The organism is Candidatus Methanoperedens sp., from assembly GCA_027460525.1.
Classification (GTDB): domain Archaea; phylum Halobacteriota; class Methanosarcinia; order Methanosarcinales; family Methanoperedenaceae; genus Methanoperedens.
This window is the reverse complement of sequence record JAPZAS010000026.1, coordinates 1-94,867: the sequence shown is the minus strand read 5'-3', so window position 1 is coordinate 94,867 and position 94,867 is coordinate 1. Positions and strand designations below refer to the sequence as shown.

Here is a 94,867-nt window from a genome sequence, read left to right as displayed (position 1 = left end):
GAGAGCGCCTTTATTATCAGCTTATCTATATTGAACAGCAGCATAATTCCAATTACTATGAGCACGAGCCCCGAGAGTTTTTTAAGCATAGGTCCGCGCTTCACGAACCACTGGTATCTGGCTGTAACCTTCTTGCCATAATAGGCTATGGAGAGCATGGGGAGGCTCATGCCCACGGAATAAACAAACAGCATCCCTGCGCCAAAGGGGATATTGCCCACTGAAGCGACGTACGCAAGCACTGCGCCAAGGATTGGTCCAACGCAAGGGATCCAGAGGATACCAAGAGACATGCCCAGGAAAAAGCCTCCTGCAATCCCGCCTTCGGGCATGTTTAAGTTTGAATATCCGCTTATTGAACCAAAATACTGCCTTATGCCCTGTGTTATTGCACTTGATATTTTTATAAATTCCATGTTTATATCATCGTCAAAAAGCACGGCTCCCATGCCTATGATAAACAAAATCGCTATGCTGCGCAGGGAATCCGTGTAAGATGCGAATGTTGCTCCGAAGGCGGAGACCAGCACGCCCATCGCCGTGAAGCTGAGCGCCAGTCCGGAGCAGATGGCAACAGGTCGAAGCCTGTGCCCGGCCGAGCCTGAAAAAACCACAGGTACAAGCGGGAGGCAGCACGGCTTCAGGATCGTGACTATGCCTGCAAGGAATACCAGAAATATCGAGGGTACCGAGGGTTCTACCATTGCTTAGCCTGCCGATGTCTATAGGTCGAAGGTTGTATTAAAAACATTACTTTTACATACGATGTAAAGTACTATATAATTTTGCTTAATCCTGTAGCAAATAGTTACTTCTTTTCTTCCATACAAAATCTGTTTTTGATTTTTGGGCTTACGGAGCTACTGTTTGTATCGCAGCCAAAAAGAAAATTCAAAATGTCATTTATTTCTTGTTTATTGTTGTTTGAACTGGTAGAATTGCCTGAAGATTCGTTGATTGCCGGCACAGTTACATTGATCTCAGACGTTGGCTCAGGGGTTGGCTCATGGGTCGGTTCAGGGGTTGTCTCTTCAGGAGTTGGTTCAGGCAGAATCTCCTCTGGAACTTTTTTAGTCCCTGTTATTATAGGTTCCTGACTTACAGTGCTGATTTGTCCACCTTTATTACCCGGTTCAAAATAATTAGCAGTTGCTGGAGGAAGTCTGATGGGCGGGCTTGCACCGATCCTGATAGAATAGTTGAAACTCACTTTCTTATTGGATTCCAAAAACGCCTCATACATGGTGTTCCCGCTTATAATAATAGCATTTTCTGGCAACACATCTTTTATAAGCACTTCTGTAGGTGTACTACCGGTATTTTCTGCAGCCACCGTCACGGTAACAGTCTCATCGGGATTCATTCCAGAAACATCTGCCTGTTTCGTAAGTACAATCTTGGGGCCGTAAACCTTGATTTGTGGTTGGTTTGACTGTATGCTGTAATTTTCTTTTTCGACTGTGAACTCAGCAACTGCTGATGGTAATTCGACGCCATCGATGTTTGCCTCTTGCGGTTTCATCAGATAATGAATATCCCAATCTCCACCAGCAGGAATGTTGGCGATCCAGTGCAGGGTTGTATTGCCTATCGGTTTAAAACCATCTGGTAGAGAATCTGTAACACTGATGTTGTTAAGGTCATCCTTTATATGATTTTTTAATGAAATCGATACCATCGCATTGTCTCCCAAATATATCTTGCTATCCACACTCTTACTAATAGATAGACTTGTATCTTTTGGCTCGGGTGCTATTGTAACAGTTTTCTGGTACTTTTCTGTATAGAACATATCCGTAACATCGTACCAAGTGACATTTGCCAATATGTCATAATCCTTCTGCTCCAGGACATACGGTGGTCTGAATGTGATAGTCTCTGTTATCGAATCGCCTTTTTTGATGGTATCATAATGATATTTCAGGCTTCCTCTCGTTACCGGAAGTTCTGTGGCTACATTCATGTCAACGTTTATCGCATCAGCCGAGCCTGTATTTTCTAATTCTACGGTTGCTACAATGTCGGTGTCGGATAATGAAATGTAATTATCGTTGTTTGTATCTATTAATACGTTGATGGTGGGAGTTCCCCTCGAATCCAGTTCTATTGTCGCCCATGGGGAATAGCTTTCATAGAGCCATTCTATGGCACTCTGAGAAGGCAGCGCTGTTACTGTGACTTGCAATTCGCTGTCAGGTGTAATATAAGATTCTCCTGACCCGAGTACAACAGTACCGATAAAACTACCGTTTTTCGATACGTTTAATCCAACGAACGGTTGAACCGGTTCCTCAGGCTCTGCTTTGTATTTATCCGATCTAACTGGCATGGGAAAATCTACGGCTTCTACCGAATACCCGTTATATGAAAGTACTTCACCGCGGTGGAGCTTACCTGACACACCCTGTACCCACTGGAGTTGCGAAAGTTCAGACCCTGAAGCAAAGCTAATTAACCCTGACAAAATCAGGAATAATATGACCCATTTAATCGCTTGCATGTTTTTTAGCTTTACAGCGTATATTGTCGTCCTATATTCATTCATTATTTTTGATACGTAAAAAGGATTTGGTACGCATAATACTTAAATCCATCCCACAACCCCTCAACATTGCAAGCAACCAGCCTCACACACTTCCTAAATGGTCGGAGAGATTAATATCATCGTGTATATTTTTAGTAGTTTTCAAAATATCTTCAAAAATTCATGACGCCGAGGGGGGGATTTGAACTCCCGAGGGGCAAAGCCCCACAAGCTTTCCAGGCTTGCGCCTTAGGCCGCTAGACTACCTCGGCACAGGCTTCACAATAGACCAGATAACTCTTATGCTTTTGCCTTCCATCCCCTGGGATACGTGCTTGCTTCCAGAAGCACGCGGTCTGTACTTGCCACAATCCCTGTAGCGGCTTTTAAGATTTCGCTGGATTTCATCTGCGCCCTGCCGAAGGATACAGCTTCGCCTTTTTGCGTATAAACCGCCACAAGGTCTCCTTTTTCTATTCCGCTCTCGACCGAAAGCACGCCTGGTGCAGCAAGAGGGGCGCCGTGGCACACAGCATCCACGGCATTATCACGTATCACTATTCTGGGAAGATGCAAAAGCCCGAATTCCATTGGGTTTATAACCTTTCGCAACAACTCTTCGTTCCTCAATTCCTTCCACGCTATATACGCATCTTGAAGGTCATGAAGCGTGATTAAGGTCTCATCCTCACGGAAAGGGCCTGTTTTTGTGCGCCGCAGCTCCTGCATATGAGCGCCCGTGCCCAGCGCCATGCCAATATCATGGCATAATTTTCGTATATATGTCCCTGCCTCACATCCGGCTTTGAAAAGGACATTATTATCCTCGATCTCGAGAAGTTCCATATAATATATGTTTCTTATCCTGGTTTCCCGCTTCACAGCTGATTTAATGGAAGGCTTCTGGTATATCTCGCCTGTAAACTCGGTGAAAATACTTTTTACCTTCATTTCAGATACTGCTGCGTGAAGTTTCATGAGGCATACGTATTCTTTCCCTGCCGTGAGGAGAACGTCCACAGCTTTTGTAGCATCTCCCAGCATAACAGGAAGGAGCCCTGTCACGTTGGGATCAAGGGTGCCGCTGTGCCCGGCTTTATTTAAATTAAGAATTTTCTTAACCCATGACGTCACTTCATGACTTGTCGGACCCGCGGGTTTATCGAGGTTTATCACACCTTTTTGAATATATTTTTCTATGGGGCGCTCTGACGGTTTTTTACCAAACCTCTCGTCGGTTGTATCCTGGGATTTTATAAGAGTATCTCTTTTTTTTTCAGAAGGTAACCGATTCATAAAAAACCAATAGCTTTTGCCACTATTTCACTTATTTCTTCAGCGCTCCACCTGCTGGAATCTATTACTAAATCATATACCGAGAGGTCATTTGTATCGATATTATAATATTTTAGGTACCGCTCTCTTTCGCACTCTTCCCGGTCTTTAGTCTCTGCTTTTGCTTTCACTACCGGTTTTTCCTCACGGCATGCGATTCGCTCTGCCCTTACTTCAACAGGTGCTTTGAGCCAGACCTTTAGATCGGCATCCACAAGAAAACCTGAAAGCCTTCCCTCAAGAATTATATTCTCCTTTTCATTGGCAATTTTTTTTTGCTCTTCATCGAGCTTCCTGTCAATATCCTCATCGCTTTTTGCCAGCAAACCGAATTCATCAAGCGACATGCATCGGTCTTGTGCCTGCTTTCTGAAGATATCTCCCACTGAGACCAGTTCCATTCCCAGCCGCGAAGACAATAATGTGGAGAGTGTGCTTTTGCCGCTGCCTGGGGGACCGCTGATTGTGATAATCAATTACATACCGCCTATGTTCAATGCCTTTCTGGTCATCTGACTCACCGGGATTGAACACAAAAAGTACCAGAATAACCAGTACTGGAAAGGGCCGAAAAGTTTATCGGTCAATTTTTGTTCTCCCCAGAAGGGAAATACCATGGAGGAATCAGGATGCTGGCTGATTACAAGATAAACCCAGTAAAACAGGGGGATTGATATGATGCTTATATAAAGCATGGGCTTGAACTGCTGCTTCATCATATCCATCTGGTCTCCGAGCATTTCAGCCTGCTGCGCTTGCAGTTTTTTCATTTTCGCAGCATTGTTTGATAACTGCGCCTGCCTCATTTCTTTTTGTATATTCTTCGTCTTCTCCTGAATGCGTTTCATCAACCCCCAGTTCATGGTGTATTTCTGGATGAGCGAGGCATAAAGTCCTGTGATCGCAGCGAGAACCATAATTACTATAGGCAATGGAAGTAAGGTCAATATCGGGTTTAAAAGTGTTCCTACAATTGCGCCTATCGTGTTCCTCAAGCCTGGAACTGCTATGATACCGAACATGAGGAAGATTCCAACCAACAATACGAGTTTATTCAGTGCTTCTTTAATCATAAAGCGACACCTCGCTTTATGAGGTATAGGGTATGCAAAGCATACCCTTCTTTTGATAAAACTTTCTTAAAGTTTTTCATATTCATCCAGTATTTTTTTAATATCCTCAAATATTCCTGAAATGTCCTTCCCCCCATCTAATGTTTGAAGAATTCCTTTTTTCTTGTAATATTCTATCAGAGGCTGCGTTTGCTTTTTATACACTATTAACCTGTTCCTTATAGCTTCAGCTTTATCATCGTCGCGCTGGTATAGTTTTCCTTTGCATAAATCGCAGAGCTCGTCATTTTTTGGAGGGTTAAATACCATGTGATAACTTGCACCGCATGTGCACATCCTTCTCCCGGAGAGGCGTTTTATCAATTCCTCATCGCCGACAGAGATATTCAGGACAGCATCCAGTTTCTTGTCCGATTCCGTAAGAATCATCTGGAGCGCATCAGCCTGTGGTATCGTTCTGGGATAGCCGTCCAGCAGGAAACCCTTTAAGCAATCATTTTTGGATAGCCTGTCTTTTATGATAGTTATCAACAGCTCATCAGGGACAAGTTCGCCTCTTGACATGTATGATCTGGCTTTTGTCCCAAGACTTGTATTATTATTGATATTCTCACGAAGCATATCGCCTGTTGAGATGTGGGGCAGGGAAAAGTATTCCTGTATTTTCTTAGCCTGCGTGCCTTTTCCTGCGCCGGGAGGACCGAGTAAAACAATATTCATTTCAATCGATTCCCGTATAGTAATGTGTATATTAAAGCTTATTCAAAAAATCCGGGAGGATTACTCAAGCAAACTTTTGCCTTTGGTTAAGCCAAATAAGCCCGCAGACAGCGTGATTAATATTATAATTATTAAAGATATATTTGTAGTTGTAAGCCGTGCTATATTTTTCAATATTAAACTGTAGAGAAGATCTGCGAACCAGATTCCTATGATAAATCCCATAAGTCCAAATAAAATGCCATATAATGCGCTTTTCAGTATTTCAGATGGTTTCATGAGCAGGTTAAGGCATTTTTGAGATATTAAATATATCGAATCTGGATATAGTGCTTTTTAAATTTTTGTTTCTACCTAACTTTTTTGTCAAAAGCCGCAAGACATTTATTGATATGAATCTCATACACGCTTGCATCCACGGCTTTGCCAGCCCAGAACTTCAGGAGTTCTCCCTTATTTATTACTGCTGTAAGGGGAAGCTTCTTTTCTTCAGCATCTTCGTGGAAAATTATCTGGTAAAGCGCCCCCTCGGGTCTATCCTCTACGACCTCGAAGAGCTCAATCCTGCCTTCGTATTTTTCTTCGAGCGCGTGGACATTTGGTTCGTTTGCTTCACATATTTTGCATCTGTCCTCGCGCATCCTGTCGCGCCTTATGTTGAGAAAGACAGGGATTTTGAGTTCGTTAATCCTTTCAACGAGCCGTTCCACCGATTCGTATCTTTCATCAACGTATTGCTCGATAAAATCCCTGTACTCAGCCGCAGCCTGTTCGGTAGTAAGCACCTTTTTTTTTGCCAGCACTTCGGTGAATTTCTGCCTGAAAACTGCTTTATGATTTGATAGAAGTTCTGTGAGATTCAAGATTGCTCCAGATAATTTAAACCGCAGATGAACGCAGATACCCTATCTTCATTTTTTGCATTGCTCCTCAATTATTTTTATTTCTTCATTCGTTAACCCATACAGCGCATACACCTTTTTATCAATAGCATCATCTATCTCCTTGATTTCCCGTTCCAGCGCCTCCTTTTTTGCTACCTCGACAAGGAAAGGCGCCATCAGTTCTTCGATGGCGCGCTTGTTCCCCTCCCCATTGGTCACAAGGCGCGGTATTTTGAGTTTCTGAAGTTGTTCGAGTACGTTGCCGCTTCCGAGTTTCCCCGGCGCCGTGCCTTTGAGGCTGTAAAGTATGAATTTGCGCATGCTGTTATCCTGTATGCGGAGGCGCAGGGCGCGCACGTTGGATGAGCTTAATAACTTTCCTTTGGCGCTCGTGTAACTGTAGCCTGCCACGAAAACCAGCCATTCGCCTTCCTCCAGCACATCAAACGCTTCGAACTTTTCTGCTTCGATTGTGCTCACAGGCTTTCCGAAATGGTCTTTCAGCACTTCTTTATCGCCCATAGGCAGCGCCTCCATAAAGCTTCGCAGCGCCACCATGCTGTGCGGGCGCAGGTTGAGGTAGTGATGGAAATCGGCGCGGATTTCTGAGAGCTTTTTGTTGAGGGAGAGCATCCTATCGACAAGAATAATTAGTTCATCATAAACGGATTTTTCAGAATGGTTTGAGAAATCGATTGGATGAATCGGTATGTAATTGACATAGATATTTTTGAATCTGTAATAATCCCCTCGTATTTGAGCAGATAAATAACTAAAATAAAATTTTATCAATTTAGAGTTTAAAACTGCAACGAGATATTTGTCTGCTTTTGGTATTATGAATCCCGTCATTTCAATAAAATATCCTTTTTCATCATATGTAAAATTACAGTCATTCGATATGTCAGGATATACTATCTTGGGTTTTTCATATTCATCGTAATAATCGCATGCTCTTAACCCATACCAATTCCTGTTCGTGTCTTTTATGTCGCTCCTTTCCGATAATTCGTTTTTAAATTGGTTTAAATATTTTAATGTATTTGAATATTTATTAATATCTTTATTTTCAGTAAAAATCAGATATTTACCCTCAAACTGTATATTCCATCTTTTGATGTCACGACCCCTAATTATTGGTTTAAATAATTCTTTTTCAAAAGTATTTTTACCGATAATCGACTGCATTTTCGCTTCATCAACAATAAGCACTTCATTCAATCCAGTTTTTATTCCTGAAAGTGGCTCGCCAGCGTATTCTTTTAAAGGGACACCTTTTTCATAAATCTTTTTTCTCAATTCAGCAATCTCAATAGGTTGGAAACTCCAGCCATCTTCTCCCAAATCCCTTTGCCTTACCGAATAGCTATATTTCTGAAATACTGGCTCTAATTCTTTGAAATCAAGATTTTCGATATTACATGCTTTTAATACATTCTCATTTCTAAATTTTTCATTGCTTTCCCGCTGCATTATGATGATACATGGATAAGCGGTAGCATCTTCAAAAACAGGTAAGTCTCCAAAATCAATGAATTGTAAGATTTTACAATTTTCAAGAATGAATTTTCTCAATTTTTTTCCATAATTAGCGCGCGTAAATTTATTTGAAACTATAAATGAAAATAAACCATGATTTTTTAATTTTTTTATTGACTGCTCAATAAAGTATGCGTATAAATCGGCAACGCTATCAAAAATAGTAAAAGTATTCTCAAAATAATCTTTTTGCTTTTTGATAACTTCTTGCCTGACATATGGCGGATTCCCAATCACCACATCAAACCCCCTCTCCTCTTCAGGCAGCGTCTTATCAAACACATCCGCGAACTCCATCTCCCAATTGAAAGGCTTCTTTGCGCGCCACTCATCGCCAAAATACTTCCTAAGCTCCTCCTCGCTCCCGCTTATTAGCGAATTCCCAACCTTGATAGTATCGCCCAGAATCGGAGGCAGCATCTCATTCGGCTTCAGCGCCTTGAGCATCAGGTTCACCGCAGCAATCTCAGCAGCCTGGGCATCGAGGTCAACGCCGTGAATGTTGTTCATCAGGATGCTTGCTTCATATCCGGAGTATGTGCTCTCGGAGGTTTCAAAAAGCATGCCCTTTCTGACATGCTCGTCTATGCGCTTCTTGATTTCCCGATTCTTCTCCTCGTAGTAGTTCGCAAAACAATCGTATGCTTTAATCAGGAACGAACCTGAACCACAAGCAGGGTCAAGCACTTTAATACGCTCCACTTCTTCCGGTGTTTTACCTTTGAGCAGCGCGCCCAGCGTATTCTTCACAATGTAATCCACAACGTATGGAGGCGTGTAATATATCCCGCTCTCCTTGCGCGTCTCTTGGCTCGGCTTCAGGTCGAAAGTATTGTCACCCTTCAGGTACAGCGTATTGCCAAGATACGTTTCATAGGTATTGCCGAGAATATCAAAATCAAACTTCCTGAACGAATGCGAGGTCATTTCTTCAATAATGCGCGCCAGCACGTCATCGCTTACATTAATTCGGTCATAGAACAACCCTCGCTTAAAAATCTCACCGTTATGTATGTCATTGAACTTATCAAACAGCGCGCCGTCTGCAAAAAGCGCCTCATAAAGCGGGTTGTAGCGCGCTGCAGCTTTCCATAGTTTCAACTTCCCATCAAGGATATTCGGGTCGTCAAGAAGCAGGCGGTCTTCAGCCCATCTGATAATGATTAGCCTGTCCAAAATCCGCTGCACAGCACTTTTCAGCCTCTCAATATCGAAATTTCCTTTCTCATCTTTAAGTACGGAAAAATCAAGCCGATTTCGTAAAATCTCTCTTCTGGATTCTAAGAATTTTGCATATTTCGGGTCATTTTCATGTTTTTTATAATCAGGAAACAGCTTGCTTAAATCCGGTGGTTTGCCTTCGTTCAGGAAGTTATTCAGATATATATCGTTGGCAAGCTCAATGCGCCATTTGTTGAGCATCTCCAGAAATTCCATGTCGATATCTGGTTTTTCCTCACGCGCACCGAGCTTCTCAATTCTCCCCGACTCTACTGCTTCTTTCGTGAGATAAAGAAGGTCGCTGAATCTGTCTTTGTAATCATATACGGATTCAAAATTAAGAATAGTCAACCCTGTCAGAACATTAAAAACCCTGAATTTCTCAAAATTGGTAAGAATAGCCCACTTACAGTTCTTGCTCAGGGCATAGAGTATTGACTGGCGCTCTTCAAGCGTCCAATCCCCTTTTATATCTTTACTGTGCGAGATTCCTCCAAACCTTTTTGCTTCAACAAATATCACGGGTTTGCTATTGAGTTTGAGGGCAACGTCCGCAAAACCCGCACCGCGGATAAAATGCTCCCTGTCGTATTCATCCGGGTTCCCGACATCCCATCCCATTATTCCAAAAAGTCGGTCAACATAATCGGCGCGCACGTTAGCTTCGCTGATAGCTGCCATCTCTTTTTCGCTGTCTTTCTTGGATTTCTTGAGATCTTTGTAACTCGTTACAAGTTTTTCAATATCCAGCTTTATCTTGCTCGCAGTCTCATTGTCCATCAGTAAGCCCGATTCCTTAACACCGCATCGTTTGATACTGCATATCCTGTGTCATTAAAAATGTAACGGTACGGATGATTTCCACTGGTTTTTTTAATGGAGCACATCAGGCATCGTTCAGCTATTCTTTCTCTGTCGGATAACCTCTCGCTCTCCATGCCACAGTGCCTCCGATGAGGTTATACACCCTCTCAAAACCATGGCGCTTCAGAATGCTCGCACCGAGCCCTGCCCTGTTTCCTGAACCGCACACCGCGACCACAGCACGGTCAGATGGAACCTCGCTCATCCGTGCCTCAAGCTCTCCGACATAGATGTTCACCGCGCCGGGGATGTGCCCTTCTGCATACTCTTCCCGCTCTCGCACATCCAGCACGAACATATCTTCCTCTTTCGATTTCTCATGAAACCCGCCTGCCGTCAATACGCCGCTTTTCTCAAGCGGCATCCCGCGGCTGTACCAGCCCAAAATGCCTTCACAGAGGTAGCCCCTGACCCTGTCAAAGCCTATCCTGGCAAGATACACCCCCGCAAGTTCTACATCCTCCTGTCTCTCGGTCACGAGCAGAACATCCTTCCCATAATCAAGAACCCAGCCCGGGAATGTGGCCATCCCGTAGAGCCAGATATTGTACGAACCTCTTAAATGCCCGCCCGCGAAAGCAAGAGGAAAGCGGGTATCCACGACCGCACATTCATGCATCGCCTCCTCAAACTCCAAAGCATCCATCGGCTTTGTTTTCCGCGGCGGGAGCAGCTTCGGGCCTTTTTGGTTCTGCTCTGCCATCATCGTGAAATAGGGGGGAAGAGGGATAGTTTCGCTCTGTTTTATTTCCATGAACTCCTCGCGCCCTATCCCGAGCAGGGGATTGGAAGCCCGCTCGTACCCGATTGTGCTTGCAGGGATATCCAACATGCTTCCGCCGCATGCCGAGCCCGATCCATGTGCCGGATATACAATGACCCCATCTCCCATGGTGAGGAGCTTCCCGTGCAGGGAGTCAAACAGAAGCGAGGCACACTCAGCCGCCTTCTCCTTTCCCAGAAGATCGGTCCGCCCGACATTGCCATAAAAAAGCGCGTCTCCCGTAAACACAGCCCAGGCTTCACCCTGAGACGGAAAAAAAACAAAACTCAGGCTTTCTGGCGAATGTCCTGGCGTTTCAAGAATCTTCAACTTCATGCCGCCGATATCGAACATATCTCCGTCGGCAGCAGGCTCACCAAAGCCAAAATCAAGCTTGTTGCTGTGAATTATGCGGCACCCTGTTTCTTTCTCAAGTTCCAGAGAGCCGATAAGATAATCTTCATTGCAGTGCGTCTCAAAAACAAATTTTATTTTGCAGCAATTATTTTCGGCGATTTTGATGTATGCATCTTTATCCCTCCTGGGGTCGATGACGAATGCCTCGCCGTTATCCCCTGCGATATAGGAATAATGGGAAAGTCCATCAGAAATTACTCTCTCAACAAACATTCCACTCACCTCAGTGAATATAATCTTCGCTGCTATTTAATTTTACCGACTAATTCCGGGGAAACAGGAAAAGTGTCTGACAGTAAAAAATGATGCAATAAAAAAAGTTGAAAGTAGGCAGATGCCTACTTCTTGGGAGCTTCCTTGGGTGCCTCTTTCGGGGCAGCCTTTGGAGCTTCTTTCGGCGGCTCAGGCGGCTTTGGTGGTATGGTCTGCGTCCTGAAGAGGTCGCTGATCATCTCTTTTGGCGCACCGGGGGCCGGGGACTTGATGTCTGTGCTCAGACCCATCAGATTGGCACTGAGAACCACGAGGTCGTCCATGTACATATCGAGCTTGAGTTCATCCCTGCCGTCAATAAGGTTGCGCCTGCAGAACGGGCACGTGCTGATCAAGACTTCCGCACCTGTTGCCTTGGCATCGTTCATGCGGTCTTTCGCAACCGCAAGTGCGAGGTCAGGAATACCTGCCTTCACGCCTCCACCAGCGCCGCAGCATCTCTGCTCATTGCGGTTCCTCTCCATCTCCACAAGCTTGATGCCGGGCATGCTCTTTAAGACTTTCCTGGGCTCCTCAAACACGCCAACGTGTCTTCCAAGGTGGCAGGGGTCGTGATAGGTGACGGTTTTATTAAAACTCTTTTCCCATTTTATCTTTCCAGCATCAAGCTGCTCTGCAAGGAACTGGGACATGTGGACTGCTTCAAAAGGCAGTGGTTTTCCATATGCACGCGGCCAGTCGATCTTTGCTGCCCTGAAACATCCTGCACAGGCAAATATTACTCTTTTTGCACCGCGTGCCCGAAGCGCCTCGACATTATGCAGTGCAGCCTGTTTTGGCACGTCATTGAGATGCTGCTGTCCTGTCCTTATGAGCGCAGAGGCGCAGCACCATTCATCCTCTCCAAGAACCATGAAAGGAACGTTGAGTTTGTTCAGAATCCTTGCTGTGTTGACGCAGAGCACCTGCTGGTTGTATCCTGCAGTGCAGCCGATGAAGTAGGCGATATCCGACTTTTCGGCAATCTTGATATCTGGGGTCATCCAGGCAAGGCGGTCCTTTTGCTGCTTGAGATAAGGGTTATGCTGTTCTCCTATTAGCTTCGGGAACAGGCTCTGTTTGCCGTATGGACCCGTTCCATGCTTTACGAGGTTTGCACGGGTGGCTTCCCAGAGTTCTATCGTATCTATGCCGGCGCAGCATACAGTGCCGCACATGCCGCAGGTGGTACAATTGTACAGGTCATCCGTGAATTTCTTGATATCCTCAGGCGGAATTGCAGCAGGACCAAATAGCTTTGCTTTCCAGCCATAGCTCTTGGTTACGAATTCCCTCCAGCGGACGATTTTATCCCTAGGCTCGATAGCCTGGTCTTTATTTCTCGCGGCATACGTCGGGCAGTACTTGACGCATTCGCCGCATCGTGTGCACGCATCGTACTCCATCAATTGCGTGGGCGTTAAATTTTGAAGCGAAATTGCAGGTTTATTTTTTGCCATGTTTATCTCCTATGTTTACATATTATAAATATTGTTCGTTAGGGGGCTAACGATTTACGCGTTGACCTCCGCATAGCCGCCCTTATTCATCATTATCACAAGCGGTGTCACGAACATGTGGAAGAGCTTGCCGAAGGGTAGATAAGCAACACAGAACAGCAAGGTGAAGACCTCATGGAAAACCACAGTGGCGTTGTTGAAAAAGGCAGGAGATGTTGCCGCATATTGACTCACTAACATGCGACCGGTTACGCTATAAACATCCAGTCTGAGGTAATATGCCAGAAAGCCAGTAATTATAACGATGCTCAATCCTCCAATAGATATCCAGTCAACGCTTGTCCATCTTGCGGGCGGAACATCCGCGAACGCAAGTCTTCTCACTGCCGCTATTATAATTCCAATGGTCAACATGGAAGCCAATATAAGATTCGGAACCTTGAGGACGGCAAATGTATTGATAAAAAATTGCGGATTTCCGGCAGGTTCATTTAAGATGAACGGTCCATAGAATTCTGCTGCTGCTGCGACTACGGTTAATATAAATAACCCGAAAAATCCCCAGAAAATGAGTATATGCATCACCCATTCGCTCTTTCTCCGCCGCCATGTCCTGCGCTGGAATAAACCGTCCAGGATTATTATTCCGAGGGCTGCTCCTATGCCCTTCTCAAATATCCGGTGAACGATTAATTTAAGTGTGCCCCATGCGCCAAGGGGCTGAGTGGCTCCTTCGGGGATGCCGCGTCCCCATTTCGATAGTTGCAGGTACAGTCCTACAAAGAATATGATTATAGAGATAACGGCTACAGTAACCATTATCCTGTAATCTATGAAAAGTGTGTCGAAAACTTCTTTATTACCAATCGGTAGACCTTCTGTCATTTTTTCCTCCTATTTCTGCCATGATGGCTTTCATCCCCCTAAGAATCACTTTTATATTAAGCTTTCGTTATTTCGTTATGAGGCACTGGAGAAAATGACAGACAATAACAGGATAATCCTCCATGTTGACATGGACAGCTTCTTTGCATCTGTGGAGGTGAGGGAGAAACCCGAACTTACCGGCAAGCCTGTAGTCGTGGGGGCAGACCCGAAAGGAGGAAAGGGGAGGGGTGTGGTGAGCACATGCTCCTATGAAGCCAGGAAATACGGAATAAAGTCAGGGATGCCAATTTCACGTGCTTATAAGCTCTGTCCGACAGCCGTATACCTTCCTGTGAATTTCCCTCTCTATGTCGGTGCATCAGGAGAAGTGATGAAAATACTGCGCAGCTGCGCCGGGAAGTTCCAGCAGGTGAGCATAGACGAGGCTTATCTTGATGTGAGCAATATCAGAAGCTTTGAGGCTGCAAAGGAGCTTGCCCTGAAGATTAAAAAAGAGATAATGGAGAAGGAAAAGCTGACCTGCTCCGCAGGGGTGGGACCCAACAAGATCGTGGCAAAGATAGCCTCGGATTACAAAAAACCTGACGGCTTGACTATTGTTGAGCCCTCACGGGTTGCGGAATTCTTCTCACACCTTCCTGTCCGGAAAATACTGGGCATAGGGAAAAAGACAGAGGCTGAATTGAAGACCATGGGCATTGAAACTATCGGGCAGCTTGCTGAATACGACATCCAGAAATTGTTGTCTCGCTTTGGAAAATGGGGTATATATATGCATGAACTTGCACTGGGTATAGATGAGAGCGAGGTAAGGGAAGAAGAATGCTGCAAGTCCATAAGCAGGGAGACAACATTTGAGGAGGATACGGATAATGCTGAAATCCTGAACCAGACCATGGAGGCGCTGGCAGAGGATGTCCACAAGGCGCTTCTTGACGAAGGCTTCCTTTTCAAGACGCTGACGATAAAAGTGAGATACAAACGATTCATAACTCGCACAAAGGCGCATACTTTTGTGCACTTCACAGACGACCTCGGTACAATAAAGGATACTTCGAAGGCACTTCTGATGGAATTTATTGATGATAAGATGGTCAGGCTTATAGGAATCAGGCTCTTCAAACTTGAAAAACGAAGGACAAGGCAGAGATTGATAAAAGAATTTGCATAACAATTAAAAAAAATAATAGCTGAAGGTCAGCCGCATTTATTGCCGACCAACAGCCAAAGTACAGATTAGTCTGGAAGCGATTTCATATACTCAACTATATCACTCTTTTCCTGCGGGGTCAGGTTCAGCTTAAAGGTGGTGTTATAGTGATTTACAACATCCATCAGAGTAGCAAAGCGACCATCGTGGAAGAAGCCGCCCTTCTGGTGAGTCCAGATTCCCGCAAGAGGTGATGTTCTGTACATGCGGTCAGGCGCACGGTTTGACTGGAAATCATCAATCCCCATCTCGCTGGCGTTATGCATGTTCCAGCCTGGCTCTGTCCTGAGAGGGTCGATGTGGCACCTGCCGCATGCAGCCTTACCGCCGAAGAGGTCGTCCCCGCGTTTGGCTGCCTCCTTATCGAAACTGCCCTCGGGCGGCTTGGGCGCAGGGATGGAAAGCTGATAGAACTGAAGCGCAGGGAGCTTTGAGGTGATCATGTCATCGTCAGGGCTGGTAGTTACATGACCAAACTTGTTGGCTGCTGCTATCGGGAACTGGGATGCATTATCCAACCTGGGATCAAAGAAATTCCCTTTGCCGTGCATCTCCAGATTGGCGACGAAGGCATTCCAGTACGTAACAGAACCCCATCCTGTCCATGTATGAAGGTTCACACCTGCAAGACCGAAAGCTGGAGGAATGAGCGTGGCTGCGGATTTACCATCCGGGCGGAAGGCTTTACCATCCAGGAAGAGCTCGGCATCGAATTTACCAGGGCCCCAGCTGTTGAGCACCGCTCTCACTGTTGGTTCTGGAACGTTCAGGAGTTTTGCCACTGGGGTAAGGTCAGGGGATAGATTTACGATTGCCCCGACGTTAAGATCGCGGTTTGCCCAGCCGTCAAGACGATGACCGATACCGGCAGAGAGTGAATCGTCCACTGTCGAATGGCAGAAAGCACAAGTAATTCCAACCGACTGCAGCTTTCCAGCATTGTCGAATGTACCTTTAACACCTACAACCGCGTTGAGTTTCAGAAGAGCCAGCGTAGTTGCCGGGTCATCCAGATTGACCTTTCCTGCCTTGAGATTCTCGACCAGGTCTTTGGGAAGAGCATCCGCATCAACTTTTAAACCCACAGCCAGGGCAGTCTTCGGGCTCACACCAGGTCCCACGCCTCCGTTAGCTGCGCCTGCAATTGCCTGGTGAACCTTGAGCGAATCACCCCAGAAAGCCTCATCGCCGAACGTGTCGAAGCGGAAGGTTTGCCTGCCCTGCTCCATCATTGTCTGGGCGTTCTGGTCGATCATGCGGTCGTTTTCATTGGATACTGGGGCTGTGGTTGTTTCTGTAACCGTTGGGGCGGCAGGTGTGGATTGCTGTGGGCCCACGCAGCCAGCCGCTATTAAAACACCTACAACCACAAGCAACAGTACTAAACCGTACTTAATATTATTTTTCATGGTATTTCCTCCTGTTATCTTAAATATGCAGAAATAATCCTCCCCGCGGATTACTTTCAATATTAATTATCAGTATTAATACTTAAATTTAACTTCCGAGAAATTTTTTTTTCTGGATTTATGTTGTCGTGACCTAAAAAAGCGTTTTAAAGGCAACTCCCAGTAATTTTATAAGCTGCATCTTATCCCCGCTTTTTATAAGTTTTTGCAATAGTATCGAGGGATGATCCATGTCCCCGTATTCCGTGATAACCTCTCTTATCGCAGGTTTGTTGAGGAAGGCAACGAATTCGTTCAGGTTTTCATCGCTCAATTTCCCGAGGCTCTTATGAATCCTCATCCCGATGGCAAGTTCCCTTCCCACGGCGCCCCGCCATCTTTTTTCATACTCCTCAAGCTTTGCCTCTTCTCTCGATGCTCTGGCTGCAACTTCACCCGCTATTTTGGCGCAAACAGCGCCCATGTAAATACCTCCTCCCGACGTAGGTTTTACCTGTCCTGCCGCATCCCCGACAAGCATCACGCCACTGGTTGCGGTTTTCACAGGAGGACCAAGAGGTATTCCTCCGAGCACGAATTCTGTGCGCGAACCCCTGTATCGTGAGGCAACAACAGGATGTTGTAGCAGTTTTTCAAGGAAGACCTGCACAGGAATGCCAGGGTTCTTTGCAAGACCGATACGTGCCAAACCTTGAAACGGCACTGCCCATGCAAAAAATCCTGGCGCAATGTCGTTTCCCGTGAATATCTCCACAAATTCAGGGTCTTTTGCAGCATAAGGGGCTTCAAACTGGATGGCGGATAAGAATTTTTCGCATCTCGGAAGTCCTGCAGCCCTGCCCACGCTGCTCTGGATTCCGTCGGCTCCGATAACAACGCCTGCCTGAATCTCTTTTTGCTCCCCGTTTGAGATTACCGATATTTTCCCCTTCTCCATGCCGATAAACCGCGTCTTTAGAAGCAGGTCAACCCCGGCATCCAGCGAGCGTTCAACAAGCGCCCTGTCAAAAATTTTCCTGTCTATAACATACGCTTTTACATCCTTTCCTTCCACTCTTAACTCTTGGCAGTTCGGGGCGTACACAAAGGCCCCTTTCATCCTAGCTAAAACAAAATTCCCCTCTCCTGTTTCGCATTCCTTGAGGGCGGCGGTGCTTATGAGACCTGTGCACTGGACAGGTGAGCCGATGCTGGCATGTTCTTCAATCAATAAGGTGCTGGCGCCATTCCGGGCAGCATATTTCGCAGCTATTGCGCCAGCCGGTCCTGCACCAACGACAACGACATTGTATTTCATGTTTTTCCTCTTAATTGCTTACTTTGGCGTTCTGTAACCAGTGGAATCAAAAAATCCCATCGCAGAGAACGCAAAGTTCGCAAAGAAAGTATCTGCAACAAGGGTATGTACAATTTGTATCCACCCTTTAGCCAGCAGTTCATCACTTTGTTTCAATATCATTTCTTTTTTGTTCAGAAAGAGCTTTTTTTATGTCCGGTTTTAACTGGGGTATAATCTCCTTTATTACAATCCAGACTCTTTCAAGGCTCACACCAAAATAAGCATGAATAACTTTATCCCGCATCCCTGCGATTTCTTTCCATGGAACCTCAGGATATTTTTCTCTAATTTCTTCAGGGATATGCTTTGCTGCTTCTCCAATTATCTCAATGCACCTTATTACAGCAAAGTTCGTTCTTTCATCCTTGACAAAATCCTCATAATCCTTCCCTTCCACGAACTTTTCCGCCCGTTCCATGTTTTCGAGGATATCCTTGAGATATATGGAAATATCACGATTCACAGATATACCGCCTCTTTAAGAATTCTTTCTTTTAGCTCAGGTCTTACGTCCTTCTTGGGCACGAGGTCAACTTTTACGCCCAGAAGCTCGGACAAATAAATCTCCACTTTTACAAGCCAGAGAAGACTTACTGGCTCATCAAATTCAACCAGGACATCAAGATCGCTTTTCTCTTTCTGCTCTCCCCGGACATAAGAGCCGAAAATACCTATCTCTTTCACCCTGTAAGTCTTTCTTAGCCTATCCTTCTGACCTCTCAGGATTGATTTTATCTCTTCAATGCTTTTCATATTTTCGCACTTTATCTCAATACGTTATTAATTCAATATTATCTTATCCTTTGAATTTTGCGCCACTTTGCGGTTAATTCAAAAGCTCTTTTATCTTCAGAAGCACGAGAACCGCATCCTGCCGCTTCACATCAACTTCATGTTTCCTGAAAAACCCAAGCAGCTTTTCCTTCTCCGAATCTGTGATTATCCCCTCTTTTACAGATTCAGCTGCAATATTCTGGTAATTCCTGTCCGGGTAGAACAATTTTTTGGCTGCAGCCACGACCGCTTCCGTCTGCTCTTTGGTCAGAATCCCGGCATCCGCCAAAGCCTTAGCGGTCATCCTTATATTCACAAGAGGTATTGACAGCGGTTCCATGGTTTCTGCATCAAACGTCACCGCAACCTCATCATCGGACTCAAGGCTCCCATTTTTGTACATCGCATATATTTCTCCCACGCCAATCATGCCGTATGAGTCAAGCTCAGAAGCGCGAAGTGCGCCCATGCTTCCCCCTCCAACCACTGTAATGCCGTACTTTAGCGCTTCGATTATCTCGCGATGAGCAACGGCGGCGCTGTCAAAAAAAACACCGTCTATAATCCCTATTATTTCAGGCGGCGATGTCATAAGTCTCCTGATATCGTGGCGCTTCACAGGAGGGCGGTACTCGGCATCCAGTATCTTTTTCGCGTCGCTGTGACTTATGCTCGTACCTGTGTACACGACGGACTTCATCGCGCCACTCTCTTCTTCTTTTTCTTGATGCGCTCCCCCTTTCTCTCGCGGTCAAGGGTATAGAGTTCAAACATAGGGATTATCGCCCTGATGACAGGAACTTCAACGCCTCTTGAAAGATCGACAATTATTGCGCCGTCGGCTATCCCTTCAAGGCACTCAAGCACAGTTTTTATATTGGCAGCAGGCGTGCTGCTTGAGCTTTCCTTCAACTCGCCCATTCGCACGTTCTCTAATTCTTGGTACCAGTAACTGTTCAATTTTTTCATGTGGTCGTATCCGAATGTCCGCACCACCTGCTCCCTATCCGTATCCTCGCGCGCCCCGTGTATCTGGACAACGCGACTCTGCGCAGCCTCTGTAAGTGCCCTCGTTACCGCTATCTCGGGGGAGAGGTGCGCCCCTGCGCCCATCACAAGCAGCGCAGGGTCTTTCAGCACGGTATCGTCAAGTGCGGCTACTACTGTGGGAATATCAATATCAGAATCCAGCAGCCAGAGTTTGACCATTATGCCGGTTTCTTCCATCCGCCTTTTTAATTCGTAATTCAATCCATCACTTTCTGAAAGAAGGATTTCCCTGCCGGGATTTCTTGAGAACTCCGCAATGCTGAGGGCATCCCTCTCTATTACTTCGAGCAAGCCGTGGAGTACTGCCTCCTCGATGGTATTCCCGGAGGCAAGACCGTTGGTATTGCTGCGAAATAGCTGGCTTTTGCTTTTGGAATTATATGGATGAAAAACCGCATTGTCAGGAACGAATACCTCGATATCATTCATTAAATCATGTCCCTTAACCCATTCAAGGCTCGTGGATTCAGCCAAAGGCTGCGGCAGGAGAAGGGCATCAGGATATAAAGTGGGAGCGCTCTCGCTGAGCGATTCATAGGTATCTGTGACCCGCTCTGCGCCAAGCGGAATACCGCTCAGGTTGATGCTGACCTCGGGCTGCTCTGCAAGGCAGCGCTCAAAGCTTTCCATGATAGCTGAAATCCTTGCATTGGTCTCTGTTGCACCTTTTCCTGAGTATATGGAAATTGCGCCAGCCGCTGCGCTCGGTCTTATGGCTGAGAATACGGGAATGCCGATGCGGTCAAGGTCTGTGATATTGGCAATCCTTGTCACTCCTATTTTAGGAAGAAGCTTTGTTGTGTTGGCAAGCGTGGTCTCAGGGTCAAATACGCGCTGCGTGCCTTCAAGATATCTGATATTCGGGTCGATTGCAATTTTACTCATTTTTTTGCAGTTCTTATTGGATAAGGGTTATATATCTTGCTGTGGCGGATATGAGATAAATATAATCTCAGGAAGGATATAATATAAGGAAGTATATAAGAAAGGAGGATTTTTATGACGCTTGAATCAAGAATTTCTGAACTTGCAAAGGCAGCCAAACCAACAGTGGCAATAATAGGCTTGGGCGGCGCAGGCTGTAATATCGTTTCATGGATAGCACAAAAAGAGATACTGGGAAGCAAGATAATCGCTGCAGATACGGATGCGGCACATTTATTGGCTTCCAAAGCCGATGCGAAAATACTCATGGGAGAAAAGGCTTATCAGGGGAAGGGCTGCGGGGGCTTTGCCGAAAGAGGTATTGAAGCTGCCAGAGAGAGCATAAAGGAAATACAAGAAGAACTTGTTGGTTCAAACCTTGTATTCATTATTGCTGGCATGGGAGGCGGCTCAGGGACAGGTGCAGCCCCGGTTGTGGCTGAGGCAACCCGGGAAGCTGGGATTCTTACGATAGGATGCGTGATGCTGCCGTTCAGTTACGAGGTTTTGCGGCGCAAAAAAGGAATTTCGGGTATAAAAGCTCTTGCCGCCCAGTGCGATTCTTTGGTTGTCATCGACAATTCAAGGCTCAGAACCATCGCAGGCAGCCTCCCGCTTCGTGAGGGTTTTGCGGTTGCTAACGAGTTTGTGGGTAATTTTATCAAGAACATAACTGAAACAATAACCCAAGCGAGCCTTGTGAACCTTGACTATTCAGACCTGCGCAGTGTTGTGGAGCGCGGCGGGATATCGGCTATCGGCATAGGCGATGCAGAAGGAGAGAACCGAATAGAGAAGGCAGTGGAGCAGGCGCTTTCCACACCGCTTCTTGATGTATCGGACATTTCAGGGGCTTATGGAGTCCTGATACATATCGCAGGCGGCGAGGATATGACCCTCGGAGAAGTCACGCAGGCAGGCGAGATAATACTCCAGAAAGCGCCGAACACAGGCAGGATCGTGTGGGGCGCAAAAGTGGATGATTCCCTTGCGGGTCATGTCAGGGTGACGGCTGTGCTGACATGTATCATGGATCCGGACAAATTGACCTAAGTCATGGAGCTTGAACTTACAGAGAGAGTGGATAACCTCTGCGATTATACCTATAATTTCACATGGCAGGGCAATAAGCTCCGACCTGAAAGCACAATGCCTTTCCAGAAAGGCACAGATTATACATATAAAGACCTGGTGGATGAACTGAGGAAAGGCAAAGAGGTGCGGATTGCAGGCAATGCCGGGGAAAGGCTGGGCTACAGCATGGGCGTTGACCTGGCGCATTTGGGGGGAACTGGGGCGCCTGAAAAAGCCGGGAAAATATATGTGGAGGGTGATGTCTCTTCCGAGATGGGAATGGGGATGGTTTCAGGGGCGATATATGTTAAAGGGAGCATCGAAGAGCCTCTCGGAAATGTGGTTGAGGTTGTGTCCGATGTGAAGGGTTATCGAAAGTTCAGGGCAATAACCGAGATTCTATGCGGCGGTCTTGCGAGCGATACGCTTGTTAAGAATAACTTCGATGAGGAAAAAAAACATCTGCTGCTGGATGACGGCATTCTTCGAGGCACGATAGCCGCGCGGTGCAACTGCGAAGCCTTTGTTACAGTGGAAGGAGACGTTTACAACGGCACAGGATTGTTGATGCAAAAAGGCGTGGTTCATGTACGTGGTGACGCTGGCATGAACACGGGCGCGCACCTTGACGGAGGAACTGTAGTTGTTGAGGGCACAACAGGCGAGTTTGCAGGCGCTTACATGAAAAAGGGCACGCTGATTTTGAAGGATGCGAAGGGATTTGTGGGTGCAAATATGAAGGACGGGGCGATTTTTTCAAGGAAGAAGGTTAAGACAGCGCCGCCTGTGGGAGAGCTTCCGATGGCACAGGAGGATGCGAATCTGGTGATGAAATACCTCGATATAGGGCATGTCGAGGCTATGGGCTATCATAAGTACGGGCTCGTGAAAGAGAGGCTTGTGAGGATGAGGGACGGGAGCGTGGTGGTGAGGAGGGTGGAGTGAATTGGGATTATAAGTTGAGCTGAAGAATAAAGACTGTAGAATAAGGAAAGATAACTTAATTTATAATGAAGTATCTTATTGTAAGTTAACTTTGCTTAACTTAGAAATGGAAATTCAATGATAAGTAAAGAAAGGTTATCTTATGAATACCAGAGCCGGAAAATTTGTAATGCAATCGGGTGGGTATAAAGCATTCATACCAGCGCCTTTACCTCCTGCCCCACCCATCGAATATGATGATGAATTGCAGTTATTGTTATCAAAAGCTGATAGAGACCTTGCAAGACTGGATGGAATTACAACAGTTTTGCCAAATGCGGATCTTTTCATTGCAATGTATGTAAAAAAAGAGGCGCTTTTGAGTTCTCAGATTGAGGGAACTCAGGCTTCTCTTGAAGGGGTTCTTGAATTTGAGGCAGATTTAACGCCAAAAGAAGATGTAAATGAGATAAAAGACGTAATCAATTACATAAAAGCATTAAATTACGGGATGAGCAGGCTTAATGAACTACCCATGTCTCTAAGACTTATCAGGGAAATCCACAAAAACCTGTTAGAGGGAACAAGAGGGGCAAACAGGAATCCAGGGGAATTCAGGGAATTCCAAAACTATATAGGGGCGCCTGGTGCATCTTTGAATAAGGCAATATTTGTCCCTCCGCCACCGGATATTGTCATACCTGCAATGGAGGAGCTTGAGAAATTCTTTCATAGGAAAGATGACATCCCACCACTGGTCAAGATTGCTTTAATCCATGCCCAATTTGAAACAATCCACCCGTTTCTGGATGGAAATGGAAGGGTGGGAAGACTTCTTATAACATTTTATCTTTATTGGAAGGGGATATTATCAAGACCCCTTTTGTATCTGAGTTTCTACCTGAAAAAGAACAGGGCTGCATATTATGACTTATTGATGAAAGTGCGCAGAGAAGGAGCATGGGAAGATTGGATTAAGTTTTTCCTCGAGGGTGTGAGTGAAACCTCGCAGGAGGCGGCAAATACAGCTCGGGAGATAATTAAATTAAAAGATGTGCTGATAACGAAACTTTATGAAAATTCAATAGCAAGCGTATATGCTGTGAAACTGATTGATTTGCTTTTTGAGAAGCCGGTGATAAGTACTAAGGATGTGGTTGAAAAATTGAAAGTTTCAACGGTTACTGCGAATGAACTGGTGAGGAGATTTGTTACAATAGGGATTTTGAGAGAGATAACGGGGAAGCAGAGATATAAGAAGTATATTTTTACTGATTATGTGGAGATTATTGCAAGAGGGACGAAGGATGACTATTGAGGACTTGTAGTTTATGCCCCCTATCTTCGAAATAACCCACAAAGACATCTGCGGGCGCATCGGCCGCCTTGATACCCTTCACGGTACAGTGGAAACTCCAGCCATCATGCCCGTAGTAAACCCCAATATCCAGACCATCAAGCCGTCAGAGCTTCGCAAGTTCGGCGCCGAGATTATTATAACAAATTCTTATATAATTTATCGCAAACCTGAACTCAGGGAGCGCGCCCTGAGCGAGGGACTGCATTCGATGCTTGATTTTGACGGACCAATAATGACGGATTCCGGCTCCTATCAATTATCAGTTTACGGCGAGGTGGAAGTAAATAATGCAGAAATAGTCCAGTTCCAGCAGGAAATCGGCTCTGATATCGGCGTTCCCCTCGACATACCCACGCCGCCTGATGTTTCCAAAGAGCGCGCCGAGAGAGAGCTTGAAATCACAATAGAAAGAGCAAAGGAAGCTCTCGGCTTGAAAAAAGACATGCTGTTGGCTGCGCCCGTTCAGGGTTCCACTTTCCCTGAGTTGAGGGAGAAGGCTGCGCGCCGGCTTTGCGAAGCCGATTTTGACGTTTATCCACTCGGGGCTGTCGTGCCGCTTATGGAATCATACCGTTACTCTGACCTTGTGGATGTTATTGTAGCATCGAAAAAAGGTCTTTCGCCTTCTGCGCCGGTTCATCTCTTCGGAGCCGGGCATCCCATGATGTTCTCGCTTGCTGTTGCACTGGGCTGCGACCTGTTCGATTCAGCCTCGTATGCGCTGTATGCCAAGGAAGGGAGGTATATGACAGTGCGAGGAACATATCATGTGGAAGAACTGCAGTACCTGCCGTGCTCCTGCCCTGTATGTACCTCGCATGATGCCGAGGAAATTATAAAAAGCGAAAATCAGCAAGAGCTGCTTGCGCGCCACAATCTCTATGTGACTTTTGCAGAGATGAGAGAAGTAAAGCAGGCAATAAAAGAAGGAAGCCTGTGGGAACTCGTGGAGCAGCGATGCAGGTCTCATCCTCAACTCTTGAACGGGCTTAAACGCATGCTTTATTATTCCGACTGGCTGGAGCAGTTCCAGCCCGCATCCCGCGCCACCTTCTTTTACAGCGGCCCTGAATCAGCGCTTCGACCTGAAGTTATGAGGTACAGGGAAAAACTAAAAAATTTAAATCTCAAAGGCAGGGTTCTCATCAGGACAAGAAGGCTCGATAATGAAGACGAATTCGACTGGGTGCTTGATTTTAAACCGCCTTTCGGTCCCTATCCTCTGGAGCTTGCGGAAACGTATCCACTCAACGCCGAAGTAATAGATGAGCCGGATTATGAATCTTTAACTGCCGCCCTCAAAAATACACTTTCGCTCATGGAACTTAATCCAGATTCTGAATTCGCAATCGTATTTGATGATTTACCAGAACATCCTTTACTGAATGAAATCAAAAAGCGATCCGAAGGCTAAAGAACAGGGCGAATTAAATCACAGTACTACCGCATCCAGAATACAACCGGCTCGCGTTTTTCAGGTATAGGAGGAATTGTCTTTTGATATCCGAAGATTACTGGTGCCACGAGCTTGTAATCCGGGGGTATCTTCAACTCAGCCATGAGTTCGGCGCTTTGCTGGATAACAGCAGCGCCTCCTATCCAGCAGCTCCCAATGCCCATGGAATGTGCTGCAAGCATCATATTCCCTGCGCACAGCGAGCAGTCATAATCGGTAAGGGCGTTGTTCTTGCTGCCGATCACGAGGATAAGAACGGGCGCATTGTAGAAGAGATTGAAATTCTTATCCTGCAATCTTTTCATAAAATTGATAGCCGCTGCATCGTTTCTTCCCTCAAGGTTTTTTGCCAGAATGGGTTTTGCGTATTCCGAGAGTTTTTTCAGCATCCCCTTGTTCTGTACCACTATGAAATGCCATGGCTGAAGATTAAGCCCTGTGGGTGCGTACCTGCCTGCATCAATAATCTTTTTGATAGTCTCTTCTGATAACGGCGTATCGAGATATTCCCTTACACTGCGCCTGGTTTTAATATTGACTATTACAGGATTTTCATCCGCTTTCATGTTCCTCATTCCCTGAACTTACCTGCAATCTCTGCTACACGCAAGCCCACATGCCATGCCATCGCAATCCCAATCTCGTCATTGCGGGCATCGCCCTTCATCCCCGCCTTGGCGCTCCCGCCCAGAGCGTAGTTATTGCCCACCACGATCATGCTCTGCAAAAGCATCCACTGGAGTATGGAGTTTATGGTGAAAAGCTGGCCTCCGTCCCTGCCCCCGCCTACTGCTATGGCGCCTCCCACCTTGTTTTTCAGCAGGAACTCAGGTCCGCCGGGAACGCCCGGTCTGTCCTGTGGCGTGCCCTTTGCATACCGCAGTATTATGCTCCTGTCAAAAAGAGCCTTGAGCTGGGCAGTCACTGAAAGGAAGTACACCGGGGAACCTATGATTATCCCGTCCGCCTCCTTCATAGCTTCGTAAATGCGGGGCAGGTCATCATCCTTTATGGCGCATACTCCCTTTGAGCTTTCATTGCGGCACGTCCCGCAGCCTGTGCATGGTTTGATTTTCTTGCCGGCTATGCCGATAAACTCTTGTTTAGCGCCCATCTGGGAAGCTGCTTTCAGGGCTTCCTGTACAAGTATGTCGGTGTTGCCTTTTGCTCTCGGGCTCCCTGATATTCCTATAATTTTCATAATTTAAACTCCTTTTCACGATAAATTCTTATATTAAATTGATTAATACAATAGTAATAGTGAATATTTAATGATTTCTGCGTATTTTTCGCAAAAGTGATAGTATGGCAAAAATGTGGACACCAGGTGAAGATATAGACTTTGAAACTGCAAGGGACCAGGCAAGTAAACTTGTATTATTAGGTTCTGCTCAAAAAGCAGGAATATTTGAAGCCCTCTCGCAGGAAAAAGACATAGAAGCCCTGAAGCAAATGCTCGATGCTGATGAAAGGGCACTGTTCATTATTCTTGAGGCACTCCGTGCTTTAGGATATGTGAACAAAAGACAGGACATGTATATCGTTTCTGACAGAGCCCGGGCTCTTTTCCTTGAGCAGGGCGAGGATTATGTGGGAGGATCTCTTCCTCATTTTCTCGATATAATGGAAGCATGGCTTAGGCTTCCCGAAATAATCAGGGGGGAAAAGCCTGTGGAAGATGAAAAACGCGATGTGTCTGCTTTCATGGACGCCATGGCGGCAAGACCTGATGAGGTTGTGGAGGAAAGCGTACACCACTGCCTTGAAAGAAAGAAGAACGCCAGGAGCGTGCTTGACCTCGGAGGGGGTCCGGGTAAGTACTCAAAAGCTTTTGTGAACAGGGGCTTGAATGCGGTTCTTTATGATTTGCCAGAGTCCATGGATTATGTCAGCGTCAGGTATGGATTAAAGGACCTAAAATCCCTTGCCCTGAAGAAAGGAGATTTCACAAACGATTTTGTAGCGGAATTCGGCGGTGAGCTATTCGACATTGTTTTCATGGGCAATATCTGCCATATCTATTCAGGCGAGGAGAACAGGCTACTGATAAAGCGCGTCAGGAAACTGTTGAAGCGCAATGGAATGATAGCCATAGAAGATTTCATCCGCGGAAGAAGCCCCATGGCAGAGATGTTTGCCGTGAATATGCTGGCAAACACAGAGAGCGGCAGTACGTATACAGAGGCGCAGTACAGGGACTGGCTCGGGGATGGCGGGTTTCGAGAAATTGAAGTGATTGATCTCACTGAGAAAAGCAGCCAGCTTATTACAGCTTTTTTAGGTTAATGTATGGACGAGACCGACAGGAAGATAATGGAATTATTACAGCAGGACGGGAGAATGGAAGATGTGGAGATAGCTCGAAAGATAGGAGTATCCCACGACACGGTTAAACGGAGAAGGAAGAAACTCGAAGATGCCGGATACATTAAAATTCAGGCTAATATCAATCCGCGCGAGTTCGGATATACAAACGTCTTTTACCTGGGGATAGCCCTCGCACCCGGCATAGATGTCAGAAAAATAGCAGAAAAACTGGCTTCCAGGAAGGAGTTCTTTTTCGTGGCGCTTTCCCTTGGTCCGACCCATGCCATAGTTGCTGCATGCATTGCCAGAGAGCAGATTGTTCTCAATAAACTGGTTGAGGAATTGAGAACGTGGAAGGAAATAGAGAAAATTGAGACCAGTATCATCTACGAAGTCCTGAAGTCGGGATACCACAGCATTCCTGTGGACACGCTTTAGTCTTGTGGATGCGCGAGAATGCCTATTGGATGCGGTCATGAACCTCGATACAGTTGCTTGAGTACGTAATGCAAAAATATGCGTAATATATATGAAGCAAACGCGTAAAATGAATCGGTATGATGATCACGAAGCATGCTCTTCTCAGGATGCAGCAAAGGGGAATAGATGAAAATAAGGTAGCTTCTGCCATCCAGAACCCTGATGATACCAGTGATAGCTTTGGAAGGCGCAGACTGGCAAGAAAAACAATTGGGGATAAAACCCTCGAAGTAGTATATATAAAGGAAGATGATATAATAGTAATAACCGTTTACTGGTTAGAGGAAACATGAATATAAGTTACGATAAGGATGCAGACTGCCTGTATATTCAGTTCCAGCAGGGCAAGGTACACAAGACAAGGAAAATAGAGGAAGGCATACTTGTCGATCTTGACGAAAAAGGCAGAATATACGGAATCGAGATTGTAGGCGTATCAGAAAGGATGCCTGTTGCGTCCCTCGGCAAAATTAACATCGATATGCCAATTACCGGAGTTTCGGCTTAGATACCTCAATTGTTTCAGTATTTATCTCGTTATTCGCTGTTAAAATGCGGCATCTTCCCATCATTTTATCTGTTTAGGACGGTTAAACATCCGCTAAAACTGTCCCGAAGGGCTGTTCTCGCGGGTAGGCGCACATTCGCTTTTGCGTGCTCCTTTCAGGGCGCGGGGGGCAATCCTCCCTGATTGCTTTGATGGCTCTGTCTTGGCGCATATACAATAATTGACCGTTAAGAGCGGGGGGAATGATTTTTACATCTCAACGCAGATTCCCTTCCCCGCTCAACTCATGCTGGCTCGATATTATGCAAAGTTTTTTAAGTTCTTCAGTTTCATATTAAGACACCATAAGGTGGTATTATCAAACGAATCTACTTGGGCACCTGCGTTTGGTGCAGAATATTTGATGACCAAAACCATATACGCATTGCCGAAGAAACGATGGCGTTCATATCAATTCTCGAAATGGCAGAATCCAGGGAGATTTCCATTGTAAATTCTGATGTATTAGAGGATGAAATAGAAGAAATTCTTAGCCAGGAAAAACGCAGTGAGATTCAAATGCTCATGACATTATGTGATAATTTTGTTGAGTTATCCGATGATATTATTGAATTTGCTAAAGAGTTGCAGAAAAATTGCAAATTATCAGGCGGTGACGCATTGCATTTAGCTTGTGCCTGCAACTCTTCCCAATTCTTTTTAACTTGCGATGATTTTATATTGGAAAAAATAAAATGTATTGAAGAGATGATGAAGAAAAAAGGTAATATTTTAAAGGTAGAGAACCCTATTGATTTCATTGAGGAAAAGCATGAAAGTTAAAAATATAACTAAAGAACGTATCCTTGTAGAAGGGACAACCGCATTAATAAAACGTCTTGGTTATGCAAATGCAGCGCGGTTTATTTCGCTGCTGGGTGGGAAAGGTGATATGGTGCTGGAGATAAGGAAAAAAAGGGAGAGTGAAGGTATTGGGGAAGTGGTGAAAAGGATAAGGAGCAAAAGCGGGTCTTAGAAAAGAGTGAAGATTATTTATCGGCTAACATCCTGAGGGTTTTATCGGCGCATCGTTTCTTCTAAGAGCTTCTTTCTTTTTGGTGTCAATCCCCTTCCCTTTCTGCAGCTAATGAGGGCTGTTCTCGCGGGTAGGCGCACATTTGCTTTTGCGTGCTCCCTTCAGGGCCGGGGTATATCTTCTTGACTTTGTGAGTGATGCAACGGCGATACGTTGCCTTTTGCGGAGCTTGTTTGTGCCCTTCCATCTTGATCGTATTAGAATAACTATCAATACGAATTGAAACAGTGTCTTTAAAACGATAACTTTAAATCCACTCGTACCATTATTTTATCTGGAATTTGGGAAAAATCCAAAATGTGGCGGGGTTCGTTTTTGATGAATGCTTCGCAAGAAGGAATCTAAACAAAGGGGAGGTGAAATGAATGACAAAGTTTCTAACACTCTGGAAAGTGGATACGGCTAAAATGCCTGTCAGTCCTGAAGAGCAAATATCTCTGTTTACCAATCTTCTTAATATGGTCAAGGAAGACTTCAAAAATGGAGGAGACTGGGGAGAATTTGCGGGTGGAGGTGCCGGATACTGCGTTTCTGAAGGAACAGAACAGGAGTTAGCTTTAGCATTAATGAAGTACAGTCCGTATATCAAGTTCAAGGTGTACCCTGTTCTTTCGGTTGAGCAGGTATTGGAAAATATAAAGAAGATATCACAGGCTTAGAATGAGCTATGGCAGTTCATGAGTTCAGAATTGCCTTTTTTCTTTTTTTAATTAACAGATTAACTCTTTCAACCTTGGCACATATAATTGACCGTCAATATTAGGAGATGGATTTTTTATGAGGCAAGTCATATTTCTTAAATGGGTTAAGTACACTCTCTTTTTAAGTGCATGTATTTCTCAACCACTCTTCCCAGCCCAACCCCACAGAAAGTTATAAGTCCCACAGATAGAAAATATATCTTTCAGAGAAGGGGGTTTCGAGAAGTCCGAACAAAGTCAGGATGCCCGCTTCAAAATAGCAAGGAGGTAACAAATATGAAAGCAGCGCAAATCAATAATTACGGAGGCAGTGAGGTTGTAAAAATTAATAACAACGCGCCAAAACCCGCGTGTATGCGCCTCCCAGTGCAACTCGAGAGGCAGGCGGCTCTGGGCGCTTTTATCTGCGATTCCTATATTACCCCGCTGCCTGCATCCTTGCGAGCGTGGCTTTTATCTCAGCAATCTCGCTTCGCAGTTCGCCCACCTCATGCATGAAAAGTTCCCTGAAGTCATCCCGTAACATGTGGATTTCCTCCTTGACCTCCCCAAAACCCGTTTCAGTTATTTTGATATGTAAATCCTGCTTCTCCAGCATTATCGTTGTATTCTCTCTTATTTCAGGAATATGGGCTGTGTCCTCCCTTACAGCTTTCATGATTTCTTTCATTTCATGAATATCCACAGTTCCTCTCGACAAAGCTGACAAAATCTCTTTCTGCAAATCTTTATCTCTTATGACCTTAAATGATTTTAAGTCCCCTTTATAAATCTCCTCTTTTGTTTCCACTTTTTCCACAAAAATCGGATATCTGTTGATATTTATTTTTTCAAAAAATTTTTCAATGCTCTGATTTTCTCCCTCTGCTGTTATCTCAACTCTCCCATCCTCCAAGTTCCTGACCCACCCATAAATACTTAACTCAAAAGCGAAGCGTTTAACCGCTTCTCTATAACCCACACCCTGGACTTCTCCACTGATTAAAGCATTTATGCGCTTCATGAATTTAATTCATGCTTCAAAACCTTAAGTAATTTTGCATTATTTTTATTGTATTGCTGGCTTCCATCGTGTATGAAAGAAAGTGTCCTGTTACTCCCACTATCAACAACACCACTTTTCCCACAGAAAGCTATAAGTTCCGCAAACAGAAAATATATCCCTACAGGAAGGAGGTTTTCACAAGTCCGAACAAAGTCAGGATGCCCGCTTCAAAATAGCAAGGAGGTAACAAATATGAAAGCAGCGCAAATCAATAAATACGGAGGCAGTGAGGTTGTAAGGATTAATAATAACGCGCCAAAACCCGCCGTGTCGCGGGGGAAGATTCTTGTCGAGGTATATGCTGCCGGGGTTAACCCTGTGGACTGGAAAATCCGGCAAGGGTATATGCAGGAGATGGCGCCGCTTGAGTTCCCGGCAAACCTTGGAGGGGATTTTTCAGGCATCGTGGCTGAAATCGGCGATGGCGTTTCGGGTTTCAAAAAAGGCGGTGAGGTTTACGGTTATGCCAGCGTCCTGAGCGGCGCCTCAGGCTCGTTTGCCGAATTTACTTCGGCAGATGCAAAAGCAACGGCACGCAAACCCAAGAACCTCAATCATGTCGAAGCCGCCGCACTGCCGCTTACAGGTGCAAGCGCATGGCAGGCGCTCGTGGACCACATCGGCATTTCAAGGGGCAAAAAGATTCTAATCCACGGCGGCGCTGGCGGTATCGGCACAGTCGCCATCCAGCTTGCAAAGCACATAGGCGCGTATGTTGCTGCAACCGCGAGCGCAAGGGATTTGAAGCATGTCAAGGAACTGGGCGCAGATGAAGCCCTGGATTACAAGAACCAGCCATTCGAGGATATGCTGCACGACTACGATGCTGTCTTTGACACTGTGGGCGGCGAGACGTACGAGCGGTCTTTCAAGGTGTTAAGAAAAGGCGGGATAATCGTTTCCATGCTGGAACAGCCTCGCCAGGAACTCATGGAACGATACGGGGTGAAAGCAATAGGACAGTTCACGCAGGTGAACAGCGAACGATTATCCGGAGTGGCTGAACTCGCAGAGAAGCGCGTTATCAAAGTGCATGTTGACAGGACATTCCCACTGGAGCAGGCGGCAGAGGCGCTCGTATATCTGCAAACCGGGCATCCTCGGGGAAAGGTTGTATTGAAGATAAAAACCTAAGGCTTGGCGAACATCGCCTTCGTAACCCCTTCTATCTCCTCATCGGATAGATCCTTCGTATGCGTAGCCAGCATCCAGCGGTGACCGAACGGGTCAACAATGGCACCTGCGCGGTCGCCCCAGAACATATCCGCGACTGGCATGGCTACCGTGACGCCTGCGGAAACAGCCTTCTCAAAGACTGCATCAACATCATCAACATACAGGAAAATGCTTGCACTTGTGCCGCCTCCCGGCGACAGGGGCGAGAACACATTCATTTCAGGGTACTCAGGAGACAGCATCAGTATCGAATTACCGATCTGGAGTTCCGCATGCATGATGCCTCCTCCAGGTCCGTGAAAGACCCTGCGTTTTTTCGCACCGAATGCCCTTTTGTAAAATTCAATTGCCGCTGCAACATCGTTCACGACCAGATCGGGTGTGAGCGAATGAAAACCTACAGGAATTGCTTTTGCTTTCATATTAACCTCCAAATTTTTACTTCCCGCGAATAAGGTTGGTTCTCATTCTATAAAATAGTTTTGGGCAAGCGCGATACACATCCTATACCTGTATCTTTGAAAATAGATAACTCCCGACCACAAGGAACAGCGCGGAAACGCCGCAAAGCACGAGAAAATCAATGCCGAAGCCGAAATACATCTGACCTACGAGTGCTCCTCTTAGACCATCAACGCCGTATGTGAGCGGATTGAGGCTTGAAAGCAGGACAATCAAATCCGGGAGTCCCTGAAGCGGGAACAGCGCGCCTGACAGGAAAAAAAGGGGCATAACCAGAAAATTCATAATCATCTGGAATCCCTGCATATCTTCCAGGAGCGAGGCTATGGCTGTTCCCATAGCAGTGAATAACAGCGCGATCAATGCCATTATTAGAATTGCAACAGGCAGCAGCACAAGATTCGTCGGCCTGAATCCGGCAACCACGGATATCAGTAATACAATAATTCCCTGCATTGTAGCTACCGTGGCTCCTCCCAGCGTTCTGCCTATCATTATATCAAGCCGCGAAGCCGGTGCCACAAGCGTTTCTTTCAAGAACCCGAACTGCCTGTCCCATATAAGTTCTATGCCTGAAAAAATCGATGTAAAAAGAATGCTCATGGCAATAACGCCTGGAGCCAGGAACTCAAGATAATTTCCCTGTCCTGCTTTCTGGAATATCGGCCCGAAACCATATCCCAAAGCAAGCAGGAAAAGCAGCGGCTGACCCAAAGAGCCGATAATCCTTGAATGCGAACGCATATAGCGCTTGAGCTGCCTGAGCCACAGGATGTAAATAGTACCCATAGCTCATCTCCTCCACAACTTGCGGAGATTCCGCATCTGTTCAATGCTGCCTGCTTCTTCCTCCCGAATCCTCCGTCCTGTAAGAGATAGAAAAGCTTCCTCAAGCGAACCTGTATTGGTCTGTTTCATCAACTCAGCCGGACTTCCTTCGGCGATAATCGTGCCTCTGTCAATAATCGCGATGCGTTCAGCCACCCTTTCTGCCTCCTCCATATAATGCGTGGTAAAAAACACAGTGATGCCCTCGGTGCGGTTTAATTCCCTGAGATAGCCCCAGATATGGTTGCGGGTCTGCGGATCAAGGCCAAGCGTGGGCTCATCCAGGAATAATATTTTCGGGAGGTGCAAAAGCCCGCGCGCTATCTCAAGGCGCCGCTTCATACCTCCTGAGAAATGCTTCACAATATCATTCTTTCTGTCCCACAGTTCAACGAACCTTAGAAGCTCTTCAATCTTTTTCGAAAGGAGTTCCTTCGGAACTTTATAGAGGACGCCGTGTAATTCCATGTTCTCATAAACAGTGAGTTCCTCATCGAGGCTTTCGTCCTGGAACACTATCCCGAAAGAACGTCTTACAGCATCCTGGTTCTGGACAGGGTCATAACCGTTTACAAGCATAGTCCCGCTCGTGGGGCGAAGAAGCGTTGTAAGCATTTTGATGGTCGTTGTTTTCCCGGCTCCGTTAGGTCCCAAGAAAGCAAATGTCTCACCTCTTTTCACAGAGAATGAAATTGCATCAACAGCAGTAAAATCCCCAAACTTTTTTGTGAGCTTCTCAACTTTGATCGAGAATATTTTCTCACCCTCCGATGCCACGGTAGTACCTGCTGCGCTTGTCAAAATACCTCTCTGGCTATAAACTCCTTTTATTTTTCCAATAATGCCTCGCCACAATCGCGCCGAGAACAATCACAAGACCGCCAACGAGACCTGCGGAGGCTAAGGGCGAACCTTTCGCTGCAGGGTTTACAATTAAAGGCACCGTGCGATCGAATATCACAACCTCGTTTGTTTCATCAATACCTCTTAATTCCGTATCGATAAGATACGTCTTTGCCACCGCAGTCCCATCGACGGTGAATCTGAGCACGGCGTCGCCGCTTTCACCTGGCTCAAGTTTTCCCACGAAATCCGATTTTTCGTTGAACTCAAAAGGCTGGGAGGCATCCTTGAATACGCGCAAAGACACTGCTTCAGCTTTTTTATTCCCTGTGTTTTTGACCTTGATATGAATTTCAGCTTTATTTCCGGGTGTCAGGTTTTCCGGAACTGTTGTCACGGATTCCACTATCAGATGCGGAGCAGGCTTGATGGGTATGCTGAGGGCGAGGGTCTTTGTCCTGTATGTATTGTTTTCATCATTTTCATCCTTATACGTGACTTCAAGTCTGGCATTATAGTCTCCTTCCTTGATATTTTCATCAACATCAGCATAGAATGTTGCCGTTTTACTGCCGCCTTCTGCAATTATTCCAAGGCTGTCCTCGTCCGAATAACTGTAACTGGAGTTGAAGCCTGAAGGCAGGAAAAGTTTTACTTTTACATTCTCGGCATTGCCTTTCCCTATGTTGTTAATATCCACGGAAAGCTTTGCCTGCTGTGTATCTGCTATCAGCTTCTCAGGGGATGTTACAAGCGCACCGACTACGAAATCCGCCCTTTTAGGATCGATGTATATCGGGAAATCCTTCTTTGTCCAGCCTTGTCCTGTATCCCAGCTCAGCGTTACATTATAAGTTCCCTTGATAGCATTATCGGCTACCCTGAGTTTGTAGTGGAGCACATAATAAACCTGGTTATCGTTCGTCCCCGCCGATGTTCCCAGGTCCTGATCAGGACTATCCCCTGCCTCAAATAAAAAAGGATATCCGGCATCAAGGTGGAACTTCAGGTCGGCTGGAGTACTCAGGGTATTTACAACCTGCCATCTTAGATCCAAATCCTTCCCGGCATCCGCAGGATCGGGGTCCTGGCTCATGAAATTTGCCTGGATTTTGCTTCCCTGCCCTCCTATGAGGGGCGCGCCGAGAACAGGGCTGACCATTACTGATAGAAAAACTGCCAGTATTCCGTATGCTATAATCTGTGTTAGTATTTTGCTCTTCATATTCTTACCTCAAATTTGTTCATTAATTTCTTATATGTATTTTTTATGTTCATTGTATCTATTATGAGTATAATTGCCGGAACAATGGTTATAGCCGCAATCATGCTTGCAGCAACCCCGTAACTCATCATAGTTCCCATGTCGCCGAGGAAGGTCAGTCTCCCGAGGGACATAGCCTGGAAACCTATCAGGGCGGCAAGCGTTGTTGTAAGCATGGGGATTATCACATTGTTCAGGGTCACTGCCATTGCATCCTTATGCCCGAGTTGAAGCTGCGAATGCTGTACTTTCAGCGCTGACAGGTTCGCAAGTTCCAGCCTGTACCTTGTGACAAGCTGTATACCGAAGTCTATGCCGATGCCCATTATCATGGATGTGACACCCGATGTCTGGGAACTCAGTCCCATTCCGATAAGCCCGACGTAGCCCATTGTCCAGAGGGTACCGAATATTATTGTGGTCATCGGGGTGAACCCATATTTTATCGAACGGAAGAGAACCAGCACGATTATCAGGATACCGATGAGCGAATACGTGGAGGTCTTTGCCATATCGGGCGCGATTGCCTGCTGCATTTTCTGGCTTTCCATCACACTGCCGCCGAGGCTTGCCGTAATTCCGGGCGGTTTTGGCACTTGTTGTAGTATTTTCTCAAGTTCAGGCTCAAGTTTAGAAAGGTCCACATCATCTGTGGTGCGAATGGTGACAAGAGCCAGGGTGTAATCCTTGCTGATAGACCTGTCAAGAAGCCCATTTTTATTTGTAAGGTCCTGAACTTCCCTTGTTGATTGAGGAAGCCGTCCGCCATTGATGCTTCTCAGAACCGATGCCGGGCTTGTGACATCTATCACGTTATCGGTATGGAGCGCCAGCATTGAGAGCTGGTCCATATACAGTATCACCCTCGGGTCTCTAACATCCCGCACCTCATCAGAGCCTTTATATGATGGGTCTGTTTCAACTGCAAACGAGATGATATTGGTGCTTCCGAATTCGTTCTCGATGCTGTTCAGGGTGCTTATAGCCTCTACGTCCTGCGGAATCATTGACTTTATATCGGATTTCTTTGTCTGGATCGTCCCTGCCATGTGGATGGCAAATACTGAGACCACAAGCATGAGCACCAGCACTACAATCGGGAACTTCGTGACAAAGCCTGAATATAATTCGATTACTTTGTTGCCCATGTTACCTGCCCCTCAGGACATGCTCTTCTTTTTTCTTTGAGAGTTTCAGAAGTTTCCTGTGTGTGTTCCAGTACTCGTAGTCCTCTTCCAGCAGTATGAAAACCGGGTTGACAAAGAGTGCGGCAAGAAGACAGAACGCTATACCCAGCGCGAGGGTTTCACCCAGGTGCTGGATCATGGGCACGGTAGCGAGTGCGAGCACCCCGAAGCCAACAATAACGGTAAGCCCTGAGCCTATGATGGCAGAGCCTATCCCGCGTACGGTTGTTCTCAGGGAATCAAGCTGGCTATTCCTTTTGGCTCTCTCTTCATTGTACCTGCTCAACATGAATACGCCGTATTCAACGCCAAGACCCAGTATCATTGAACTTAATCCCACTGTCGCCACAGAAAGCGGTATCCCGAGCCAGCCCAGTGTTCCCATTGTCCATATCAATCCCAGGGATAACGGGGCAAATACCAGAATACCCTGCGTATATGAGCGCTGCATTACAAAAAGCAGGATGAGTATAATAACTGCGGCAACGATCAGGGTAAAAACAGCATCGCTCTTCAGTAGATCAAAAATGGTCATCCTGAGGATAGGCCCGCCTGTTATGCCGAAATTTACTCCGGGCGGTTTTGGAGTATAATCAATGCGCTTCTGGACTAGCTCATCAAAATTCTGTATCTGCTCCTCACCCGAGCCGATATCCGCCGTAACATACATGAGCGTCATCTTATAATTCCGGCTGAAAAAAGCATTCGCCTGCGGGTTGCGAAGGGTTTGCGTTATCTCCTCCGGTGGAACTGTCTCGTTTCCCCTGAAAAAACTTGCAGGTGAAGCAACGCTGGTTACTGTCGGCTCATTTCTCAGTTCACCGTCAAGGAAAATCAGGGATTGTATCACCCTTGGGTCCCTGATATCACGGACAGCACTTTTCAAATCAACCGACTCATCGATCTGCACTGCTATTACAACTGTATCCTGCCCCCCGAATTTATCCGAAATGCGGTCATTGAGCGCAAATATCGGAAGTTCCCTGGGCATTTCTTTCCTGAAATCCGAGTTTATGGTCAGATCCTTAAGTCCGATTCCCAGTACGATGGTGAAAATAATAACAAGCACGGCAAGTGATTTTGCGTGTTTTCTCTGTATTTCGGCAAGTCTTACCAGTGCCTTTTGCAGGGGGTCTTCCATTATTAGTCTCTTTTGAATGTGGTCTAATTACTTTTAGCTTCTTATAAGGGTTTTTACTCTGAAAACAACTTAATAATAGGTTTATTTAGATAAGCTTATATAGGGTGTCAGGCTAAGACCACCAATTGCATGCTGGAAAAACTCAGAAGCTTTGGGCTTACCAAATATGAAGCTGATGTCTATCTAACCCTTCTCCGCGTCGGCTCGGTGGATGCCAATATTATAGCCTCAACCTCAGGCGTTCCATTAGGACGAATATACGGCATTCTCAGTTCCCTTCAGGAGAAAAAGGTAATACATGCCCAGGAGACAAGACCTCGCAAGTTCGCTGCAGTCGAGCCTTCGACAGCATTGAAATACCTCCTCGATGCCCGGAATTTTAAACTCCAGCAGGCGTCTCTTCGGCTTGGTGAAACGGCAGCAGAGCTTGAGAGGGACCTGCTGGGAATAAAACCATCACCCCAGAATAAGCAGTTCTGGACGGCTGCCTTGGGCTCTGAAGAAACTCGTAATATTATTATTGAGCAGATAAACCAGGTAAATGAAGAAATGTGCCTTACTATAGGGTACCCTGAGTTTTCAAAATATCTCCCCTCCAGAAATGCAGAAAAAAACGATACCAGAAAAGCACTGCTCAGAGCCCTGGAAAGAGGTGTGAAGTTCAGGATGCTGATAGACAGGGGTATCAATTACCCGGATATGTCCGGGGATGAGACTGTAAAGAGCATATTCAAATACCTTGGTAAAAATCTGCAGTGCAGATTGATAACGTTCACCTCAACGCTTTTTGATGTTATTGATACTGATAGAATAAATCTTAAAATCAGCAGTCCTGTAAAGAAAGAAGAACTATTTGCCATCGTGCATGTGAGGGATAAGAAACTGGCTGCTGAAATGAAAAACCACTTTGAAGACATGTGGGAGAGAGCGGAACCTTTGAAGTGGTGAGTAAAGCCAGTTTGAGAATCAGCGGGAGTTGGAAAAAGATATGGTTATTAACAACATCTAAGCGTAAAATTTAGATTAACACATACCTGAAGGTTCAAATGGCACTCAATTTAAATATCCGCACGCATGGTATTTTAATATCGGCTATCGTATTAATTATTTCAGTACTTCTACTGATTGATAGACTGCTGGCGACAGGTCCAGTACAGCTCATTTTACAGGACGGCACAGCAGTACCGATAGAGGGGGCTTCGTATTTTTCATTAAATGAAGTGTTATTTTTCATCATAACTGCATGGCTTGGGGGTATGTCTTTCCTTTACATAGTCCTGTTCCCAAAGGAAAAGGAAATACCTGAATTAAAAAGAGATCTCGCAGGGCTCCAGGAGATAAAAAGCACAGCAATATTGGCTGCTAATATACTTGAGGGCGATGAGAAGATATTATTCCAGAAAATCATAGACAATGACGGGATACTGCAAAGGGAACTTGTTTTAAAGGCAGGTTTTTCCGAGCCTAAAGTGAGCAGGCTTCTTGACAGGCTTGAAAGAAGAGGATTGATAGTACGCCAGAGGGATGGAATGGGAAATAGAGTATTGATAAAATAAGATAGTGCAGGCATGATTTCATTTTTTCATAACTGCTTTCAGAAGAATTTCAGGGAATTCTTATATGGTCTTTCATCCCATAAGCAACGATGAACATTTGGAAAACATTGGCATTGGTTATGATTGTCCTGCTGGTCGTTGCTGTCGGGCTCAGGTCTACCTACATGGAGGCGCATGCATTCCAGCTTAACGAGAGTCAGAAGTTTTTCGCGATAAATGCGGCTCAGAATGGGTTAAAAGATGAAATTGGAGGTATCAACTATAATGTTACTGTCCAGGACCACGGATCGATAATATCTACCACAAACGGGGATAAAAAGGTCGTGCGTGTTGTTCTCACCCGGGGAAATACAACCCTGACTGCTCTTGTAGACATGGATACAGGTAATGTGGTGGAAAAGACCAGGATTGAATCCAGCGGCTGGATGACGGAGTACCAGAATCAAAATCCAAAGCGCTGGGGTCATGAGCGTTTATTTAACCGGTGATACGATGGAAAATCTAATGGAATTGCAGGGCGTCTGGAAAATCTACCGCATGGGTGAGTTTGACGTACCCGCGCTTCAGGGAATAAACCTGGCAATTAAAGCCGGTGAGTTCGTAGCTATAACAGGACCGAGCGGATGCGGCAAGTCAACCATGCTGAACATGATAGGCTGCCTGGACATGCCAACACACGGAAAGGTGCTGCTTGAAGGCAGGGATATATCGGAATACAAGAGTAATGAACTGGCGCGTGTAAGGGGTAAAAAAATCGGGTTCATATTCCAGACTTTTAACCTGTATCCTACCCTGACAGCTCTTGAGAATATTCAACTGCCGATGAGGATTCATGAAATTCCAGAGAGAGATGTAGAGGAGACAGCAAAAAAACTTCTGGTTACTGTCGGGTTGGCTGAACGCGGAGCCCATTTCCCAGCCCAGTTATCAGGCGGGCAGCAGCAAAGAGTAGCGGTAGCAAGAGCGCTCTCCACAGGTCCTTCTATTCTCCTGGCGGATGAGCCTACAGGGAATCTGGATACAAAATCAGGAGGGGAAGTAATGGATGTTTTCAAACGCTTAAACAGCGAGGGATTAACTATTGTTATGATAACGCACGACCCGAGAATTGCAGGATATGCAGGAAGAGTTGTGAAAATGCTGGATGGAAAAATAGTAGGTGAAACATGAAAATATTAAATATAATTTTTATAGTTATATCGGCAGTGTTGCTTACACATCTTGCGTTCGCACAATCTAATTCTCTTGTGACAGAAAGCGCACCTCTCTATCCCGGAGAGACTACCTATGTCTATTTCGTGGTAAATAATACGGGATTTGGTAATGGATTTCTGAATGACGTATCAGTCAGACTTGAGCCCAAGGACAATGCCTCAGCCAATGCAGTGACCATACTTGATGAAACGTATTCGCTGGGAACTATACAGGACTGGGGTGATCAGAGAACCGCAAAGATCAAAATCCATGTAAACCCAGGCGCAGCGGAAGGCGATTATTTTTTCAATGTATATATTACCTTCAAGGGTCAACAGATAAGTAGCAGTACTCCAGCACCTATAGTATCAACCGAGATCAAAGACCAGATATTGACCATTAAGGGGACACCTGTGGTAGTGCTTCTCAATTCAACGCTTGGCATCATAGCACCGATGAGCGTAAATAACGAGACGCTGCGGTTTAAAAATACAGGCACAGGCACGGTACAGAACGCTGTAGCTGAAATAGGCACGAATACAAATACCAATTCGGTGTTTTCAATCCTGGGCGGAGGAACCAAGTTCTCCCTCGGCAACCTGAAACCAGGCGATGAAGCTGATATCACATTTGACCTGGCTGTAGATATTACCGCAACTCCAGGTGCATATAATCTTCCTGTAACAATCACAGGCATGAACAATTACTCATCCGATAATTTTGCAGGACTTGTTGTCGCAGGAACAACTGATTTCGAGATAAGTTACCAGGAAACCCTGGGCTCTTTTTCGCTCAATGTCGCCAATGTAGGAGTAAATCCCGCCAGTGCTGTGACCGTCAGCCTGCCGCAACAGAAGAATTTCACTACAGTTGGAAGCAGTTCTTCTGTGCTCGGGAGTTTGAACCCGGGCGACTACACATCCGCGATATTCCAGATTACGAAAAATCCAGGAGGAGGGAACATTCTGGATATTGTGATACAATATACCGATACCAGTGGAATGAGGCATGCAATTACAAAGAGCCTCGCTGTACAACTATCGGCAGGAGCACAGACCGGCGCAGGTAGAGGAAGTGCACTTTATACAACATGGGTGCCCGTGATCGCTATTATACTACTGGCTTTGTACTGGCAGCGAAGAAAAATAACAACCTATTTCCACAAACCTGAGGGGAATAAATGAAAGCTCTTGATATTTTTGTAGCAGGTGAAACATGAAACTATTAAATATAATTTTTGTAGTTGTATCTGCGGTGTTGCTTACACAGGTTGCGTCAGCACAATCAAATTATCTTGTGACTGTAAATGCACCTGTTAATCCCGGGGATACAATCTATGTCTATGCACCGATAATAAATGCGGGATTTGGTCCATTTCTATATGACGTATCAGCCAGGCTTCTGCCCAAGGATAATGCCTCAGCCAATGCAGTAACTATACTTGAAGATACATATTCGCTTGGAAATATAGTGGATTGGGGCGATCAGCAAACCGCAAGGTTCAAAATCCATGTAAACCCCGATGCAGCGGAAGGCGATTATTATTTCAATGTGTATGTTACTTACCATGGTCAACAGATAAGCAGCAATATTCCATCGCCTGTAGTAACAGAGCGTCAATAGGGAGACGCTTGTGTTTAAAAATACAGGCACAGGCACAGTACAGAACGCGGTAGCTGAAATAGACCTTACCGGCACGGGTATGAAATCATCTTTTTCGATTCTGGGAGCAGGAACGCAATTTTCTCTCGGCAATCTAAAGGCAGGAGATGAAGTCGAAATTACATTTGATATGGCTGTAGACATTACCGCAACTCCAGGTGTATATAATCTGCCTGTAAAAATCACTGGACTGGACAATTACGTATCCGACAATTTTGTCGGACTGGTTGTCGCAGGAACAACTGATTTCGAGATAAGTTATCAGGAGACTCTGGGCTCTTTTTCGCTCAATGTCGCCAATGTAGGGATAAATCCTGCAAGTGCTGTGACAGTCAGCCTGCCGAACCAGAAGAACTTCACTGCAGTTGGAAGCAGTTCTTCCGTGCTTGGGAGTTTAAACCCTGGCGATTACACATCCGCAATATTCCAGATTACGAAAAATCCAGGAGCAGGGAACATTCTTAATATAGTAATACAGTATACCGATACCAGTGGTATGAGGCATGCAATTGCAAAGAACCTCGCTGTACAACTATCAGCAGGAACGCAGACAGGTGCAGGCAGAGGAAATACACTTTATACAACATGGCTGCCCGTGATCGCTATTATACTACTGTTTGTGTACTGGCAGCGAAGAAAAATAACAACCTATCTGCACAAATCGAAGGGGAACAAATGAAGATTTTTGATATTTTCAGATTGTCCCTGAGCCATGTCAAGAAAAGCAAGATGCGAAGCTGGCTTACTATAATAGGCATCGTAATAGGTGTAGCCGCGGTTGTGGCTATTATCTCCATAGGACAGGGCATGCAGGAGAGTGTGCAGGCTCGCCTGAGCAGCCTCGGAGCCGATTTGATTACGGTCACCCCGGGGTTTTCACGGGCAGGCGGCGGTGGTTTTGAAGGTGGAAGAGCCGCTGGCGGTGCCACTATTAACCTCACAGATAAAGACGTGAACGCCATCAAGCAGGTCCCGGGCGTATTGTATGTAAACGGCATGGTTTCAGGCAGTTCGGATATAAGACTGGGTACAGAGAAGACCTCTGTGTCCGTAAGTGGCGTTGATACCACGGTCTGGCGCTCCTTTGCCACAACGCAGCTTGAAGCAGGCAGGTACCTTCAGCCAGGCGATTCGAACGCTGTAGTTATAGGCAACTCTTTAGCTCATACTACCTTTTTACAGCCGATTACATTGAATAGACCGATTACAATAGGAGGCAAGACTTTCAAGGTAGTGGGAATCTTTGTCCCGTCAGGAGGGGGTTTTGGAGGAGGAGGGATAGATAATGGGGTATACATGACTGCAGATTTCGCACGGCAGGTGATAACTCAAAATGTATCCAGAAACCAATTTACTTCAATCATGGTAAAGATAACCGACCCATCGCTTGCGGACCAGATAACTCAGGATATTATAAACAAACTTATGCCTGAGAGGCACGTCAATCCAAGAACCAGGGATTTTACAGTCACAGCGTTCGCAACAATACAGCAGCAGATAACAAGCATTGTCCAGGCCATATCGCTTTTTCTCGCTGCGATTGCGGCGGTCTCGCTTCTCGTAGGGGCTGTGGGTATCGCGAACACTATGTTCATGTCTGTCATGGAACGCACAAGGCAGATAGGATTGCTCAAGGCTCTTGGCGCTACAGATAATGAAGTGATGAAACTTTTCCTTATAGAATCAGGGTTATTTGGGTTCGTGGGAGGAGTGCTCGGAATCATTTTTGGAGTACTGATATCGGTCATAATATCCGTAATAGGCTTGAGGGCACTAGGACCGGGCGGGACTATGAATGCGGTTGTCACGCCTGGGCTTCTTATCTTTGCGCTTGCTTTCTCTGTGTTCGTGGGTATAATCTCAGGTGTCGTGCCTGCAAGAACGGCGGCAAAGATGAACCCGGTGGATGCTTTGCGGTTTGAGCAATAGGATGGTGATCTGATTGAAAAATATCCCTGGCTGTAACTTGGAAAATTGCAGAAAAGCTGACACGCATGTCCATACCAAATATTCAGGATTCAGCAAATATTCACTTGCCCAGTTTCCGGATTCAATATCCGAGCCGGATATGGTTGTCAAGGCTGCAATAAAGAGAGATCTTGATGTTCTATGCATTACAGACCATAATTCTATAGCCGGTGCTCTTAAAGCACAAAAATATGCCGAAGGTTTGCAAGGAATTGTGATTGTTATTGGTGAAGAGATTTCTACTGCCGAAGGCGAGATGATCGGTCTTTTTCTCCAGGAAAGAATAGAACCAGGGCTCGGTGCAGAAGAAACCGCAGAACGTATTCATAATCAGGGCGGGATTGCCGTAGCACCCCATCCATTCAGCCCGCACTGCTCGTGCCTTGGGCGCAAAGTAAAGTATCTGGATTTAGATGGGATTGAAGTCTTCAACGCCATACACCGCGACCCCTATTCAAACAGGCTCGCTTTAAGAAAGAGTATTACGAATGGGAAAGCCAGCATGGGTGGAAGCGATGCGCATTCCATAGAAATGGTTGGCAACGCGTATACAACTTTTTCAGGCTGTACAGGGGATGACCTGAGAAAGGCAATACTTCGGAAAAATACTTCTTATGGGGGAGAGACTACATCACTTGCAGCCTGCGTCCGCTGGAGTGAAGGTGCGGCGATGGAAATAGGTAGAGCCACGTACAGGTCGCTTCGCGGGCAAACCCTGCAAGAAGATGTACTGCATGCAAGGATAGACAGGATTAAAAAACGCAATAAGATATTGGGATTGTTAAGCTCAGCGTTGTATTTAGTACCGCCGATTCCCGTAATATCCGCAGAGATTGGTGAGAGAATTGTAAGGAAAAAAGCCAAAAGGATATGGGATGAAAACAAGTTTTGGAGAGAACCATCGTTTGCTGAAGACAGGGTGGCAGCGTCTCTAAAAAAGTAATCACAAAAGGCACCATGTCAGTAGATGCCAGTTTTCCTTCAGATGGCGCTTGAAGGCGTGGATATTGTCGAAGGGGTTACGAAGGATCAATTACCGAAGAGTATATTACATATAGATACCTATAGTAACATATATGATAGCTACCACAACGATCTGTTTAGACCCAAAGGTAAAGGATAAACTTACCTCTCTAAAATATCATTCTCGCGAATCATATAGTTCCGTTATAGAAAGATTGACCAATCTGGCAATAGATGAAGAACCGCTCAGCGATGAGGCGATAAAGGGTATAGAAGAAGCTCTTGAAGACATAAAACACGGACGCATGCATTCCGAAGAAGATATCATGACAGAGTTTGACCTGAAATGAGTTATAAGGTCGAATACACTTCAAAAGCAAGAGAGGATCTCAAAAAGTTACCTCTGGAAATTGCACAGAGCATAATTCGATCAATAAACAGCATTAAAGATAATCCTTATCCTCATGTCAAAAACATCAAAGGGACACAAAAGAATCCTCTATATACTCACCGTGTTGGTGAATATCGGGTTATCCTTTACTTAGAAAATGAGCGTTTGCTGATCCTGGTGATAGAAGCAGGTCACAGGAAAAAGATTTACCGGAAATGTTGAGAATATGAAAACATGGGATTCTCGCACTAAAATAACTAAAATATTTCTTGCAAAGTATTATTATTCAGGAGTGATGTATATTTGTTAAACTCCCTCCTCTCAACCTTAAAACCCCGCCAGCTCGAAGCCATAAAACACACCCACGGCCCCCAACTGATCCTCGCAGGCGCAGGCACAGGCAAGACCACGACCATCACAGCCAAGATCGCTTACATGGTCGAAAAGGAAGCCATCGACCCCTCCCAGATCCTCGCTCTTACATTCTCCAAAGAAGCCGCAAGGAACATGCGCGAAAAGGTCGAGAAACTCCTTCAGGGAAAGGAAGTGATCGTTAAGACTTTCCACTCATTCTGCGCCGAACTCATCAAGGATCACGCTGACAGATGCAAAGTTCCCGGCGACTTCAAGATATTCGAGGAAATCGATTCAGCTATTTTCATATTCAGGGAACTCGGGACAGATGCAAGGACCGCCAGCCTGTATGCGAACACTATCGGAAAATCCAAAGACCTGAATATCTCCATAAACAAATTCAAAGAATTTCTTGAAAAGCTTAAGAAACAGGTTCAGGATATCGAAAAAGATGAGAGCACATGGAAGGAACTGTATCGCGAATACAAATTCAAGCTCAATACCTTCCATCTTCAGGAATTCAAAGACAACGAAGATAAGAAGGCAAAACAGGCAGAGAAAAAACGATACTCCGAATTCATAGACCTCTATGAAGAATACCTGAAATATTCAAACTTCATATCAGCCTGGGAGAAATACGAAGAAAAGAAATCAGCTATTGGCGCACTGGATTACGGTGACCTTAATAAGATCGCTCTCTGGTATCTCGACGTGTATGGCACGCAGGAATTAAGCGATATATTCCGCTACATCATCATTGATGAATTCCAGGATACCAACTATGTCCAGTTCGAACTGATCAAGAAGCTCACGGCAGCGAATAAGAACATAACAGTGGTGGCGGATCCAAACCAGACCATCTATGCATTCCGTGGGGCGTATACCAATAATATCGAGGAGTTCAAAAAGCAATTTACCCTTTCAGACAAAGGCATCGTGTCACTGGATGTCAGTTTCAGGTCGACTAATAAGATTCTCAGAGTCGCCCACACTCTGATCGAAAAGAACTATTCTGAGGAGAAAAAGCATGAATGCCAGCTTCTCAAGAATCACAAAGATATTGAAGGTGAGAACGTCCGTATCATTGAAACAGAGGATGATAACGAAGAAGCAAGAGCCATAGTGGAGAATATCGAGGTTTTTCTGGCACAGGGTATTCCTCCAAAAGAGATCGCCATATTATCCAGGACTCACGCCCAGGGACGAAAGGTGAGGCAGGCTCTTGAGAACAGGGGTTTGCCTTTCCGGGTCAAAGATGATACCGATTTCCTGAAGCAGCCTGAGATAAAGACTGCTCTTGCTTACCTTTATGTGATCAACAATATCTCCCATCCCGCAGCCCGCGGGACAGAGGCATGGTGGAGGATATTCCATTACAATAATGCATTGAGCCAGGAAGATTCCATCAGGATAGGAGAATACCTCAAGAAAAAATGGGTCTCGTTCCAGGAAGCCATCTATCACAATATCGATGCGCTCGGACTTTCAAAGAGCGGTCTTGAGACCATAAGCAACGTTAAAAAGAGGATAGATTCGCTTTGCGGCAAGAAGAACCTTGATGTATCAGACCTGATCCTTGAGGTCTATGACCTGTCGGGTCTCTCAAGGCAATTCGCCCACACTGACACAAAGCGCAGCAGGGAAGCGCTTTTGAATCTCAGGCAGCTTCATGAATTGGCCAGTAATTTTGAGGAGTTCCATGGAAAGGACCTGAGCCTGTTCATAGATTATCTTGAGATCCTTGATGAGATGGACGGCAACCCGCCTCCTGCAAGGATAGCGGATGAGGATGCCATAAACCTCATGACCATACATGCGGCGAAAGGGCTGGAATTCAGCGTTGTATTTCTCACGAACCTCGCAAAAGATAAATTCCCACTGTACCGGGGAGGCGCAGAGCCACTCATTCCTCCTGAACTGATGGAGCAGTACAGTGACATCTTTGAGGATAAATCTGTCAAAGATATTGAAAAGGCAATCAGGGAGCGCAAAAAAGAGATCAAAAAAGAAGAGGAAAGACGTCTCGCCTATGTTGCGCTAACAAGAGCAAAAGAACATCTTTTCCTGACCCTGGCGACCAGATATGCAGAGGATGAAAGAGAGCCCTCCGAGTTCCTTATGGATATTGGATACAATAACTGGAGAGCCGGGGGGAATATCAGTATCGGTGATCTCAGTTATTTCAGGGATACCGATACCAAAGTCAGGGAAATGGTAAAGGATAGCGCGCTTGAACGGGAAAAGGCAATGCGTAAGAGGCTTCTTATAGAGTCGCTTGATTCAGGAGATTTTAATGAAATCATGAAAAATGCGCTGCTGTATCAGGCTCTGAGGGTGGGGGAGACGCCGGATTTTAAGGAGCTTATTGATTCCAACTGGTCAAAAATAGACCCTACCGATGATGCTGACAGGATTTTAGGGAAGATAAAGGAAAAGAAGAACGGATTGAAATTCAATCCCGCAAGTATGACTTTCAGCTATTCCTCAATAAGTACCTATGAGCGATGTCCGCGCCAGTATGAACTCTTGGAGCTTCTCAGGATGCCTGCACGCGATTCCGAAGATTCTACCGGAGCCATGAGAAGGGGGAATTTTGTTCATAAGGTGCTTGAGATAGCAGTGAGTGAAAAGATTACCACAAAAGAAAGGTTGTATAAGATAAGGGATACAGTCGCAAAAGAACCTGATTTCAGGGGCGTTGACATTGAAACTGCAACTGGAGCGCTCGATGTATTCTGGGAGCGGAACAAAAATAGAATTGCAAATAACCTGATGGTTGAGCAGAGATTCGCTGTACAGCTTGGAGGTTTTACTTTCAAGGGGTTTATTGACAGGGTGGATCTGATCCCCGGGACAAAGGATGCGATCGAGATCATCGATTACAAGACAGGGAAATCTGAACCTGTACCTGTTGAGCGCTCACGACAGCTTTTACTGTATGCCCTGGGTATTGAACATGTTTATCCAAAATACAAGGTGAAAAGACTCACACTGGAACAGCTCGGTCTTCCCATTCCCAGGACTTTTGAACTGAAGGATGGGAAGTTTGAGAGCGCGGGCAGTTCACGGATGGAAGGGCTTGATGGGAATGCTATTGATGATATGATTGAGATAGCGAAGAAGATAGCACATGATTATGAACATGGGTTTGAGAGGACGAAGGATGAGAAGGCTTGTGAGGAGTGCGGATTTAGGTTGTATTGTGGGGATTGAAAATATAGGATAAGCTGCCCAGAATGCAACAGGGCGCTGGTAAAAGGCGCATGCGTCGAACACGGGAAGGTGGAAAGAACATACGACCTTCGCGTGAAAGCGGTCATGGACGACGGAGAGAAGGTGCAGGGCATCCTGCTGAACAGGGAAACCACGGAAGCTCTGACCCAGGGGCAGGCTTGAGATATCAGCTGAGACAGAGCACGAGGAGAAAAAGGAAAAGAAGGGGTATGTATACAGGGAAAGGCGCAGCGGGAGTTATTATCTCGCAATTTCACTGCCATCGCCTGTTGACCCTGACAATTCCAAGGCCTTGTATGAGAAAGGTGTTCTTGAAATAAAGATGCCCAAGACAGAAATCAAGAAGAAAAAGCCGTTGAAAATTGAGTGAAGTAATAAACTAAAAGAGATAAAATCTTCAGAAAATGATAGCTAAAGTCATGATACTGGAAAGATGTTTCTCTTAAATGTGAATAAGGATACTCGAATACGGGAGCGTAACATAACGCTTCCTTAATTATCCATCATTTCAAATTTATCAGATAATTTACAAAATTTTGATTAAATAGAGCACCCGGTCTTTTGCCTCTGATATAATCAACGATCTCTTGACTCCTCATTCCTTTCATCCACAAAATTACGCCGTTGAGCAAACTTGCCCGATTGATCCCTTTTTCGCAATGAACCAAAACTTTCATCTTCTTTTTATAAACCAAATCGTATCCAAAAGACGCAATTATCTTCAAAATATCCAAATCAGGCAATCCTGCATCTTCTATTGTCCATTTTAGATAAATCTTAAAATCGCTTGCATCCGGGTCTATGCCGCCTGCCAAATCGATGCAAGCGTCAAATATCTTAACCCTTTCCACATCGTCTATCATGGAACTCTGATACAAATTCTCGTCTATTTGAAATATTTCCATAATCAAAGTAAATAAATAACCCAGGTAATTTTAAACTCTTCTCTTCTTTTTTCTGATTCTTCTTAGGGGATTCCTATGTAAAAGGAGTAAGTTTACTACCCCCAAAATAGGTTTGCAGATAACATATCCTGACTTCTGAAACATGGCGTTGATTTACAACTGCCATTTTGTGAATGTCGGCTACCATAGCCGGGCCACCAAATGAGGTAGCTCCTAATCTCAGAAAAGAAGTAAACAAGTAGGTTAACGAGGGATTCTTGTTATCGTGTTGATATTGGGAATGTTTCATACCTTATTCTTCTCCAGCAATTACATTTGGACCTCAAATTTTTTCTTTCATATTTAGGAAGTGTCTAGTGGCCAATATATTTCAAAATAGTTAAATTACAATTCGGATATTTTTGTTTATAAAAGCTATCTTGTAAGAACCTCGGATTGGAAATCCATTGGTCTCGACAGCACTCGATACCTGGTCAGGCATAGGACACGATATCTTTTCTAACGAATTGTAACATTAACCTTGAGTGAGCCAAGTTATTCTATAATTTTCCTGAAGCTTATTGAAGCCGCCGCAAACATTATTGTATCGAAAATTGCAATAGCCGCAATATCATATGGAAGATTAGTCAGATCTCCGCTGATCATCAAACCTCTCGCAGCATCCACTGCATAAATCAGAGGATTAAAAATCGCGAAGTATTGTAAGACAGTGGGCATCAACTTAATTGGATATAAAGCATTACTGACAAAGAAGAGCGGCATGATCAGAGCTTGACCTATGCCCATGAACCTCTCTCTGGTTTTCATTAAAGATGCTACAAAAATAGAGAGGGCGGCAAACCCGCCTGAAACAAAGAATATTATTAAAATCGCTGTAAAGAAGTATAGAGGGTTCGGTACAAAATTAACTCCAATAAGCACCGCAACTGGTATAATTATCAAGACCTGGAAAATCGCCCTGACCCCTGAAGCTATAGACCTGCCTATAACAGTAGCATACCTTGAAGCTGGAGCAACAAGAAGCTTTTTCAAAATTCCTGTTTCTCTTTCCCACACGATAGTTAAACCATAAAAGACCGATACAAATATAGTAGATTGTAGCAAAACGCCAGGAGTGATATAATCGAGGTAAGGTATCCCATCAGTAGGTATAGCCTTAACATGGCTCATGACAGTTCCATAAACAGCTAACCATAAAATTGGTTGAATAGCCCTGGTGAATATTTCAGCTCTGTCATGCTTGAGCCTCCGTAGCTCAAGTTCTATCATAGCAAACATTTCCCTCAGGGAATCCATCATCGTCATAGCTATCTCTTCCTGCCAATACTCCTAACTTGCCTGATTTCACTAACGCCACTTATCGAGGACACAGTTCCAGTATACTTTAGGAATACATCATCTAAATTTGGCCTGTCCGTAGATATTTTCTTTACAGATATGCCCTCATTTCTTAGAACCTCCATAACAACAGGTAGCGCAGTTTCTGCATCCTCAACAACGACACTGAGTTCCGAATTGGAAATAATAACGTCGCTGACAAAATCTAAACCTCTAATCCTCTTTAAAACATTTTCATCAACAATATGATTCATTAAACTGAATTGAATGACCTCTCTCCTGATGGAATGTTTAAGTTCATCAGCCGTACCGAACTTGACAATCTTACCCCTATCAATTATAGCTATCTCATCAGAGTAAAGGTCAGCCTCATCCATGTAATGTGTGTTAAAAAATACAGTTGTATCATATTCCTTCTTAAAAGATGTCAGCTTCTCCCAGACAGCTTTTCTGGCAGAAGGATCCAGGCCTAATGTAGGTTCATCCAGAAACAAAATCTTAGGTCTAATGAGCATAGCACATGCCATCTCAAGCCTCCTGATCATGCCGCCAGAGTATGTTTTAACAAGGTTATTCGCAACCGCATCCATGCCCATGCTTTCTAGCGCATCCTGGATAACCTTCTTCCTATAGCTAGAAGGAAGCCCGTAAATTTTGGCATATATGAGAAGATTCTCAAAGCCGCTGATATCGGTCCAGACACTCGTCTCCTGAGGAACGTAGCTGATAACTTTCCTGACTTCAGCATCCCTCCTGACAACATCTAATCCGAAAATAGATGCTTCACCGGATGTGGGTTTAAATTGAGTTGTTAAAATCCGCATCAATGTAGTTTTGCCCGATCCATTAGGGCCTAACAGGGCAAAAACATCTCCGGCTTTAACTTTTAGATCAACACCATCTAAAGCTCGAACCTTGCCATCATAAATCTTAACAAGCCCTTTAACTTCAATTGCAATAGTCATATCGTAAGCTGTATCCTCATAGATTGATCACATGAATGCTGCGATGTCCTGATATCAATACTTCGTAAATGTTGCTCGTCTTCCTAACCAAAGTAGCACTCCATATGGGAATCTCCTCTTCGCATCTCCTACACCGGAAAAGCATATACCTTTGATTGTTGAAATGATAGGATGCCTATGATGCGAATGTCGGGCACAAAGCGATTAATCTTTTTCTGTGAGCACGTCCACACGCTGGTGAAGTTCAGCCACGCTTTCTGCGAGGTTTTTGACTAGTTCAGTGCATCTATCCACAAAACTTGCGGTCAACGTAACGTCAAGGTCATCTTTTGAATCTGCAATATCTTTCATCAAAAGGTTAGCCATTTCCACAATTTCTTCCGGATATACAACCATTTTAACACCTCCTCCCTTAATCCATTCCTTCCATTCCGCCCATTCCACCACCCATGCCTCCGGGTGGCATGCCTCCTGCAGGCGCGGCTTTGCTTGAAAGCACATCATCTATCCTCAGGATCATGGTGGCTGCCTCCGTAGCAGAACTGATAGCCTGTGTCTTTACTCTGAGGGGCTCAAGCACGCCTTCTTTCCACATGTCCACGACTTTTCCAGTGAACACGTTGAGCCCCGCTGTCTTATTGCCCTTCTCGTGCTGGCTTCGCATCTCCACAAGCATATCAATGGGGTCAAGACCAGCATTTTCAGCCAGGGTTCTGGGGATGATTTCAAGCGCCTCGGCAAATTTTGCGACTGCCAGCTGTTCCCTGCCTATTAATGTGGCTGAGTATTCTCGCAGGCGCAGCGCCAGTTCAACTTCAGGTGAGCCGCCACCTGCTACAAGTGTCTCATCCTCGATTGCAACTCCAACAACACGCAATGCGTCATGAAGCGCTCGCTCGGCTTCATCCACCACGTGCTCGGTTCCTCCGCGAAGAATAATGGAGACTGCCTTGGGGTTATGGCACTCTGTTACATAGGTCATGGCTTCGTCGCCAATCTTCTTCTCTTCAACATTACCTGCTTTTCCAAGGTCGGATTCGCTGATTTCCTTGAGGCTTGTAAGTGTCTTTGCACCTGTAGCCCGGGCAAGTTTTTCCATGTCGCTTTTCTTTACGCGCCTTGCTGCGTATATGCCGGCTTTTGCAAGATAATGCTGTGCGAGGTCATCTATCCCTTTCTGCACAAAGACCACGTTTGCCCCGCTTTTAATCACCTTGTTGACCATGTCATGTATCATCTGTTCTTCCTGGTCGAGGAACAACTGCAACTGGTCTGGTGATTTTATTGAGATTTCAGCATCCACTTCCGTCTTTTTGATCTCGAGGGCTTCGTTGAGTAATAATATTTTCGCGTCCTTGACCTTCTTTGGCATGTTGGTATGGACTCTTTCCTTATCGATTACCATGCCTTCGATCAGCTCTGATGCTTCTATACTGCTACCCACTTTTTTCTCAACTTTGATATCTTCAATATCTGCCGTATATTTGCCATTCTCTTTATCAACCACCGCTAATATGGCATTTACCGCAAGAATGGCGAAAACATCCTTGGACGCTTCAGCTCCTTTTCCGGTAATCGCTGTCACAGCGATTTTCAATAATAAATCCTTATCTTCCAAGGTCACTGGTTTTGCAAGGGTTTTAAGGATTTCTTTTGCTTTTACCGATGCAAGCCTGTATCCGCTGGCGATTACTGTGGGATGCACACCCTGCTCTAAGAGTTCTTCAGCATTCTTCAGGAATTCACCTGCAAGCACTGCTGCCGTTGTTGTGCCATCTCCGACCTCATCATCCTGGGTCTTTGCGACTTCCACGATCATCTTGGCTGCCGGATGCTCGATGTCCATTGCCTGGAGAATGGTCGCACCATCATTCGTGATCACAATGTCCCCGAGTGAATCTACGAGCATTTTATCCATACCCTGTGGTCCCAGGGTCGTCCTGACCGCCGCTGCTACTGCCCTGGCAGCCATGATATTGTTATGCTGCGCTTCTCTTCCTTTTGTTCTTTGACTGCCTTCTCTTAGAATATAGATTGGCTGTCCTGCTAATTGTCCTGCCATAACTAACCTCCATCAAAATTTTATTTTATTCAAATCTATACGAGCAGAATCCCTACATATTATGAATAAGCCTGTAGGTATTAATAATTAGCGGAAATGAAGTATAAATGTAGTATAAAGCAAACATTTATATTATGTGCTATAGAATTTTCTATTGGGAGGTTATATGAAATTTGGTTACATATACACAAAATACTTGAAAGGAATATATAATGTTCAAGGAGGCATGCTATGAGGCTCAAAGGCAAGGTCGCAGTCGTTACCGGAGCGGGGACGGGGATTGGTCAGGCAATCGCCGCATGTTTTGCGGCAGAAGGTGCCTCTGTCACGGTCAACTGCCACGAACGAAAGGCACAGGAGACGGTGGATAGAATCAAGAAGGTTGGGGGAATGTATATCGTAGTGCAGGCTGATGTCTCAAAAGCGGATGATGTTGATCGGCTTATCAGTAGAACCATTGAAAAATTCGGGAGGCTTGACATACTTATTAACAATGCGGGAATCTACAGATCACATCTTGCCCATGAGACGAGCGAGGAAGAATGGGACGCGGTAATCGATGTAAATCTGAAGGGGGCTTTTCTCTGCTCAAAGCGTGCCATACCTGAGATGCTAAAAAACGAAAATGATGTAATAAAGGGCAGGATTATCAACATAGCCTCTATCGCCGGTATCGTGGGCTTCGCGGCGAGTCCCGCCTATTGCGCATCAAAAGGAGGATTGATCCTCCTCACAAAGGAGATGGCGCTGGATTACGCCCCCCATATCAATATCAATGCTATTTGCCCCGGGGTGGTCGAGACCCCTATGACCTCGGAGCTTCTCAGAGACAGGGATGCAAGAAAGGAACTCATGTCTGCGACTCCGGCAGGAAGAGCAGGAAGACCTGAGGAAATAGCAGCTGCAACAGTGTTTCTTGCCTCTCCTGATGCAGATTTCATTACTGGGGCTTCGCTTGTCGTAGATGGAGGATGGACGATAAAATAATCGCTTTCTATTGATACTTTATCTAAATCTTTTTTCTACGGAAGCAACGTGACCTTGAAATCCCTCAGCTTCAGCCAATCTGACAATCGTATCCTTCAAATTTTTTAGCCCGAATTCGTTTATTATCTGTACACAGGATTTCTTGATAAAATGGTCTACATTCAGGGCTGACACCATCCTCGCATATCCCCCTGTTGGAAGTACATGGTTAGTGCCGGAAGCATAATCACTTGCAGCAGCAGGTGCATATTTGCCTATGGATATAGAACCAGCATGCTGTATCTTTTCAAGAACACTCAATGGCTCAGCTACCATTATTTCCAAATGCTCCGGAGCAAGCTTGTTTGACGTAACTATGCATTCATCCATATGGCTTGCTAGCAGGATGGCAGCGTGTTCTAAAGATTTTTCAATAATTTCCCTTCTTGGCAGAATTTTTGACTGAAGCTCAAGTTCTTTTTTAACTTCCTCCGCAAGCTTAGAAGACGTTGTAATCAGAATGGCTTTAGCCTTTGGGTCATGCTCGACCTGCGCTATCATATCTGCCGCTATCCAACCTGCCTCTCTGCTTTCGTCTGCAAGAACAACTATTTCTGAAGGGCCTGCCGGAAAATCTATCTCGACCGTGTTCCTGACAAGCATCTTTGCTGCTGTAACATAAACGCTGCCTGGCCCCACTATCTTATCCACCGATGGTATGGTCTCTGTTCCAAAAGCCATGGCTGCAATCGCCTGCGCCCCGCCTACCTTGAATATCCTGTCCGCCCCTGCCATGTCTGCCGCTACAAGTGTAAGCGGGTTGATTTTTCCTTCTTTGTTCGGCGGCGTACATACTATTACTTCCATAACCCCTGCTACTTTTGCTGGAATTACAGTCATAAGCGCCGTGGAAGGATATGCAGCAGTTCCGCCTGGCACATAGACGCCCACACTTGCGATAGGTGTTACTTTGTAGCCGAGGGTAAGACCTGGCTCAACCTCGGTAAGCGAAAGACCTGCTTCTACCTGGCTGCCATGATAGGCTGCTATATTAGTGGCAGCATTTTCCAGAGCTTCGATGAGTTCTGATTTTACCTCTTCGTAGGCATTCTCTATCTCGCCGTCTTCCACTTCGATGTCCACTATATCTGCCCCATCAAATTTCTTCGTAAACTTTCTTAAAGCTTCATCGCCCTCTTTTTCAACCTCACTTATTATTGCGCTCGCATCATCCATGACTTTAAAAAAATCCATTTCTCTCATCATAATCTGTTCCAAATCTTCCTGGGTAAGTTCAGAAATTTTTTTGTACAGCATGAATAACACCCCAATAGAAAATTATCCTTCAAGCTGATAATCTTAATGGAATAGCTTTTAAAAATAGCCTCATGCAGTTGTTAAACAATCTCATGATCCTGGAGCATATACAGTATGATTTCTCCATGGTTAAAAATAAGGCGGTATATCTGGGGAAACTGTTTGTAGATCTCTTTTATTGCAACCTTTCCGCTGAAAAATTCCTCAAAATCCCTTACGTTACCTATCATCAACACGTCTTTCCACCCTTCCTTGCCCTTGCATTTATTTGCCTTTACCACATAACCAGCAGCTTCGATTCTTTCCAGATATGCTGATAGATTGTTATTTTTTATTCTTATCTTTGTCTTACCATCGATGAAGGTAATCTCTTTCATTTACTCCTCACTTTCCCCCATACTTTCCCCTTAAAGTAATGTACAGCACCTCACAGATAACCTTTCTTATGATACGTTTTTCGCTCTTTTCAAGCAAGACAAGATTCTGAACCCCATGTTCTATCACAGGTGCAATTAGCCTTCCGCCTATCCTGAGCTGTTCTATCAAAGGAGGTGGAATCTCGATGCATGCTGCAGTGATACAGATCCGGTCATAGGGGGACATCTCTGGATACCCAAGACCTCCGTCCCCTTTCACAAGGATAATATCCCTATAACCTAAATTTTCGAGATTTTTTCTAGCAAATTCGAATGTCAACGGGTCGATTTCGATGGATACAACGAGACCTTCTGCTCCAACGATCTCTCTTGCTAGAGCAGTGCCGTAGCCAGATCCAAGACCAACTTCGAGAAATCTATGGCCTTTATCCAGACCAAGAGGTTCGTAAAAAAGAGGATAGCTGTGCGGGCATGAAATGGTCGCCTTCTCGCCAGGCAGGGGGAGAGGGACTTCAATATAGGCATAATCCCTGTAAAGAGGTGGTATAAAATCTTCCCTCGGAACCTTCAGCATTGCATCCTTTATGCGTTCTGACCTGAGAAAGCCCTGGCTTATTAGCCATCTCACTTTCTTCACCCTTTCCTTTTTAAATTCTTCTTTGCTTTTAGCAGGTTCTTTTGGCGGAGGGATTATCCAGCCCTGATTTTTATTTTTATCATGATTGCTATTTATTAAAGGTTCCATGACAATCTTCCAGTGCTTTTCCTTATTTGACGGAAATTCTAATTCCATATCGACAAGCCCTCGGCTGATGGTAAACAATAAAAAAGTATGAGGGCAGCGATATTATTCTATCAGCGCCCGTTTTACTTAATATCTCTTTGGTTTATGTTTCTGGTAGCATTCCTGGCAGTATACCGGTCTGTCGCCAGATGGCTTGAAAGGTACTTCAGTTTCCTTACCACAGTCTGCACAAGTTGCTTTGTGCATCTCTCTCGGACCGCTCGGTCTAAAGCCACCTCTTCTTTCGCGGAAGCCGCCTCTTCTTTCGTCGCTCATATGTTAATCTCCTTTGTTTTGGTTCTTCTCAGCAAGGGTTGCGATCGCGAATTTCCGCATGTTCCGCCCGATCTCGATTGTGACCTGGTCTTCAACCTTCGTATCTGGCACGAAAATCACAAAGCCCTGGATGCTTAAAAGGGATTCAAGCCCGGGCGGGAACCAAATCCATAGTTATTCCGCACACAGTTTTACCCATGTTTGGCATTTCTACATCATTCTAAACTTATGGGACTACCGCAAGTCCAGATAATGATCAACCCGGTTTGCTCTCCATTTTATTTGTTTGATATTGATGATATTTATAAATTTTGGTTATCAGAACTGATAACTCATTGGCAATGCTTTAAAACATAAAAAGCCAAATTTTATAGGGCTGGAGGCTAATCTGAAGAATAGGGAGCGGAGATCAAATGCCTTATAGATTTCTTGAGGATATTGCAACCGGCGATGCAGCCTTCGAAGCCGAGGGTAGAACCTTAGAAGAACTTTTTGTAGAGGCAGCGATTGCTACCTTTGAGATAATGGTTGACACGAAGGGGGTGGAGCCGCGGATAACCAGGGAATTTGAGCTGAAAAACGAGGCTGTCGACGGTCTTCTCTTTGACTGGCTCTCAGAGCTGGTCTACCTGAAGGATGCTGAGGCAGTTCTCTTTTGCAAATTTGATGTAAAAATTCAAAAAAATGATGCTTATGAGCTAAAGGCAAGGGTCTCAGGCGAGAATATCAACCAACAAAAACACAGCCTCAGGTCAGATGTGAAGGCTGTTACCTTTCATATGTTCGAAGTTAAAAAAACAGAGGAAAACTGGACTGCCAGGGTTATCCTGGATATATAGGGGGTTAGTATGGAAATAAGAAAGATATCTGATTACATCTGGGAAATCCCGACCACAGAAAAGGAGGGCATGCTTGTACCTGCCAGAATATACGCCACTGAGAAGCTTCTTGGCGAGATGGATAAAGGGGTATTCGAGCAGGTTACAAATGTGGCATGTCTTCCAGGGATAATAAAATACTCATACTGTATGCCTGACGGTCACTGGGGATACGGCTTCCCAATAGGCGGGGTGGCTGCCTTCTCCAAAGAGAATGGAGTCATATCTCCCGGCGGGATAGGTTTTGATATCAACTGCGGGATGAGGCTTATCCGAACAGACTTGACTGTCAGTGAGGTCAAGCCCAGGATAAGGGAACTGGTAGATATTCTATTCAAAACCGTGCCTGCCGGGGTGGGAAGCAAGGGATTGGTGAAGCTGTCGGTAGAAGAATTCAAGAGGGTGATGATTCACGGAATAGACTGGTGCATCGAGAAAGGCTACGGATGGGAACATGACAAGGAAAGGATAGAAGAATACGGCTGCATGCCAGGCGCTGACCCTTCCAAGGTGAGCGAGAAAGCCATAAGCCGGGGGATATCCCAGCTTGGCACCCTTGGCTCAGGGAACCACTATCTTGAGATACAGGTTGCTACGCCTGAGAAAATATTTGATAAAAATGTGGCTAAAGCATTCGGAATCTTCGAGAACCAGATCCTCGTGATGATTCATTGCGGCTCCCGGGGCTTCGGGCACCAGGTCGCAACAGACTACCTGAAGGTCTTTGATACTGCTATGAGGAAATACGGGATCGTGGTCAGGGACAGGGAGCTTGCCTGCGCCCCATTTAATTCTCCTGAGGGGCAGGACTACTACAAGGCTATGACCTGCGCCGCGAATGTAGCCTTTGCAAACCGACAGGTGATAGTCCACAGGGTCAGGGAGGGCTTCAGCCAGGTTTTTGGTAAAGAGCCAGAAGAATTGGGAATGGATATAATATACGATGTTGCCCACAATGTTGCGAAGATCGAAACCCACGAAGTTGATGGGGAAGAGAAAGAACTCCTTGTCCATAGAAAAGGTTCAACACGATGCTTCGGACCCGGGAGGAAAGAGATACCGCAAATTTACAGGAAAATAGGCCAGCCAGTAATTGTTGGCGGTTCGATGGAGACAGGTTCGTATCTTCTCGTTGGTACCGAGAAGGCTATGAAGGAAACCTTTGGCTCCACAATGCACGGCTCAGGTCGAACCATGTCAAGGACTGCGGCAAAGAAGAAGGTTATTGGAGCTGAGCTTAAAAAGGAGATGGAGAGGGCGGGGATTATAGTAAGGGCAGTCTCCATGGCAGGACTAGCCGAGGAAGCCGGATTTGCCTACAAGGACATTTCAGAGGTTGTCGATACAATGGAGATGGCAGGAATCTCAAGGAAAGTTGTGGGTCTAAGACCTATTGGAAATATAAAAGGCTAAATTTTTCCGGGATATTCAGTCATTCCAAACCTTAAAAGACAGCAAAGCAAGTGAATCATATTGGCACGATGACCTCATTCAAACCTTCCCTTAAATCGTCCCGTTCTGGAACTCACCTATGTTTGGCGTTCGATGATCATCTCGCAATACCTGCAGCCGCCGCACATGTTCGCATTTAGAACCTATCCGAAAAGTTCAGCCGCTCTGAAAGTAAATCATGCCCATGCAAAATGTAGCATTGCAGTATAGTGCTCAAGCTTTTTCTCCCATATGATAAGCAGTCTTCGGAAGCGATTCAACCAGGAATGTGTCCTTTCCACTACCGGGGCATTTACTCTATACCATAATTTTATCGTAAATTCACTCAACCATTACTGGTGTCTTTTTCTTAATTTCTGTTTTTGGCATCTTTATCTCAAGAACTCCATTATTATATGAAGCCTTGGAATTGTCAGAATCTACTGGAGATGGTAGAGATATCGCACGATAATAGCTTCCACTTCTTCTCTCTTTATATACATAACCTTTCTCTCGTTTTTCTTCTTCATGTCTCGTCTCAGCTGAGATCTCAAGCTTATCTTCAGTGAGATTGATTTTGATATCTTCTTTCTCCAGACCAGGCATTTCTGCCGTAGCTATAATTTCTTTATCTGTCTCAACCATATCGACAAATGGTTTCCTGATGTTGGCAAAAGGTCTTTCATATTTTTCAATAGCTCTTTCGCCTGGTGGTAGCAACAGCCTGCCTGGTGCTGGTACGCCCCATTGTTCTTCAAACATTCTGTTCATAGTCTCTTGAAATCTTCTAAATTCGTCAAACATGTCTGACATCTTTCTAACCTCCACTTATTTTTGCTCAAGGCTCTTTTTAGCCCCAATAGTATATGATTCTTAATCATACATGTAGCTTATGGTATCATCATTCTGCGACAGCTATTTAATCGTAGAACTCTAAATTCACTTATTTGGGAGGCAAAGTTTTGAAAAAGAAAGTCAAGTTACTCAAGGATGTGATGACGAAGAGGGTGGTAACCATCCCATCGACGCTCTCAATCAAAGAGATTTCTAAGATTATGGCAAGGGAAGAGGTATCCGGAGTTGCTGTAGTAGGTCCGGAGAGAGGAGCAATGGGAATAGTCTCCGAATGCGATGTGCTGCGCCACTTTGGTAAACGGAACTGGGAGCTTCTTACAGCCGAGGAGATAATGACCCCGTATGTGGAAACTATCCGACCGGAGACGACTCTTGAGCAGGCCGCAGATGTAATGCAGAAGAAACACATACACAGGTTACTGGTGATGGGCAGGGATTTAAGCGAACCCCAGATGCCTGTTGGCATAATCAGCGCCAGCGATATAGTTAAGGAGATTGGGAGGGACAGTTTTTAGCGATTTTCAAATGGTTCTTTGACATTGCCGTCACTCGGTCCGCGCTACCCATTCGCAAACTTTCGGCCACAGGTTCAGATGTGCCTCCCTGCTCACCGAGAGGCCAATGTGAGATGAAGGGAAGACGATCTCTTCATAACTTTTCTCTGGATAAACATCTTTCAGCGCTTTACCTGCTGCTAAAGGAACAATATGATCATACTTAGCCAGTATGTTAAGCAGAGGGCAGTGAATTTTTCTCAGGTCGACGATTTGGGAATCGATCCTCATCTTATTATTGATGAGCAAATTTCGCTGGTAGCAATCCTCAATGAATTGAATATAGGTAGAGCCTGGTATCATCGGCGTATCAATGAACCATCTATTTATTCTTAAAGCATCCCGCCACGACTCATAAGTTAAAAACTCTTTATTGAACTCCGCGCTCATCGAGAAAAATGGAAAATAGTACATGAACAGGTTGCGGCCAAAAAGAAGAATTAACTCACCGGGCACGTTGCCGAAGAGGGACACCGTGCTGCGAACGTCAAACACCTTTCCCCACAGTATCCTTGGATCATACCAATTGGAAAAATCCACCGGAGTTGCCAGTAGGATAAGCTTTTCCATCTTCTCCGGATGTAAAGAGGCGTACATGAGCGAAATTATGCCTCCGGTGCAGTATCCCAAAACTGAAATTCGTTTAACCCCTCTCTCTTGACATATAAAATCCACAGCCCTGTCCAGATAATCTACATAATCTGAGAAAGAGATTTTTCTTTGTTTCATTGTGGGATAGCCCCAATCTAACATATAAACTGAAAAGCCATGTTCACAGAACTTTCTTATGACGCTGATATCATCATTGAGATCAAGGATATAGGGTCTGTTTATTATATGTGGAACAAGGAGCAAGGTTCTCTTGCTATCCTTTTCCTTTCCATATCGAAGGAGCTTAAAATTAAACCTGCTATCCTCATCTACTATTTCACAAGGCGTTTTTCCCACTGCAGTAGGAGGAAAAATGCCCTCTAATTCGTTGAAAAATTTGCTTCTCGTTATTTGGATATTATCCATGTTAATGGTCATTATTTTCCCCCATTATTAACAGCATTACGTCCAAGCATCTCAATATACGTTTCCGGCATAAAATCTGGTAAGTAATTCATATCTGCTCAGCGGGTATGCTCTCAGGCCTATGCCATGTTATATAATCCGCCTTCAGTTTATTCAGTTTTTCTTCAACAGAAGGGTAAAGAATGAGTTCTTCCACCTCGAAATTCTCAAATGCGGGGTTTATTGCCTTTAATCTCTTTCTCAATGCCGCAATATTTTCAGGTGGGCTGAAGCTTATCATGCACGCGGGATGGACAATTATCTTGCATTTGATAAGATGTTCGAGAGCCTTAAGCTGCAACTGAAACCCTTCAGGTATCGCACCTGTCAATCTTGAGAACTCTTCCCCGCATGTACCCTTGAGGCTCACCCGTACATAAAGATTGGAAAACCTTGATAGTTCCTCTGCGTAAGTAATATCGTTGCCTATGAGTATTCCATTTGTCTCAAGGATAAATAGATAGTCTTTCGGGATTGATTCGAGGACTCTGATAAGGTGTTCTCTGCATATAGTTGGTTCATTTCCGCTTATCCTTAACTGGCGCAATTTTTTGCGTTTTGCGATGGCAATAAGTTTTCGTGCAACCTCTTCAGGAGAGTAGTAGTTTCCGCATTCCTGCGGCCTTGTAACCACATTCCATGACCAGCAGAAGAGGCATCTCAGGCAGCAACCTACACTGTCCGCAGTTGCTATCCCACCGAAGAATCTCGAAGCTCTGAAGCGGTAGTATTTTCCCTGGTTGTTCTTGCATACGATATCTCTGGTGAGTTCTGCCAGATCAAGAGGATTGAACATGAGTAGAACCACCAGTGAGGAGTGCTAAGGTACGCTGGATGTCAGCTCATCTAAGTGATTCGATGAACTCGTCGATGGGTAACGCTTTGTATGTCGCTGTTTTGATGCTACCGCGGGATAAAATTTCAACAATTGCCTTGCTTACCACGGCTTCATCATCCGCTTCTACGATGGTCAAAAAGTCAAAATTTCCTAAGACGGCGTACTGATCCAGCACATTTACACCCATGTCTTTGAGCTCGGCATTAACTTCTTTCACTCTTCCAGGGTTCTTCTTGAGAGTCCTGGCACCTTCATCTGTCAGGTTTGAGATTATTATATATCTGGCCATAGGTTTTACCTCCAATTCCCATTCTTTAATTAGGTTCTTCCTGTATATAAAAATAAGCTTTGATTACATTTTTATCCAACTTAGTATCGGAGATTATTTTGCCATAATTTTTTTGAATTTTGTAAGCAAAGTATTTTTACTAATAAAAAATAACTCAATATTATGTTTTTAAGAGAGAAGATATTCGCAGGGGAGGGCAAGATTAAGTCTGATACTGTACTTAAGAATTGCAGGATTGTGAACGTTAGTACAAAAGAAATCACAAAAGGTGACATAGCAATAAATTCAGGGTTCATCGCAGGTATTGGCGACGTAGTTGAACTGATGGGCGGAAGAACAGAGGTTCTCGATATAAAAAACGCTTATGTATGTCCAGGATTGTTGGACGGGCATGTGCATTTTGAGTCGAGCATGGTAACGCTTACGCAATTTGCGAAGCAATCGCTCCTCCACGGGACAACTGGTATCGTGATCGATCCGCACGAGATTGCCAATATCCTGGGGGCGAGAGGAATCAGGTTGATTATGCGTGAAGCAAAAAGGCTGCCAATCGATGTTTTTGTGGCGATCTCATCGTGTGTACCTTCTAGTCCTCTCGAAACATCGGGTGCGAGGCTGGATCTTTACGAGACAAAAAAGTTTCTGGATGAAAAATATGTGGTAGGCCTTGGTGAGGTTATGGATTACCCTGAGGTGTTGCGTGGTAGTCCTGAGAAACTTGGCAAGATTGCAGCAGCTCTTGAAAGAAAACTTGAGGTGGACGGTCACTGTCCGGGTATGCGGGGCAGGGATTTGTTCGGATACATGTGTGCAGGCATCTCAAGCGATCACGAGTCTGTAACATACGATGAAGCACTTGAAAAGGCGCGCCTGGGTATGAAGATCATGCTTCGTGAAGGCTCGGCTGCAAAGAGCCTTGATGACTTCATCCCTGAACTGCTCAGCAATAGAATATCCCTCGAAAATTTTTTCTTCGTCAGTGATGACAAACATCCGGGCGACCTTATAGAAGGGTATATGGACGCAGTGGTAAGAAAAGCAATCCAAATAGGAATAGAGCCCATTGCGGCGATTTCCATGGCGACACTCAACACTGCACGCCATTACAGAATAGACCAGCTCGTGGGCTCTGTGAGCATAGGCAGAAGAGCAAATCTGATAATACTTGATGATTTACAGGCTTTCAGGATTAAGGACGTGATAACATGCGGCAAAATAAACCCGAAAATAGAAGTGACCAAATATCCTGGCTATGCTTTCAGGACTGTTAAATATAAAAAGATAGAACCAAATGACCTGACAATCAAATCCAAGAAAAGAACCATATCGGCTCGCGTAATAGAAATAGTGCCTGGTCAGCTTATCACAAAAAAGGGTATTGAGATATTAAAAACAAAGGAACAGGCTCTCCTGCCTGATATAAACCGCGATATCCTCGCCATAGCTGTGATTGAACGTCACGGAAAATCGGGAAATATAGGCCGTGGTTTTGTCCGCGGCTTCGGCATGGAAGAAGGCGCAATCGGGCAGAGTATTGCTCATGACTCGCACAACGTCATTCTTGTAGGCACGAATTTCGAGGATATGGCGCTTTGTGCGAATAAAATTAGAGAATTGCAGGGAGGAATAGTGATAGCAAAAGATAGGGTGATAAATTTCCTTCATCTTCCTTTTGCGGGTATTCTCAGCACCGAAAGTGCATCAGAAGTCGATGAAAAACTAAAAGAACTGCACAGCATGCTCAAAAAGATGGGATGCAAACTTGACGCACCTTTCATCCAGATGTCATTCCTTTCCTTGCCTGTTATTCCATCCCTCAAGATAACAGACAAAGGGTTGGTTGATGTGGAGGCTTTTAAAATAATTCCAGTCCTTACAGGTAACCCGAGGCACTTAAATTCGACTGATTTTCAAGACCAGTGACTAGCATTAATTCGAATTAACGATTAAAAAGTATACTCACAGGAGGCGCTCTTCCTTTTCTCCCATACTGACCGCCTTTCTTATTTCCCTCTTCAGGTGCTCCGGGATGCCCTTTATTTCGACGTCCAGAAACCCCCTTACTATAGCGGATGTTGCCTCATCGCTGTTCAGACCCCTTGCCATCAGATACTGAATCTCCTCCTCTGCAATCTTGCCGACCGCCGCCTCGTGGGACATATCAACACCACTTACCTTGCCTTCAAGTTCAGGAATTGCATGAATCCTTCCCTTTTCTGAGAGTATAAGCCCTCGACACTCAAGATGCGCCTTAATTCCCGGAACCTCGCCTATCAAATGACCTCTTGTAACTATATCCCCTCCTTTGGTTATAGCCCTTGCAACAAGCTCAGCCCTGCTACCCTTTGCTCTCAAGAAAACCCTTCCGCCTACATCCATATTCGAGCCTTCTCTTGCGAATAAAATAGTATTGTATCTCACCGTCGCATTCTCACCCACACAGTAGGCTGTTGGATACATCTGCAGGGTTTTTACAGGCTTCATGCAAACATAGTTGCTCAGAAATACACCATTTTCTTCAACGATTGTACCTGTCCTCGGTCTTACCTCCACGTCCTGCGCCCAGTTATGGATCATTGTAAAAGTGACCAATGCGTTCTTCTTCACATAAAACTCTGAAACACCGATATGCAGACCTTTTCTCACGCGTGGGGCTGTTGTGCAGCCGGTTATGATGTGAAGCTCGGAGCCTTCCTCGGCAATTATTATATTATGTACGTTCTGTGCCAAGCCTTCCTGGGTCATGTAGAGACATGCCTGTAGAGGAAATTCTACCTTTGTCCCGGGCAGCGCTCTCAAAAAATATCCATGGTTTTGTTTTAGCTCAGCCTGTGCTGTATATTTGTCTGCATCCACGTTTACAGCCTTCCACCAGTAGTCCGAGAGCCAGTCATATTTTTTAAGCGCGTCAGTGCTGCTCATCACCTCAATGCCACTTTGAAAGGCAGAGGATAATAGAACCGAGTGATCCATCTGAAAAAATGATCCCGACCTGCAAGCCTCTTCTGAATCAATACCTACACTTATGGCTTTTTCTTTAACCTCACCAGATAGTTCCTTTAATCCTTGAACCTTACCATGCTCTTTTGCTTCTGCAAAAAAAGCATTGAGATCAATATCCGGACCAACAGCAGAGGGTTTCTTCTCTGCTTTTTTTGCCCTCTCTCTAACATCTACCGCAGACATCTTACACACCCCTCATAACCTTTAGTTCTTATATCCTCTAAAAGGTCCCTGGGATTCCCGGAGCAGATCACAGTACCGTTCAGCATGATACAACCTCTGTCAGCATTCACATAATCAAGGATATATCCGGCATGGGTTATAATCAGTCCTGCTTTGGTTCTCTTGCTTGCTATTTTCTCCTTTTCAAGCAGCTCATTTATTACCTTGCCCACTAAATTAATATTCACCAGATCCACACCAGAATCTGGTTCATCAAGCATTATAAAATCAGGATTCTGAGCCAACAACTGGAGGAGTTCAGAGCGCTTGATCTCCCCGCCTGAAAAGCCCAGATTGATATCCCTGTCCAGACAATTGAGGAAGTTTAGTTTTCGGGAAAACTCATTGATTTTTTCTTCCTTGAATTCTCCTCTTTTCTCCATACAGATGCGGAGCATTTCCCTCAGCTTCACACCTCTGACCGCCGGGGGTCGCTGGAAGGCTATGCCGATTCCAAGCTTTGCACGCTCATCTATGGCGAGTTCGGTGATGTCCTTACCGCTGAAAAGAATCCTGCCGGACTCTATTCTGTACTCTGGAATCCCTATTATGGTTTTCAAAAGCGAGGTCTTTCCGGAACCGTTCGGGCCTAACAGGACAATGGTCTCCCCCTGCGCGATATGCAGATTCACATCATTTAGTACTCTTTTGTCTTCAACACTGACCGTTAAATTCTTTATCTCTATCATGCTTAACTCTATGGATTCCTGAGCTTTATCCCCTGAATCTTTCATTAGTAATCAATTTTTTTTACCTCCATTGTTAGATGAAAATTTAAATTCCCATAAACTCACGCCTTTGATTTCTTTTTGCTTCAGGTGTTCCATCTCATGGGCTATATCATACGCCGTAGAACCGTCAAATACAAGTTCTTTTTGTACGAGGTCTTCCACTTTTATCTCTTTTTTAAGAGGATGAACAGTCGCCTTTATGATGCGCTCGCATCCAACCTTCACCTTATAAGGGCGCACAACAAGCATTCTTACATCCTCATCCCCGCATTTTTCAAGCCTGTGTACAGTCCCCTCTTCCTCTTTAAGAACTGGATTTATGAAAAGGTATATCTCCTCAAGGGAATACCCCGATTTCTTTATATCATCATAAATAGTGGTTTTGTCCAATACCGCTATCGTCCTGATGTTTTCTGCCGAATAACTCCAGTCCCCGCCATCTCTTAACGAGAGCAAAAGCGGGATAAATGCATCAGCAGTTATGTCAAAACCCAAGATCAGCTTTTTCTCCGCGTTTGTGAAGTCTATTGCCTTCTTGAGATGTTCTATGTCCATATATTTTATATTGTTTGTTCAGTTCATATAAAGCTCGCAAGTGTCAGCTTTGAATGACAGGGAGGAACATCCTGGTCTTCCAGATCGCAGCAAATCGCCTTTACATGAAGTTTAACGAGTGAACGCTATGCCTACATTTGTTTGCTGCGATTATAGAAAATTCACCAATGCTATAGAAGGCTTTCTGTTCTCATTGAAAGCACATTTTAACAGCATGAGGTATCGGGGTTTTACTCCTTAACCTCAATTTGGGCTTTCATCAGCTGGGGATGAACCCCGCAAACGTACTCGAATGTCCCGGCCTTGCTAAATGTCAGATTGAAAGAGTCTCCAGGATTAAGTACAGCAGAAACGAATGACTGGTCGTTCGCGACTACAGAGTGTGCTATCACATCATAATTCGTCCACCTGATTGTAGTTCCGGTTTTAACCTGCAGCGTAGCCGGGCTGAACCCCATTGAAGAAATGAAAACTTCGTTCGGGCCTGCAATGGGCGAGGCGCCGTACTTACCTGGAACGAAGTACAGGTTGCCCCGGAAAACAAAGTCCTTATATATGGCAGCCAGGTGGCACCCTGCACATGCAGAAGTGTTCTGCGGCGGGACGAGGTAGGTCTTATTCGGGCGATATGCTACATATTCCCACTCGTCATTACGCAGGTTTTGATAGTCCACGCCAAACCCTATTTCCTTACGCATCACGATAATTCCTTGAAGCTGGTCGCGTAAATAGTGCCCATTAGCATCTGTCAGCACGTTGCCCTGCGCATCCTGCCTGGCGCTATAAGTCTCCATTGCCAGGATGCTGCCGTAAGGAAATGGCTGACCAAGTTTGATCGAGGAAGCATTATCATTGGCGTAAACCACAAGCACCCGTTTATGCTCTTTTATGTCGAACACATAAAATAGCTTGAAGTTTGTCTGATAATCTTCAGGGAAGCCCACGCGATCGATCTTTGGTGCAGGGCCTTGCGCCGGTGTTGCCGTTGATGTGGCCGGCATAACCTGTGGGTGCGTACTTACGCAGCCAGATATTATTATGAATAGAACAATAGCAATGGAACTTATAATACCTTTAACACGATTCGATTTTTTAAGCATATTGTTCATTTCCTCCTTCAGATAACCATCAGCCATCCTGCTGCACTCCTAGAAATAACATTGACCATCACTATATTAAAGGATTTTGGTGGGTTCACCTCGCATCCAGGACGCCCTGCACCCGAAGTGTCTTGCATGCACCTGAGTAAAGATGTTTGGCTGGGTTAACCGATGTTTGATTCATAGGGCTTCGCATTATGTAGATGCTCAAATTTGACTTTCAACAGGGTTTTCTTACCATTTTTAAATCTAACTTTTGCGCCATCCTTTTGAATCGCTTTTGGAACCCGCACAATCCCGCTACTATTTGGTTCAATTCTTCTTTCATAATAAGGCATGTCGTTATCCCACCATGGGAGGGGTGTGTTGTTATACAAAATGATACACTTCTCAATAGGTCTATTGGGGTAGAGAATCCTTATTCCCCATTCGCTGTCTACAGGTTTTTTGGTGGGCTCGTAGAACTTCTCTTTGATGAACACAATCCTTCGCTTATTGGCTCTGTGGAGCAGGAATATGAAAGTCACCATAATCAAAACAATTGGGGCTACCCGAGCCGCAATAACCGCCAAAATTGAAACACCTTGGGTAAGAAGATCCATAGTTTCGCAGGGTTTCATTCCCCGCCATCGACCAACTCAACTAAAGCGCCGGGCAGCAAATGAATGTTTCCCATTGTCCTGATTATACAGCATAATGAAACGAAAGAAAATCATTCCAACTCCAAATACGGTCTGAGAGAAATTCGATCTGCAGGCCTAGAATCATCAGACATTATCGCAGTGGCTGGAACAGGCAGAGGGGCGGATACAGCAGCAGTTATTAAGGGTAATTCATCAAATAGATTTTTGAAATCAGAGTAAAAGAATATCTTGTCAAACCAAAAAATTTCTAAAAACCTGTTTCATTTCAAGCCAGGCAAAAGTTTGATGCCTTGAAAACTGACTGAAAACGCATGCAGAGCAGGAAAAACGGACTAACAAAATATCTACTCATTCATCACATACATGTTTAAATAGAAAGTAGTAGTAGTAGTATTTGATGCAGCGCAGACAATTTGTTTTAAGTGGAAAAAAAGATGCAAGGAAAGCCAGCGTGTCGACTTTGAGGCAGGTGGAAAGCGAGCGCCGCAACGATAGGCAGTCCATTAGAGAAATACTTGACCGCAGGCATGAGGTTTCTGTAATATTAAGTACGGTATCTAACTGATAATAGTATTTTTATTTTAACTTATATTTTATCACGCATATTCAGTCTATAGATAGTTATAAATAGAATAATTTCCATATATAATGTGTACCCTAAATTAAGAGGATTATGGCTTTCATAGAAATAAAAACAATCAAAGGCAAACAGTATAAATATCTAAGAAGAAGTGTGAGGAAAGGAGACAAAGTAGTTCATGTCAATGTTGAGTATTTGGGTCCCGTCGAACCAGTTTATAAGACCGGAAAGTCTGAAAAGTCAAGAAAATCAAATGCTTCCATTTTTGTCAGAGAACTTACGCAAGAAGAACATGAAATCCTCAAAAAATTAACGAAATCTGGCGACTCTTTCAAACGTGATAGGGCAAAAATTTTACTTTTTTCATCAGAAAAAAAATCTTCAAAACAAATTTCAGAAAAAACGAATTGCGATGTAAGGAAAGTAAGAAATGCAATCATCAGCTTTAACAAAAAAAGCTTGGCTGCACTTGAAAGGGGAAAAGCAAAAGGTGCCTCAATAAAATTCACAGATGAACAGAAAGCAAAGATGCTGAAAGCAGCCTCTACAGAGCCTAATAAGCTTGGTTTGCATTTCACGACATGGAGCCTCTCAAAATTATGTGATTATTATCTCAACGAATCGATTGTAAAATCAATATCTATTGAAAGTGTACGACGTTTGATGAAATCCGAAGGAATGAGAATCAAGAAGAGTAAACGCTTTCAGTATAGCAATGATAAAGAATTCGATAAAAAAAACTCGTTATAGATAAGCTCATAGCATCTCCACCGCCCAATAGCGTTGTTTTATCTTTTGACGAAAAAGGAAAAACTCCTATCAAGAAATTTTCAGGAAGAAAATGGACTAATGATAAACATTACAGAATTCCCTATGCACAGAAGGTAAAAGGTCTTGTGGATATTTTTGCTGCATGGGATCCTCATAATAAACGAATCTACTATAGATTCTATGATTGGAAGAATGCCTATATTTTCATTGATTATTTGGAATGGTTACTGAATACGATTTTTCACAAAGAAGATATCTACATAATCCTGGATGGATGGAGTGTTCATAAATCGCATGCTGTAAAAACTTTTGCAGCATTGAATCCAAGATTGCATCTTATTCCATTACCTTCGTGCTCATCATGGATGAATTCAATTGAACGCATTTTTTCTAGAATCCAGGTTGAAGTTTTGGATAATAGCGATTTTCAATCACCTTTAGAGGCAATTTATACAGTTAGTGCATTCCTTGAAAAAGAGCTTAATTCAAGTTGAAGGCGTATTTAAAAGATATATTTGGTTTAATTTTTGCATAAGGTATTAATCCAAATTTTATGGTATAGTTTTGCCAAACAAAAAGATATCCAGAAAGATTAACATTTTGGCGAGTGATAAAAATAGAATCAATAACCAGCATTTGAGGTTTTTCTTCTGATATCTGAGTGGTTGTTTTTAAAAAATAAATTCCTATCAAAGCCGCAGTTATTAATATAATTATAAAAACAAGGAATAACGCCCATTTAAACTTGGTTCTGTTTCTGGATATAATAGTTTTCAACGAGCATGTCGTTGATTTTATAGAAGCTAACATATCATCGATTTGAGAATGTGGGATGATTTTTTCTCCATATAATGATAAAAAAATCGGATAAAATAAAATAATTATACCTAAAGAAAGAATTATTGATGTCTGTATATACGTTATATATTCTTGGTATTCTGAGAAAAGAAAAGCTGCAAGTAATGTGTAATTAGCTAATAAGAGAACTATTACAATTGATATTATTGAATATTTTGTAAAATTGAAGAATGTATTATTGTCCCTTAATGGTTTATTATTGAATATTAATCTCCATACCAATAGATATATCAATATTAAATAAAATAGATATAAACCGTTAGGGTATAAGTCGTTATATTTTATCTCAGGCAATTCATTTTGGAATAACTTTAACCATGTCAAAAAAAAAGAAATCGGAACAATAAGAAAGTACCAAACAACACCTCCTGAAATCACCGAAAAAACAACCTTCTCAAAACTCGAATAATTTTTCCATTGTGTGCTTCCATAAAAAATTAATAGAAAGTAGAATAACCCATAGGCAATAATCTGCGGAAGAATATCTTTTGGAAGTATTGTTGTTATTATGTCTAAAATATCCATTTCATTGTGTAGACTACTTTATAATATTAATAATTGTTTCATAACTTTATTTTCTACTCCTCCACCCTCGCCACATTCATGTTCCTTTCAAGCCCCATCGCCTCAGCCACCGACTCGCATTTGGTCTTCAGAAGATACGCTATGGGCTTGAAATTATATTCAGACATCGTCTCGTAGTTAGCCATTCCCTTACTGATAATAAGCGAGGCATTCCCGAGCGCCTCAACAAGCTCGGACGGCGCCTCTTTCAGGCACAACCCGATTGCATTCGAGCCTGTGGTGAGAACCCTGTCCACCTTTTTGTCAAGCCCGAGTTCCATTACCTCTTTCATGGTAACATCGTTGAGGATGGGCGCGCCCCTGACCACGAGGGTTATTCTTCCTCCGAGCTTTCGTATCTCCTCGAACAACAGGGTGTCGAATACGATTTCACCGCAGTTATCCGCGAGGTACACCACATTCCCAAGCAGCGATTTCATCCTTTCGGTGTCGTCCACATCAAGCCCGTGCTCAAACTGCCCGAGCATCGCATCTTTTGCGATTGCCTTATCTGCATCGAACCCCAGAACCCCGAAATCAAACGAGTTGCCCACAATGGCTGCAAGCACGGCGCGCCTGAATGAGTCCTCTCGTGACACGAAGTCCCTTGCAAGAGGCAGCAGTTTTTTTGCAGCTTCGTTGCTCTGCCGCTTTTTCTCTCTATAAGGGTCGATATCCCCCAGCACCCTGTACGCTTCCCTGTGAATCTTGGTGCTGAGGTGTGTCGCGGGCGCGCCGTCAACAAGATATTTCCTCAGCACCTCGATTCCTGCAAGCACGGCTTTCTTTTGAAGGGCTAAGTCTTTCGTGGAAAGCTCTGCCTCGAACTGCACTCTGGATAGCAGGCACGGTGCGCATCGTGGGTGAATCTTCAATTTTTTTCTCCTAGAATTCGAATAATGAGCGCTGCCCTCTCTGAGTACTTTGTTCCCTCATCACCCTTAACTTTTCCCCATGCTCGCCGAAATCAGCCAGTATGCGCTCCACAGGCGGAAGTATCTGCTTGGTGATGTAATAATCAACATCAAGAAGCAAATTTTTCTCCCTTGCATATTCGGGGTCCTCTGCCCTTTCCACGAATAACCCATTCCCGGCGAGTATGACAAAAGGTATCCTGTCGCCAACGTTTGCGATTATCCCCCGCTTTTTCAATTTATCCACCACTGTTATATGCGGCTGCCTGCTCCTGTAGCTCTCAGGTTTTTTGGTGTACTGCCGTGTTAAAATCAGTTTGTCAAACAGCTCGGGATGCTTTCTTGCATCGATATCACGGATGCTGTCGATGGTGTTCTTTACAAGTTCAACCGCCTCATCCACTTTCCCTTCCTTCAGCACAAGCTCGAGAACCTTTTCCACGGTCTTTGTGGTAAGTTCACACCAGTCGCGGCGAACCGTCTCCATGCCCTTGACACGAAGTTTCTCTTTCACCCCTTCTTTAGATCTTTCCCATACAAGCACAGCATATCGCTTTTTGGCTATGAAAATGGCGCGTCTCCCGAACGAGTCAAATACAAGTTCCATTGGCTTCAACAGTGAAGATGTTACGATTTCGGCAATCCTGCCCCCCACAAGTTCCGCATCGTCAAGCGTTATTTCCTTCTCAAGGAGATTCACAAAAACGCTGTCAGTATCTCCATAAACCACTGATAAACCGATTGGTTTTCCTTCTTTTGCCTCATGCTTTGTAAATGCTTCGCCATCCTTCAGAATTATTTCCTTTATCTCATCTTCGATAAGGCTCTTCGTGCGAAGGATATTCTCGCGCCCGAAACTTGTGACAGCGCTTGCAAGGGTTAAACTGTAAAGCCGCGCCCTTGCATATCCGGAATAGCCATAGAAGCTGTTGAGAAGGATTTTGAGCGCAAGCTGCGTGGCATCGAGCACGCGGTATTCCTCCTCATTTGCGGTCTTCATTTTTTCACGCGTTGCCTGCCTCCTGGAAAGAAGGTCCTCAAGAATGGCAGGCACGATTCCTTTTACCACTTTCTGTGAGACATAAACACCGCCTGAAGGCGCCTTTATAACATCATCAGGTCTCTCATCCACCACCTCGGTGGTATAACATAGATTGTGCGCCATCATTATTGTCGGGTAGAGCGATTTGTAGTCAAGTATCACGATATTCTCAAGAAGCCCTTTTTTTGGAGGCAGCACTTCCCCGCCTGCCAGTTCCTCCCCTTCGTCAAACCGCTCATCCGACATCTCGCCGGTTGGTTTAGCTGGCAGCACGCGGTCGTGCTTCATGTACTCGCGAAGGATGATATTCTCCACCATCTGGGTCTGTCCGCCGTCGAGTATGTCCTGGAGCAGTGTTCCGCTGGCTCTTGCAAGAGCAATATACTTGTCGATGAGGCGAAGTTTCATAAGGAAAAGAAGGGCAAGCTCAGAGTCGCGACGTGCATATTCGATGAATTTCGAAAGTTTCTCACCATCATCTTTCCAGTATGACTCCATTTCAAGGAAAGGAATGTCAAGCTTCTCAGCTCCAAGCAGTTCCTTTGCCGCATTCCTGAGGGTGTACTGTTTAAGGGAAAATTCCCTGCGAAGCAGCGGCAGCACATCCACCGTGATTCGCCCCATAACGCTTACCCGTGTTGTGTTGCCGAATTTCTTATAATATACGGTCTTCCCATCCCTGCCCATGAGCGGCTCTATCTTGGCTCCTTTCTTATTGAGGGTCTTTATCCTCTCCACAATATAAGGAATATCAAAACCGTTGGAGTTGTATCCCACAAGTATGTCAGGGTCGTATTCCCTGATAATTTCAAAAAAACGCTTAACCATCGCCTCTTCGCTGCCGCAGCTCTCCGTATTCCCGTCCATACCCACCCTTTTTCCAACAAGTACAAGTGTCTTTTTGCCATTGAAATCAGGCTCAAAGGCAAGACTCATCAGGATTATTGGCGATTTCTCCGGAGCCGGCATAGCGCCATCCAGGGGAAGGCACTCTATATCAAAGGCTAAGTTGCGAAGCGGGGCGTTTTTAAGAATATCCGCAGGCTTGACATTTCTTGAGGTTATCCTTATGCTGCTCAGGGTATTGGTATCAATCGAATCCTGCGCCGCCTCGGCGCTCGCCCAGCCCATGCCCCCAAGCCCGTAATCTATCATGTACCTGTTCCGGAATAGTATGTCTGTCTCATACACTTCACCAACCGTTTTTCTTACCTCATCACGTATCACGGGCACGCCTTTGGGGTCAAAAAGGATGACCTTGAGCATGGGAACGGGATTTTTAAAATAACCTATTGGTTCGTATCGCAAAACAGGTTCAATCCTTTTTATATGTTCCTTGAACTTCTCCTGCAGAATTACTGTCATTTCAGGCTCGGCTTTTGCATAAAAATACGGCTCAAAATCAGGCACAGAGCAGCAAACGCTGTTTCCAGATTCGTCCCTCCCATAAAGCCTGACAACAGGCTTTCCGTCCCTGTATGTATAGTCGGCATCGAGAATCTGGAAGTTCATGCTGGTTAGATTCGATTTAATCCCTTTATAGGTTTCTTTAAGTCTTAACGAAGTCGGGCTAAAAAAGATAGGCGTGCATCTTGATGGTTGAAGATTTGAAGTGCAATTTGAGCAATGACAGACTGTTCATATAAAATTATCATTAATCGCTTTATAAAACGAGGTTACAGTGTCAAATATTAAGTCAGGTTTCTCTCTTATAAGTGCTTCTTTATCAAGCGAACCCCAAAGTACCCCTACAGAATACATGCCAGCTCTCTTTGCTGCAATAATATCATTTGGATGATCTCCTACTGCCCAGCAATCCTTTTCTGCAATCTTTAAACGATGTGAGGCTTCAATAAATGGGGCTGGATGAGGCTTATGTAAGGCTGTATCATGATAACAAACCATTGTATCAAATTCCCATCCGAAATGTTGTATTACTCGATGCGCATAGCTTGAAGGGCTCGATGATACGATTGAAATTTTAATACCTCTATCTTTTGCCATTGATAAAATTTCATCAATACCCTCATATGCCAATATGGTAGGAATCTTTTGGTATACTAAAGACCACTGACGAGATCTTCGCAAATGCTCAATACATTGCGAGTCAACGAGTGTCTGATCTAAATCCAAAATCAAACCTCTCATTGTTATGTCACTCCGAAATCTTGCAAATCTTTCAATTTCGTATCATTAGAATTTATACACATTTTTTTACGGCAGATGTTCAGATTACCATTCTCTTTCTTCACAATGAATTCATCGGTTGTATTAATCGTTAAAATTGCTTTGTTTTTATCATTGTTAAGTGTGAGCAAAAGCGAGTTTTTTTCATTAAAAACATTTATGGTTTTACCGTTATCAATTTTTTCAATTTTTGCGTTTTTCACCCATGGAACCCCATAATTCTTTTTTAAAAATTTTATGAGTTGGTCAGTATCGTTCCCTGGAATTTCATTCCAACTGAATAAATACTTTTTACGTTTTGTTTTCTTTTTATCTTTGAGTATTGGCTGTAAGCTTCCTTCAAATAATCTTGGTGGGCTCATTTGATGTGAGGATACACGTGATAATTCGCCTACGGCGTTCATAATTTTTGATTGTGCGAATCCCTCTAATGTAATCGGTGGACTTAGTTGATTAGGTGATTTTAATGCTAACAATTCTTCTTTTTTATTGTTTAATCTATATTTTATAAAATTTACATTAAGTTCATTTTCATAAACAATATTAGCTCTTTTTTCTGCAATCAATTGAGTATTTCCGCATGGTTTTGATTTCTCAAGAAAATTTTTTGGATGCTGCAAAACAATGAGTACTCGTTTCTGCGTCTCACAAAATCTCACCGTATGCATAGTGCCCCCTTTTATGCCAGTTTCGATGACAAACACACCCAAAGATAAACCGCTTTGAATTCTATCTCTATCTACGAAATAATTACGGAAAATTTTTGTCCCTAAAGGATATTCTGAAATTAGTGCACCGTTGTTATTAAGAATGGTCTCCGCGAGTTGTTTATTTTTTGCAGGATAAATCATATCCAATCCATGTGCTAAAACTGCTGCTGTTAGACCCTTAGCTTCTAATGCTCCCATATGAGCCGCTGCATCAATACCCTCTGCTAAACCGCTTATAACAACATATCCCTCTTTTGCGAAAATTCCTCCTATTTTTTTTGCTTGATTTCTGCCAAATTCTGTAGGTTTTCTTGTCCCAACAATTGCAATACAGTCCTTTTTCAAAATATCAATGTTCCCTTTTATATGCAACAATACTGGCGGGTCTGAAATCTTCGAAAGGGAATCAGGATAATATAAACTCTCTTTTGAAATTATTTGAATACCATGTTGCTGTGACTGTTTTATTATTTCTTGTGCTTTATTCCAACCAATTGTTGCTTCTTTAATACCCGGTACCGTTATTCTACTATATTTTGCAGTTGCCATTTTAATTATTTCAATTAGATCATATGGACTGGTTGGTTCTTGAATATCAGACAAAGATAGAATCTTCTCAACTGTCTTTAATCCAACTCCAAGAGTTTGTTGCAATGCAAGTATGGATATTGGTTTCATATTATGGGTTTCTTACTCCGATTCGGTTAGGGCTAGGGCATGCATGACTACCAGCTTGGCTCCTGCTTTTTCTAATATATGTTTTCCTGCATATAACGATGTCCCAGATGTTGTTACATCATCGAGAAGCAGAACTTGTTTTCCTTTAACTATGTTTTCATTCTCTATACCAAGGGATTCTATTTCAGCATTCAGATCACGGATTCCTCCTGCAGTTTTCTTTGGCATCTCTTTTACTCTTTTAATAACAGCAGTACCGTCAATAATTGGATGGCGACACAGGTTTTTTGCGATAGTTCTTATCCCAGATGGAGCAATTCCATATTCATGAGATGGTATTACGCAGATAACAAATTCTTCGTTAGATGAAAGAAAGGAACGCAGTTGTGTCGTAAAGTAGAGGATCCCATTTGGTTTTTGTTCTTTGACATCCAAAATGAGCCCTGAGAACGGATTAAATTTCGGATTAGTATGATGACGATAAGGGTAATATTTATCTAAATAGAAACGTACTGGAGTTAATGCATCAGCATTACTTTTTGGGTTAGAGAATATCTTGCATTGCATTATTTATTCCACCATTGTTAGGATATACAATTTAGAATAACTATTAATTATAATAAATCGTGATTAATTCATATACTCAGTACCATATAAATCCTTTCAATGTAACATTATAGAGAGAAGTATATATTAAAATCATATGCATATATTTATGGAGAAATTCTAATGATTCGAATCGCCATCACCGGAAGCCCGGGCGTGGGAAAATCCACCGTCTGCCGCAATGTTTTAAAACAACTGACATGCACTTACGGAGGGATGACAAGCGCCGATATAAGAGTAAAGGGAGAGCGAGTGGGGTTTGAGATAAGGGATATTGCAACAGAGAGAAAAGGAATACTTGCCCACAGGCAGGGCATCGGTCCTCGTGTGGGGAGTTATCATGTTAACCTTGAGGATTTAAACAATATAGGAGTTAGTGCGATTAGAAACGCCATGAATTCGGAGCTGATTGTGATAGACGAGATAGCACCCATGGAATTCAAGTCGCTCGAGTTTATTCATGTAGTTGAGAAGGCGCTTTCCTCTGATAGAAACATGCTCGTGGTGCTGCATCAGAAATCTGCTCATCCGCTTGCGGAGAGAATACGGAGGGAGTTTGAGGTTTATACGGTGACGCTGGAGAACAGGGAGAGTCTGGTTTCCGGGATTGTCAGAAAAATATCTCTCAAAGCGACTCAATAATTCCTTTTTCTCCCTTTTTCTTGATATCCCTTATGAGTTTCTGGTATTCACGGAGGAACGAGGTGGCATCAGCCTCGATTTTCTTTTTATTGATTTTCTTTCCTTTGCCCTCGCCAGGGCAGTCCACCACGGGTTTAAGCCGCATTATGGGTTCGTCGGAATACGAGACTTCAAACACCCTGAAAGGCAGGAGGCGGCAGACGATGGGCTCGTTCTCTCTTATTGTGCATTCAAGTTTTTCACCAATAAAAAAGCATTTCCCGTTCTTTTCCTTAATCCTGAATACCTGGTTTTTCTCATCAAATTCCAGAAAATCCGGAAGTGAATAACCGAGTCCCTTTATCCTTTTTATATCCTCAAGCGTAAGCTGGATGCCCGGCGTGCAGCATTTCGCGCCGCATTTTTTGTATTCGCATATCCACTTATCGATATTTCCAAGGATATGAATCATGAGCAATAATTGACTCTAATACGATTTAAGCATACCCGTGGAGTCAGGTCTTTGTAATGCGCAGGCTGATATCAAGCCAGTTTGAAGAGTGCGTCAGTGCGCCAATAGAGATAACGTCAACACCTGTTTTGGCATACTTAACCACATTTTCAAGCGAAATGCTGCCTGATGCTTCAAGGAGAATATTGTCCCTCAGACCTTTTTCCTTCAGTATCCTGACCACCTTCTCGATCTCAAAAGGTGGCATATTATCGAACATGATGATATCCACGCCCAGCTCGGCAGCAGAAAGCGCGGAATCTGCATTCTCCACCTCAACCTCTATTTTCTGGGTAAAGCTTGCTGTCTTTTTAGCGTTGTTTATGGCGGTTTCAAGTCCGAGCACTGCTATGTGGTTATCCTTAATGATAATTGCGTCTGAAAGGTTAAACCTGTGAGGGTCGCCGCCGCCGGCGATTACCGCCTTTTTTTCAAATTTTCGAAAGCCGGGGGTGGTCTTTCTTGTGGATGCGATTCTCGGTCCGTTTGCCCTTTCAACGTGTTGGCGCGTCAGCGTGGCAATCCCGCTCATCCTTCCCAGGAAATTCAGTGCCAGCCTCTCTGCCTTCAGGATAGACCTCGCCCCTCCTTCCAGTGCGAAGATGACCTCGTTTTCCTTTATGAGATCACCGTCAATGAAATCTGTGGGCGCAAATACATCGAAATATTCAAACACCTGCGTTGCTTCAGGAAGTCCTGACACGATGCCGTTCTCATTGGCTACAACTTCTGCCTGTGCCTTGCAGTCCGGAATTATGTTGCATGAAACATCATTATAGCCAAGGTCCTCTTCAATGAAACGTTCAAGCTCTGTCAATAACATAATCAATCCCGATGATTAATAACCCTCAGATTACTTATATACTACTGTTAATGTATTAGAAAAAATTATGCTTAAAATTGGAGTAATCGGCTGCGGTGCCATAGGTACTGAAATCTGTAAGGCAGTCGATGCAGGGATTATCAATGCAAAGCTTGCGGCTGTTTATGACAGGAAGAGGGAGCATTGCGAAAGCCTTCTTGGAATGCTTAGAAATAAACCGGAAATAACCTCGCCGGGTGAATTAATTTCCAGGGCTGATATCGTGGTTGAATGCGCTTCCCAGGCAGCACTCCGCGAACTTGGACTTTCTGTGTTGAAAAAAGGAAAAGACCTTATGGTTTTAAGCGTCGGAGCTTTCATGGATTCTGAACTGCTTGAGGAGTTTGTTCGCGCCGCAAAAGACAAAAACTCCAGGATATACATACCATCTGGAGCCGTCGCCGGGATTGATGGATTAAAATCAGCATCTATCGCCTCGATAAACAAAGTGGTGCTCTCCACCACAAAAAACCCTGAAAGCCTTTCGGGCGCGCCTTTTGTTCTTGAGCACAACATCGACCTTTTCTCTTTCCATGAAAAGACCCTGATATTTGAAGGATGCGCGGACGATGCAGTGAGGGCATTTCCGGCAAACGTCAATGTTGCAGCTTCCCTGAGCCTTGCTGGTATCGGTGCAGAGAAAACCCTGGTGAGGGTTTTTGTTGACCCGCAAGCCACAAAAAACATACATGAAATTACTGTGGAGGGGGATTTTGGAAAGTTCACCTGCAGCATTGAAAATGTCCCCTCACCTTCCAATCCAAAAACAAGTTTTCTTGCTGCGCTCTCCGCCATAGCCACATTGAGAAAAATAACAGAGCCGCTCCAGATAGGAACCTGAAATGCCTTTCGAAGATTTTTCACTGATGCTCTCTTCATTGAAAAAGAAGCTACTTTACATCGCCGCCGTCTTTGGAATAGGGGCGATGGGTTCTTTTTACTTCATGGGGGAAGTAATTAAAAAAATAGAGAACGATATGTTCTTCCGTTTGAACCTGCCAGACAAACTGGGTGCTTCCTGGCAGTTGATTGATATATCTCAAAATCTCACTTCGATATCCAGGGAGGTTAATAATTCAGCCATCGCAAATAACCTGACGAGGATATCCAATGATTTATTAAATATCTCCCAGAATTTGGGACCCAGAATCGTATATCTCACTCCGCTGGAAGTGCTGATGCTTGAGTTTAAGATGTCCATCATATTCGGAGCGCTACTGGCAGCCCCGCTGGCATTGTATTATGCGTATAGAGGGTTAAAAGGCAGATTGCCGGGCGTAATATACGGAAATAAATCCCTGATACTTTCTGTAATAACCGCAGCGGTACTGCTGTTCCTAATTGGCGCAGGCTATGCATATTTTTACATGCTCCCGCTTTTCCTGGGCTACCTCTATCAGAGTGCCGCAAGCCTCGGGATAAATGCAAATTTCTCGGTCTATGAGTTTATCTATTTTATCGTGATGACAACTGTAATAATAGGAGCTGCATTCGAGCTGCCTCTGGTACTGAATCTTCTCGTCCACTTTGGCGTCACAACACGAAAAACCCTTGCTTATTACAGGAGGCATGCGTACATCATCCTGCTAATAGTTGCAGCAGTGATTACTCCCGGACCTGATATTTTCAGCCAGCTCATAGTGGCTGTGCCGTTTTTTGTGCTGTATGAGGCAAGTCTTTTAGTGATGAGGGTAACCGGGAAATAACTAAAAGCCGTGCGCTGCGTACGGGGCAATAATCACAAATACCAGCGACATAAGAATCAGGACTGCAAATAAAACCGCAATCGCGCTGGATAGCTTTTCCACTTTCTCGCCGTTTCCAATAATCCTCGACAGCGATGAGGTCATAACATCGCGGAACACATGCCCGCCGTCAAGTGGCACCGCGGGCAGGCAATTGAAAAGCCCGGCATAGAAATTCATCCAGCCAACCCAGAGCAGGATATTCAAAATCCAGAATGTCCCCATTCCGAGCAGGGCTGCCCATCCTGTTGGCTCATAGAAACTGGTGAGCAAACCGCTAAAGCCCGGGAATCCTTCTCCTCCAAGACCGAAGATTGGTAAACCGAACAGCAATACCCAGCCTGTGAGCCCGGTCATCATAGAAGGTATGCTCTTCAACATATTCAGGTAATCCTTTGCACGGAATTGACCTATCCCCATGCCTATGGAATAACTGACAGCTCCCTCCTCAGGGGAATAAGAAACCCCGAGAAAACCTTTATTGACACTCACCTGGGGGTATTTTGACAGCTCAATATTCCTGAATACTACTGTGGAAGCATTTACAGAACTGTTGCTCAAAAGATACACATCTACCTTCTGCCCCTGCGTTGTGGAATTCATAAAATTAATGAAATCATCCAGTACCTTGATTTCTGTATTATCTATCCTGACAAGAATCATGCCAGCCTGTATGCCGGCTTTTTGTGCCGGCGAGCCTTCTATTACCTGCGATACATTTACGCCGCCGCGGGTTTCGTTGCTTCCGGTTGCAACCATGCTTATTTTCCTTCGTACCCCGCTCTCCACCACATGAAGCGTAACATTACTCCCTGGCTTAAGCGTTCTGGCATAAGACAGGAAATCGTTGGCATTATTTACCTGTATATCATTAATGCCTGTGAGAATCATATTCTGCTGTACTCCGGCAAGCTGCGCCGGGTATCCCGGAACTACGCTTGTAACCATCACATCCCCGAGAGGTGAGAGGGAGCCCAGCAGTGAAAAGAAGAGGATGAATGCAATCAGTGCAGTGACGAAATTAGCCATCACGCCTGCAGTGAGCACCCTTATGCGCTCGCTGCGTGATGCAAGCTTTTTAGGTTCTGCTTCCCCGGCTGCTTCTTGCTTTTCCGTCTCGCTTTTCTCTTCTTTTTTCCCGAGCAGCTGTTCGTCATCTGGCTCGGCAAATCCACCGATCGGGATTATAGCTAGCAGTATGCCCATTGATTTTACTTTGATGCCCTCTACCTTGCACAGGATGGCGTGTGAAAACTCATGCACCACCAATGTTACGATTAAAGCTATGATGCCCCAGTAAAAAGGTATATACTCATTAATGCCAGGTATCAGGAAGATATTGCGGGGCTCGTTGAATCTGCTCGGCGCAGGAACGGTTTGCGTCTGGAACGACCTGATGAGCGAGTAATCGATGAACAATATCAACAGGAACATTACCAACATTCCAATAAGCATTGCAGGAAGACCGATATTTGCAAAGAGCCGCCAGAACCTTTTATGAACTGCAAGCCTGTCAAGAAATGCCTGACCTTTCGTGGTGCGCAGCATCAATACCGGTCCGTATGCTGTGATATTGTACCTGCCCAGTATCCCGCGCCTGTCGAGGAACATGACAAGAAGCCAGTAAAGTAAAAATATGAAAAGAAAAAGATTAGTGTAATTCAACACGCGGTCTCCCTAAGCACTCTTAAGTAAATTATTAAATACGTCATGCATATTATGCTTGGTGTCATAATGTTTTCAATCGTATATATAACCGCTGGGGATTTACAAGAAGCCCGGAAAATCGGGAAAATACTTATCGAGGAACGTCTTGCTGCCTGCGTGAATATTTTTCCGATTACATCGATTTTCAGGTGGAAAAACAATATCGAAGACGCACAGGAATTCGGGATTATAGTCAAGACAAAATCCAGAAAAGTAAAGGAAATCGAAAAAAGGGTAAAAGAAATTCACAGCTATGAAGTGCCGTGCGTGATATCGTTCAGGATAGACGAAGGCTCCGGGGATTATATCAAATGGATAGATGAATCAGTGGAGGATTAATATGAAAATAGAATGCGACATAAGACCAAACAGGTTATTCGCTCCCCAGCTTGTGGGACTTGTATCTTCTATGGACAGGAAAGGAAGACCAAACGTGGCTACTCTTGCCTGGATAACAAGCGTCTCGGCAGAGCCGCCTTTGATTTCAATTGCTCTGGGGCGCACGAGGTATACGCATGAGTGCATAAGCCAGAGCAGGGAATTTGTCGTGAACCTCCCCACGATGGAGATGCTGAAGGAAGTGGCGCTTGCAGGCTCATTGTCAGGCAGGGATGGGGATAAGTTTGAAAGGTGCAGTTTAACCCCAACTGAATCAACAGCCTTGAAAACGCCGTGCGTGAAGGAATGCGCAGCTCATCTTGAATGCAAGGTCGTTGATACGAAAGAGGCTGGCGACCATACCATATTTATAGGCAAAGTCGTGGCTACAACGTGCGAGCTTGAGGCGGTGAAGGATGGTGTTCTGGATGTTTCAAGGATAAAGCCTGTGCTGCACCTCGGAGGGACGTTTTTCACGACAACGGGGGAGGTTGTGGATTCGAGAAGGGTTTAATTTGGAAAAATCACGAACTGCAGATAAACGCAGATGAACGCAGATTTATAGCTATTCTGAAGTAAAATATTCAGAAAGAAGAACATTACAAAACATTATATTATCGTGTAACAAATAGAACTTCATGGTTAAAAGTAGCGTTTTCCTTGCAATCAGTTATACAAAGAGGATGAAAGTTGAAAACGCTATTAGGAAATACTTAGAAAGTAAAGGTTTAGAAGTTATCACAGGAAGAGATGTTGCTTCAGGTGGTAATTTATGTGATGAAATTATTAGTCTTATTCAACAATGCGATTTTGGAGTTGTCGTTTATAATGAACTCAGACATAATATTTCTTATGAATGGGGTCTGCTGGATGCCCTTAAGAAGAACGTTGTACTCTTAAAAGATGAGAATATCCACATAAATTTGGACGAAGAACTTTCTGATAAGAAAGGGCTTGTTTTTACTCCGTTTTATGGTGAAGATGCTGAGGATGACATTATTGAACAATTAAAAAAAGATAAGGGTTTAGAGAGAGCGCTTGAAAATAATATAGAGAAAAGAATCAGTAAAGACAAAACTCCAAATGCCAAAAAAGCAACCGAACTACTGGTGAAGTCAGACCTGCAATTAGGTGAAGTCCCACAAAATATTAAAGAGTTGCCTAACAGCGAAGAAATAATTAAATCTCTTGAAAAAATCAAAAATCTTACAGCAGAAGGGCACCTTATCAAAGGTAATGCGTACTATTCTGAAAAGAAATTCAATAAAGCCATAGAGGAGTACACGGAGGCTATAGAACTAAATCCAAAAGATGCTAACGCTTATTATAATCGTGGAACTGTTTACGGAAAAGACATTAAAGAATTTGATAAAGCCATTGAGGATTACAACAAAACAATTGAAATAGATCCAAAACATGCTAACGCTTATAATAATCGTGGAAATGTTTACATAAATATTAAAAAATTTGATAAAGCCATTGAGGATTACAACAAAACAATTGAAATATATCCAAAAGATGCTAACGCTTATAATAATCGTGGAATTGTTTACACAAATATTAAAAAATTTGATAAAGCTATTGAGGACTTCAATAAAGCTATCGAACTAAATCCAAAACTTGCTGAAGCTTATAATAATCGTGGAGTTGTTTACACAGATATTAAAGAATTTGATAAAGCTATTGAGGACTTCAATAAGGCTATCGAACTAGATTCAAAAGATGCTAACGCTTATAATAATCGTGGAGTTGTTTACACAGATATTAAAGAATTTGATAAAGCGATTAAGGACTACAATAAAGCCATCGTGCTAAATCCAAAAGATGCTGGAACCTATCTAAATTTGGCTGAAGTGTATATTATTGGTAATAACTACAAAGATTCATTAGAAGTAGCTCAAAAATCTCTTGAAATATCAAAAGATATAAAAGATATAATAATATCGAAGTTTTTCATTGCTTTAAATTTAATTCTTCAAGGAAGAGGAGAAAAAGAAGAAAAAGAAATAATTGAATTTTGTAATCAGAACAAAGGCTATAAACTTACATTTGAGTTTGAAGCATTAAAAGATGCCTTAAAAGATTCAGAATATTCTGGCAAAATAAACAATTTAATAAAATTAATTGAAGAAAACGCTAAAAGAAATAGCTAATATTCATCTATCGCATGATTCCGCCTTTTCACAGGCAAATATATTCGATCGTCATTACCATCACTTATCAGCTATCCCTTTCCCGCAATAGTGTATATACTAACGCAGATACATGATAACCAAATCCGCATCTATTTTCGATTCCTACTCCCTCTAATGAAAATCTTTTTATTGCATCAGTCCCTTTAACAGTTACAATGACAACAGGCATGGAAAATAAAAAAATCGGGTTCATCGGCACGGGAAAAATGGGCGAAGCCCTGATCAAAGGTTTGCTCTACGCCAAACTCGTTTCTCCTGAGAACGTCCTTGCCAGCGACGTGGATTTTGCAAAACTGCAGCTGCTTGAAAAGGATTATAAAATAAGCATCTGCACGGACAATTGCGCTGCTGTTGTGGATTCGGATGTCATCATAATTGCGGTAAAACCTTCGATAGTTCCCGAAGTTTTAAAAGAAATCCAAGATTCCATAAAGAAACAGCTCATCATATCAATAGCTGCAGGGGTGACAATCGAAACCTATGAAAGTGCCCTCCCGCGGGGCACAAAGGTGGTGAGGGTGATGCCGAACATTGCAGCTATCGTGAAAGAAGCCGCATCAGCCATCAGTCCGGGAAGTGCAGCATCAAAGGAGGACATGGCAACTGCATCTGCGATTTTTAACGCCATCGGCAGGACGGTGATACTGCCGGAACATCTCATGGACGCAGTAACCGGTCTCTCGGGAAGCGGTCCAGCCTATATTTTCACGATAATCGAGGCGCTTGCAGATGGCGGAGTGCATGAAGGGCTTGACAGGAAGACTTCAAAATTGCTTGCAGCCCAGACCGTTCTTGGCGCAGCAAAAATGGTGCTTGAGAACGGCAGCCACACAGCAGAATTAAAGGACATGGTGACCTCGCCGGGAGGCACCACTAGCAGGGGTCTTCGGGTAATGGAAGAGCGTGGCGTGCGCATTGCAATGATGGATGCAGTAATCGCAGCCTGCGAACGTTCAAAAGAACTGGGCAAAAAACCTGAACGATGACCGAAAAAACCATCCTTTCTGAAATCGAGAAAAAAGCAAGGAACAACCATGCAAGGATCGGGCTGGGTATCGGGGAAATTTCAGAAAAACTGCTCAGGAGCGCAGAAGCAGCGCGTGAGTATGCCGATGTTGTGCTTGTGGGTGATGAAAAAGCGATTCGGGCAACAGGCACCGGGCTTGAGATAATCCATTCCGCAGACCCCTCAAAAAAATTAATTGAGTTGCTGGTTGCCGGGGAGATTGACGGTGCGGTAAGGGGGACTCTCAGCGCAACCAAAACTCTCTCTGAATTAAAAAAAGCGCTTAAAATTAAAAAATTATACAGGGTTGCATTGCTGGAAACGTGCGATGGAAGACCTTTTTTCCTTGCGCCAGTTGGCATTGATGAAGGAAATTCGGTTGGGGATAAAGTGGAGTTAATAAAACGCGGGGTAGAGCATTTCAGGCGTTTTGGCATCGAGGCAAAAGTAGGGATTCTCTCAGGCGGACGTTTTGAAGATAAAGGCAGGGACGAGCACGTTGACAGTACGCTTGCGGAGGCTGAGCTTGTAACAAAAAGAGTGCAGGATATGGGAATCAATGTAAAGAATTATTCGATTCTGATAGAAGATGCAATTACCGAGGCGAATTTTATCATTGCGCCTGATGGAATCTCGGGTAATCTTATTTTCAGGACGCTTGTGTTCCTGGGCAATGGCAGAGGCTTCGGTGCTCCCGTATTGATGGAAAAGGTGTTTGTGGATACTTCCAGGGTCAAAGAGGATGTTGCCGGGGCTATCATGCTTGCAAGTGCTCTTAAAGCGTGAAATAAATTCAGGACATGTCCCTTCGTGACCTTTTAAAAGACAAACTGCCCGAAGAAAAACTCTCTCTCATTCCTAAAGGCTTTGAGGTCATCGGAGACATTGCAATTCTTGTTATTCCAGAGGAGCTGGACGATGAAAAATATCTTATTGCAGAAACACTGGCATCCCACAGGAAGGATGTAAAAACAGTACTTAGAAAGCTCCATAAGATTCAGGGCAATGCGCGAACTGGAGAGTTTGAGTTGCTGCTCGGAAGCAGGACGGCGACGCTTCACAGGGAGAATAGCTGCGTTTTTTACGTAGATGTGGCAAAAACGTATTTTTCAAGTAAAATGGCGTATGAACGGAACAGGATTGTGCAAAAAGTAAAGGACGGCGAGGATATTCTGGTACTATTCGCAGGAGCAGGTCCGTTTTTGATACCAATCAGGAAAAGCAGGAATGTCAATATAACCGGACTCGACAGTAACCCGTCTGCCTGCGCCTTTTTGAGAAAAAACCTCCAACTAAATGGTATTGAAGCAAATATCATCCTCGGGGATGCAAACTCGGTATATAATCTTTTCAAACAACCTTTTGACAGGATACTGATGCCTGCACCTTATGGTCAGGAGCATTTTCTGAATCTTGCCCGGTTAATATTGAAACCAGAAGGTTTCGTGCATTTTTATACCTTCAAGAAAGATTTTGAGCTTGCCCATTTCAGGAAGCTCCTTGAAGAAAAGGGATGGCGTATAGATTTTTATAGAAGCTGCGGCGAGGTTGCCCCGCGGGTAAGCAGATATGTTTTTGATCTTCAAAGACTGTAGATTGCCTGCGTACGTACTGTGATTTACAAAGCTTTTTAAATGAACAAAACATCTTGGGGTTCCGCACTGGGCTCGTGGCTTAGCTTGGATATAGCGCCGGGCTTCTAACCCGGATGTCGAGGGTTCGAATCCCTCCGGGCCCGTTGCTATATTGAAGTTTATGAATGAAAGTGCGCCTCGGTGGCTTAGGGGTATAGCGCGTCCTTGGTAAGGACGAGGTCGAGGGTTCAAATCCCTCCCGGGGCTTCCTTCAATCACTAAAAATAACCTCTTAACCTATGTTTTTATTTCGCGACTTCTTGAGGAATTAGCAAAAAATGAAGGGGTAAATATTTCTAAAAAATTGAGTAGTGCCATGAAACATGGCACTTTCTGATACTATTTTTATATGGATTTGATAGACTCGGTGGCTGTCTTGATGAGCTCTCCACGTCTGCATGCGGAATATTCTTTGCAAGCACTTTCAAGCCCGTTAACTTCCACAGCCTTGCTTATCATCGCCTTTATTATTTGCCTCCCTTAGCGTCGTGCAACTTGGACGTTTCCTCACATTCTTGCTTATCATCGCCTTTAGTATTGCCTCCGTTAGCGTCGTGCAACTTGGACGTTTCCTCACATTCTTGCTTATCATCGCCTTTAGTATTGCCTCCGTTAGCGTCGTGCAACTTGGACGTTTCCTCACAGCCTTGTTTATCATCGCCTTCACTCATGCCGCTCTTAGCTGTTACGAAATTGATAGTTGCTGTAGCTGTTTGTGGAGTCGCTCCATTTATTACGATACCAGCCTTGTTCACAAAGTCGTTAGTATCAGGTAACATACCTTTCAACGCAGTCTGGAACTTGACGTATATCATAAGTTTTTCATCACCTGCAAGTGGAGCAGTCAGATTAATCGATAAATTAACTGTGTGGTTCGTATTGTCGACAGAAGCGGACCTTACCTGTGGCGTATTTGTAATATCTGTGGCAACTCCTGTTATTGTATTTACTCTGAGAACTTCTACTCCGCCTCCGAGCTTAGCCGGGTTAACGTTGAATTGAGTGCCGAATGTATCGTTAATGCTCACATTTTGGGCTCCAAAGCCATTAATTGTGATTACGCCATAGAGCTGTCCGGGATTTGTACTTGACACAGTGCCATCCTTAGGCTTAGTTACGTACGTTACATTGAACTTGCTCCCATTTTGTGGCAGCAGGGTGCCGAGTTCTGCCGGTATCGCACAAAAGCTCACATTTGTAAAGCGGAAGTCTTTCGAGACGGTAAAAGCTCTGAAGACAGCAAGACCAAACACGCCCTGCTTATCAGCGTTCCATTCGCGGTCTGGCCCTGTTGTGTTGGCAAAGTCATACCTGTAGACATTGCCACCAAAGAAACTGGCAGTCCAGAAGTGTGTTCCGTCAGGGTCTAAGGTCATGGCGAACAAGAAATCATTAATAGTATCAAAATCTGAAGGAGCTAAATAAGTCTTTTCCGGAGTTCCTGATGCATCCAGAAGAATTATACTGTCTTTGTCAGCCACTATAACTTCGCCAGTTGGCAGGATGCGCAGGGCAAAAGCCTGTCCGGGAAGAGCCACGGCATTGAAATCTGACATCTGCGTGCTGGTACACACATTGAAACGCTTGACATGTGTAAATTCCGATGTATAAAACATCGTGCACTGATCCGCTGCAAGGTCTATCCAGTCAGTACCTCTATCTTCTGCAGCTGCAATGAAGGGAGATCCGGGTAGCGGAGTTCCTGTCGAGTTGAACCCAAGTATCGATATCGGGGAACTGTCTGGCTGCCCAACGTAGACGTTCTGCGCCGCATCGATGGCAATCGATTCAGTTGATGCACCGTAGCCGCTCCCGAACGGACCTGTAAGGTTACCATTTTTGTCGAATTTTGTGACCGTTCCTGTGCCACATGATCCGAAAGCTGCTGTGGCGTAGAGGTTGCCGGTACTGTCAAAGCCCATTCCCAGATCCTCGCCACATCCTGTTCCAGTGTCAAGCGTATTTTTCAGGTTTCCTAAGGAATCAAACTGCTTGATAAATCCGTTGCCTACACCAACAAACACATCTCCATTGCCAAAATCTACAGCCGATGCTGTTGAACTAAAGACTATCAAGACAATGAGCATCCCAAACAGTCCTGAAAATGGTTTCCGTAAACTATTCTTATCTAACAGTAACGCATTCTTGCTTCTCATATATTCCTCCTATTTTGTATAAGTTCACTTTCTAAAAGGGATTGTATCAAATACACCGTTTCCAGCTACCACACGAAGAGTATGGTCACCTGACGGCAGTGGATTAGTATTAGATGTTGTGTAATTCAAGCTCAGGACGTAAGTGGGGTACCAGGTAGAACCGCCATTCACCACTTTCCATTTTCCTGACGTGTCTACGTAATTCCCATCGATGAACATGTTGACGCTCCTGGGGTCAAGTGCGGACTTGCCTGTGTTTATAACGTAGAAGCTGTAATTATAATATCTACCAAGTCCGTCACTCCATGATGAATTTGGGATATTTGTGGGGTCGTTGATAATGGTAATTTGTGTCTTTATCCGGTCTTCCTGCGTACTACCGCTCAAACTGTAGGACGCTGTAATAGAATTCACGTTGATTTTTATCACGCCAATGACGCCCACAGCTATTATGATCGTAGCTATAAAGAATATCAGAGTGGTTATTGATTCTCCTGCCATATTTCTTCTCTCCTAAGTTCAAATTTTAATAAATGGTGGGCTGGGATTTGTTACATATCTGTGATTCTCTAATAATAAGAAACCCGAGGAAAAGTGGTGCGAAACCAAAGTTTCCACGCCTATAATCAAATAATCTCTTGCTATCATCATAGTAATGATTACAATACTTTAACTTAAAGGTTACGACTGAAAACAGATATCTTAAAAACCATCTCAACCAAATGTAGCATGTACATGCTCACCAAAATTATCCTTGAAGGAACAACCAGCGTAGAGGTCCCAGTTCCTGATGAGACCTCAAATTTCCCTCCCTCTTCATCAGCGGTATTCTACAATCCCGCAATGAAGTTGAACCGGGATATTACAGTAGCGGCAATCGCATGTTTTGCAAAAGCTGCTCCTGGTTACTCATATCTTGATGCCCTCTCAGCCTCTGGCGTCAGGGGGCTTCGAATAGCAAAAGAAATAGGTATCAGCGCTACGATGAGCGAGTGGGAAGACACCTCTTTTGAATTGATAAAGAAAAATATAGAACTCAATAACCTCTCAAACTGCACAGCCATAAAAAGAAACGCCAATGTGGTGATGCTGGATAACAGCTTCGACATCATCGACCTTGACCCTTTCGGAAGCCCTGCGCCTTTTCTGGATGCTGCGTGCCGCTCGGCAAAGAAACTGCTGTGCATCACAGCAACGGACACCGCACCGCTATGTGGAGCACACAAGAAAGCTGGCATCAGGAACTATGCTGCCGTGCCGCTTAAGACAGAATATTATCCTGAAATGGGAGTTCGCATCCTCATGGGCGCGATTGCAAGGACGCTTGCTAAATATGATAAAGCGATGATACCGCTACTCTCTTATGCTTCTGCGCATTATTTCAGAATATTCACAGCGGTTAAAAAGAGCATCGAAGACGCAGATGATTGTTTGAAGAATGTGGGATTCATCTCCCATTGTTTTAACTGCGGAGACAGGCTGTGGAAAAACGGATTAGCAGTGCACATGGAAGAAGCATGTCCCGTATGCGGGCACGCCACATCGGTGGCAGGACCACTGTGGCTTGGCAGGCTGCATGAGCGGGATTTTTGCGGGGAGGTTATGGAGGAGATAAAAAGGAGGGAATTTAAGAAGGTTGAGAAGCTGATAGCGGCATGCAGGGATGAGCTTGATATTCCGATGCATTACGACTACCATAGGATATGCAAGTCGCTCGGGATTACTGCCATGCCAACGGATGAGCTTGTTCTGGCATTGAGGGAGAGAGGTTTTCAGGCTTCGAGGACGCATTTTTCGGGGATTTCGTTCAAGACGGATGCGGGGATGGAGAAGATTAAGGGGGTTATAAGGGAACTGGCTGGGGGGGAAGTAAAGTGGAAAGGAGTTCATTAACAAAATAGCCCCATCACAAAACTTTTTCCATCACCGTTACGACAGCTCCTTTGCTGCTTTTAGAAAACACAAAATACTATACTATAGGATTTGGTAAAGTATAAATACACGGATAAATACACTTAAGATTATGGCACACAAGACCCTAACAATTTCAGAAGAGGCATATGAAGCGCTGGCTGGGCTTAAAAAAGAGGGAGAGAGCTTTACTGATGTTGTAAAACGTATCACTGCACCGCTGCGCAAGAAACGTCTGAGTGAATTTATAGGTGTATTAAAGGACGATGAAGAATTTGAAAAAGCA

The 94,867-nt window shown here is 44.4% G+C and carries 101 protein-coding genes, 3 tRNA genes and 1 pseudogene; 47 read left to right on the top strand and 58 right to left on the bottom strand.

Features of this window, described 5'->3' with window-relative positions; translation table 11 throughout:
* The 13 genes from O8C68_09640 to O8C68_09580 all read right to left on the bottom strand — a co-directional run.
* On the bottom strand, nucleotides 1-704 hold a 704-nt coding region (locus O8C68_09640; GenBank protein MCZ7396062.1), incomplete at its 3' end, for a cytochrome c biogenesis CcdA family protein.
* A 104-nt stretch (nucleotides 705-808) separates the two neighbouring features.
* On the bottom strand, nucleotides 809-2,545 hold the full coding sequence (locus O8C68_09635) for a hypothetical protein (GenBank protein MCZ7396061.1): 1,737 nt from the start codon (nucleotides 2,543-2,545) through the stop codon (nucleotides 809-811).
* Nucleotides 2,546-2,711: 166 nt separating this feature from the next.
* Nucleotides 2,712-2,796: transfer RNA gene (locus O8C68_09630), tRNA-Ser, on the bottom strand.
* Between the two features lie 28 nt (nucleotides 2,797-2,824).
* Nucleotides 2,825-3,820, bottom strand: a complete 996-nt coding sequence (locus O8C68_09625) for an RNA-guided pseudouridylation complex pseudouridine synthase subunit Cbf5 (GenBank protein ID MCZ7396060.1) — start codon at nucleotides 3,818-3,820, stop codon at nucleotides 2,825-2,827.
* Nucleotides 3,817-4,335 (bottom strand): AAA family ATPase, encoded by a 519-nt coding sequence (locus tag O8C68_09620; GenBank protein MCZ7396059.1) that lies wholly within the window; start codon nucleotides 4,333-4,335, stop codon nucleotides 3,817-3,819. The genes O8C68_09625 and O8C68_09620 overlap by 4 nt, the downstream gene beginning before the upstream one ends.
* Nucleotides 4,336-4,932 (bottom strand): DUF106 domain-containing protein, encoded by a 597-nt coding sequence (locus O8C68_09615; protein MCZ7396058.1) that lies wholly within the window; start codon nucleotides 4,930-4,932, stop codon nucleotides 4,336-4,338.
* Between the two features lie 66 nt (nucleotides 4,933-4,998).
* The gene (locus tag O8C68_09610; GenBank protein ID MCZ7396057.1) at nucleotides 4,999-5,652 is read right to left on the bottom strand and encodes an adenylate kinase; all 654 of its coding nucleotides are present in this window, start codon (nucleotides 5,650-5,652) and stop codon (nucleotides 4,999-5,001) included.
* A gap of 60 nt (nucleotides 5,653-5,712) precedes the next feature.
* The gene (locus O8C68_09605; GenBank protein MCZ7396056.1) at nucleotides 5,713-5,931 is read right to left on the bottom strand and encodes a hypothetical protein; all 219 of its coding nucleotides are present in this window, start codon (nucleotides 5,929-5,931) and stop codon (nucleotides 5,713-5,715) included.
* Between the two features lie 71 nt (nucleotides 5,932-6,002).
* Nucleotides 6,003-6,515, bottom strand: a complete 513-nt coding sequence (locus O8C68_09600) for a hypothetical protein (protein MCZ7396055.1) — start codon at nucleotides 6,513-6,515, stop codon at nucleotides 6,003-6,005.
* Between the two features lie 48 nt (nucleotides 6,516-6,563).
* Complete coding sequence (locus O8C68_09595) at nucleotides 6,564-10,076, bottom strand: N-6 DNA methylase (GenBank protein MCZ7396054.1); 3,513 nt, start codon at nucleotides 10,074-10,076, stop codon at nucleotides 6,564-6,566.
* 121 nt (nucleotides 10,077-10,197) lie between these two features.
* Nucleotides 10,198-11,553: a rhodanese-like domain-containing protein gene (locus tag O8C68_09590; GenBank protein ID MCZ7396053.1), complete on the bottom strand. Its 1,356-nt coding sequence runs from the start codon at nucleotides 11,551-11,553 to the stop codon at nucleotides 10,198-10,200.
* A gap of 125 nt (nucleotides 11,554-11,678) precedes the next feature.
* Nucleotides 11,679-13,052, bottom strand: a complete 1,374-nt coding sequence (locus O8C68_09585; GenBank protein MCZ7396052.1) for a (Fe-S)-binding protein — start codon at nucleotides 13,050-13,052, stop codon at nucleotides 11,679-11,681.
* A gap of 54 nt (nucleotides 13,053-13,106) precedes the next feature.
* Nucleotides 13,107-13,937: a hypothetical protein gene (locus tag O8C68_09580; GenBank protein ID MCZ7396051.1), complete on the bottom strand. Its 831-nt coding sequence runs from the start codon at nucleotides 13,935-13,937 to the stop codon at nucleotides 13,107-13,109.
* Nucleotides 13,938-14,031: 94 nt separating this feature from the next.
* Here O8C68_09580 and dinB point away from each other — a divergent pair, with 94 nt between their 5' ends.
* On the top strand, nucleotides 14,032-15,111 hold the full coding sequence (gene dinB, locus O8C68_09575; protein MCZ7396050.1) for a DNA polymerase IV: 1,080 nt from the start codon (nucleotides 14,032-14,034) through the stop codon (nucleotides 15,109-15,111).
* Nucleotides 15,112-15,176: 65 nt separating this feature from the next.
* Here dinB and O8C68_09570 read toward each other — a convergent pair whose 3' ends face one another.
* The 6 genes from O8C68_09570 to O8C68_09545 all read right to left on the bottom strand — a co-directional run bounded on the left by O8C68_09570 (nucleotide 15,177) and on the right by O8C68_09545 (nucleotide 20,607).
* The gene (locus tag O8C68_09570) at nucleotides 15,177-16,559 is read right to left on the bottom strand and encodes a hypothetical protein (protein ID MCZ7396049.1); all 1,383 of its coding nucleotides are present in this window, start codon (nucleotides 16,557-16,559) and stop codon (nucleotides 15,177-15,179) included.
* 133 nt (nucleotides 16,560-16,692) lie between these two features.
* Nucleotides 16,693-17,856 (bottom strand): NAD(P)/FAD-dependent oxidoreductase, encoded by a 1,164-nt coding sequence (locus O8C68_09565; GenBank protein MCZ7396048.1) that lies wholly within the window; start codon nucleotides 17,854-17,856, stop codon nucleotides 16,693-16,695.
* Nucleotides 17,857-17,998: 142 nt separating this feature from the next.
* Entirely contained in the window at nucleotides 17,999-18,361 is a 363-nt protein-coding gene (locus O8C68_09560; protein ID MCZ7396047.1) for a DUF86 domain-containing protein, read from the bottom strand.
* Entirely contained in the window at nucleotides 18,358-18,651 is a 294-nt protein-coding gene (locus O8C68_09555; protein ID MCZ7396046.1) for a nucleotidyltransferase family protein, read from the bottom strand. Before O8C68_09555 ends, O8C68_09560 begins: the two co-directional genes overlap by 4 nt.
* 73 nt (nucleotides 18,652-18,724) lie before the next feature.
* The gene (locus tag O8C68_09550) at nucleotides 18,725-19,372 is read right to left on the bottom strand and encodes a TfuA-related McrA-glycine thioamidation protein (GenBank protein ID MCZ7396045.1); all 648 of its coding nucleotides are present in this window, start codon (nucleotides 19,370-19,372) and stop codon (nucleotides 18,725-18,727) included.
* Entirely contained in the window at nucleotides 19,369-20,607 is a 1,239-nt protein-coding gene (locus O8C68_09545; protein MCZ7396044.1) for a YcaO-related McrA-glycine thioamidation protein, read from the bottom strand. The genes O8C68_09550 and O8C68_09545 overlap by 4 nt, the downstream gene beginning before the upstream one ends.
* A gap of 114 nt (nucleotides 20,608-20,721) precedes the next feature.
* Here O8C68_09545 and ftsZ point away from each other — a divergent pair, with 114 nt between their 5' ends.
* From ftsZ to tgtA, 4 genes are all read left to right on the top strand, one after another.
* Nucleotides 20,722-21,699 carry a cell division protein FtsZ gene (gene ftsZ, locus O8C68_09540; protein ID MCZ7396043.1) on the top strand — a complete coding sequence of 326 codons (978 nt, stop codon included), beginning with the start codon at nucleotides 20,722-20,724 and terminating at the stop codon, nucleotides 21,697-21,699.
* Between the two features lie 3 nt (nucleotides 21,700-21,702).
* Entirely contained in the window at nucleotides 21,703-22,665 is a 963-nt protein-coding gene (locus tag O8C68_09535; GenBank protein ID MCZ7396042.1) for a formylmethanofuran dehydrogenase, read from the top strand.
* A 142-nt stretch (nucleotides 22,666-22,807) separates the two neighbouring features.
* On the top strand, nucleotides 22,808-23,962 hold the full coding sequence (locus tag O8C68_09530; GenBank protein MCZ7396041.1) for a Fic family protein: 1,155 nt from the start codon (nucleotides 22,808-22,810) through the stop codon (nucleotides 23,960-23,962).
* Between the two features lie 13 nt (nucleotides 23,963-23,975).
* Nucleotides 23,976-25,418 (top strand): tRNA guanosine(15) transglycosylase TgtA, encoded by a 1,443-nt coding sequence (gene tgtA, locus O8C68_09525; protein ID MCZ7396040.1) that lies wholly within the window; start codon nucleotides 23,976-23,978, stop codon nucleotides 25,416-25,418.
* A 26-nt stretch (nucleotides 25,419-25,444) separates the two neighbouring features.
* On the opposite strand, the gene O8C68_09520 is transcribed toward tgtA, so the two are convergent.
* Both O8C68_09520 and O8C68_09515 read right to left on the bottom strand, forming a co-directional pair.
* Nucleotides 25,445-26,026, bottom strand: coding sequence for a nitroreductase (locus O8C68_09520; protein MCZ7396039.1), 582 nt, complete (start codon nucleotides 26,024-26,026; stop codon nucleotides 25,445-25,447).
* 5 nt (nucleotides 26,027-26,031) lie between these two features.
* A complete protein-coding gene (locus O8C68_09515; protein ID MCZ7396038.1) occupies nucleotides 26,032-26,661 on the bottom strand; it encodes a flavodoxin family protein in 630 nt (209 codons plus the stop codon).
* 104 nt (nucleotides 26,662-26,765) lie between these two features.
* Between O8C68_09515 and O8C68_09510 the strand changes: the two genes are divergently transcribed.
* The 7 genes from O8C68_09510 to O8C68_09480 all read left to right on the top strand — a co-directional run bounded on the left by O8C68_09510 (nucleotide 26,766) and on the right by O8C68_09480 (nucleotide 30,489).
* A complete protein-coding gene (locus O8C68_09510; GenBank protein ID MCZ7396037.1) occupies nucleotides 26,766-27,746 on the top strand; it encodes a methyltransferase in 981 nt (326 codons plus the stop codon).
* A gap of 3 nt (nucleotides 27,747-27,749) precedes the next feature.
* Nucleotides 27,750-28,205 (top strand): Lrp/AsnC family transcriptional regulator, encoded by a 456-nt coding sequence (locus O8C68_09505; GenBank protein MCZ7396036.1) that lies wholly within the window; start codon nucleotides 27,750-27,752, stop codon nucleotides 28,203-28,205.
* A gap of 119 nt (nucleotides 28,206-28,324) precedes the next feature.
* Nucleotides 28,325-28,540 carry a DUF4258 domain-containing protein gene (locus tag O8C68_09500; GenBank protein ID MCZ7396035.1) on the top strand — a complete coding sequence of 72 codons (216 nt, stop codon included), beginning with the start codon at nucleotides 28,325-28,327 and terminating at the stop codon, nucleotides 28,538-28,540.
* The gene (locus O8C68_09495) at nucleotides 28,537-28,755 is read left to right on the top strand and encodes a DUF2283 domain-containing protein (GenBank protein ID MCZ7396034.1); all 219 of its coding nucleotides are present in this window, start codon (nucleotides 28,537-28,539) and stop codon (nucleotides 28,753-28,755) included. Before O8C68_09500 ends, O8C68_09495 begins: the two co-directional genes overlap by 4 nt.
* A 438-nt stretch (nucleotides 28,756-29,193) precedes the next feature.
* The gene (locus O8C68_09490) at nucleotides 29,194-29,577 is read left to right on the top strand and encodes a hypothetical protein (GenBank protein ID MCZ7396033.1); all 384 of its coding nucleotides are present in this window, start codon (nucleotides 29,194-29,196) and stop codon (nucleotides 29,575-29,577) included.
* Nucleotides 29,567-29,770: a hypothetical protein gene (locus O8C68_09485; GenBank protein MCZ7396032.1), complete on the top strand. Its 204-nt coding sequence runs from the start codon at nucleotides 29,567-29,569 to the stop codon at nucleotides 29,768-29,770. The genes O8C68_09490 and O8C68_09485 overlap by 11 nt, the downstream gene beginning before the upstream one ends.
* Nucleotides 29,771-30,195: 425 nt before the next feature.
* Nucleotides 30,196-30,489 (top strand): hypothetical protein, encoded by a 294-nt coding sequence (locus tag O8C68_09480; protein ID MCZ7396031.1) that lies wholly within the window; start codon nucleotides 30,196-30,198, stop codon nucleotides 30,487-30,489.
* A gap of 460 nt (nucleotides 30,490-30,949) precedes the next feature.
* On the opposite strand, the gene O8C68_09475 is transcribed toward O8C68_09480, so the two are convergent.
* Nucleotides 30,950-31,534: an acylphosphatase gene (locus O8C68_09475; GenBank protein ID MCZ7396030.1), complete on the bottom strand. Its 585-nt coding sequence runs from the start codon at nucleotides 31,532-31,534 to the stop codon at nucleotides 30,950-30,952.
* Nucleotides 31,535-31,587: 53 nt separating this feature from the next.
* Between O8C68_09475 and O8C68_09470 the strand changes: the two genes are divergently transcribed.
* Nucleotides 31,588-31,752, top strand: a complete 165-nt coding sequence (locus O8C68_09470) for a hypothetical protein (GenBank protein ID MCZ7396029.1) — start codon at nucleotides 31,588-31,590, stop codon at nucleotides 31,750-31,752.
* A gap of 16 nt (nucleotides 31,753-31,768) precedes the next feature.
* Nucleotides 31,769-32,710: an NADP-dependent oxidoreductase gene (locus O8C68_09465; protein MCZ7396028.1), complete on the top strand. Its 942-nt coding sequence runs from the start codon at nucleotides 31,769-31,771 to the stop codon at nucleotides 32,708-32,710.
* Here O8C68_09465 and O8C68_09460 read toward each other — a convergent pair.
* From O8C68_09460 to O8C68_09435, 6 genes are all read right to left on the bottom strand, one after another.
* Nucleotides 32,707-33,174, bottom strand: coding sequence for a VOC family protein (locus tag O8C68_09460; protein ID MCZ7396027.1), 468 nt, complete (start codon nucleotides 33,172-33,174; stop codon nucleotides 32,707-32,709). The genes O8C68_09465 and O8C68_09460 overlap by 4 nt on opposite strands.
* Nucleotides 33,175-33,256: 82 nt before the next feature.
* Entirely contained in the window at nucleotides 33,257-34,003 is a 747-nt protein-coding gene (locus tag O8C68_09455) for an ABC transporter permease (protein ID MCZ7396026.1), read from the bottom strand.
* A gap of 3 nt (nucleotides 34,004-34,006) precedes the next feature.
* Nucleotides 34,007-34,843 (bottom strand): ATP-binding cassette domain-containing protein, encoded by an 837-nt coding sequence (locus O8C68_09450; GenBank protein MCZ7396025.1) that lies wholly within the window; start codon nucleotides 34,841-34,843, stop codon nucleotides 34,007-34,009.
* A gap of 13 nt (nucleotides 34,844-34,856) precedes the next feature.
* A complete protein-coding gene (locus tag O8C68_09445; GenBank protein MCZ7396024.1) occupies nucleotides 34,857-36,110 on the bottom strand; it encodes an NEW3 domain-containing protein in 1,254 nt (417 codons plus the stop codon).
* Nucleotides 36,107-37,297: an MMPL family transporter gene (locus O8C68_09440; protein MCZ7396023.1), complete on the bottom strand. Its 1,191-nt coding sequence runs from the start codon at nucleotides 37,295-37,297 to the stop codon at nucleotides 36,107-36,109. The genes O8C68_09445 and O8C68_09440 overlap by 4 nt, the downstream gene beginning before the upstream one ends.
* A 1-nt stretch (nucleotide 37,298) precedes the next feature.
* Nucleotides 37,299-38,477: an MMPL family transporter gene (locus O8C68_09435; GenBank protein ID MCZ7396022.1), complete on the bottom strand. Its 1,179-nt coding sequence runs from the start codon at nucleotides 38,475-38,477 to the stop codon at nucleotides 37,299-37,301.
* A 129-nt stretch (nucleotides 38,478-38,606) separates the two neighbouring features.
* Between O8C68_09435 and O8C68_09430 the strand changes: the two genes are divergently transcribed.
* The 12 genes from O8C68_09430 (at nucleotide 38,607) to O8C68_09375 (ending at nucleotide 49,778) form a co-directional block, all read left to right on the top strand.
* On the top strand, nucleotides 38,607-39,425 hold the full coding sequence (locus O8C68_09430; GenBank protein ID MCZ7396021.1) for a hypothetical protein: 819 nt from the start codon (nucleotides 38,607-38,609) through the stop codon (nucleotides 39,423-39,425).
* 98 nt (nucleotides 39,426-39,523) lie between these two features.
* A complete protein-coding gene (locus O8C68_09425; GenBank protein ID MCZ7396020.1) occupies nucleotides 39,524-40,033 on the top strand; it encodes a MarR family transcriptional regulator in 510 nt (169 codons plus the stop codon).
* A gap of 89 nt (nucleotides 40,034-40,122) precedes the next feature.
* Nucleotides 40,123-40,521: a hypothetical protein gene (locus O8C68_09420; GenBank protein ID MCZ7396019.1), complete on the top strand. Its 399-nt coding sequence runs from the start codon at nucleotides 40,123-40,125 to the stop codon at nucleotides 40,519-40,521.
* 4 nt (nucleotides 40,522-40,525) lie between these two features.
* Complete coding sequence (locus O8C68_09415; protein MCZ7396018.1) at nucleotides 40,526-41,203, top strand: ABC transporter ATP-binding protein; 678 nt, start codon at nucleotides 40,526-40,528, stop codon at nucleotides 41,201-41,203.
* 35 nt (nucleotides 41,204-41,238) lie between these two features.
* Nucleotides 41,239-42,411, top strand: a complete 1,173-nt coding sequence (locus O8C68_09410; GenBank protein ID MCZ7396017.1) for a hypothetical protein — start codon at nucleotides 41,239-41,241, stop codon at nucleotides 42,409-42,411.
* Nucleotides 42,412-42,442: 31 nt separating this feature from the next.
* The gene (locus O8C68_09405; GenBank protein MCZ7396016.1) at nucleotides 42,443-42,850 is read left to right on the top strand and encodes a hypothetical protein; all 408 of its coding nucleotides are present in this window, start codon (nucleotides 42,443-42,445) and stop codon (nucleotides 42,848-42,850) included.
* Between the two features lie 10 nt (nucleotides 42,851-42,860).
* Nucleotides 42,861-43,568, top strand: a complete 708-nt coding sequence (locus tag O8C68_09400; GenBank protein ID MCZ7396015.1) for a hypothetical protein — start codon at nucleotides 42,861-42,863, stop codon at nucleotides 43,566-43,568.
* Nucleotides 43,565-44,818: an ABC transporter permease gene (locus tag O8C68_09395; protein ID MCZ7396014.1), complete on the top strand. Its 1,254-nt coding sequence runs from the start codon at nucleotides 43,565-43,567 to the stop codon at nucleotides 44,816-44,818. The genes O8C68_09400 and O8C68_09395 overlap by 4 nt, the downstream gene beginning before the upstream one ends.
* Nucleotides 44,819-44,855: 37 nt before the next feature.
* A complete protein-coding gene (locus tag O8C68_09390) occupies nucleotides 44,856-45,800 on the top strand; it encodes a PHP domain-containing protein (GenBank protein ID MCZ7396013.1) in 945 nt (314 codons plus the stop codon).
* Nucleotides 45,801-45,933: 133 nt separating this feature from the next.
* Nucleotides 45,934-46,170, top strand: coding sequence for a hypothetical protein (locus O8C68_09385; protein ID MCZ7396012.1), 237 nt, complete (start codon nucleotides 45,934-45,936; stop codon nucleotides 46,168-46,170).
* On the top strand, nucleotides 46,167-46,433 hold the full coding sequence (locus tag O8C68_09380) for a type II toxin-antitoxin system RelE/ParE family toxin (protein MCZ7396011.1): 267 nt from the start codon (nucleotides 46,167-46,169) through the stop codon (nucleotides 46,431-46,433). The genes O8C68_09385 and O8C68_09380 overlap by 4 nt, the downstream gene beginning before the upstream one ends.
* Before the next feature lie 81 nt (nucleotides 46,434-46,514).
* The gene (locus tag O8C68_09375) at nucleotides 46,515-49,778 is read left to right on the top strand and encodes an ATP-dependent DNA helicase (protein ID MCZ7396010.1); all 3,264 of its coding nucleotides are present in this window, start codon (nucleotides 46,515-46,517) and stop codon (nucleotides 49,776-49,778) included.
* 524 nt (nucleotides 49,779-50,302) lie between these two features.
* Here O8C68_09375 and O8C68_09370 read toward each other — a convergent pair.
* The 5 genes from O8C68_09370 to thsB all read right to left on the bottom strand — a co-directional run bounded on the left by O8C68_09370 (nucleotide 50,303) and on the right by thsB (nucleotide 55,069).
* Nucleotides 50,303-50,662, bottom strand: coding sequence for a dual specificity protein phosphatase family protein (locus tag O8C68_09370; protein ID MCZ7396009.1), 360 nt, complete (start codon nucleotides 50,660-50,662; stop codon nucleotides 50,303-50,305).
* A 576-nt stretch (nucleotides 50,663-51,238) separates the two neighbouring features.
* A complete protein-coding gene (locus O8C68_09365) occupies nucleotides 51,239-52,009 on the bottom strand; it encodes an ABC transporter permease (GenBank protein MCZ7396008.1) in 771 nt (256 codons plus the stop codon).
* A gap of 2 nt (nucleotides 52,010-52,011) precedes the next feature.
* A complete protein-coding gene (locus O8C68_09360) occupies nucleotides 52,012-53,007 on the bottom strand; it encodes an ATP-binding cassette domain-containing protein (GenBank protein ID MCZ7396007.1) in 996 nt (331 codons plus the stop codon).
* A 204-nt stretch (nucleotides 53,008-53,211) separates the two neighbouring features.
* The gene (locus tag O8C68_09355) at nucleotides 53,212-53,403 is read right to left on the bottom strand and encodes a hypothetical protein (GenBank protein ID MCZ7396006.1); all 192 of its coding nucleotides are present in this window, start codon (nucleotides 53,401-53,403) and stop codon (nucleotides 53,212-53,214) included.
* A 16-nt stretch (nucleotides 53,404-53,419) separates the two neighbouring features.
* Nucleotides 53,420-55,069: a thermosome subunit beta gene (gene thsB, locus O8C68_09350; GenBank protein ID MCZ7396005.1), complete on the bottom strand. Its 1,650-nt coding sequence runs from the start codon at nucleotides 55,067-55,069 to the stop codon at nucleotides 53,420-53,422.
* Nucleotides 55,070-55,300: 231 nt separating this feature from the next.
* Here thsB and O8C68_09345 point away from each other — a divergent pair, with 231 nt between their 5' ends.
* Nucleotides 55,301-56,056, top strand: coding sequence for a 3-oxoacyl-ACP reductase FabG (locus tag O8C68_09345; protein ID MCZ7396004.1), 756 nt, complete (start codon nucleotides 55,301-55,303; stop codon nucleotides 56,054-56,056).
* Between the two features lie 18 nt (nucleotides 56,057-56,074).
* On the opposite strand, the gene hisD is transcribed toward O8C68_09345, so the two are convergent.
* The 4 genes from hisD to O8C68_09325 form a co-directional block, all read right to left on the bottom strand.
* Entirely contained in the window at nucleotides 56,075-57,352 is a 1,278-nt protein-coding gene (hisD, locus tag O8C68_09340; GenBank protein ID MCZ7396003.1) for a histidinol dehydrogenase, read from the bottom strand.
* A gap of 80 nt (nucleotides 57,353-57,432) precedes the next feature.
* A complete protein-coding gene (locus O8C68_09335) occupies nucleotides 57,433-57,729 on the bottom strand; it encodes a hypothetical protein (GenBank protein MCZ7396002.1) in 297 nt (98 codons plus the stop codon).
* 7 nt (nucleotides 57,730-57,736) lie between these two features.
* Nucleotides 57,737-58,522: a protein-L-isoaspartate O-methyltransferase gene (gene pcm / locus O8C68_09330; GenBank protein MCZ7396001.1), complete on the bottom strand. Its 786-nt coding sequence runs from the start codon at nucleotides 58,520-58,522 to the stop codon at nucleotides 57,737-57,739.
* Between the two features lie 78 nt (nucleotides 58,523-58,600).
* Entirely contained in the window at nucleotides 58,601-58,789 is a 189-nt protein-coding gene (locus tag O8C68_09325) for a hypothetical protein (protein ID MCZ7396000.1), read from the bottom strand.
* Between the two features lie 413 nt (nucleotides 58,790-59,202).
* On the opposite strand from O8C68_09325, the gene O8C68_09320 reads away from it, so the two are divergent.
* Together O8C68_09320 and O8C68_09315 are read left to right on the top strand one after the other, a co-directional pair.
* Nucleotides 59,203-59,628: an archease gene (locus tag O8C68_09320; protein ID MCZ7395999.1), complete on the top strand. Its 426-nt coding sequence runs from the start codon at nucleotides 59,203-59,205 to the stop codon at nucleotides 59,626-59,628.
* A gap of 9 nt (nucleotides 59,629-59,637) precedes the next feature.
* Nucleotides 59,638-61,080: an RtcB family protein gene (locus O8C68_09315; protein MCZ7395998.1), complete on the top strand. Its 1,443-nt coding sequence runs from the start codon at nucleotides 59,638-59,640 to the stop codon at nucleotides 61,078-61,080.
* A gap of 215 nt (nucleotides 61,081-61,295) precedes the next feature.
* On the opposite strand, the pseudogene O8C68_09310 reads toward O8C68_09315, so the two are convergent.
* Nucleotides 61,296-61,403, bottom strand: a pseudogene (locus tag O8C68_09310) (IS5/IS1182 family transposase).
* Between the two features lie 37 nt (nucleotides 61,404-61,440).
* Complete coding sequence (locus O8C68_09305; protein ID MCZ7395997.1) at nucleotides 61,441-61,911, bottom strand: Hsp20/alpha crystallin family protein; 471 nt, start codon at nucleotides 61,909-61,911, stop codon at nucleotides 61,441-61,443.
* Nucleotides 61,912-62,060: 149 nt separating this feature from the next.
* On the opposite strand from O8C68_09305, the gene O8C68_09300 reads away from it, so the two are divergent.
* Nucleotides 62,061-62,468: a CBS domain-containing protein gene (locus O8C68_09300; protein ID MCZ7395996.1), complete on the top strand. Its 408-nt coding sequence runs from the start codon at nucleotides 62,061-62,063 to the stop codon at nucleotides 62,466-62,468.
* A gap of 30 nt (nucleotides 62,469-62,498) precedes the next feature.
* Here O8C68_09300 and O8C68_09295 read toward each other — a convergent pair whose 3' ends face one another.
* The gene (locus O8C68_09295) at nucleotides 62,499-63,260 is read right to left on the bottom strand and encodes an alpha/beta fold hydrolase (protein ID MCZ7395995.1); all 762 of its coding nucleotides are present in this window, start codon (nucleotides 63,258-63,260) and stop codon (nucleotides 62,499-62,501) included.
* 15 nt (nucleotides 63,261-63,275) lie between these two features.
* On the opposite strand from O8C68_09295, the gene O8C68_09290 reads away from it, so the two are divergent.
* Entirely contained in the window at nucleotides 63,276-63,482 is a 207-nt protein-coding gene (locus O8C68_09290) for a hypothetical protein (protein MCZ7395994.1), read from the top strand.
* A 130-nt stretch (nucleotides 63,483-63,612) separates the two neighbouring features.
* On the opposite strand, the gene O8C68_09285 is transcribed toward O8C68_09290, so the two are convergent.
* Both O8C68_09285 and O8C68_09280 read right to left on the bottom strand, forming a co-directional pair.
* On the bottom strand, nucleotides 63,613-64,359 hold the full coding sequence (locus O8C68_09285; protein MCZ7395993.1) for a radical SAM protein: 747 nt from the start codon (nucleotides 64,357-64,359) through the stop codon (nucleotides 63,613-63,615).
* A gap of 46 nt (nucleotides 64,360-64,405) precedes the next feature.
* On the bottom strand, nucleotides 64,406-64,690 hold the full coding sequence (locus O8C68_09280) for a GYD domain-containing protein (protein MCZ7395992.1): 285 nt from the start codon (nucleotides 64,688-64,690) through the stop codon (nucleotides 64,406-64,408).
* A 162-nt stretch (nucleotides 64,691-64,852) separates the two neighbouring features.
* Here O8C68_09280 and ade point away from each other — a divergent pair, with 162 nt between their 5' ends.
* On the top strand, nucleotides 64,853-66,613 hold the full coding sequence (gene ade, locus O8C68_09275) for an adenine deaminase (GenBank protein MCZ7395991.1): 1,761 nt from the start codon (nucleotides 64,853-64,855) through the stop codon (nucleotides 66,611-66,613).
* A 36-nt stretch (nucleotides 66,614-66,649) separates the two neighbouring features.
* Here ade and O8C68_09270 read toward each other — a convergent pair whose 3' ends face one another.
* From O8C68_09270 to O8C68_09250, 5 genes are all read right to left on the bottom strand, one after another.
* Nucleotides 66,650-67,876, bottom strand: a complete 1,227-nt coding sequence (locus O8C68_09270) for a SufD family Fe-S cluster assembly protein (protein MCZ7395990.1) — start codon at nucleotides 67,874-67,876, stop codon at nucleotides 66,650-66,652.
* The gene (locus O8C68_09265; protein MCZ7395989.1) at nucleotides 67,864-68,649 is read right to left on the bottom strand and encodes an ABC transporter ATP-binding protein; all 786 of its coding nucleotides are present in this window, start codon (nucleotides 68,647-68,649) and stop codon (nucleotides 67,864-67,866) included. The genes O8C68_09270 and O8C68_09265 overlap by 13 nt, the downstream gene beginning before the upstream one ends.
* 6 nt (nucleotides 68,650-68,655) lie before the next feature.
* Complete coding sequence (locus O8C68_09260) at nucleotides 68,656-69,201, bottom strand: RimK/LysX family protein (GenBank protein ID MCZ7395988.1); 546 nt, start codon at nucleotides 69,199-69,201, stop codon at nucleotides 68,656-68,658.
* Between the two features lie 230 nt (nucleotides 69,202-69,431).
* The gene (locus O8C68_09255; GenBank protein ID MCZ7395987.1) at nucleotides 69,432-70,337 is read right to left on the bottom strand and encodes a cytochrome P460 family protein; all 906 of its coding nucleotides are present in this window, start codon (nucleotides 70,335-70,337) and stop codon (nucleotides 69,432-69,434) included.
* Nucleotides 70,338-70,465: 128 nt separating this feature from the next.
* A complete protein-coding gene (locus tag O8C68_09250) occupies nucleotides 70,466-70,921 on the bottom strand; it encodes a hypothetical protein (protein MCZ7395986.1) in 456 nt (151 codons plus the stop codon).
* A gap of 421 nt (nucleotides 70,922-71,342) precedes the next feature.
* On the opposite strand from O8C68_09250, the gene O8C68_09245 reads away from it, so the two are divergent.
* From O8C68_09245 to O8C68_09235, 3 genes are all read left to right on the top strand, one after another.
* On the top strand, nucleotides 71,343-71,510 hold the full coding sequence (locus O8C68_09245) for a hypothetical protein (GenBank protein MCZ7395985.1): 168 nt from the start codon (nucleotides 71,343-71,345) through the stop codon (nucleotides 71,508-71,510).
* A gap of 108 nt (nucleotides 71,511-71,618) precedes the next feature.
* The gene (locus O8C68_09240; GenBank protein ID MCZ7395984.1) at nucleotides 71,619-72,275 is read left to right on the top strand and encodes a helix-turn-helix domain-containing protein; all 657 of its coding nucleotides are present in this window, start codon (nucleotides 71,619-71,621) and stop codon (nucleotides 72,273-72,275) included.
* An 8-nt stretch (nucleotides 72,276-72,283) separates the two neighbouring features.
* Entirely contained in the window at nucleotides 72,284-72,790 is a 507-nt protein-coding gene (locus O8C68_09235) for a transposase (GenBank protein MCZ7395983.1), read from the top strand.
* Here the strand turns inward: O8C68_09235 and O8C68_09230 are convergent.
* From O8C68_09230 to O8C68_09205, 6 genes are all read right to left on the bottom strand, one after another.
* A complete protein-coding gene (locus O8C68_09230) occupies nucleotides 72,777-73,679 on the bottom strand; it encodes a hypothetical protein (protein MCZ7395982.1) in 903 nt (300 codons plus the stop codon). The genes O8C68_09235 and O8C68_09230 overlap by 14 nt on opposite strands.
* Nucleotides 73,680-73,732: 53 nt before the next feature.
* Complete coding sequence (locus O8C68_09225; protein MCZ7395981.1) at nucleotides 73,733-74,593, bottom strand: ARMT1-like domain-containing protein; 861 nt, start codon at nucleotides 74,591-74,593, stop codon at nucleotides 73,733-73,735.
* A 10-nt stretch (nucleotides 74,594-74,603) separates the two neighbouring features.
* Nucleotides 74,604-77,186, bottom strand: a complete 2,583-nt coding sequence (locus O8C68_09220; protein ID MCZ7395980.1) for a DNA-directed DNA polymerase — start codon at nucleotides 77,184-77,186, stop codon at nucleotides 74,604-74,606.
* Nucleotides 77,187-77,312: 126 nt separating this feature from the next.
* Nucleotides 77,313-77,807, bottom strand: a complete 495-nt coding sequence (locus tag O8C68_09215; protein MCZ7395979.1) for an HAD-IA family hydrolase — start codon at nucleotides 77,805-77,807, stop codon at nucleotides 77,313-77,315.
* Nucleotides 77,808-77,824: 17 nt separating this feature from the next.
* Nucleotides 77,825-79,249: a DNA-protecting protein DprA gene (locus tag O8C68_09210; protein MCZ7395978.1), complete on the bottom strand. Its 1,425-nt coding sequence runs from the start codon at nucleotides 79,247-79,249 to the stop codon at nucleotides 77,825-77,827.
* Nucleotides 79,250-79,261: 12 nt separating this feature from the next.
* On the bottom strand, nucleotides 79,262-79,816 hold the full coding sequence (locus tag O8C68_09205; GenBank protein MCZ7395977.1) for a phosphoribosyltransferase family protein: 555 nt from the start codon (nucleotides 79,814-79,816) through the stop codon (nucleotides 79,262-79,264).
* 162 nt (nucleotides 79,817-79,978) lie between these two features.
* Here O8C68_09205 and O8C68_09200 point away from each other — a divergent pair, with 162 nt between their 5' ends.
* Nucleotides 79,979-80,497, top strand: coding sequence for an NTPase (locus O8C68_09200; protein MCZ7395976.1), 519 nt, complete (start codon nucleotides 79,979-79,981; stop codon nucleotides 80,495-80,497).
* Here the strand turns inward: O8C68_09200 and O8C68_09195 are convergent.
* Together O8C68_09195 and nadC are read right to left on the bottom strand one after the other, a co-directional pair.
* Nucleotides 80,481-80,948 (bottom strand): YkgJ family cysteine cluster protein, encoded by a 468-nt coding sequence (locus tag O8C68_09195; protein ID MCZ7395975.1) that lies wholly within the window; start codon nucleotides 80,946-80,948, stop codon nucleotides 80,481-80,483. The two genes, O8C68_09200 and O8C68_09195, sit on opposite strands and share 17 nt — an antisense overlap.
* Before the next feature lie 43 nt (nucleotides 80,949-80,991).
* The gene (gene nadC / locus O8C68_09190; GenBank protein MCZ7395974.1) at nucleotides 80,992-81,810 is read right to left on the bottom strand and encodes a carboxylating nicotinate-nucleotide diphosphorylase; all 819 of its coding nucleotides are present in this window, start codon (nucleotides 81,808-81,810) and stop codon (nucleotides 80,992-80,994) included.
* A 67-nt stretch (nucleotides 81,811-81,877) separates the two neighbouring features.
* Between nadC and O8C68_09185 the strand changes: the two genes are divergently transcribed.
* Nucleotides 81,878-82,690 (top strand): aspartate dehydrogenase, encoded by an 813-nt coding sequence (locus tag O8C68_09185; protein ID MCZ7395973.1) that lies wholly within the window; start codon nucleotides 81,878-81,880, stop codon nucleotides 82,688-82,690.
* Nucleotide 82,691: 1 nt separating this feature from the next.
* On the top strand, nucleotides 82,692-83,555 hold the full coding sequence (locus tag O8C68_09180; protein ID MCZ7395972.1) for a twin-arginine translocase subunit TatC: 864 nt from the start codon (nucleotides 82,692-82,694) through the stop codon (nucleotides 83,553-83,555).
* Here the strand turns inward: O8C68_09180 and O8C68_09175 are convergent, their stop codons facing one another.
* Entirely contained in the window at nucleotides 83,556-85,259 is a 1,704-nt protein-coding gene (locus O8C68_09175; protein MCZ7395971.1) for a site-2 protease family protein, read from the bottom strand. It lies immediately after the preceding gene.
* 69 nt (nucleotides 85,260-85,328) lie between these two features.
* On the opposite strand from O8C68_09175, the gene O8C68_09170 reads away from it, so the two are divergent.
* From O8C68_09170 to O8C68_09135, 8 genes are all read left to right on the top strand, one after another.
* The gene (locus O8C68_09170; protein ID MCZ7395970.1) at nucleotides 85,329-85,640 is read left to right on the top strand and encodes a divalent-cation tolerance protein CutA; all 312 of its coding nucleotides are present in this window, start codon (nucleotides 85,329-85,331) and stop codon (nucleotides 85,638-85,640) included.
* 1 nt (nucleotide 85,641) lies between these two features.
* Entirely contained in the window at nucleotides 85,642-86,193 is a 552-nt protein-coding gene (locus tag O8C68_09165) for a flavin reductase family protein (protein MCZ7395969.1), read from the top strand.
* A gap of 124 nt (nucleotides 86,194-86,317) precedes the next feature.
* A complete protein-coding gene (locus O8C68_09160) occupies nucleotides 86,318-87,832 on the top strand; it encodes a tetratricopeptide repeat protein (protein ID MCZ7395968.1) in 1,515 nt (504 codons plus the stop codon).
* 197 nt (nucleotides 87,833-88,029) lie between these two features.
* Nucleotides 88,030-88,860, top strand: a complete 831-nt coding sequence (gene proC / locus O8C68_09155; GenBank protein MCZ7395967.1) for a pyrroline-5-carboxylate reductase — start codon at nucleotides 88,030-88,032, stop codon at nucleotides 88,858-88,860.
* Complete coding sequence (gene mtxX, locus O8C68_09150) at nucleotides 88,857-89,666, top strand: methanogenesis marker protein Mmp4/MtxX (GenBank protein MCZ7395966.1); 810 nt, start codon at nucleotides 88,857-88,859, stop codon at nucleotides 89,664-89,666. Before proC ends, mtxX begins: the two co-directional genes overlap by 4 nt.
* 14 nt (nucleotides 89,667-89,680) lie before the next feature.
* Complete coding sequence (locus tag O8C68_09145) at nucleotides 89,681-90,475, top strand: hypothetical protein (protein MCZ7395965.1); 795 nt, start codon at nucleotides 89,681-89,683, stop codon at nucleotides 90,473-90,475.
* Nucleotides 90,476-90,543: 68 nt separating this feature from the next.
* Nucleotides 90,544-90,618 (top strand) — tRNA-Arg (locus O8C68_09140).
* A 31-nt stretch (nucleotides 90,619-90,649) separates the two neighbouring features.
* A tRNA-Thr gene (locus tag O8C68_09135) sits at nucleotides 90,650-90,721 on the top strand.
* A 260-nt stretch (nucleotides 90,722-90,981) separates the two neighbouring features.
* Here the strand turns inward: O8C68_09135 and O8C68_09130 are convergent.
* Together O8C68_09130 and O8C68_09125 are read right to left on the bottom strand one after the other, a co-directional pair.
* Entirely contained in the window at nucleotides 90,982-92,670 is a 1,689-nt protein-coding gene (locus O8C68_09130) for a hypothetical protein (GenBank protein ID MCZ7395964.1), read from the bottom strand.
* Between the two features lie 24 nt (nucleotides 92,671-92,694).
* Nucleotides 92,695-93,171, bottom strand: a complete 477-nt coding sequence (locus O8C68_09125; protein ID MCZ7395963.1) for a flagellar protein G — start codon at nucleotides 93,169-93,171, stop codon at nucleotides 92,695-92,697.
* 234 nt (nucleotides 93,172-93,405) lie between these two features.
* Between O8C68_09125 and O8C68_09120 the strand changes: the two genes are divergently transcribed.
* Nucleotides 93,406-94,563 (top strand): tRNA (guanine(10)-N(2))-dimethyltransferase, encoded by a 1,158-nt coding sequence (locus O8C68_09120; GenBank protein ID MCZ7395962.1) that lies wholly within the window; start codon nucleotides 93,406-93,408, stop codon nucleotides 94,561-94,563.
* Nucleotides 94,564-94,867 lie beyond the last annotated feature (304 nt).

Coding starts and splice junctions, on each gene's coding strand:
- O8C68_09635 (MCZ7396061.1), bottom strand. CDS start 2,545: ATGAATGAATATAGGACGACAATATACGCTGTAAAGCTAAAAAACATG.
- O8C68_09625 (MCZ7396060.1), bottom strand. CDS start 3,820: ATGAATCGGTTACCTTCTGAAAAAAAAAGAGATACTCTTATAAAATCC.
- O8C68_09615 (MCZ7396058.1), bottom strand. CDS start 4,932: ATGATTAAAGAAGCACTGAATAAACTCGTATTGTTGGTTGGAATCTTC.
- O8C68_09610 (MCZ7396057.1), bottom strand. CDS start 5,652: ATGAATATTGTTTTACTCGGTCCTCCCGGCGCAGGAAAAGGCACGCAG.
- O8C68_09605 (MCZ7396056.1), bottom strand. CDS start 5,931: ATGAAACCATCTGAAATACTGAAAAGCGCATTATATGGCATTTTATTT.
- O8C68_09595 (MCZ7396054.1), bottom strand. CDS start 10,076: ATGGACAATGAGACTGCGAGCAAGATAAAGCTGGATATTGAAAAACTT.
- O8C68_09590 (MCZ7396053.1), bottom strand. CDS start 11,553: ATGTTTGTTGAGAGAGTAATTTCTGATGGACTTTCCCATTATTCCTAT.
- O8C68_09585 (MCZ7396052.1), bottom strand. CDS start 13,052: ATGGCAAAAAATAAACCTGCAATTTCGCTTCAAAATTTAACGCCCACG.
- O8C68_09580 (MCZ7396051.1), bottom strand. CDS start 13,937: ATGACAGAAGGTCTACCGATTGGTAATAAAGAAGTTTTCGACACACTT.
- dinB (MCZ7396050.1), top strand. CDS start 14,032: ATGACAGACAATAACAGGATAATCCTCCATGTTGACATGGACAGCTTC.
- O8C68_09570 (MCZ7396049.1), bottom strand. CDS start 16,559: ATGAAAAATAATATTAAGTACGGTTTAGTACTGTTGCTTGTGGTTGTA.
- O8C68_09565 (MCZ7396048.1), bottom strand. CDS start 17,856: ATGAAATACAATGTCGTTGTCGTTGGTGCAGGACCGGCTGGCGCAATA.
- O8C68_09555 (MCZ7396046.1), bottom strand. CDS start 18,651: ATGAAAAGCATTGAAGAGATAAAATCAATCCTGAGAGGTCAGAAGGAT.
- O8C68_09550 (MCZ7396045.1), bottom strand. CDS start 19,372: ATGAAGTCCGTCGTGTACACAGGTACGAGCATAAGTCACAGCGACGCG.
- O8C68_09545 (MCZ7396044.1), bottom strand. CDS start 20,607: ATGAGTAAAATTGCAATCGACCCGAATATCAGATATCTTGAAGGCACG.
- ftsZ (MCZ7396043.1), top strand. CDS start 20,722: ATGACGCTTGAATCAAGAATTTCTGAACTTGCAAAGGCAGCCAAACCA.
- O8C68_09535 (MCZ7396042.1), top strand. CDS start 21,703: ATGGAGCTTGAACTTACAGAGAGAGTGGATAACCTCTGCGATTATACC.
- O8C68_09530 (MCZ7396041.1), top strand. CDS start 22,808: ATGAATACCAGAGCCGGAAAATTTGTAATGCAATCGGGTGGGTATAAA.
- tgtA (MCZ7396040.1), top strand. CDS start 23,976: ATGCCCCCTATCTTCGAAATAACCCACAAAGACATCTGCGGGCGCATC.
- O8C68_09520 (MCZ7396039.1), bottom strand. CDS start 26,026: ATGAAAGCGGATGAAAATCCTGTAATAGTCAATATTAAAACCAGGCGC.
- O8C68_09515 (MCZ7396038.1), bottom strand. CDS start 26,661: ATGAAAATTATAGGAATATCAGGGAGCCCGAGAGCAAAAGGCAACACC.
- O8C68_09510 (MCZ7396037.1), top strand. CDS start 26,766: ATGGCAAAAATGTGGACACCAGGTGAAGATATAGACTTTGAAACTGCA.
- O8C68_09505 (MCZ7396036.1), top strand. CDS start 27,750: ATGGACGAGACCGACAGGAAGATAATGGAATTATTACAGCAGGACGGG.
- O8C68_09500 (MCZ7396035.1), top strand. CDS start 28,325: ATGATGATCACGAAGCATGCTCTTCTCAGGATGCAGCAAAGGGGAATA.
- O8C68_09495 (MCZ7396034.1), top strand. CDS start 28,537: ATGAATATAAGTTACGATAAGGATGCAGACTGCCTGTATATTCAGTTC.
- O8C68_09490 (MCZ7396033.1), top strand. CDS start 29,194: ATGGCGTTCATATCAATTCTCGAAATGGCAGAATCCAGGGAGATTTCC.
- O8C68_09485 (MCZ7396032.1), top strand. CDS start 29,567: ATGAAAGTTAAAAATATAACTAAAGAACGTATCCTTGTAGAAGGGACA.
- O8C68_09480 (MCZ7396031.1), top strand. CDS start 30,196: ATGACAAAGTTTCTAACACTCTGGAAAGTGGATACGGCTAAAATGCCT.
- O8C68_09475 (MCZ7396030.1), bottom strand. CDS start 31,534: ATGAAGCGCATAAATGCTTTAATCAGTGGAGAAGTCCAGGGTGTGGGT.
- O8C68_09465 (MCZ7396028.1), top strand. CDS start 31,769: ATGAAAGCAGCGCAAATCAATAAATACGGAGGCAGTGAGGTTGTAAGG.
- O8C68_09460 (MCZ7396027.1), bottom strand. CDS start 33,174: ATGAAAGCAAAAGCAATTCCTGTAGGTTTTCATTCGCTCACACCCGAT.
- O8C68_09455 (MCZ7396026.1), bottom strand. CDS start 34,003: ATGGGTACTATTTACATCCTGTGGCTCAGGCAGCTCAAGCGCTATATG.
- O8C68_09445 (MCZ7396024.1), bottom strand. CDS start 36,110: ATGAAGAGCAAAATACTAACACAGATTATAGCATACGGAATACTGGCA.
- O8C68_09440 (MCZ7396023.1), bottom strand. CDS start 37,297: ATGGGCAACAAAGTAATCGAATTATATTCAGGCTTTGTCACGAAGTTC.
- O8C68_09435 (MCZ7396022.1), bottom strand. CDS start 38,477: ATGGAAGACCCCCTGCAAAAGGCACTGGTAAGACTTGCCGAAATACAG.
- O8C68_09430 (MCZ7396021.1), top strand. CDS start 38,607: ATGCTGGAAAAACTCAGAAGCTTTGGGCTTACCAAATATGAAGCTGAT.
- O8C68_09425 (MCZ7396020.1), top strand. CDS start 39,524: ATGGCACTCAATTTAAATATCCGCACGCATGGTATTTTAATATCGGCT.
- O8C68_09420 (MCZ7396019.1), top strand. CDS start 40,123: ATGAACATTTGGAAAACATTGGCATTGGTTATGATTGTCCTGCTGGTC.
- O8C68_09415 (MCZ7396018.1), top strand. CDS start 40,526: ATGGAAAATCTAATGGAATTGCAGGGCGTCTGGAAAATCTACCGCATG.
- O8C68_09405 (MCZ7396016.1), top strand. CDS start 42,443: ATGAAACTATTAAATATAATTTTTGTAGTTGTATCTGCGGTGTTGCTT.
- O8C68_09395 (MCZ7396014.1), top strand. CDS start 43,565: ATGAAGATTTTTGATATTTTCAGATTGTCCCTGAGCCATGTCAAGAAA.
- O8C68_09385 (MCZ7396012.1), top strand. CDS start 45,934: ATGATAGCTACCACAACGATCTGTTTAGACCCAAAGGTAAAGGATAAA.
- O8C68_09380 (MCZ7396011.1), top strand. CDS start 46,167: ATGAGTTATAAGGTCGAATACACTTCAAAAGCAAGAGAGGATCTCAAA.
- O8C68_09370 (MCZ7396009.1), bottom strand. CDS start 50,662: ATGATAGACGATGTGGAAAGGGTTAAGATATTTGACGCTTGCATCGAT.
- O8C68_09365 (MCZ7396008.1), bottom strand. CDS start 52,009: ATGACGATGATGGATTCCCTGAGGGAAATGTTTGCTATGATAGAACTT.
- O8C68_09360 (MCZ7396007.1), bottom strand. CDS start 53,007: ATGACTATTGCAATTGAAGTTAAAGGGCTTGTTAAGATTTATGATGGC.
- O8C68_09355 (MCZ7396006.1), bottom strand. CDS start 53,403: ATGGTTGTATATCCGGAAGAAATTGTGGAAATGGCTAACCTTTTGATG.
- thsB (MCZ7396005.1), bottom strand. CDS start 55,069: ATGGCAGGACAATTAGCAGGACAGCCAATCTATATTCTAAGAGAAGGC.
- O8C68_09345 (MCZ7396004.1), top strand. CDS start 55,301: ATGAGGCTCAAAGGCAAGGTCGCAGTCGTTACCGGAGCGGGGACGGGG.
- hisD (MCZ7396003.1), bottom strand. CDS start 57,352: ATGCTGTACAAAAAAATTTCTGAACTTACCCAGGAAGATTTGGAACAG.
- O8C68_09335 (MCZ7396002.1), bottom strand. CDS start 57,729: ATGAAAGAGATTACCTTCATCGATGGTAAGACAAAGATAAGAATAAAA.
- pcm (MCZ7396001.1), bottom strand. CDS start 58,522: ATGGAATTAGAATTTCCGTCAAATAAGGAAAAGCACTGGAAGATTGTC.
- O8C68_09325 (MCZ7396000.1), bottom strand. CDS start 58,789: ATGAGCGACGAAAGAAGAGGCGGCTTCCGCGAAAGAAGAGGTGGCTTT.
- O8C68_09320 (MCZ7395999.1), top strand. CDS start 59,203: ATGCCTTATAGATTTCTTGAGGATATTGCAACCGGCGATGCAGCCTTC.
- O8C68_09315 (MCZ7395998.1), top strand. CDS start 59,638: ATGGAAATAAGAAAGATATCTGATTACATCTGGGAAATCCCGACCACA.
- O8C68_09305 (MCZ7395997.1), bottom strand. CDS start 61,911: ATGTCAGACATGTTTGACGAATTTAGAAGATTTCAAGAGACTATGAAC.
- O8C68_09295 (MCZ7395995.1), bottom strand. CDS start 63,260: ATGTTAGATTGGGGCTATCCCACAATGAAACAAAGAAAAATCTCTTTC.
- O8C68_09290 (MCZ7395994.1), top strand. CDS start 63,276: ATGTTCACAGAACTTTCTTATGACGCTGATATCATCATTGAGATCAAG.
- O8C68_09285 (MCZ7395993.1), bottom strand. CDS start 64,359: ATGTTCAATCCTCTTGATCTGGCAGAACTCACCAGAGATATCGTATGC.
- O8C68_09280 (MCZ7395992.1), bottom strand. CDS start 64,690: ATGGCCAGATATATAATAATCTCAAACCTGACAGATGAAGGTGCCAGG.
- ade (MCZ7395991.1), top strand. CDS start 64,853: ATGTTTTTAAGAGAGAAGATATTCGCAGGGGAGGGCAAGATTAAGTCT.
- O8C68_09270 (MCZ7395990.1), bottom strand. CDS start 67,876: ATGTCTGCGGTAGATGTTAGAGAGAGGGCAAAAAAAGCAGAGAAGAAA.
- O8C68_09265 (MCZ7395989.1), bottom strand. CDS start 68,649: ATGAAAGATTCAGGGGATAAAGCTCAGGAATCCATAGAGTTAAGCATG.
- O8C68_09260 (MCZ7395988.1), bottom strand. CDS start 69,201: ATGGACATAGAACATCTCAAGAAGGCAATAGACTTCACAAACGCGGAG.
- O8C68_09255 (MCZ7395987.1), bottom strand. CDS start 70,337: ATGGCTGATGGTTATCTGAAGGAGGAAATGAACAATATGCTTAAAAAA.
- O8C68_09250 (MCZ7395986.1), bottom strand. CDS start 70,921: ATGAAACCCTGCGAAACTATGGATCTTCTTACCCAAGGTGTTTCAATT.
- O8C68_09245 (MCZ7395985.1), top strand. CDS start 71,343: ATGCAGCGCAGACAATTTGTTTTAAGTGGAAAAAAAGATGCAAGGAAA.
- O8C68_09240 (MCZ7395984.1), top strand. CDS start 71,619: ATGGCTTTCATAGAAATAAAAACAATCAAAGGCAAACAGTATAAATAT.
- O8C68_09230 (MCZ7395982.1), bottom strand. CDS start 73,679: ATGGATATTTTAGACATAATAACAACAATACTTCCAAAAGATATTCTT.
- O8C68_09220 (MCZ7395980.1), bottom strand. CDS start 77,186: ATGAACTTCCAGATTCTCGATGCCGACTATACATACAGGGACGGAAAG.
- O8C68_09210 (MCZ7395978.1), bottom strand. CDS start 79,249: ATGAAACCAATATCCATACTTGCATTGCAACAAACTCTTGGAGTTGGA.
- O8C68_09205 (MCZ7395977.1), bottom strand. CDS start 79,816: ATGCAATGCAAGATATTCTCTAACCCAAAAAGTAATGCTGATGCATTA.
- O8C68_09200 (MCZ7395976.1), top strand. CDS start 79,979: ATGATTCGAATCGCCATCACCGGAAGCCCGGGCGTGGGAAAATCCACC.
- O8C68_09195 (MCZ7395975.1), bottom strand. CDS start 80,948: ATGATTCATATCCTTGGAAATATCGATAAGTGGATATGCGAATACAAA.
- nadC (MCZ7395974.1), bottom strand. CDS start 81,810: ATGTTATTGACAGAGCTTGAACGTTTCATTGAAGAGGACCTTGGCTAT.
- O8C68_09185 (MCZ7395973.1), top strand. CDS start 81,878: ATGCTTAAAATTGGAGTAATCGGCTGCGGTGCCATAGGTACTGAAATC.
- O8C68_09180 (MCZ7395972.1), top strand. CDS start 82,692: ATGCCTTTCGAAGATTTTTCACTGATGCTCTCTTCATTGAAAAAGAAG.
- O8C68_09170 (MCZ7395970.1), top strand. CDS start 85,329: ATGTTTTCAATCGTATATATAACCGCTGGGGATTTACAAGAAGCCCGG.
- O8C68_09165 (MCZ7395969.1), top strand. CDS start 85,642: ATGAAAATAGAATGCGACATAAGACCAAACAGGTTATTCGCTCCCCAG.
- O8C68_09160 (MCZ7395968.1), top strand. CDS start 86,318: ATGGTTAAAAGTAGCGTTTTCCTTGCAATCAGTTATACAAAGAGGATG.
- proC (MCZ7395967.1), top strand. CDS start 88,030: ATGACAACAGGCATGGAAAATAAAAAAATCGGGTTCATCGGCACGGGA.
- mtxX (MCZ7395966.1), top strand. CDS start 88,857: ATGACCGAAAAAACCATCCTTTCTGAAATCGAGAAAAAAGCAAGGAAC.
- O8C68_09145 (MCZ7395965.1), top strand. CDS start 89,681: ATGTCCCTTCGTGACCTTTTAAAAGACAAACTGCCCGAAGAAAAACTC.
- O8C68_09130 (MCZ7395964.1), bottom strand. CDS start 92,670: ATGAGAAGCAAGAATGCGTTACTGTTAGATAAGAATAGTTTACGGAAA.
- O8C68_09125 (MCZ7395963.1), bottom strand. CDS start 93,171: ATGGCAGGAGAATCAATAACCACTCTGATATTCTTTATAGCTACGATC.
- O8C68_09120 (MCZ7395962.1), top strand. CDS start 93,406: ATGCTCACCAAAATTATCCTTGAAGGAACAACCAGCGTAGAGGTCCCA.